The sequence below is a fragment of the Pseudomonas sp. LB3P14 genome (genome assembly GCF_054898045.1).
This window is the reverse complement of sequence record NZ_CM142714.1, coordinates 7,371,462-7,486,076: the sequence shown is the minus strand read 5'-3', so window position 1 is coordinate 7,486,076 and position 114,615 is coordinate 7,371,462. Positions and strand designations below refer to the sequence as shown.

The 114,615-nt window shown below is 58.6% G+C and carries 101 protein-coding genes and 1 tRNA gene (1 of these 102 cut by a window edge); 37 read left to right on the top strand and 65 right to left on the bottom strand.

Annotated elements, in window-relative coordinates; all coding sequences use genetic code 11:
• The first annotated feature begins 2 nt into the window (after window positions 1-2).
• Entirely contained in the window at window positions 3-1,307 is a 1,305-nt protein-coding gene (gene guaD, locus ACYZT5_RS34395) for a guanine deaminase (protein ID WP_462049228.1), read from the top strand.
• A 177-nt stretch (window positions 1,308-1,484) separates the two neighbouring features.
• On the opposite strand, the gene ACYZT5_RS34390 is transcribed toward guaD, so the two are convergent.
• Window positions 1,485-2,249, bottom strand: a complete 765-nt coding sequence (locus ACYZT5_RS34390; RefSeq protein WP_462049227.1) for a GntR family transcriptional regulator — start codon at window positions 2,247-2,249, stop codon at window positions 1,485-1,487.
• A 227-nt stretch (window positions 2,250-2,476) separates the two neighbouring features.
• On the opposite strand from ACYZT5_RS34390, the gene ACYZT5_RS34385 reads away from it, so the two are divergent.
• Window positions 2,477-3,667 (top strand): benzoate/H(+) symporter BenE family transporter, encoded by a 1,191-nt coding sequence (locus ACYZT5_RS34385; protein ID WP_462049226.1) that lies wholly within the window; start codon window positions 2,477-2,479, stop codon window positions 3,665-3,667.
• A 114-nt stretch (window positions 3,668-3,781) separates the two neighbouring features.
• Here ACYZT5_RS34385 and ACYZT5_RS34380 read toward each other — a convergent pair whose 3' ends face one another.
• A complete protein-coding gene (locus tag ACYZT5_RS34380; RefSeq protein ID WP_007896965.1) occupies window positions 3,782-4,126 on the bottom strand; it encodes a YggL family protein in 345 nt (114 codons plus the stop codon).
• 233 nt (window positions 4,127-4,359) lie between these two features.
• Here ACYZT5_RS34380 and dacB point away from each other — a divergent pair, with 233 nt between their 5' ends.
• Complete coding sequence (dacB, locus tag ACYZT5_RS34375) at window positions 4,360-5,820, top strand: D-alanyl-D-alanine carboxypeptidase/D-alanyl-D-alanine endopeptidase (protein WP_462049225.1); 1,461 nt, start codon at window positions 4,360-4,362, stop codon at window positions 5,818-5,820.
• A 124-nt stretch (window positions 5,821-5,944) separates the two neighbouring features.
• On the opposite strand, the gene ACYZT5_RS34370 is transcribed toward dacB, so the two are convergent.
• Together ACYZT5_RS34370 and rlmKL are read right to left on the bottom strand one after the other, a co-directional pair.
• Window positions 5,945-8,338: a sensor domain-containing diguanylate cyclase gene (locus tag ACYZT5_RS34370; RefSeq protein WP_462049224.1), complete on the bottom strand. Its 2,394-nt coding sequence runs from the start codon at window positions 8,336-8,338 to the stop codon at window positions 5,945-5,947.
• A gap of 143 nt (window positions 8,339-8,481) precedes the next feature.
• Complete coding sequence (gene rlmKL / locus ACYZT5_RS34365) at window positions 8,482-10,752, bottom strand: bifunctional 23S rRNA (guanine(2069)-N(7))-methyltransferase RlmK/23S rRNA (guanine(2445)-N(2))-methyltransferase RlmL (protein ID WP_462049223.1); 2,271 nt, start codon at window positions 10,750-10,752, stop codon at window positions 8,482-8,484.
• Between the two features lie 528 nt (window positions 10,753-11,280).
• Here rlmKL and rmf point away from each other — a divergent pair.
• Entirely contained in the window at window positions 11,281-11,496 is a 216-nt protein-coding gene (gene rmf, locus ACYZT5_RS34360; RefSeq protein ID WP_003223300.1) for a ribosome modulation factor, read from the top strand.
• Window positions 11,497-11,711: 215 nt separating this feature from the next.
• Here the strand turns inward: rmf and ACYZT5_RS34355 are convergent, their stop codons facing one another.
• A complete protein-coding gene (locus tag ACYZT5_RS34355) occupies window positions 11,712-12,731 on the bottom strand; it encodes a quinone-dependent dihydroorotate dehydrogenase (protein WP_462049222.1) in 1,020 nt (339 codons plus the stop codon).
• A gap of 229 nt (window positions 12,732-12,960) precedes the next feature.
• Here ACYZT5_RS34355 and ACYZT5_RS34350 point away from each other — a divergent pair, with 229 nt between their 5' ends.
• The 8 genes from ACYZT5_RS34350 (at window position 12,961) to cobA (ending at window position 24,614) form a co-directional block, all read left to right on the top strand.
• A complete protein-coding gene (locus tag ACYZT5_RS34350) occupies window positions 12,961-14,172 on the top strand; it encodes a CmpA/NrtA family ABC transporter substrate-binding protein (protein WP_462049221.1) in 1,212 nt (403 codons plus the stop codon).
• A 15-nt stretch (window positions 14,173-14,187) separates the two neighbouring features.
• Window positions 14,188-14,763 carry an ANTAR domain-containing response regulator gene (locus tag ACYZT5_RS34345; RefSeq protein WP_008146285.1) on the top strand — a complete coding sequence of 192 codons (576 nt, stop codon included), beginning with the start codon at window positions 14,188-14,190 and terminating at the stop codon, window positions 14,761-14,763.
• A gap of 338 nt (window positions 14,764-15,101) precedes the next feature.
• On the top strand, window positions 15,102-16,313 hold the full coding sequence (locus tag ACYZT5_RS34340; RefSeq protein ID WP_462045033.1) for a nitrate/nitrite transporter: 1,212 nt from the start codon (window positions 15,102-15,104) through the stop codon (window positions 16,311-16,313).
• A 7-nt stretch (window positions 16,314-16,320) separates the two neighbouring features.
• Window positions 16,321-17,991, top strand: a complete 1,671-nt coding sequence (locus ACYZT5_RS34335) for a protein kinase domain-containing protein (protein ID WP_462049220.1) — start codon at window positions 16,321-16,323, stop codon at window positions 17,989-17,991.
• 347 nt (window positions 17,992-18,338) lie between these two features.
• Window positions 18,339-20,792, top strand: a complete 2,454-nt coding sequence (gene nirB, locus ACYZT5_RS34330; RefSeq protein WP_462049219.1) for a nitrite reductase large subunit NirB — start codon at window positions 18,339-18,341, stop codon at window positions 20,790-20,792.
• Window positions 20,789-21,106: a nitrite reductase small subunit NirD gene (gene nirD / locus ACYZT5_RS34325; protein WP_008146292.1), complete on the top strand. Its 318-nt coding sequence runs from the start codon at window positions 20,789-20,791 to the stop codon at window positions 21,104-21,106. The genes nirB and nirD overlap by 4 nt, the downstream gene beginning before the upstream one ends.
• Entirely contained in the window at window positions 21,106-23,823 is a 2,718-nt protein-coding gene (locus ACYZT5_RS34320; protein ID WP_462049218.1) for a nitrate reductase, read from the top strand. The genes nirD and ACYZT5_RS34320 overlap by 1 nt, the downstream gene beginning before the upstream one ends.
• 11 nt (window positions 23,824-23,834) lie before the next feature.
• Window positions 23,835-24,614 carry a uroporphyrinogen-III C-methyltransferase gene (cobA, locus tag ACYZT5_RS34315; protein WP_462049217.1) on the top strand — a complete coding sequence of 260 codons (780 nt, stop codon included), beginning with the start codon at window positions 23,835-23,837 and terminating at the stop codon, window positions 24,612-24,614.
• 114 nt (window positions 24,615-24,728) lie between these two features.
• Here cobA and ACYZT5_RS34310 read toward each other — a convergent pair whose 3' ends face one another.
• The 8 genes from ACYZT5_RS34310 to ppsA all read right to left on the bottom strand — a co-directional run bounded on the left by ACYZT5_RS34310 (window position 24,729) and on the right by ppsA (window position 32,951).
• Window positions 24,729-25,763, bottom strand: coding sequence for an OmpA family protein (locus tag ACYZT5_RS34310; RefSeq protein ID WP_462049216.1), 1,035 nt, complete (start codon window positions 25,761-25,763; stop codon window positions 24,729-24,731).
• Between the two features lie 107 nt (window positions 25,764-25,870).
• Entirely contained in the window at window positions 25,871-26,461 is a 591-nt protein-coding gene (sigX, locus tag ACYZT5_RS34305) for an RNA polymerase sigma factor SigX (RefSeq protein ID WP_282378716.1), read from the bottom strand.
• Between the two features lie 87 nt (window positions 26,462-26,548).
• Window positions 26,549-27,373 (bottom strand): mechanosensitive ion channel family protein, encoded by an 825-nt coding sequence (locus ACYZT5_RS34300; RefSeq protein WP_008027407.1) that lies wholly within the window; start codon window positions 27,371-27,373, stop codon window positions 26,549-26,551.
• Between the two features lie 2 nt (window positions 27,374-27,375).
• The gene (locus ACYZT5_RS34295; protein ID WP_045060997.1) at window positions 27,376-27,624 is read right to left on the bottom strand and encodes a hypothetical protein; all 249 of its coding nucleotides are present in this window, start codon (window positions 27,622-27,624) and stop codon (window positions 27,376-27,378) included.
• A gap of 63 nt (window positions 27,625-27,687) precedes the next feature.
• On the bottom strand, window positions 27,688-28,683 hold the full coding sequence (locus tag ACYZT5_RS34290) for a zinc transporter ZntB (protein WP_462049215.1): 996 nt from the start codon (window positions 28,681-28,683) through the stop codon (window positions 27,688-27,690).
• A 26-nt stretch (window positions 28,684-28,709) separates the two neighbouring features.
• Window positions 28,710-29,201 (bottom strand): ribonuclease E activity regulator RraA, encoded by a 492-nt coding sequence (gene rraA, locus ACYZT5_RS34285; RefSeq protein WP_429392798.1) that lies wholly within the window; start codon window positions 29,199-29,201, stop codon window positions 28,710-28,712.
• Between the two features lie 137 nt (window positions 29,202-29,338).
• The gene (locus tag ACYZT5_RS34280) at window positions 29,339-30,328 is read right to left on the bottom strand and encodes an alpha/beta fold hydrolase (RefSeq protein ID WP_462049214.1); all 990 of its coding nucleotides are present in this window, start codon (window positions 30,326-30,328) and stop codon (window positions 29,339-29,341) included.
• A gap of 247 nt (window positions 30,329-30,575) precedes the next feature.
• Window positions 30,576-32,951, bottom strand: a complete 2,376-nt coding sequence (gene ppsA, locus ACYZT5_RS34275; protein ID WP_462049213.1) for a phosphoenolpyruvate synthase — start codon at window positions 32,949-32,951, stop codon at window positions 30,576-30,578.
• Window positions 32,952-33,125: 174 nt separating this feature from the next.
• Between ppsA and ppsR the strand changes: the two genes are divergently transcribed.
• Window positions 33,126-33,944, top strand: a complete 819-nt coding sequence (gene ppsR / locus ACYZT5_RS34270) for a posphoenolpyruvate synthetase regulatory kinase/phosphorylase PpsR (RefSeq protein ID WP_131062994.1) — start codon at window positions 33,126-33,128, stop codon at window positions 33,942-33,944.
• 249 nt (window positions 33,945-34,193) lie between these two features.
• On the opposite strand, the gene prpD is transcribed toward ppsR, so the two are convergent.
• The 6 genes from prpD to ACYZT5_RS34240 all read right to left on the bottom strand — a co-directional run bounded on the left by prpD (window position 34,194) and on the right by ACYZT5_RS34240 (window position 42,829).
• Complete coding sequence (gene prpD, locus ACYZT5_RS34265) at window positions 34,194-35,678, bottom strand: 2-methylcitrate dehydratase (protein ID WP_462049212.1); 1,485 nt, start codon at window positions 35,676-35,678, stop codon at window positions 34,194-34,196.
• A 216-nt stretch (window positions 35,679-35,894) separates the two neighbouring features.
• Entirely contained in the window at window positions 35,895-37,085 is a 1,191-nt protein-coding gene (gene prpF / locus ACYZT5_RS34260) for a 2-methylaconitate cis-trans isomerase PrpF (RefSeq protein ID WP_462049211.1), read from the bottom strand.
• A 54-nt stretch (window positions 37,086-37,139) separates the two neighbouring features.
• On the bottom strand, window positions 37,140-39,737 hold the full coding sequence (acnD, locus tag ACYZT5_RS34255) for a Fe/S-dependent 2-methylisocitrate dehydratase AcnD (RefSeq protein ID WP_462049210.1): 2,598 nt from the start codon (window positions 39,735-39,737) through the stop codon (window positions 37,140-37,142).
• Between the two features lie 204 nt (window positions 39,738-39,941).
• Complete coding sequence (gene prpC, locus ACYZT5_RS34250) at window positions 39,942-41,069, bottom strand: bifunctional 2-methylcitrate synthase/citrate synthase (protein WP_462049209.1); 1,128 nt, start codon at window positions 41,067-41,069, stop codon at window positions 39,942-39,944.
• 153 nt (window positions 41,070-41,222) lie between these two features.
• Complete coding sequence (gene prpB / locus ACYZT5_RS34245; RefSeq protein WP_010456549.1) at window positions 41,223-42,113, bottom strand: methylisocitrate lyase; 891 nt, start codon at window positions 42,111-42,113, stop codon at window positions 41,223-41,225.
• Window positions 42,110-42,829 carry a GntR family transcriptional regulator gene (locus tag ACYZT5_RS34240; protein WP_178113616.1) on the bottom strand — a complete coding sequence of 240 codons (720 nt, stop codon included), beginning with the start codon at window positions 42,827-42,829 and terminating at the stop codon, window positions 42,110-42,112. The genes prpB and ACYZT5_RS34240 overlap by 4 nt, the downstream gene beginning before the upstream one ends.
• 967 nt (window positions 42,830-43,796) lie before the next feature.
• Between ACYZT5_RS34240 and rloA the strand changes: the two genes are divergently transcribed.
• The 4 genes from rloA to pabB all read left to right on the top strand — a co-directional run bounded on the left by rloA (window position 43,797) and on the right by pabB (window position 48,389).
• Entirely contained in the window at window positions 43,797-44,333 is a 537-nt protein-coding gene (rloA, locus tag ACYZT5_RS34235; RefSeq protein ID WP_046047911.1) for a retropepsin-like aspartic peptidase RloA, read from the top strand.
• 5 nt (window positions 44,334-44,338) lie between these two features.
• A complete protein-coding gene (gene rloB / locus ACYZT5_RS34230) occupies window positions 44,339-45,874 on the top strand; it encodes an osmotic stress tolerance membrane protein RloB (protein WP_462049208.1) in 1,536 nt (511 codons plus the stop codon).
• Window positions 45,874-46,860 (top strand): alpha-L-glutamate ligase-like protein, encoded by a 987-nt coding sequence (locus tag ACYZT5_RS34225; RefSeq protein ID WP_462049207.1) that lies wholly within the window; start codon window positions 45,874-45,876, stop codon window positions 46,858-46,860. Before rloB ends, ACYZT5_RS34225 begins: the two co-directional genes overlap by 1 nt.
• 191 nt (window positions 46,861-47,051) lie before the next feature.
• The gene (gene pabB, locus ACYZT5_RS34220) at window positions 47,052-48,389 is read left to right on the top strand and encodes an aminodeoxychorismate synthase component I (protein ID WP_462049206.1); all 1,338 of its coding nucleotides are present in this window, start codon (window positions 47,052-47,054) and stop codon (window positions 48,387-48,389) included.
• Between the two features lie 102 nt (window positions 48,390-48,491).
• Here the strand turns inward: pabB and thrH are convergent, their stop codons facing one another.
• Entirely contained in the window at window positions 48,492-49,109 is a 618-nt protein-coding gene (thrH, locus tag ACYZT5_RS34215; RefSeq protein ID WP_462049205.1) for a bifunctional phosphoserine phosphatase/homoserine phosphotransferase ThrH, read from the bottom strand.
• A 173-nt stretch (window positions 49,110-49,282) separates the two neighbouring features.
• On the opposite strand from thrH, the gene ACYZT5_RS34210 reads away from it, so the two are divergent.
• The 3 genes from ACYZT5_RS34210 to ACYZT5_RS34200 all read left to right on the top strand — a co-directional run bounded on the left by ACYZT5_RS34210 (window position 49,283) and on the right by ACYZT5_RS34200 (window position 52,802).
• On the top strand, window positions 49,283-50,023 hold the full coding sequence (locus tag ACYZT5_RS34210) for a phosphoadenylyl-sulfate reductase (RefSeq protein WP_008042297.1): 741 nt from the start codon (window positions 49,283-49,285) through the stop codon (window positions 50,021-50,023).
• Window positions 50,024-50,474: 451 nt separating this feature from the next.
• Window positions 50,475-52,016 (top strand): NCS1 family nucleobase:cation symporter-1, encoded by a 1,542-nt coding sequence (locus tag ACYZT5_RS34205; RefSeq protein ID WP_462049204.1) that lies wholly within the window; start codon window positions 50,475-50,477, stop codon window positions 52,014-52,016.
• Window positions 52,017-52,073: 57 nt separating this feature from the next.
• Entirely contained in the window at window positions 52,074-52,802 is a 729-nt protein-coding gene (locus tag ACYZT5_RS34200; protein ID WP_462049203.1) for an aspartate/glutamate racemase family protein, read from the top strand.
• Window positions 52,803-52,934: 132 nt separating this feature from the next.
• Here ACYZT5_RS34200 and ACYZT5_RS34195 read toward each other — a convergent pair whose 3' ends face one another.
• Window positions 52,935-53,858 (bottom strand): LysR family transcriptional regulator, encoded by a 924-nt coding sequence (locus ACYZT5_RS34195; RefSeq protein WP_462049202.1) that lies wholly within the window; start codon window positions 53,856-53,858, stop codon window positions 52,935-52,937.
• A gap of 125 nt (window positions 53,859-53,983) precedes the next feature.
• On the opposite strand from ACYZT5_RS34195, the gene ACYZT5_RS34190 reads away from it, so the two are divergent.
• The gene (locus tag ACYZT5_RS34190; RefSeq protein ID WP_462049201.1) at window positions 53,984-54,730 is read left to right on the top strand and encodes a 3-oxoacyl-ACP reductase family protein; all 747 of its coding nucleotides are present in this window, start codon (window positions 53,984-53,986) and stop codon (window positions 54,728-54,730) included.
• An 80-nt stretch (window positions 54,731-54,810) separates the two neighbouring features.
• Here ACYZT5_RS34190 and ACYZT5_RS34185 read toward each other — a convergent pair whose 3' ends face one another.
• The gene (locus tag ACYZT5_RS34185) at window positions 54,811-55,497 is read right to left on the bottom strand and encodes an HAD-IA family hydrolase (protein ID WP_462049200.1); all 687 of its coding nucleotides are present in this window, start codon (window positions 55,495-55,497) and stop codon (window positions 54,811-54,813) included.
• 261 nt (window positions 55,498-55,758) lie between these two features.
• Here ACYZT5_RS34185 and ACYZT5_RS34180 point away from each other — a divergent pair, with 261 nt between their 5' ends.
• Both ACYZT5_RS34180 and ACYZT5_RS34175 read left to right on the top strand, forming a co-directional pair.
• Window positions 55,759-60,546 carry an RHS repeat-associated core domain-containing protein gene (locus tag ACYZT5_RS34180; protein WP_462049199.1) on the top strand — a complete coding sequence of 1,596 codons (4,788 nt, stop codon included), beginning with the start codon at window positions 55,759-55,761 and terminating at the stop codon, window positions 60,544-60,546.
• Entirely contained in the window at window positions 60,543-60,974 is a 432-nt protein-coding gene (locus tag ACYZT5_RS34175) for a DUF6896 domain-containing protein (RefSeq protein WP_462049198.1), read from the top strand. Before ACYZT5_RS34180 ends, ACYZT5_RS34175 begins: the two co-directional genes overlap by 4 nt.
• Window positions 60,975-61,504: 530 nt before the next feature.
• Here the strand turns inward: ACYZT5_RS34175 and ACYZT5_RS34170 are convergent.
• The 9 genes from ACYZT5_RS34170 to ACYZT5_RS34130 form a co-directional block, all read right to left on the bottom strand.
• Window positions 61,505-61,717 (bottom strand): hypothetical protein, encoded by a 213-nt coding sequence (locus ACYZT5_RS34170; RefSeq protein ID WP_462049197.1) that lies wholly within the window; start codon window positions 61,715-61,717, stop codon window positions 61,505-61,507.
• Window positions 61,718-61,824: 107 nt separating this feature from the next.
• Window positions 61,825-62,013, bottom strand: a complete 189-nt coding sequence (locus ACYZT5_RS34165; protein WP_462049196.1) for a hypothetical protein — start codon at window positions 62,011-62,013, stop codon at window positions 61,825-61,827.
• Between the two features lie 128 nt (window positions 62,014-62,141).
• Window positions 62,142-62,570, bottom strand: coding sequence for a glycine zipper domain-containing protein (locus ACYZT5_RS34160; RefSeq protein ID WP_462049195.1), 429 nt, complete (start codon window positions 62,568-62,570; stop codon window positions 62,142-62,144).
• 183 nt (window positions 62,571-62,753) lie between these two features.
• The gene (locus ACYZT5_RS34155; RefSeq protein ID WP_059404653.1) at window positions 62,754-63,125 is read right to left on the bottom strand and encodes a hypothetical protein; all 372 of its coding nucleotides are present in this window, start codon (window positions 63,123-63,125) and stop codon (window positions 62,754-62,756) included.
• Between the two features lie 334 nt (window positions 63,126-63,459).
• Window positions 63,460-63,642 (bottom strand): hypothetical protein, encoded by a 183-nt coding sequence (locus tag ACYZT5_RS34150; protein ID WP_462049194.1) that lies wholly within the window; start codon window positions 63,640-63,642, stop codon window positions 63,460-63,462.
• A gap of 144 nt (window positions 63,643-63,786) precedes the next feature.
• On the bottom strand, window positions 63,787-64,107 hold the full coding sequence (locus ACYZT5_RS34145) for a YbjQ family protein (RefSeq protein ID WP_462049193.1): 321 nt from the start codon (window positions 64,105-64,107) through the stop codon (window positions 63,787-63,789).
• Between the two features lie 34 nt (window positions 64,108-64,141).
• Window positions 64,142-65,422 (bottom strand): serine hydrolase domain-containing protein, encoded by a 1,281-nt coding sequence (locus ACYZT5_RS34140; protein WP_462052353.1) that lies wholly within the window; start codon window positions 65,420-65,422, stop codon window positions 64,142-64,144.
• Between the two features lie 249 nt (window positions 65,423-65,671).
• Window positions 65,672-65,881: a hypothetical protein gene (locus tag ACYZT5_RS34135; RefSeq protein WP_462049192.1), complete on the bottom strand. Its 210-nt coding sequence runs from the start codon at window positions 65,879-65,881 to the stop codon at window positions 65,672-65,674.
• A gap of 88 nt (window positions 65,882-65,969) precedes the next feature.
• Window positions 65,970-66,152: a hypothetical protein gene (locus ACYZT5_RS34130; RefSeq protein WP_237886116.1), complete on the bottom strand. Its 183-nt coding sequence runs from the start codon at window positions 66,150-66,152 to the stop codon at window positions 65,970-65,972.
• 464 nt (window positions 66,153-66,616) lie between these two features.
• On the opposite strand from ACYZT5_RS34130, the gene ACYZT5_RS34125 reads away from it, so the two are divergent.
• The 3 genes from ACYZT5_RS34125 to ACYZT5_RS34115 all read left to right on the top strand — a co-directional run bounded on the left by ACYZT5_RS34125 (window position 66,617) and on the right by ACYZT5_RS34115 (window position 69,051).
• Window positions 66,617-68,128, top strand: a complete 1,512-nt coding sequence (locus ACYZT5_RS34125; RefSeq protein ID WP_462049191.1) for a tyrosine-type recombinase/integrase — start codon at window positions 66,617-66,619, stop codon at window positions 68,126-68,128.
• A gap of 82 nt (window positions 68,129-68,210) precedes the next feature.
• Window positions 68,211-68,522, top strand: coding sequence for a hypothetical protein (locus tag ACYZT5_RS34120; RefSeq protein ID WP_462049190.1), 312 nt, complete (start codon window positions 68,211-68,213; stop codon window positions 68,520-68,522).
• A gap of 91 nt (window positions 68,523-68,613) precedes the next feature.
• Window positions 68,614-69,051 carry a hypothetical protein gene (locus ACYZT5_RS34115; RefSeq protein WP_462049189.1) on the top strand — a complete coding sequence of 146 codons (438 nt, stop codon included), beginning with the start codon at window positions 68,614-68,616 and terminating at the stop codon, window positions 69,049-69,051.
• 194 nt (window positions 69,052-69,245) lie between these two features.
• On the opposite strand, the gene ACYZT5_RS34110 is transcribed toward ACYZT5_RS34115, so the two are convergent.
• From ACYZT5_RS34110 to ACYZT5_RS34090, 5 genes are all read right to left on the bottom strand, one after another.
• Window positions 69,246-69,461 carry a hypothetical protein gene (locus ACYZT5_RS34110; protein ID WP_462049188.1) on the bottom strand — a complete coding sequence of 72 codons (216 nt, stop codon included), beginning with the start codon at window positions 69,459-69,461 and terminating at the stop codon, window positions 69,246-69,248.
• Window positions 69,462-69,787: 326 nt separating this feature from the next.
• A complete protein-coding gene (locus ACYZT5_RS34105) occupies window positions 69,788-70,864 on the bottom strand; it encodes a hypothetical protein (protein WP_462049187.1) in 1,077 nt (358 codons plus the stop codon).
• 59 nt (window positions 70,865-70,923) lie between these two features.
• Window positions 70,924-71,421, bottom strand: coding sequence for a DUF4365 domain-containing protein (locus ACYZT5_RS34100; RefSeq protein WP_462049186.1), 498 nt, complete (start codon window positions 71,419-71,421; stop codon window positions 70,924-70,926).
• Window positions 71,422-71,892: 471 nt separating this feature from the next.
• On the bottom strand, window positions 71,893-72,624 hold the full coding sequence (locus ACYZT5_RS34095) for a hypothetical protein (RefSeq protein ID WP_462049185.1): 732 nt from the start codon (window positions 72,622-72,624) through the stop codon (window positions 71,893-71,895).
• The gene (locus tag ACYZT5_RS34090; protein WP_462049184.1) at window positions 72,621-73,595 is read right to left on the bottom strand and encodes a hypothetical protein; all 975 of its coding nucleotides are present in this window, start codon (window positions 73,593-73,595) and stop codon (window positions 72,621-72,623) included. The genes ACYZT5_RS34095 and ACYZT5_RS34090 overlap by 4 nt, the downstream gene beginning before the upstream one ends.
• Window positions 73,596-74,340: 745 nt before the next feature.
• Here ACYZT5_RS34090 and ACYZT5_RS34085 point away from each other — a divergent pair.
• Window positions 74,341-74,553 (top strand): hypothetical protein, encoded by a 213-nt coding sequence (locus ACYZT5_RS34085; protein ID WP_462049183.1) that lies wholly within the window; start codon window positions 74,341-74,343, stop codon window positions 74,551-74,553.
• Between the two features lie 372 nt (window positions 74,554-74,925).
• Here ACYZT5_RS34085 and ACYZT5_RS34080 read toward each other — a convergent pair whose 3' ends face one another.
• From ACYZT5_RS34080 to ACYZT5_RS34055, 6 genes are all read right to left on the bottom strand, one after another.
• A complete protein-coding gene (locus ACYZT5_RS34080) occupies window positions 74,926-75,495 on the bottom strand; it encodes a recombinase family protein (protein ID WP_462049182.1) in 570 nt (189 codons plus the stop codon).
• Between the two features lie 680 nt (window positions 75,496-76,175).
• On the bottom strand, window positions 76,176-77,684 hold the full coding sequence (locus ACYZT5_RS34075; protein ID WP_462049181.1) for a hypothetical protein: 1,509 nt from the start codon (window positions 77,682-77,684) through the stop codon (window positions 76,176-76,178).
• A complete protein-coding gene (locus ACYZT5_RS34070) occupies window positions 77,647-77,829 on the bottom strand; it encodes a hypothetical protein (RefSeq protein ID WP_462049180.1) in 183 nt (60 codons plus the stop codon). The genes ACYZT5_RS34075 and ACYZT5_RS34070 overlap by 38 nt, the downstream gene beginning before the upstream one ends.
• A gap of 217 nt (window positions 77,830-78,046) precedes the next feature.
• Window positions 78,047-78,574: a hypothetical protein gene (locus tag ACYZT5_RS34065; protein ID WP_462049179.1), complete on the bottom strand. Its 528-nt coding sequence runs from the start codon at window positions 78,572-78,574 to the stop codon at window positions 78,047-78,049.
• A gap of 18 nt (window positions 78,575-78,592) precedes the next feature.
• Complete coding sequence (locus ACYZT5_RS34060) at window positions 78,593-79,078, bottom strand: hypothetical protein (RefSeq protein ID WP_462049178.1); 486 nt, start codon at window positions 79,076-79,078, stop codon at window positions 78,593-78,595.
• 916 nt (window positions 79,079-79,994) lie between these two features.
• Window positions 79,995-80,084 (bottom strand) — tRNA-Ser (locus ACYZT5_RS34055).
• Between the two features lie 307 nt (window positions 80,085-80,391).
• Between ACYZT5_RS34055 and ACYZT5_RS34050 the strand changes: the two genes are divergently transcribed.
• The 3 genes from ACYZT5_RS34050 to ACYZT5_RS34040 all read left to right on the top strand — a co-directional run bounded on the left by ACYZT5_RS34050 (window position 80,392) and on the right by ACYZT5_RS34040 (window position 83,152).
• Complete coding sequence (locus tag ACYZT5_RS34050; protein ID WP_462049177.1) at window positions 80,392-81,081, top strand: crotonase/enoyl-CoA hydratase family protein; 690 nt, start codon at window positions 80,392-80,394, stop codon at window positions 81,079-81,081.
• A gap of 214 nt (window positions 81,082-81,295) precedes the next feature.
• A complete protein-coding gene (locus ACYZT5_RS34045) occupies window positions 81,296-82,018 on the top strand; it encodes a 1-acylglycerol-3-phosphate O-acyltransferase (protein ID WP_462049176.1) in 723 nt (240 codons plus the stop codon).
• Between the two features lie 162 nt (window positions 82,019-82,180).
• Window positions 82,181-83,152, top strand: coding sequence for a magnesium and cobalt transport protein CorA (locus ACYZT5_RS34040; protein ID WP_462049175.1), 972 nt, complete (start codon window positions 82,181-82,183; stop codon window positions 83,150-83,152).
• A 113-nt stretch (window positions 83,153-83,265) separates the two neighbouring features.
• On the opposite strand, the gene ACYZT5_RS34035 is transcribed toward ACYZT5_RS34040, so the two are convergent.
• The 3 genes from ACYZT5_RS34035 to ACYZT5_RS34025 form a co-directional block, all read right to left on the bottom strand.
• Complete coding sequence (locus ACYZT5_RS34035) at window positions 83,266-83,988, bottom strand: amidotransferase (RefSeq protein WP_462049174.1); 723 nt, start codon at window positions 83,986-83,988, stop codon at window positions 83,266-83,268.
• Window positions 83,989-84,083: 95 nt separating this feature from the next.
• Window positions 84,084-86,228 (bottom strand): 3-hydroxyacyl-CoA dehydrogenase NAD-binding domain-containing protein, encoded by a 2,145-nt coding sequence (locus ACYZT5_RS34030; protein WP_462049173.1) that lies wholly within the window; start codon window positions 86,226-86,228, stop codon window positions 84,084-84,086.
• 25 nt (window positions 86,229-86,253) lie between these two features.
• Window positions 86,254-87,459, bottom strand: coding sequence for an acetyl-CoA C-acetyltransferase (locus tag ACYZT5_RS34025; RefSeq protein WP_462049172.1), 1,206 nt, complete (start codon window positions 87,457-87,459; stop codon window positions 86,254-86,256).
• Window positions 87,460-88,055: 596 nt separating this feature from the next.
• Here ACYZT5_RS34025 and ACYZT5_RS34020 point away from each other — a divergent pair.
• Window positions 88,056-88,877 (top strand): c-type cytochrome, encoded by an 822-nt coding sequence (locus ACYZT5_RS34020; RefSeq protein WP_462052352.1) that lies wholly within the window; start codon window positions 88,056-88,058, stop codon window positions 88,875-88,877.
• Between the two features lie 120 nt (window positions 88,878-88,997).
• Here the strand turns inward: ACYZT5_RS34020 and ACYZT5_RS34015 are convergent, their stop codons facing one another.
• The 8 genes from ACYZT5_RS34015 to ACYZT5_RS33980 form a co-directional block, all read right to left on the bottom strand.
• Window positions 88,998-89,813 (bottom strand): transglutaminase family protein, encoded by an 816-nt coding sequence (locus ACYZT5_RS34015; RefSeq protein ID WP_462049171.1) that lies wholly within the window; start codon window positions 89,811-89,813, stop codon window positions 88,998-89,000.
• Window positions 89,810-90,760, bottom strand: coding sequence for an alpha-E domain-containing protein (locus ACYZT5_RS34010; RefSeq protein ID WP_008148807.1), 951 nt, complete (start codon window positions 90,758-90,760; stop codon window positions 89,810-89,812). The genes ACYZT5_RS34015 and ACYZT5_RS34010 overlap by 4 nt, the downstream gene beginning before the upstream one ends.
• Before the next feature lie 12 nt (window positions 90,761-90,772).
• Window positions 90,773-92,182, bottom strand: a complete 1,410-nt coding sequence (locus tag ACYZT5_RS34005) for a circularly permuted type 2 ATP-grasp protein (RefSeq protein WP_074874854.1) — start codon at window positions 92,180-92,182, stop codon at window positions 90,773-90,775.
• A 401-nt stretch (window positions 92,183-92,583) separates the two neighbouring features.
• Window positions 92,584-92,925 (bottom strand): ribonuclease E inhibitor RraB, encoded by a 342-nt coding sequence (locus tag ACYZT5_RS34000; RefSeq protein WP_462049170.1) that lies wholly within the window; start codon window positions 92,923-92,925, stop codon window positions 92,584-92,586.
• Window positions 92,926-93,139: 214 nt separating this feature from the next.
• Window positions 93,140-93,373 (bottom strand): hypothetical protein, encoded by a 234-nt coding sequence (locus tag ACYZT5_RS33995; protein ID WP_462049169.1) that lies wholly within the window; start codon window positions 93,371-93,373, stop codon window positions 93,140-93,142.
• 161 nt (window positions 93,374-93,534) lie between these two features.
• A complete protein-coding gene (speE, locus tag ACYZT5_RS33990; protein WP_462049168.1) occupies window positions 93,535-94,410 on the bottom strand; it encodes a polyamine aminopropyltransferase in 876 nt (291 codons plus the stop codon).
• A gap of 260 nt (window positions 94,411-94,670) precedes the next feature.
• A complete protein-coding gene (locus ACYZT5_RS33985) occupies window positions 94,671-94,862 on the bottom strand; it encodes a PLDc N-terminal domain-containing protein (RefSeq protein ID WP_008148797.1) in 192 nt (63 codons plus the stop codon).
• Window positions 94,863-94,944: 82 nt separating this feature from the next.
• Window positions 94,945-95,475, bottom strand: a complete 531-nt coding sequence (locus ACYZT5_RS33980) for a hypothetical protein (RefSeq protein ID WP_462049167.1) — start codon at window positions 95,473-95,475, stop codon at window positions 94,945-94,947.
• Window positions 95,476-95,653: 178 nt separating this feature from the next.
• Between ACYZT5_RS33980 and ACYZT5_RS33975 the strand changes: the two genes are divergently transcribed.
• Together ACYZT5_RS33975 and ACYZT5_RS33970 are read left to right on the top strand one after the other, a co-directional pair.
• Entirely contained in the window at window positions 95,654-97,135 is a 1,482-nt protein-coding gene (locus tag ACYZT5_RS33975) for a methyl-accepting chemotaxis protein (protein WP_462049166.1), read from the top strand.
• Between the two features lie 218 nt (window positions 97,136-97,353).
• The gene (locus ACYZT5_RS33970) at window positions 97,354-97,719 is read left to right on the top strand and encodes a terminase (RefSeq protein WP_462049165.1); all 366 of its coding nucleotides are present in this window, start codon (window positions 97,354-97,356) and stop codon (window positions 97,717-97,719) included.
• Here the strand turns inward: ACYZT5_RS33970 and ACYZT5_RS33965 are convergent, their stop codons facing one another.
• The 3 genes from ACYZT5_RS33965 to ACYZT5_RS33955 all read right to left on the bottom strand — a co-directional run bounded on the left by ACYZT5_RS33965 (window position 97,720) and on the right by ACYZT5_RS33955 (window position 99,750).
• Window positions 97,720-98,517 (bottom strand): acyl-CoA thioesterase, encoded by a 798-nt coding sequence (locus tag ACYZT5_RS33965; RefSeq protein WP_462049164.1) that lies wholly within the window; start codon window positions 98,515-98,517, stop codon window positions 97,720-97,722.
• A gap of 141 nt (window positions 98,518-98,658) precedes the next feature.
• Complete coding sequence (locus ACYZT5_RS33960) at window positions 98,659-99,426, bottom strand: CHAD domain-containing protein (protein WP_462049163.1); 768 nt, start codon at window positions 99,424-99,426, stop codon at window positions 98,659-98,661.
• A gap of 45 nt (window positions 99,427-99,471) precedes the next feature.
• Window positions 99,472-99,750: a hypothetical protein gene (locus tag ACYZT5_RS33955; RefSeq protein ID WP_462028105.1), complete on the bottom strand. Its 279-nt coding sequence runs from the start codon at window positions 99,748-99,750 to the stop codon at window positions 99,472-99,474.
• A 222-nt stretch (window positions 99,751-99,972) separates the two neighbouring features.
• On the opposite strand from ACYZT5_RS33955, the gene ACYZT5_RS33950 reads away from it, so the two are divergent.
• Window positions 99,973-101,013, top strand: coding sequence for a patatin-like phospholipase family protein (locus ACYZT5_RS33950; RefSeq protein WP_462049162.1), 1,041 nt, complete (start codon window positions 99,973-99,975; stop codon window positions 101,011-101,013).
• A 110-nt stretch (window positions 101,014-101,123) separates the two neighbouring features.
• Here the strand turns inward: ACYZT5_RS33950 and ACYZT5_RS33945 are convergent, their stop codons facing one another.
• The 6 genes from ACYZT5_RS33945 to kdpF all read right to left on the bottom strand — a co-directional run bounded on the left by ACYZT5_RS33945 (window position 101,124) and on the right by kdpF (window position 109,327).
• Entirely contained in the window at window positions 101,124-101,813 is a 690-nt protein-coding gene (locus tag ACYZT5_RS33945; protein ID WP_462049161.1) for a response regulator, read from the bottom strand.
• A gap of 68 nt (window positions 101,814-101,881) precedes the next feature.
• Window positions 101,882-104,527: a DUF4118 domain-containing protein gene (locus tag ACYZT5_RS33940; protein WP_462049160.1), complete on the bottom strand. Its 2,646-nt coding sequence runs from the start codon at window positions 104,525-104,527 to the stop codon at window positions 101,882-101,884.
• A 149-nt stretch (window positions 104,528-104,676) separates the two neighbouring features.
• Window positions 104,677-105,222, bottom strand: a complete 546-nt coding sequence (kdpC, locus tag ACYZT5_RS33935; protein WP_462049159.1) for a potassium-transporting ATPase subunit KdpC — start codon at window positions 105,220-105,222, stop codon at window positions 104,677-104,679.
• A 244-nt stretch (window positions 105,223-105,466) separates the two neighbouring features.
• A complete protein-coding gene (gene kdpB, locus ACYZT5_RS33930; protein ID WP_462049158.1) occupies window positions 105,467-107,524 on the bottom strand; it encodes a potassium-transporting ATPase subunit KdpB in 2,058 nt (685 codons plus the stop codon).
• Between the two features lie 10 nt (window positions 107,525-107,534).
• Window positions 107,535-109,229: a potassium-transporting ATPase subunit KdpA gene (gene kdpA / locus ACYZT5_RS33925; protein WP_462049157.1), complete on the bottom strand. Its 1,695-nt coding sequence runs from the start codon at window positions 109,227-109,229 to the stop codon at window positions 107,535-107,537.
• Window positions 109,230-109,237: 8 nt separating this feature from the next.
• The gene (gene kdpF, locus ACYZT5_RS33920) at window positions 109,238-109,327 is read right to left on the bottom strand and encodes a K(+)-transporting ATPase subunit F (RefSeq protein ID WP_007899818.1); all 90 of its coding nucleotides are present in this window, start codon (window positions 109,325-109,327) and stop codon (window positions 109,238-109,240) included.
• 424 nt (window positions 109,328-109,751) lie between these two features.
• Here kdpF and eat point away from each other — a divergent pair, with 424 nt between their 5' ends.
• Together eat and ACYZT5_RS33910 are read left to right on the top strand one after the other, a co-directional pair.
• Window positions 109,752-111,116, top strand: coding sequence for an ethanolamine permease (gene eat / locus ACYZT5_RS33915; protein ID WP_462049156.1), 1,365 nt, complete (start codon window positions 109,752-109,754; stop codon window positions 111,114-111,116).
• A gap of 138 nt (window positions 111,117-111,254) precedes the next feature.
• Window positions 111,255-111,422, top strand: coding sequence for a DUF2897 family protein (locus ACYZT5_RS33910; protein WP_010461642.1), 168 nt, complete (start codon window positions 111,255-111,257; stop codon window positions 111,420-111,422).
• 45 nt (window positions 111,423-111,467) lie between these two features.
• Here ACYZT5_RS33910 and ACYZT5_RS33905 read toward each other — a convergent pair whose 3' ends face one another.
• Window positions 111,468-112,319 (bottom strand): urea carboxylase-associated family protein, encoded by an 852-nt coding sequence (locus tag ACYZT5_RS33905; RefSeq protein WP_462049155.1) that lies wholly within the window; start codon window positions 112,317-112,319, stop codon window positions 111,468-111,470.
• Window positions 112,320-112,334: 15 nt separating this feature from the next.
• Window positions 112,335-112,988: a GntR family transcriptional regulator gene (locus tag ACYZT5_RS33900; protein ID WP_462049154.1), complete on the bottom strand. Its 654-nt coding sequence runs from the start codon at window positions 112,986-112,988 to the stop codon at window positions 112,335-112,337.
• A gap of 176 nt (window positions 112,989-113,164) precedes the next feature.
• On the opposite strand from ACYZT5_RS33900, the gene ACYZT5_RS33895 reads away from it, so the two are divergent.
• Window positions 113,165-113,725 (top strand): TetR/AcrR family transcriptional regulator, encoded by a 561-nt coding sequence (locus ACYZT5_RS33895; RefSeq protein ID WP_462049153.1) that lies wholly within the window; start codon window positions 113,165-113,167, stop codon window positions 113,723-113,725.
• On the opposite strand, the gene fabF is transcribed toward ACYZT5_RS33895, so the two are convergent.
• On the bottom strand, window positions 113,722-114,615 hold the 3' portion of the coding sequence (gene fabF / locus ACYZT5_RS33890) for a beta-ketoacyl-ACP synthase II (RefSeq protein WP_462049152.1). Its footprint extends 381 nt past the window's final position; only the last 894 of its 1,275 coding nucleotides appear in the window; its start codon lies off the right edge, out of view; it ends in the stop codon at window positions 113,722-113,724. The genes ACYZT5_RS33895 and fabF overlap by 4 nt on opposite strands.

Sequence of the window (114,615 nt, the reverse complement as noted above, 5' to 3'; positions counted from 1 at the left end):
CCATGCCTTTGACTCGAAAAGCCTACCGCGCCGCCATTCTGCACAGCATCGCCGACCCCGCTGAAGTGGGCATCGAAGCCTCGTACGAGTATTTCGAGGACGGCCTGCTGGTGGTCGATAACGGCCAGATCAGCGCCGTCGGCCACGCCAGCGAATTGCTGCCGACCTTGCCGGCCGACATCGAAATCACCCATTACCAGGATGCATTGATCACCCCAGGCTTCATCGACACCCACATTCACTTGCCGCAAACCGGCATGGTCGGCGCCTATGGCGAGCAGCTGCTGGACTGGCTCAACACTTACACCTTCCCGTGCGAAAGCCAGTTCGCCGACAAGGCTCACGCCGACGAAGTCGCGGACATTTTCATCAAGGAACTGCTGCGCAACGGCACCACCACCGCGCTGGTATTCGGCAGCGTGCATCCGCAATCGGTGAACTCGTTTTTCGAGGCCGCCGAGCAGCTGGACCTGCGGATGATCGCCGGTAAGGTGATGATGGACCGCAACGCCCCGGACTACCTGACCGACACCGCCGAATCCAGCCATGTCGAAAGCAAGGCGCTGATCGAACGCTGGCACGGCAAGGGTCGACTGCACTACGCGGTCACCCCGCGCTTCGCCCCGACCAGCACCCCGGAACAGCTGACCCTCGCAGGCCAGTTGCTCAGCGAATTCCCTGACTTGTACATGCAGACCCACATCAGCGAAAACCTCAAGGAAGTCGAGTGGGTCAAGGAACTGTTTCCGGAGCGCAAGGGCTACCTGGACGTCTACGACCACTACAAACTGCTCGGCGAGCGCTCGGTATTCGCCCACGGTGTGCACCTTTGCGATGACGAGTGCGCGCGACTGGCGGAAACCGGCTCGGCGATCGCCTTCTGCCCGACCTCGAACTTTTTCCTCGGCAGCGGCCTGTTCAACCTGCCGATGGCTGAGAAGCACAAATTGAATGTTGGTTTGGGCACAGACGTCGGTGGCGGCACCAGTTTCTCGCTGCTGCAAACCCTGAACGAAGCCTACAAGGTCATGCAGCTGCAAGGTGCGCGACTGAGCCCCTTCAAGTCGCTGTACCTGGCGACCCTCGGCGGTGCCCGCGCGTTGCGCCTGGAAGACAAGATCGGCACCCTGCAACCGGGCACCGACGCCGACTTCCTGGTACTGGACTACAACGCCACGCCGCTGCTCAGCTATCGCTTGAAGCAGGCCAATAACATTGCCGAAACGTTGTTTGTATTGATGACGCTGGGGGATGACAGGACTGTGTTGCAGACGTATGCGGCGGGTAATCAGGTGCATCAGCGCTAAGATCTCTCCACGCTGATCGTTCCCATGCTCCGCGTGGGAATGCCTCTAGGGACGCTCTGCGTCCAGTGACGCGGAGCGTCACGGGCTGCATTCCCACGCAGAGCGTGGGAACGATCTGATACTCAAAAAAAATCCCCCGCAACCGGAAGGCTGCGGGGGATTTTTATCATCGGTATTTCAGAGTTTCGCGACCGGCCGCCCTGGCTTCTTGGTCTGCAACAAATGCGAGAACACCGCATGCAAATCATCCGACGCGCTTTCTTCGTCGAGGTTGAGTTTGCTGTCGATGTGATCCATGTGATGCATCATCAGGTCCACCGCCAGCTCACTGTTGCGCGCTTCGATGGCGTCGATCAGCTGGGTGTGCTCATCGTAGGAACAGTGGGAGCGATTGCCAGTTTCGTACTGGGCAATGATCAACGAAGTCTGGGACACCAGACTGCGCTGGAAGCTGATCAGCGGCGCGTTTTTCGCCGCTTCGGCCAACTTCAAGTGAAACTCGCCCGACAGACGGATGCCGGCACCGCGATCGCCACGGGAGAAGCTGTCGCGCTCGTCGTTGACCATCTGGCGCAACTCGGCAATCTGCTCGGCAGTGGCGTGCAGGACAGCCAATTCAGTGATCGCTCGCTCCACCAGACGCCGGGCCATGAACACCTGGCGAGCCTCTTCGACACTCGGGCTGGCGACGACAGCGCCACGGTTCGGACGCAGCAGCACGACGCCTTCATGGGCAAGGCGCGACAGCGCGCGGCGAATGATGGTGCGACTGACCCCGAAAATTTCCCCCAGCGCTTCTTCGCTCAACTTGGTGCCGGGCGCCAGACGCTGTTCGAGGATGGCCTCGAAGATATGCGCGTAGACAATATCGTCCTGGGTACCGCTACGGCCGGCTTTGCCTGCTCGCGGTTGTTTCTTTAGGGGTTGCAACTGTTCGTTCATGGGCACTCGAGTCGGAAGAACTGCGGCGAATTGACCGTGACTGTAATACGGCACAGTGGGTCGCTGGCAAGTATCGCGTAAAAAACACTGCGATTGTACACAATGGAGGGTGGCAACACGACTGTACGGCTGTTTACGGCCTCGGCTGTATTGCAACGCTTGGTTACTTTTGAGTTTAGGCTTGAACCCGGGTTTTACCTTTCAAAAGTATAAGGAACACCGCGGTCATGAACGACGCCACGCACACGCAGCTCCGCCCTTTGGCCGATACGTCGCCTTCGGCGATCGTCGCCGGCTTCATTGCGATGATGACCGGTTACACCAGCTCGCTGGTCCTGATGTTCCAGGCCGGGCAAGCGGCGGGTCTGACCAGCGGGCAGATTTCGTCGTGGATCTGGGCGATCTCCATTGGCATGGCGGTGTGCTCGATTGGCCTGTCGTTGCGCTATCGCACCCCCATCACGATCGCCTGGTCGACCCCCGGCGCGGCATTGCTGATCACCAGTCTGGGCGGCGTGACGTACGGCGAAGCCATTGGTGCCTACATTACCTGCGCGGTACTGGTGACCCTTTGTGGTTTGACCGGCAGCTTCGAACGACTGGTGAAAAAGATTCCAGCGTCATTGGCCGCAGCGTTGCTGGCGGGAATTCTGTTCAAGATCGGCAGCGAAATCTTCGTCGCCGCCCAGCATCGCACTGCTTTGGTACTGGGGATGTTCTTCTGTTACCTGGTGGTCAAACGCCTGTCGCCGCGTTATGCCGTGCTGGCCGCGCTGTTGATCGGCACGGTGCTGTCGGGGTTCATGGGGCTGCTGGATTTCAGCGGTTTCCATCTGGAAGTGGCAACGCCGGTCTGGACCACGCCGCACTTCTCCCTGGCCGCGACCATCAGCATCGGCATCCCGCTGTTTGTCGTGGCAATGACGTCGCAGAACATGCCGGGCATCGCCGTGCTGCGCGCTGACGGTTACACCGTGCCGGCCTCGCCGCTGATCACCACGACCGGCATCGCCTCGTTACTGCTGGCGCCATTCGGTTCCCACGGGATAAACCTGGCGGCCATCAGTGCGGCGATTTGCACCGGACCGCATGCCCATGAGGATCGTAACAAGCGCTACACGGCGGCCGTCTGGTGCGGGATTTTCTACGGGATCGCCGGGGTGTTCGGCGCGACGCTGGCGGCGTTGTTCGCCGCGTTGCCGAAAGAGTTGGTGCTCTCGATTGCGGCGTTGGCGTTGTTCGGTTCAATCATCAATGGCCTGAGCATTGCCATGAGCGAAGTGAAGGAACGTGAAGCGGCGCTGATTACCTTTATGGTCACGGCGTCGGGCCTGACGCTGTTTTCCATCGGTTCGGCGTTCTGGGGGATTGTGGCGGGGGTGTTGACGCTGGTGATTCTGAACTGGCGTAAAAGCTAAAAACTCGCAGCCTCGTTTCACTCGACAGCTGCTACAGAGTGAAACGAGGCTGCGATCTCTTGATCTTCCGGGCATAAAAAAACGGCGACCCTTGGGTCGCCGTTTTTTAGAACATCAAGCTACCGGATTGATCGGCTTTTCCGGGTACCAGACGTCGATCAGCGGGCTGACGGTTGCTTCAGTCAGTTCGCTGCGGCCTTTGAGCCAGGCTTCAACAGCGGCACGCTGCTCTTCGGAAACCGAGCCACGCTTCTGCAGGCAAACCAGACCGAAGTCGTCGCCGCCAACATAGCCCAGACCGTTGGCTTCCATGGCTTCTTTCAGGAACGCGTCGAGGAAAGCATCAATGGCTTCATCAGCCAAATCTTCTTTGAAATCCAGGTTCAGTTCGAAACCCAGCTCTTGAAATTCATCGACGCACAGTTTTTTGCGCAGACGCTGGGAACGGTTAGTCGCCATTGGAACAATCCTCATAAGTAATAACGGGCGGCACTTTAGCAGTTTAAGGCGCCGATTGCCCGTCTCTCTGGGTTGCAGGCCCTACCGTCGGTAAAAAATAGCGGATTAGAGGACCAGGGTACGGCACAAGCCGCTACACCTTGGGGCATAATGCCGACACTTTCATGACCGCTGAGGGAATTTATCTTCATGCCCTCGTCTTTTTTCCCCTCGGCTGTAGGGTTTTATTTCACATGATCAAATCTTTGCGTCCATTGTTACTGGCCGGTTTTCTGCTCCCTCTGGCCTTCTCTGTTTCCGCCGCTCCGATCAACACCGCGCTGACGCCCAACGTTGAAAAGGCCATCAAGGCCAGCAAAATGCCAGCCAACGCCTTGTCGCTGGTGATGATTCCACTCAACGGCCCTGGCACCCCGACCATTTACAACGCTGATGTATCGGTCAACCCGGCCTCGACCATGAAACTGGTCACCACTTACGCAGCCCTGGAAATGCTCGGCCCGAACCACCAGTGGAAAACCGAGTTTTACACCGACGGCACCCTAAGCGGCGGCATCCTCAACGGTAACCTCTACCTCAAGGGTGGCGGCGATCCGAAGCTGAACATGGAAAAACTCTGGTTGCTGATGCGTGACCTGCGCGCCAACGGCGTGACGCAAATCACCGGCGACCTGGTGCTGGACCGCAGTTTCTTCGTTCAACCGCAACTGCCCCAGTTCAACGACGATGGCAATGACGACAACAAACCGTTCCTGGTCAAACCCGATTCGTTGATGGTCAACCTCAAGGCCCTGCGTTTTGTGGCGCGTAACGACAACGGCAGGGTTCTGATTTCGGTAGAACCGCCGATTGCCACGATTCGCATCGAAAACCTGGTCAAAGCCGTCAACGCCAAGCAATGCACCGGTGGCGTGCGTTACAACCCGGTGACCCAGGCCGATGGCAGCGTGACCGTGACGGTCGGCGGCCAGTTGGGCGAGGGCTGCAGCTCCCAGACCTATCTGTCGCTGCTCGACCACGCGACCTACACCGCAGGCGCCGTGCGGGCGATCTGGAAAGAATTGGGCGGCAGCATTCAGGGCGTGGACCGTCTGGCGCCAACGCCCAAAGACGCCAAGGTCCTGGCTCGGGCTTTCTCGCCGGACCTGGCGGAAATCATCCGCGACATCAACAAATACAGTAACAACACCATGGCTCAGCAACTGTTCCTGAGTTTGGGCGCGCAGTTCCGCACCGAGGCCGACGGTGACGATGCCAAGGCTGCGCAGCGTGTTGTGCGTCAGTGGCTGGCGAAGAAAGGCATCACCGCGCCGCACCTGGTGATGGAGAACGGTTCCGGTCTGTCCCGTGCCGAACGGGTGAGCGCGCGTGAAATGGCAGGCATGCTGCAAGCGGCCTGGAAAAGCCCTTACTCGGCCGAGTTCATCAGCTCGATGCCAATTGCCGGCACTGACGGCACCATGCGCAAACGCCTGAAGACCACTGCGATGCGCGGTGAAGCGCACATCAAGACCGGCACCCTGAATACCGTTCGGGCCATTGCCGGCTTCAGCCGCGACATCAACGGCAATACCTGGGCGGTGGTGGCGATCCTCAACGACAAGGCACCGTTTGGTGCGTCTTCGGTACTGGATCAAGTGCTGCTGGACCTGTATCGCCAGCCGAAATTGCCGGAAACGGCTTCGGTTCTATAACCCACAACTTGATCGTTCCCACGCTCTGCGTGGGAATGCCTCTAGGGACGCTCTGCGTCCAGTGACGCGGAGCGTCACGGGCTGCATTCCCACGCAGAGCGTGGGAACGATCATGCTGCCAGCTCTAGTTCATCTCTCCTTCTACCCGATCCCGCCCTGCCTGTTTCGCCGCATACACCCCAGAATCCGCCCGCAGTAGCAGCGCATCCGCGCCCTCCCCCACTCGCCAACTGGCAATCCCGAAACTCGCGGTCACTGTCCCGACGCCTTCGATCGGCGAACTGCGCAACCCTTGCCATAACTGCAAGGCCAGGACATGCGCATGGCCGCCGTCGATGTCCGGGCAAAGCACCATGAACTCCTCGCCACCCAAGCGACAGAACACGTCGGTGCGCCGCAGCCGATGGCCGATACGTTCGCACACGATCTGCAACACCCGATCGCCGACAGCGTGGCCATGCTGGTCATTGATACGTTTGAAGTGGTCGATATCGAGCATGATCACCGACAGCTCACCGCCACCACGCTCGACCCGGGCCATTTCGGTGGTCAGGCGTTCCTGGAAATAGCGGCGGTTGTGGATCCCGGTCAGCACGTCAGTGATCGACAGCGCACGCAATTCTTCCTGCACCCGCTTGAGATCGGAAATGTCCGAGACGTAGCCATGCCAGAGCACGCCGCCACCGGGCAGTTCCTCCGGCGTCGCCTCGCCACGCACCCAGCGCAGGCCGCGCAGGGGTAGCAGCACGCGGTATTCCTCCCGCCAAGGGCTGAGGGTGTCCGCCGACGCCCGGATCGAGGCGCGGACCCGGGTGGTGTCCTGCGGATGAATCCGCGTGAAAATCGCTTCGGCGTTGAGCAACATCACGTCTGGCTCAAGTTCGTAGATCTCGCGAATACCGTCGCTGGCGTAGATCACACTGAAGCGCCCATCGAATTCCATTTTGAACTGGTAGATCCCGCCAGGCACATGAGCGCTGAGTTTCTTCAACAACAGGTCCCGTGCCGCCAGGGCCTCGTGGACCCGCTTGCGTTCAGTGATGTCGATACAGATCGCCAAGTGCCCGACCCACAGGCCTTGCTCGTCGAGTACCGGGGTCGCGAGCATGTTCACCGTCAAATGGCTGCCGTCGCTACGTAGCAGCGTCCATTCCCGCGCTTCGTAACCGCCCTCCTCGCCGCCCTCGACCAACATCGCCTGGCAGGTCGGAATCGGCTTGCCATAGCGCGCACTCAACTCCGCCGAGCGCGCGAGGAGCTCCCGGGGCAGGTGCAGGTTTTCCAGGGTCATGTGGCCCACCACCTCAGCGCTGGTGTAACCGAGCATTTGCTCTGCACCGGCATTAAAGGTGCTGATGACCCCGCGCAAGTCAGTGGCGATGATCGCCACCTGGGTCGCGGCATTCAGCACGCCGCGCAACTGGCCATGGGTGCCGCGCAACTCCTGCTCGCGAGCGCGCAGTTCCTGGGTCCGTTGCTCGACCATTTTCAGCGCCCGTTGACGCTGACTGACCAGCACATAGAGCAAGGCACTGAGCAACAGACTGAGCAAGCCACCCAGCACCACCAGGCTGGTCACTGAAGAGTGGTTGGCTTTCAGGAAGGCATCGCTGGGCTGAATGTCGACTTGATAGTCATGGTCGGCGAGCCGCAGCAGCCGGGTCGCGGCCAACTCACTGGGGGCTGGGGTGTTGGCGGACTCATAAAGCACTTCGTGCTGATCGTTTGTGGATAAGTCGAGGATGCGCACCGAAAGGTAGTCACGGCCCGCCTCCGGCAGGTCGTCCGCGAGCAACTGGCGCATGCTGATCACGGCCATGACATAACCGAACGGTTTCAACCCCGCCGGGTTATTGCGCAGCAGCACCGGTGCGACCAGCAGCACGCCGCGTGCATAGGCCGGCTCGATATTAACCAGATGCATCGGCTGCGATACCGCCATGCCGCCGTGCTGATCGGCCCGTTCAAGGGTGGAACGGCGCAAGGGTTGAGCCAACAAGTCGTAGCCCAGCGGCGAGCCAAGCTTGCTTTGGGTCTGGCTATAAAGCACCACCACGTACTCATCCCGTTCGGCCGCCGGTTGCAGCTGGCCATCGGCATTGAGCTCACGCAGGGTGAAGTCGGGTAAACCCTCTGCACGCACCTGGCGTTCAAATTCCGCTCGTTCGGCGCGGGTTACCCGCTTGGCGAAGGAGTACGCCTGAGTCCGGTGCAGCAGCAGTTGGGTGTAACCGTCGAACTCCTCGCGGGAGACCAAATCGGAATTGGCAAAGAACCGGCGCAGGCCATCAAGGCGCTGCTCCTGATCTTCGAAACGTTCTTCGATACGGCTGTAACGTTCACTGGCCAGCAGTTGGAAACGTTGCCGCAATTGATGGTGAAACAGATTCAGCGTCGACCACGCCAGCCATCCCGTGAGAATTGCGCCGACGACCAATACCAGCAGCGCGACCAGCCAGGCCGAGACATCTTCACTGATAAAACCCAGGATCTTCGGACGCACGGCCTGCAACGACATAGACGCAACTCAAAACGCCAGGTGCGGGAAAGCCCATTGGCCATGCGTTGAGTTATAGCTATTAGCCACTAATTTGACCAGCACAGAAAGAAGCCAAGAGCCTTTAAAAATCAAGGCTCTGTGGATCCAATTCCCTTCAACTGTCAACGAGCCGTGATTTTCCATGCCCGGTGGATCTTGCCATTACGGGCGAAATCCGGATCGATGGTCTCGGCGGTGATTTCCTCGACCGCGTAACGCTCGGTGAGGTTTTCCTCGAGCTGGAACTTGCGGAAGTTGTTGGAGAAGTACAACACGCCGCCCGGTGCCAAACGCGCCATGGCCAGATCGATCAATTGCACCTGGTCGCGCTGCACGTCGAAGATCCCTTCCATGCGCTTGGAGTTGGAGAAGGTCGGGGGGTCGATGAAGATCAGGTCGTACTCGTCACGGCAGGCGTCGAGCCAGGCCATCACATCGCCCTGCTCCAGACGGTTCTTTTCAGAGAAACCGTTCAGCGACAGGTTGCGACGCGCCCAGTCCAGATAGGTTTTCGACAAGTCGACGCTGGTAGTGCTACGCGCGCCGCCCTTGGCTGCGTGAACACTGGCGGTCGCGGTGTAGCTATACAGGTTGAGGAAGCGCTTGCCGGCCGCCTCTTTCTGGATTCGCATGCGCATCGGCCGGTGGTCGAGGAACAGCCCGGTGTCGAGGTAATCCGTGAGGTTGACCAGCAGCTTCACGCCACCTTCGTTGACCTCGACGAACTTACCCTGTGCCGCTTGGCGTTCGTACTGCTTGGTGCCGCTCTGACGCTCGCGACGCTTGACCACCACGCGGCTCTTGTCGATGTTCAGGGCCTGCGGAATGGCGGCCAGGGCATCGAACATACGCGCCGATGCTTTTTCCGGATCGATGGATTTCGGCGCGGCGTACTCCTGGACGTGGACCCAATCCTGATACAGGTCGATGGCCATGGAGTATTCCGGCATGTCGGCATCGTAGACGCGGTAGCAGTCGATGCCTTCACGCTTGACCCACTTGCCGAGGGCCTTGAGGTTCTTTTGCAGACGGTTGGCAAACATCTGCCCGCCTTCGCTCAAGCGCGGTTGCTCGATCACCACCGGGGCCGGTTTGATCGGGTTACCGTTCTTGTTGTACTTCTCGTACTTGCCGGGTGCTACGTCGTTGTCTGCGACGTCGACTTCGGCCTGCTCACGCTCGACCTGACGCTGTTCCGGGGTGCGACGTTCGCCGGTGACGAACTGGTCCGGTGTGACCTTGATCAGCAGCAGCTTGCACGGCAACGCGCCGTTCCAGAACGAATACTGTTTGTGGCTGCGGATGCCCATGCGCTTGCCCAGGTCCGGGGCGCCGGTGAATACCGCCGCTTCCCAGTTCAAGCAGGCCTGACGCAGACGTTCGCCGAGATTCTGATAGAGATAGAGCAAGCTCGCTTCGTCACCCAGACGCTCGCCGTACGGAGGGTTGCAGATCACCAGACCTTTCTGGTTCTGGTCCGGACGCGGCTCGAACGTCCCGACTTCGCCCTGGTAGATCTTGATCCACTCGCTCAGGCCGGCACGTTCGACGTTGTTGCGGCCCGGTTGAATCAGGCGCGGATCGGCTTCGTAACCGCGAATCCACAGCGGAGGCTTGGCCAGACCGGCCGCGGCACGGGCGGTGGCTTCTTCGTGAAGCTTTTTCCACAGCGCCGGGACGTGACCGAGCCAGGCCGTGAAGCCCCATTGCTCGCGGCGCAGGTTCGGCGCCATGTCGGCGGCGATCATCGCCGCTTCCACCAGGAACGTACCGACACCGCACATCGGGTCAGCCAGCGCGCCGCCATCGGCCGCAATGCGAGGCCAGCCGGAACGGATCAGGATTGCTGCCGCGAGGTTTTCCTTCAGCGGCGCCGCGCCCTGCTGCAAGCGATAGCCGCGCTGATGCAGGCTGTGGCCGGAGAGGTCGAGGGACAGAATCGCTTCGCCACGGTCCAGGCGCAGGTGAATGCGCAGGTCCGGGTTGAGCTTGTCGATGGATGGACGGTCGCCCTGCGGTGTGCGCAGTTTGTCGACGATGGCGTCCTTGACCTTCAACGCACCGAAATGGGTGTTGTCGATGCCCGAGCCGTGACCGCTGAACTCAACGGCCAGGGTGCCGTCGTTGAGCATGTGGTCTTGCCACTCGATATCCAGCACGCCGTGATAGAGGTCTTCTGCGTCTTTCATCGGGAAACGCTTGAGCACCAGCAGCACCCGGTTCGCCAGACGCGACCACAGGCACAGGCGATAAGCGGTTTCCATGGTCGCCATGCCGCGCACGGCAGAGGTGTGCTCACGCGCTTCTTCAAGGCCAAGCCCGACGGCTTCCTCGATGAGCAGGCCTTCAAGGCCTTTTGGGCAAGTGAGGAAGAGTTCGAAATGATCGGACATGGTAATTCCAGAGCCTTTAGCTAAGTGAACCGGCAACGCATTGCCGGCCCGGTTTTCAATCAGGCGCTTTTCTAAAAGAGCGCCCGCGTGGCACGAAGGTGTGCCGTCCCACCCTTGCTGCTCGGGTTAAAAGAGCTTAGATGCAAAGGCAGATAAAAAAGTTGATGCAACAAAATGTCATAAGTCGACCCTTCGTCGAATAGTCTCCCTGCTTAACAGGAGACATTCTCACTAAGGGATTAACCCCATCCTGTAGCGAGGGGCCGATCATACCGGGGTTTTGCCAATAAACACGGGACAACATCGTGTTACTTATTGCCATACCACCTTAATGGTTACGTCCTTATGACAAAACGATCATTCCCTCGATGTGACGCATTGGTTAGAACTCAATACAGGTTGACGCCGCAATGACGTCAACACCTTGGCTCGCGACGCCGGCAGCGAGCCCCAACGGCAGAGTTTTTCTGCCAGACCTCAATTGAGGTCGACGCGATAAATACAGTCAACAAGTGAGGGCAACACCCTATGAGAAGACTTAAGCGTGATCCGTTGGAAAGAGCATTTTTGCGCGGATATCAATATGGCGTTGGTGGCAAATCCCGTGAGCTTTGCCCATTTACTCTACCGTCGGTACGCCAAGCCTGGATTAACGGCTGGCGAGAAGGACGCGGCGACAACTGGGACGGTATGACCGGCACTGCGGGAATCCATAGACTCAACGAACTTCACGCCGTCGGCTAATTACAGGGCTTAACACACTCCGACACGACAATCTGATGACTGAATGACTTAACCACGCACGTCCCATCCGGGCGGCGGGCTCCGGCCCAGGGGCTCCTTCGAGGAGCCCTTTTTTATGCCTGTTCTTTGGTCAAACACGCCGCTGTAGGAGCACGGCTTGCCGGCGAAGGCGATTTTGAGGACGCCTTCGCTGGCAAGCCATGCTCCTACAGGATTTAGCGCAGGGCTGCGATGGCGTCTACAGATTCACGAATCAGCGCCGGGCCTTTATAGATGAAGCCGGAATAGAGCTGCACCAGGCTCGCCCCCGCAGCGATTTTCTCAGCCGCGTGCTTGCCTTCGGTGATGCCGCCCACGGCGATGATCGGCAAGCGACCGGCCAACTCTGCCGCCAGCACCTTCACGGTGTGGGTGCTCTTGTCGCGAACCGGTGCGCCGGACAGACCGCCCGCCTCGTCGCCGTGCTCCATGCCTTCAACGCCGACGCGGCTCAGGGTGGTGTTGGTAGCGATCACCGCATCCATCCCGGTTTCGATCAGCGCTTGCGCGACCTGAGCGGTTTCTTCGTCGGTCATGTCCGGCGCAATCTTGATCGCCAGTGGGACATGTTTACCGTGGCGCAGCGCCAGTTCTGCCCGGCGCGTAGCCAGGTCAGCCAACAATTGCTTCAGCGAATCGCCGAACTGCAGGCTGCGCAGGCCAGGGGTATTCGGCGAGCTGACGTTGACCGTCACGTAGCTGGCGTGGGCGTAGACCTTGTCCAGACAGATCAGGTAGTCGTCGACCGCCCGCTCAACCGGGGTATCGAAGTTTTTTCCGATATTGATACCCAGCACGCCCTTGTATTTGGCCGCCGCCACTCGGGCCAGCAGGTGATCGACGCCGAGGTTGTTGAACCCCATGCGGTTGATGATCGCCTCGGCATCCGGCAGACGGAAAATTCGTGGCTTCGGGTTGCCCGGCTGCGGACGCGGGGTGATGGTGCCGATTTCGACAAAACCAAAACCCAGTTGGGCAAAACCGTCGATGGCCGCGCCGTTCTTGTCCAGACCGGCCGCCAGACCTACCGGGTTCGGGAAGTCCAGGCCCATGACGGTCACCGGCATTTTCACCGGTGCCTTGCACAGCAAGCCGTTGAGGCCCAAACGCCCGCCCGCGCCGATCAGGTCCAGGGACAGATCGTGGGAGGTTTCCGGGGAAAGTTTGAACAACAGCTGACGGGCCAGGGTGTACATGGGCGGGTTTGACTCTGGGCTACGAAAAGTGGCGGCGATTATAGCCGGGCATCGAGGTTGCAGGCGAGGCGCGCGACAAAATCAGTGAGCGATGGCATATGCCTTGCACCGTCACTGACATCAGCACTCATGCCAACGGCGGGATGAGTCGAAAGACAAAGGCGTCGTCACTTGGCCTTGCTCTGGCAAGCAGCCCGGTACGGCGCTTTTTTATGGAAGGTGTTTACTGATGATTGAAGTTCCAGCCAACCCTCTGGCCTGGGTCAACGGCAGCGATGCTCCGGAAAAGACCGAAATCAACCTCGGCTTCATGGCCCTGAGTGACTGCGCCTCCGTGGTGGTCGCCGCCACGCAGGGCTTTGCCCAACCTTATGGCCTGACCCTGAACCTCAAGCGCCAGCCGTCCTGGGCTAACCTGCGGGACAAACTGGTCAGTGGCGAACTCGACGCCGCCCACAGCCTGTACGGTTTGATCTACGCCGTGCATTTGGGTATCGGCGGTGTCGCGTCGACCGACATGGCAGTGCTCATGGGCCTGAATCAGAATGGCCAGAGCATCAATCTCTCCCATGGCTTACAGGCCCTGGGCGTGACCAGTCCTGAAGCACTCGACCGGCACGTGCACCAAAGTCGCCCAAAACTCACTTTCGCCCAGACATTTCCTACAGGCACTCACGCAATGTGGCTGTATTACTGGCTCGCGAGTCAGGGCATCCATCCGCTGCAGGACGTCAACAGCGTGGTGGTGCCGCCGCCGCAAATGGTCGCGCACCTGCAAGCCGGACGCATCGATGGTTTCTGCGTCGGCGAGCCATGGTCCGCCAGCGCAGTGCAGCAAAACCTGGGGTTCACCCTGGCCACCACCCAGACCATCTGGCCCGATCATCCGGAAAAAGTCCTCGGGTGCACCCGCGCTTTTGTCGAGCAATACCCCAACACCGCCCGGGCGCTGGTGATGGCGATCCTCGAAGCCAGCCGCTTCATCGAACAAAGCACGGAAAATCGCTGCAGCACCGCGAAGCTGTTGAGTGCGCCCGAATACCTCGACGCGCCACTCGACTGCATTGCGCCGAGGTTGCTCGGTGACTACGCCGATGGCCTCGGTAATCGTTGGCAGGATCCGCATACCCTGCGTTTCCATGCGGACGGCGAGGTCAACCTGCCTTATTTGTCCGACGGCATGTGGTTCATGACCCAGTTCCGCCGCTGGGGCTTGTTGCGCGACGACCCGGACTACCTCGGCGTGGCCCGTCAGGTCCAGCAACTAGACTTGTATCGAGAGGCCGCCACGGCGGTGGGTGTAGCCGCCCCGGGTCAGGAAATGCGCAGCAGCCAGTTGATCGACGGCAAGGTCTGGGACGGCTTGGACCCCGCCGGATACGCCCGCAGTTTCAAGCTGCACGCCATGAGCGACAGCTCGCCCCTTCTCGCCAGCCGCTGACAGGAGACTGCGAATATGTTGCGTATCCTGCTGATCAACGACACCGCGAAGAAAGTCGGTCGCCTGAAGGCGGCCCTGACCGAAGCCGGGTTCGAGGTGATCGACGAGTCGGGCCTGACCATCGACCTGCCTGCGCGCGTCGAAACGGTGCGTCCGGATGTCATTTTGATCGATACCGAGTCACCGAGCCGCGATGTGATGGAGCAAGTGGTGCTCGTAAGCCGCGACCAACCGCGGCCGATTGTGATGTTTACCGATGAACATGACCCCGATGTGATGCGTCAGGCGATCAAGTCCGGGGTCAGCGCCTACATCGTCGAAGGCATCCACGCACAGCGCTTGCAGCCGATTCTCGACGTCGCCATGGCACGTTTTGAAAGCGACCAGGCCCTGCGCGCCCAACTCAACGCCCGCGACCAGCAACTGGCCGAGCGCAAGCGTATCGAGCTGGCCAAAGGGCTGTTGATGAAAATGAAGGACTGCAACGAGGAAGAGGCCTACACCTTGATGCGCCGCCAGGCGATGAGCCGGCAGCAGAAGCTGATTCAGGTGGCGGAGCAGATCATCGCCATGAGCGAGTTGCTCGGGTAACCGATCGTTCCCACGCTCCGCGTGGGAATGCCGCCATGGACGCTCTGCGTCCGCTTCGAGCTGTGACGCAGAGCGTCACGGGATGCATTCCCACGCAGAGCGTGGGAACGATCTGCGTGAACCTGGCACAGATCTCGCTAGGTAATCGCTACAGGTAACCAACGGCGGTTGCCCCACCTACGACAAAGACGTCGCTCACCTCATTTGCCCATGGCGAATCCGGTGGCGGCGTTTTTTTGTTTTGGCCCCAGAGACCGGGGCCGGTGGTGCGGCCGATGCGGCGCCCCACCTGCAAGCTCATGACTCCTTCTCGAGACTATTAACAGCTGAGGTGCGCGATGAATTCAAGCTTCTGGAAATCTGGCCATACCCCGACATTGTTCGCGGCCTTCCTCTATTTCGACCTGAGTTTCATGGTCTGGTACCTGCTCGGCCCACTGGCCGTGCAAATCGCCGCCGACCTGCACCTGACCACTCAACAGCGCGGGCTGGTGGTGGCCACGCCGATTCTGGCCGGGGCCGTATTGCGCTTTGTAATGGGCTTGCTGGCTGATCGCCTGTCGCCCAAAACCGCCGGGCTGATTGGCCAGGTGATCGTCATCTGCGCACTGTTCGGCGCCTGGAAACTCGGCATCCACAGCTACGAGCAAGCGCTGGTGCTGGGCCTGTTCCTCGGCATGGCCGGCGCGTCCTTCGCCGTCGCCCTGCCGCTGGCGTCGCAATGGTATCCGCCACAACACCAAGGCAAAGCCATGGGCATCGCCGGTGCCGGTAACTCGGGCACCGTGCTCGCTGCACTGATCGCCCCGGTGCTGGCTGCTGCATTTGGCTGGAGCAACGTGTTCGGCTTCGCCCTGATTCCGCTGATTCTGACCATCATCATCTTCGCCTGGCTGGCCAAAAACGCGCCTGAGCGGCCAAAAGCCAAGTCCATGTCCGACTACTTCAAGGCCTTGGGTGACCGCGACAGCTGGTGGTTCATGTTTTTCTACAGCGTGACCTTCGGCGGCTTTATTGGTCTGGCCAGCGCTCTGCCCGGCTATTTCAACGACCAGTATGGCCTCAGCCCGGTGACCGCCGGCTATTACACCGCAGCCTGCGTGTTCGGCGGCAGTTTGATGCGTCCGTTGGGCGGCGCTCTGGCCGACCGTTTCGGTGGCATTCGCACCCTCTTGGGGATGTACACGGTGGCGGCGGTCTGCATCGCAGCGGTGGGTTTCAATCTGCCGAGTTCCTACGCTGCACTGGCACTTTTCGTCTGCACCATGCTCGGTTTGGGTGCAGGTAACGGCGCTGTTTTCCAATTGGTGCCGCAGCGTTTTCGTCGGGAGATCGGTGTGATGACCGGTTTGATCGGCATGGCCGGCGGCATCGGTGGGTTTGCACTGGCAGCGGGCATGGGCGCAATCAAGCAAAGCACCGGCAGTTATCAACTGGCCTTGTGGTTGTTCGCCAGCCTCGGCGTACTCGCCTGGTTCGGCCTGCACGGTGTGAAACGTCGCTGGAGAACCACGTGGGGTTCGGCCGCCGTGACAGCTGCACGGGTCTGAAGCCTCAATGAGCCTGCAACTGAGTTTTGCCGAAGCCAGCGCCATCGGCCCTCGCGAGGAGAATCAGGACGCCCTGCGCCTGGTGACCCCGGCCCCGGCGCTGGCGGCGAGCAAGGGTTATTTGTTCGCCATCGCCGATGGCGTCAGCCAGTGCGCCGACGGTGGCCTCGCCGCCCGCTCGACGTTGCAGGCCCTGGCGCTGGATTACTACGCCACACCGGAAACCTGGGGCGTCGCTCAAGCGCTGGATCGCCTGCTACTGGCGCAAAATCGCTGGCTACAGGCCAACGGCGGTGGGCAACCGCTGCTGACCACTGTCAGTGCCTTGGTCATACGCGGTAGGCGTTTTACCCTGGCCCATGTCGGCGATTGCCGGGTTTATCGCTGGCACGCCGACACCTTGCAGCGGGTCAGCGAGGATCACGTCTGGGACCAACCGGGCATGCAGCATGTGCTCAAGCGGGCGCTGGGGCTCGATCAGCATTTGGTGCTGGATTTTCTCGATGGCGAACTGCGCCTCAATGAGAGCTTCGTGCTGCTCAGCGACGGCATCTGGGCCGTGCTGGGCGACATGGCCATTGCCGCGATTCTGCGCGATCAGCCGGACCTGAACAGCGCTGCGCAGACCTTGGTCAACGCGGCGCATCTGGCCGGCAGCCAGGATAACGCCAGCGCCTTGCTGGTGCGGGTCGATGCCCTCGGTGAAACGAGTATCGGCGATGCGTTGATTCATTTGCAGCAATGGCCGCTGCCGCCAGCACTGAAACCGGGTCAGACGTTCGAGGGTTGGCAAGTCGAAGGGATACTCGCTCAGAGCCAGCAGTCTTTGCTCTATCGGGTACACGACGGGCAACAACAACCCTGGCTGCTGAAAACCTTGCCCGGTGCGCTGCGCGACGATCACTTGGCCGGGCAGGCGTTGCTGTCGGAAGAATGGTTTCTCAAGCGCGTGGCCGGGCGGCATTTCCCTGAAGTCCATGCCGCCAGTCAGCGTCAGCATCTGTACTACGCGATGCGGGAATATTCCGGATCTACGTTGGCAGCGTTGCACGCAGATGTCGGACCGCTACCTCTGGCCCAATGGCAGGATCTGGCCGAACGCCTGCTGCGCGCCGTTGGCATGCTGCATCGACGGCAGATTCTCCATCGCGATATCAAACCGGAGAACCTGCTGCTGGGGGACGACGGCGAATTACGCCTGCTCGACTTCGGTCTCGCCTACTGCCCCGGCCTGTCCGAAGATCAGCCTTCTGCCCTGCCCGGAACGCCCAGCTACATCGCGCCGGAAGCCTTTCGCGGGGAAACACCGACACCGCAACAGGACCTGTATGCCGTCGGCGTGACCTTGTATTTCCTGCTCACCGGGCATTATCCCTACGGCGAAATCGAAGCCTTCCAGCGCCCCCGGTTTGGAGTTCCTGTCAGCGCCAGTCGCTATCGACCCGACCTGCCGGAATGGATCGCGCACAGTCTGGAGCGTGCCGTGGCGGTGGATCCGGATCAGCGATTTGAAACGGCGGAAGAATGGTTGTTGCTGCTGGAACAGGGTGAGCGACACAGTTTGAGCGTGCGACCCAGACCGTTGCTTGAGCGCGAGCCATTGAAGGTCTGGCGGACCTTGGCGCTGGCGTCATTGCTGGTGAATCTAGTGCTGTTGATTCTGGTATTTCATGGCTGACATCGAACCCTTGTAGCTGGCGAAGCCTGCGTTCGGCTCGGGCCGCGCCAATTGCGGGCAACATGCATTGTTTCGGTGCACAAACATCCCAACCAAATACCGAGACCGCGACCAAACCCAACAAATCCGGGACTCTGAAGAACTTGGCACAACCACTGCATTACCTCTCTCATCAACTATAAAGCCCAGCCTTCAACGACGAAGGATGCGCTTCCCGAGAGAACGGGACCAGGACAAAGGCGTCCTCGCTAGGCAACTAGCGGGACGCCTTTTTTTGTTTGCGCAAAATTTGTCGAGCAAGACCTGAAAGCCCTGATGAGGCGGGTCTGAGCTCCCCGGAGAACCTGATGAAAAAACTAAAACTGGTGATGATCGGCAACGGCATGGCCGGGGTTCGCACCCTGGAAGAGTTGCTCAAGCTGAGCAATGAGCTGTACGACATCACGGTCTTCGGCGCCGAACCCCATACCAACTACAACCGCATCCTGCTGTCGCCCGTGCTGGCCGGCGAACAGACCTTCGAAGAGATTGTGCTCAACGATCTGGACTGGTACCTGGAAAACAACATCAAGCTGCTGCTCAACCGCAAAGTGGTGGAGATCGATCGGGTCAAACGCCGGGTCATCGCCGAAGACGGCAGCGAGGCCGAATACGATCGCCTGCTGATCGCCACCGGCTCGACCCCGTTCATCCTGCCAATCCCCGGCAACACCTTGCACGGCGTGATCGGCTACCGCGACATCGCCGATACCCAGGCAATGATCGACACCGCGAAAACCCACAAGCACGCCGTTGTGATCGGTGGCGGCCTGCTCGGCCTGGAAGCCGCCAACGGCCTGATGCTGCGCGGCATGCACGTCACGGTGGTGCACATCGGTGAGTGGCTGCTGGAACGGCAACTGGACAAAACCAGCGGCCAATTGCTACAAACCGCCCTGGAAACCCGTGGCCTGCACTTTCGTCTTTGCGAGCAAACCCAGGCCCTGCACGATGCCGGCAATGGCCGGGTCGGCTCGGTTGAGTTCAAGAATGGCGACATCATCCCCGCCGACCTGGTGGTAATGGCCGCCGGCATTCGCCCCAACACCGAACTCGCGGAAAAATCCGGCATCCCTTGCAACCGCGGGATTCTGGTCAACGACACCCTGCAAACCTACGACCCACGCATCTACGCCATCGGCGAATGCGCCAGCCACCGCGGCATCGCTTACGGCCTGGTGGCGCCGCTGTTCGAACAGGCCAAGGTCTGTGCCAACCACCTCGCCCAACTGGGCTTCGCCACCTACAAGGGCTCGGTGACGTCGACCAAATTGAAAGTCACCGGCATCGACCTGTTCTCCGCCGGCGACTTCATGGGCGGCGAAGGCACCGAAACCATCACCCTCTCCGACCCGATCGGCGGGGTCTACAAAAAACTGGTGATCAAGGATGACGTGCTGGTCGGGGCCTGTCTGTACGGCGATACGGCAGACGGTGGCTGGTATTTCCGGCAGATCCGTGAGAACCACGCCATCGACGAGATCCGCGATCACCTGATGTTCGGAGAAAACGCCTTGGGCGACGTAGGACATCAAGGCCAGGACAAAGCCATGAGCATGGCCGACACCGCCGAAGTTTGCGGCTGCAACGGCGTGTGCAAAGGCACCATCGTCAAGGCGATTCAGGAGCACGGATTGTTCAGCGTCGACGACGTCAAGAAACACACCAAGGCTGCCAGCTCCTGCGGTTCCTGCGCTGGGCTGGTGGAACAGATTTTGATCAACACCGTGGGCGGCGCGGCGGACGTTAAACCGAAAAGCGAAAAAGCCATCTGCGGTTGCAGCGACCTGAACCACGGGCAAATCCGCCAGGCCATCCGCGAGCAGCATTTGCTGACCATCGCTGGCACCCTGAGCTACCTGAACTGGCGCACCCCGAACGGCTGCGCCACGTGCCGCCCGGCGCTCAACTATTACCTGATTTCCACTTGGCCCGGCGAAGCCAAGGACGACCCGCAATCGCGCCTGATCAACGAACGGGCCCACGCCAACATTCAGAAAGACGGCACTTACTCTGTAGTCCCACGGATGTGGGGCGGTGTGACCAATCCCTCGGAATTGCGGCGCATTGCCGACGTAGCCGACAAATACAACGTGCCAATGGTCAAGGTGACCGGCGGCCAGCGTATCGATTTGCTGGGGATCAAGAAGCAGGACCTGCCGGGCGTCTGGAAGGATCTCGACATGCCATCCGGCCATGCCTACGGCAAATCCATCCGCACCGTGAAGACGTGCGTCGGCAGTGAGTTCTGCCGCTTCGGTACCCAGAACTCCACGCAACTGGGCATCGAGCTTGAGCACGACCTGTTCAACATGTGGTCGCCGCACAAAGTGAAACTGGCCGTCTCCGGTTGCCCACGCAACTGTTCGGAAGCGGGCATCAAGGACGTCGGAATTATCGGCGTGGATTCCGGCTGGGAGATGTACATCGGCGGCAACGGCGGGATCAAAACCGAAGTCGCGGAATTCTTCGTCAAGCTCAAAACCGCCGAAGAAGTGCGCGAATACAACGGCGCCTTCCTGCAGCTTTATCGCGAAGAAGCCTTCTACCTCGAACGCACCGTGCATTACCTGCAACGGGTCGGCATGGAGCACATCAAGAACGCCGTGCTGGAAGACCCGGAGCGACGCAAGGCACTCAACGATCGCCTGCAATTCTCCCTATCGTTCGAACAGGATCCGTGGAAGGAGCGCCTGGAGCAGCCGCTGCTGAAAAAAGAATTCGACGTCATCGCGGTGAAGAATCTGGAGGTGCCAGCATGAACTGGCTGGATATCTGCGCACTGGAAGAAATCAATGCCCTCGGCTCGCGGATCATCGCGGGACCGAAAGGTGACATCGCGATTTTTCGTACAAGCGACGATGAGGTTTTCGCACTCGACGACCGCTGCCCGCACAAGGGCGGTCCGCTGTCCCAGGGTTTGATCTACGGCAAACGGGTCGCCTGCCCGCTGCATAATTGGCAGATCGACCTGGAAACCGGCGAAGCACAGGCCCCGGACATCGGTTGCGCTCACCACCATTCAGCACGGGTCGAGAATGGCCGGGTGCTGCTGGCTCTGCGGGAAGCAAGCTGATGAACCGCCAGATCACCGCTTCCACCTGCTGCTACTGCGGGGTCGGCTGCGGCGTGCTGATCGAGCATGACGGCGAGCGCATTCTCGACGTCAGCGGCGATCCGGCCCACCCGGCCAACTTCGGCAAACTGTGCAGCAAAGGCTCCACATTGCACCTGACCGGCGACCTCGCGGCCCGGGCGTTATATCCCGAGCTGCGCTTGGGCAAAGGCCTGGCCCGTAGCCGCACCGACTGGGACACCGCCCTCGATCACGCCGCCAGCGTTTTTGCCGAGACCATCGCCGAGCACGGCCCGGACAGCGTGGCGTTCTACATCTCCGGGCAATTGCTGACCGAGGATTACTACGCGTTCAACAAACTGGCACGAGCGCTGGTGGGCACCAACAACATCGACAGCAATTCGCGCCTGTGCATGTCTTCGGCCGTGGTCGGCTACAAGCGCAGCCTGGGTGCCGACGCACCGCCGTGCAGCTACGAAGACCTGGAGCTGAGCGATTGCGTGATGATTGTCGGCAGTAACATGGCCTACGCCCACCCGATACTTTTCCGTCGGCTCGAGGAAGCGAAATCCCGTCGACCGCAGATGAAAGTCATCGTCATCGACCCGCGTCGTACCGACACCTGCGATTTGGCTGACCTGCACCTGGCGATTCTGCCGGGCACCGATGTCGCGTTGTTCCATGGGATTTTGCACCTGCTGTTGTGGGAAGACTGGGTCGACCGCGACTTCATCAAGGCCCACACCGAAGGCTTGGCCGAACTGAAAAACCTGGTGCGCGATTACACGCCGCAGATGGTTTCGCAGCTCTGTGGGATCAGCGTCGAGCAACTGCAGCAATGTGCCAAATGGGTCGGCACCTCGAAGAGTTTTCTGTCGCTGTGGTGCATGGGGCTGAACCAGTCCACCGCCGGTAGCGCAAAGAACAGCGCACTGATCAACCTGCACCTGGCCACCGGGCAAATCGGCCGCCCCGGCGCAGGACCTTTCTCGCTGACCGGTCAGCCGAATGCCATGGGAGGTCGGGAAACCGGCAGTTTGTCGAACCTGCTGCCTGGCCATCGCGAAGCCGCCAATGCTGAACATCGCGCGGAAGTGGCAGCCTATTGGGGCGTTGAACAACTCCCCGAGAACACCGGGCTAACCGCCATTGAACTGTTCGAGCAGGTGCGTAGCGGGAAAATCAAGGCGCTGTGGATCGCTTGCACCAACCCCGCGCAGTCAATGCCGGATCAAACCGCCGTGCGCGCGGCACTGCAAGCCTGCCCGTTCGTGGTGTTGCAGGAAGCCTTCCGCACCACCGAAACCGCAGCGTTCGCTGACCTGTTGCTGCCCGCCGCCAGTTGGGGCGAAAAGGACGGCACGGTGACGAACTCCGAGCGGCGCATTTCCCACGTTCGTCGAGCCGTCGTCGCACCGGGCGAAGCCCGCTCCGACTGGGCGATCACCGTCGATTTCGCACAACGCCTGGAAAAACATCTGCGTCCGGGGCAAACCAGCCTGTTTACCTTTGAAACGCCGGCGCACGTCTTCGATGAGTACAAACAACTGACCCGCGGGCGTGATCTGGACTTGTCCGGCATCAGTCACGAGCTGATCGACCGCCTCGGCCCTCAGCAATGGCCCTTCCCCACGGGTGCCAGCGAAGGCACGGCTCGGCTGTACCTGGACGGGATTTTCCCGACGGCCAGTGGACGCGCACAATTTGTGGCCGACCCGTATCGCGCCGCCAAGGAACAACGCGATGCGCGCTTCCCGCTGACCCTGATCACCGGCCGTCTGCGGGATCAATGGCACGGCATGAGCCGCACCGGCACCGCCGCGCAGCTATTCGGCCACGTCAACGAAGCCGTGTTGAGTCTGCACCCGGATGAACTGCGTCGGCATCGGCTGCAATCGGGCGACCTGGTCAGCCTGAAAAGTCGCCGTGGCGCGGTGATTGTCGCCGTTGGCAGCGACGACAGCGTGCGCCCGGGCCAGGCCTTTCTCCCCATGCATTGGGGTGACCGCTTCCTCAAGGGTGGCGTAAATGCACTCACCCAACCGGCTTTCGACCCGTTGTCGAAACAACCCGAACTCAAGCACAGCGGCGTGCGCCTCGAACCTGTGCAACTGCCGTGGAACCTTTTCGCCCTGATCGAGGGCGATATTCAACAGCATTTTGAGACGCTACGACCGCTCTGTGAGGCGTTTTCCTACGTCAGCCTCAGCTTGGCCGGCCGCGAACGCCCCGCGCTGCTGATACGCGCTGCCAGCGCCGGTGCGCCAGATCCGCAACTGTTGCGTGATATCGATCAATGCCTGGGGCTCAACGACGGCCCGGTTTTGGCTTATGACGACCCACGACGCTCCATCGGCAAACGCGTGCGGATCGAGAACGGTCGGATCACCGCGATTCGTCTGGCCGGCGAAACCCTCGCCCAACACTGGCTGCAAAGCCTGTGGCTCGAAGGTCGCGCCGACGAACAACTGCGGCGCTGGCTGCTGGCACCGCTGAGCGCACCACCGGGCAACGCCAATACGCCGGCCGTCGGTAACAAAACCCTGTGCAACTGCAAAAACGTCAGCCAGAGCGCGGTCTGCGCTGGCATTAGCCGCGGCCTGGATCTGCAGGGTTTGAAACAAGAATTGGGCTGCGGCACGCAATGCGGTTCCTGCGTCCCGGAAATCAAGCGTTTGCTGGCCGCCACTGCGCAGCCGATCGCCGTCATCTCGTGAGGAAAAACACTATGAGCGCAAAAGTCTGGCTGGTGGGTGCGGGTCCTGGGGATCCGGAATTGTTGACCCTCAAGGCTGTGCGAGCGTTGAGAGAAGCGGATGTGGTGCTGATCGATGACCTGGTCAACGACGCGGTGCTGGAGCATTGCCCGCAGGCGCGGATCATTCCCGTGGGCAAGCGCGGCGGCTGCCGCTCCACGCCTCAGGCGTTCATTCATGGCCTGATGCTGCGTTATACCCGCCACGGTAAATGCGTGGTGCGGCTCAAGGGCGGTGATCCGTGCATTTTCGGCCGTGGCGGTGAAGAGGCGCAGTGGCTGCGCGAACGCGGCGTCGAGGTTGAACTGGTCAACGGCATCACCGCCGGGCTTGCCGGCGCAACGCAATGCGATATTCCGTTGACCCTGCGGGGCGTCGCGCGTGGCGTGACGCTGGTCACCGCCCACACTCAGGATGGCAGCAGCTTGAACTGGCAGGCCCTGGCGCAAGGTGGCACGACGCTGGTGGTGTATATGGGTGTCGCAAAACTGAGCGAGATTCGTGAGCAGCTGCTGGCCGGCGGAATGGCGGCGGATACACCGGTGGCGATGATTGAAAATGCTTCCCTGCCACACCAACGGGAATGTCGGAGCGATCTGACAGCGATGGAAGACGATGCCTACAGCTTCGAGCTCAAAAGCCCGGCGATCCTGGTGATCGGTGCTGTGGCGGGATGTGATGAGATCAAAAGATCGCAGCCTCGTTTCACTCGACAGCTCCTACAGGGGGATGCATTACAATGTAGGAGCTGACGAGTGAAACGAGGCTGCGATCTTTTCGGGGCGCCGCCAAACAAACGTTGAAAACCCAAATCGCAGACAAAGAAAAGCCCGGCCTAAGCCGGGCTTTTCAGAGCTGCGAGGTAATTACTTACCTTGAGCTTCAACCTGCGCTTCTACGCGACGGTTTACAGCGCGACCAGCGTCAGTTTTGTTGTCAGCAACTGGGCGGGATTCGCCGTAGCCAACAGACTGAACGCGGGACGATTCAACACCGTACTGGTTGGTCAGAACTTGCTTAACGGCGTTTGCACGACGCTCGGACAGTTTCTGGTTGTAAGCGTCAGGACCGACGGAGTCAGTGTGACCTTCAACAGTAGTGCTGGTGGATGGGTACTGCTTCATGAAGTCAGCGAGGTTTTTGATGTCGCCGTAGCTGTTAGGCTTGACTACCGACTTGTCGAAGTCAAACTTCACGTCCAGCTCAACACGAACAACTTCAGCAACTGCCGGGCAGCCATCAGCGTCAACAGTTACGTTGGCTGGGGTATCCGGGCACTTGTCAACGTTGTCGCACACGCCATCGTTGTCGCTGTCGGAGCAGACTTCAGCTGGTGCTGGAACTGGAGCAGCAGCAGGCTTGGAGCCGCCACCGAAGTTCACACCGATACCGACGCTTGGAGCCCACTCGGTGTCGCCCTGGTCGATGTTGTACTGAGCTTCAACGCCGGCACGGGCGTAGAAGTTCTCGGTGAAGTACAGCTTGGCACCGCCGCCAACGTTGGCGAAGGTGGAACGGTTACGACCGCCACCGCCGTTCTGGCCAATGCTTTGGTCCGAGAAACCGGCAGAAACGTATGGACGGACCATGTCGCCTGGGTTGTTGAAGTGGTACAGAGCGTCCAGAGCGGTATCAGCGCCCTTGATGTTACGACCGTCGTCGGAACGCACGTTGTGCACTTCGTCGTAGCCCAGACGCAGTTCAACGTCGTCGGTCAGGAAGTAACCAACCGAACCACCGAACAGGTTGCCGTTGTTCTTGAAGTTACGAGCGCTGTCGAATTGTTCTTTCTTTGCGAAGCCTTCGATTTCAACTGCGCCTTGGCCTTGTGCCAGAGCGCCGAACGAAGTGGCGGCAATCAAAGAACCAATGGCCAAGCCCAAGGTGTTTTTCAGTTTCATCCGTTAAATCCCCATCTGGTGATTGTGAAGCAGTCCCGCAAACCGGGGGACAACTCGGCGGCAAGTCTATCAGAACTTGCCTACACGTAAGAGATATTTGCGCCGAACTAAGTTTCAGCAATGCCTGCAAATTTCTCACGCAATTTATCTAGAGCGCGTTTGTACCGCATTTTTGTTGCACTCAAACCCATGTGCATGATGTCTGCGATCTCCTGAAACTCCAGCTCTGCGACAAATCGTAGCACCAGAATTTCACGGTCAATCGGGTTCACATACACCAACCAGCGATCAAGTCCACCCGTTTCCTCGGGTTTCGGCGCCTTTTCTTCAGACGCTTCCTCGAGGGGGTCCAGACTCAAAGCATCCATCAAGCGACGCTTTCGCCGTTCTTTCCGATACTGCGTGATGCATTCGTTGTACGTGATGCTATATAGCCATGTCTTGAACTTCGATTTACCCTCGAAGTTCTTCAGGCCATACAGCACCTTCAACATCACTTCCTGACAGACATCGTCTGCATCACGATCGTTCCCAAGATATCGCGCACAGACGTTAAATAATGTTCGCTGGTAACGCCGCATCAGTTCTTCATAGGCGCGCGTTACGTGAAACAGCTCGGTATGCGAGCGCGCGACCAACTCCTCATCAGAGAGCTCGCGGGGGTCGTAGCGCGTGGACAGCGATTGAGCTTTATTCAAAACAAGTCGGGCCGACAGTCAGGTCAATGTCCGCTGCTGCCCTTTCAGGGCACTTTGCGGCGGCATACATTAGCAGGGTTTGCCGGGTTAGCGGCTACTCACATGCTGCTCCAGGAGTATCCGATTGGAGAGAGAGACTAGCTCACCCTCATCGGTCAGCAATGTGGTTTTAACCGTGCCGATCTCTTCGATCTGACCTTCGACCTCGCCAACACGCACTTGTTGCCCAACCTGATACAACTCACGCACATAGATTCCCGCAAGAATCTGACCGGCAATTTCCCGGCTTCCCAACCCCATGGCCAGCGCAACCGCCAGACCAACGGTAATCAAAACAATCACAATCACATGGTTGAGCAGGTCAGTCTTGACCTCCAACTGGCTGATTGCGACCGAAATACTGATGATAATCACCAGACCCTGGGCAATTCGCCCCAGGCCCGCAGCGTAATCCAGCCCTACGCCCTCTGCCGCACCACGCACCAGCCCATTGGCCAGTTGCGCGAGCAATACACCCACCAGCAGCACCAGGGCGGCGCCGAATACTTTCGGCAAATACAGCGCAAGCATGTCAAGCGTAGCCGAAACTCGCTCAAGTCCAAGGGATTCTGCGGCAGAAACCAGAAAAATCAGCAGAACGAACCAATAGACAATCTTGCCGATCAAGGTCGAGATCGGCACTTGAAGGCCGGCCCGGGACAGCAATTTAGTCAGACCGGTGCCGCCCATCAGGCGATCGAGTCCCAGCTTGGCGAGCAACTTGGACAACAAAGTATCCAAAAGTTTCGCCACGACGAAACCCAGCAGCAGAACAACCAGTGCTCCGAACAGGTTCGGGATGAAATTTGCAACCTTGGTCCATAACGCAGTCATTGCAGTGACGAGGCTCTGAGTCCAGAGATCAAGTTCCATATTCAATCAGCCTTATCAGCAGTGCGAACGGTAGGTTTACGGTGGCGGGATACCGGCGAGACGTGGGCCGAGCCGTTGTTGAGGGCAATCATCAGCGCGGGCAGCCAGCGGCCCAGCAGGCTGAACAGATCACCGGCGCCGACCTGGCGGTTAGCGGTTTTCAGTACACGCCCAAGGCACGCATCGTCGTCCCGGGTGGACGGTGATGCCTTGAGCATGTCACGCAAAGACTGTTCAAACGGATCGTGCATACGCACCTCTCGTGATGTCTGTGAAAGACGCGATCAAATTTGCTCGGGTCACATGGCTCACCCTCAGACCCAGCGCAAACGTCGGAATAACCACCACTGCCCCAACGCTACCGAGACCATCATCAGGCAGGCAACCAGGAAGCCATAAGGGCTTGCAGAGAACGGAATCCCGCCGACGTTGATACCCAAGAGACCTGTCAGAAAACTCATCGGCAAAAAGATCCCGGTGATGATCCCGAAGCGGTACATCGTGCGGTTCATGCGCACGCTCAAACGTCTATCTTCGGCCTCGAGGACCAACCCCACCCGCTCCCGGGTCAATTCAAGCTCCTCGAGATACCGGGTCAAGCTGTTGTTCAATTCGTTCCAGTAATCACCGTCATCTTCGACGAACCAAGGCAGTTTGATCCGTGTCAGCTGACCAAAAATATCCCGCTGCGGCGCCAGAAAACGTTTCAGTGCGGCAGCCCTGCGACGTATCTGCAAAACGGCTCCGTGCTCGGGTGTATACCGTTCGTCGGCATCCAGCTTTTCTTCTTCCTCATCGACCACTTCCGAGAGGCAACTGACCAGATCCTGCACCTTGTTGGTGAGGTATTGCGCCATATAAAGGATGAGTTCTGACGCCGTTTTTGGTCCTTTACCTTCGGCGAGCTGCACCAGCAACTCATCGGTGGCACGCAACGGACGCAAACGCAGAGAAATAACCCGCTGGGCCGACGCAAAAATCCGCACCGAGACCATGTCTTCCGGCTCGGCGCCCGGGTTCAGATTGACCCCACGCAAAAATAGCAGCAGTTCGCTGTCCGAAAGCTGTACAAGACGCGGTCGGGTGTTTTCTTCAAGCAACAGGTCACAGCTGAATTCACTCAGACCGCTGGATTTGCGCAGCCAGGTCTGGGTTTGCGGGTGACTTCGATCCCAGTGCAGCCACAGGCTTTCATGGGCCAGCAGCTGCAAGTCATCGAGTTCAGTCCGGGCTATCGAACGCGCACCGCCTTTACCGTCCAGCACCAGGGCATGCACCAGCCCCCACTGCGCGTTTTCTTCCTCGAACATCCTCACCCCTTTGTTGGTGTAGCGCTTTATTCAGGCATTTTCAGCGGGCTGGGCGAGATGATCACGCCGTTATTGTCCGCATAGATGTAGTGACCTGGATGGAAGGTCACGCCGGCAAAGGTCACCGCAACGTTGAGATCGCCGAGCCCGCGCCTGTCGGATTTCCTCGGGTGGCTGGCGAGGGCCTGAACGCCCAGATCGGTCTGCGCGATGATATCGACGTCGCGGATGCAACCGTAGATCACCAGCCCTTCCCAACCGTTTTTCGCGGCTTTCTCGGCCAGCATGTCACCCAGCAACGCATGACGCAGCGAACCGCCACCATCGACTACCAGCACCTTGCCATTACCCTTGAGCTCGACCTGCTCCTTGACCCGCGAGTTGTCTTCGAAACACTTGATGGTCACGATTTCGCCGCCGAAGGAATCTCGACCGCCGAAATTGCTGAACATCGGTTCCAGCACCTGCACCAGTTCCGGATAGGCGTCGCACAGGTCAGGCGTGAGGTAATGGTTCATCGAGAAACTCCTGTAAAGAGGAAGACAGCACGAACATCACTGATAGCTCAGCAACCGAAAATGACCAGAACAGCTCAATGCGTCATATCTTAGCCGCAAGCCGAACGGAGCGAAATGCCCTTGTTAGAGCATCAGGCTCAGACCGCCGTGGCCAGATCCGGTTTTTCACCCAGCAATGGCGTCTGCTGATCTACCAACCAGCGCGCCACCAACGGCCAGACTTCAGTCTGGGCGGCTTTGCTGACGAGCATTTCCACGTGACCAAAATTTTCGCCAAAACCCTGCTCGCGACCCAGGTTGATAAATTGCTTCTGCTCGGAACCGAGCTGATCGAACAGTTTGCGACAGGCCCAGGTCGGGTCCTGATGATCGCCCACTGCGCTCACGGTCAATACCGGCAACTGAACCTCGGCCAACCCGGCCCACCAATCCTTGTCGGCATCGCCAAAGCGCCCGAACAGGCCATACCAGCGCATGCTTTCCAGGGCCAGGCCAATAGGCTCGTCCTCCGGGCCGCGCTTTAGCCGAGAACCGGACAGCTGGGCAAAGCGTTTGAGAATGAAGCGCCCGCTCCACTCCACCGGTGGAATCTTCAGCGGCCAGTAGGTGCGGCTGACTTGAGTGCCGAAAAACGCCGCGGAAGCCACCACCGGCTCGCCGATGTATTCACCACCCAATGCCGCCGCCAGGGTAATCCCGCCCAGCGAGTGACCGATCCAGTGCGGGATCTGGCCGCTCTGCTCGCGCACGAACGCGCCAATAGCCGGCAAATCGTAACGGGCGTAGTCGGCAACGCGGTTCTTGCGGTAGTTCTGGTTACGCTGGGACAGGCCGTGGCCGCGCATTTCGGGAATCCATACATCGAATCCCAGACGCGTCAGATAGGCGCCCAGTCCGAGCCCCTTCGGGGAAAACCAGAACCGGCGATTGGAAAAGCTGCCGTGAAGCAAAATAACCGGAACGCCACGCGCGTCTGAGCCATCCGCCATGCCCAGGCGCGTCACAGCCAGTTCGACGGTGCCGTCAGGGCTGTTGCCGGGTTTCAGACGATAGACGTCTTCGCTCAGATCGCCGCGCCGCTCGGCGCTGATCAGGGCGACAGGAAATAGGTTGCTGCTGCTTTGCATAATGCTCTTGCACAAAAAAGGGCGGCGTCCAGAGGAGCCCGCCCATGAGTCCTATCTCGACAATGACTGTTCAATTTTGACGGCGTCTTTTGCTGGCACGCTGCGTTGCCGCTCCTCGCCATAGCAAGCTATGACTCGTCGCGGCGCCTTGCCTGCCAGCAAAATCCACACGTCAAAATTGAACGCATTGCCGAGATAGGACACAGATTCTTAAAGCCTCGGCCACTTGACCGAGGCTTCATTCACATCAAGCCGAAGCTTGACCTTCAGCCAGGAAGAACCAGGTTTCCAGCACGGAATCGGGGTTCAACGAAACGCTTTCGATGCCCTGCTCCATCAGCCATTTGGCCAGATCAGGGTGGTCCGAAGGGCCCTGACCGCAAATGCCGATGTACTTGCCAGCCTTGTTGCAGGCCTGAATCGCGTTGGCCAGCAGCTTCTTGACCGCCGGATTACGCTCGTCAAACAGGTGCGCGATGATCCCGGAGTCACGGTCCAGGCCCAGGGTCAACTGGGTCAGGTCGTTGGAGCCGATGGAGAAGCCGTCGAAGAACTCGAGGAACTCTTCAGCCAGAATCGCGTTGGACGGCAGTTCGCACATCATGATAATGCGCAGACCGTTTTCGCCACGGGCCAGGCCGTTTTCGGCCAGCAGATCGACGACCTGGCTCGCTTCACCCAGGGTACGGACGAACGGCACCATGATTTCAACGTTGGTCAGGCCCATCTCGTTGCGCACGCGCTTAATGGCACGGCATTCGAGTTCGAAGCAGTCACGGAACGCTTCGCTGATGTAACGCGAGGCGCCACGGAAGCCCAGCATCGGGTTTTCTTCTTCCGGCTCGTAGAGCTTGCCGCCAATCAGGTTCGCGTATTCGTTGGACTTGAAGTCCGACAGACGCACGATGACCTTTTTCGGCGTGAACGCTGCCGCCAGGGTGCTGATGCCTTCAACCAGCTTGTCGACGTAGAAGCCAACCGGATCGTTGTAGCCAGCGATGCGCTTGTCGACGCTGTCCTTGATTTCTTGTGGCAGACCGTCGTAGTTCAACAGCGCTTTCGGGTGAACACCGATCATGCGGTTGATGATGAACTCCAGACGGGCCAGGCCCACACCAGCGTTCGGCAGCTGTGCGAAGTCGAAGGCGCGGTCCGGGTTGCCGACGTTCATCATGATCTTGAACGGCAGATCAGGCATGGCATCAACGGAGTTTTTCTTGATGTCGAAGCCCAGTTCACCTTCGAAGATGTAACCGGTGTCGCCTTCAGCGCAGGAAACGGTCACGCCCTGGCCGTCTTTCAACAGCTGGGTGGCGTTGCCGCAACCGACCACGGCGGGAATGCCCAGCTCGCGAGCGATGATCGCCGCGTGGCAGGTACGACCGCCACGGTTGGTGACGATGGCACTGGCGCGCTTCATGACCGGTTCCCAGTCCGGGTCGGTCATGTCGGAGACCAGAACGTCGCCTGGCTGGACTTTGTCCATCTCGGACACGTCCTTGATGATCCGCACCTTGCCCGCGCCGATGCGCTGGCCGATGGCGCGACCTTCAACCAGCACGGTGCCGGTTTCTTTCAACAGGTAGCGTTCCATGACGTTGGCCGAGGTACGGCTCTTCACGGTTTCAGGACGGGCCTGAACGATGTAAAGCTTGCCATCGTCGCCGTCTTTGGCCCATTCGATGTCCATCGGGCACTTGTAGTGCTTCTCGATGATCATCGCTTGCTTGGCCAGCTCGCTGACTTCGGCGTCGCTCAGGCAGAAACGTGCGCGATCAGCCTTGTCGACGTCGATGGTCTTGACCGATTTACCGGCCGTGGCGACTTCGCCGTAGATCATCTTGATGGCTTTGCTGCCCAGGTTGCGACGCAGGATGGCCGGACGACCGGCTGCCAGCGTGCCTTTGTGGACGTAGAACTCATCCGGGTTCACCGCGCCTTGTACGACGGTTTCACCCAGGCCGTAGGCGCCGGTGATGAACACCACGTCACGGAAGCCCGATTCGGTATCGAGGGTGAACATCACGCCAGCGGTGCCGGTTTCGGAGCGGACCATACGCTGCACGCCGGCCGACAGGGCAACCAGCTTGTGGTCAAAGCCCTGGTGCACGCGATAGGAAATGGCGCGGTCGTTAAACAGGGAAGCGAACACTTCTTTGGCGGCGCGAATAACGTTTTCGACACCACGGATGTTCAGGAAGGTTTCCTGCTGACCGGCAAAGGAAGCGTCCGGCAGGTCTTCGGCGGTAGCGGAAGAGCGCACGGCCACGGCCATGTCAGGGTTGCCGGCCGACAGCGTGGCGAACGCGGTGCGGATCTCGGCGTTGAGCTTCTCGGGGAATTCGGCTTCCATGATCCATTGACGGATCTGGGCGCCGGTCTTGGCCAGGGCATTGACATCGTCGACGTCCAGGGCGTCGAGGGCGGCGTGGATCTGATCGTTCAGGCCGCTCAGCTCGAGAAAATCACGATAAGCCTGAGCTGTCGTGGCGAAGCCACCGGGCACCGATACACCGGCACCTGCAAGGTTACTGATCATCTCGCCCAGGGATGCGTTCTTGCCCCCCACATGCTCTACATCATGGACGCCGAGCTTATCGAGGGAAACTACGTACTCTACCAAGGTGATCTCTCCACTAACTGTGTTGGAAAAGCTCAGAAGCCGGCTGCTACAGGGAGCGTTTGCCGGCTGTATGGCCTGGACCTGGAAAATAAGTGAGAATGCGGGCCACTGGCGGCCGGCAAATCGCGCCTACTATATCCAAGATTCGTCACTAGCTTAAGGCCCAAGGTGCAAATGAAACGATCTGCTTTCTTTATTTCCGACGGCACCGGCATCACAGCCGAGACCCTCGGCCAAAGCCTCCTGGCGCAGTTCGAAAACATTACCTTCAGCAAATTCACGCGGCCCTACATCGACAACGTGGATAAAGCGCGGGCCATGGTACAACAAATCAACAAAGCCGCCGAAAACGACGGCTTTCGGCCGATCATCTTCGACACCATTGTCAATCAGGACATCCGTGAGATCCTCGCAACGTCCAATGGTTTCATGATCGACATTTTCTCGACCTTTCTGGCGCCGCTTGAACAGGAACTGACCGAGCATTCTTCCTACACCGTCGGCAAGTCCCACTCGATTGGCAGCAACTCCAATTACATGGAGCGGATCGAGGCAGTGAACTTCGCCCTCGACAACGACGATGGCGCGCGCACGCACTATTACGACAAGGCCGACCTGATCCTGGTGGGCGTGTCGCGTTGCGGCAAAACCCCAACCTGCCTGTACATGGCCATGCAATTCGGCATCCGCGCGGCCAACTACCCGCTGACCGAAGACGACATGGAGCGCCTGCAACTGCCAGGCACCCTGCGTGCCCACCAGCACAAACTGTTCGGCCTGACCATCGACCCGGACCGCCTCACCGCGATCCGCAACGAACGCAAGCCCAACAGCCGCTATTCGAGTTACGCCCAGTGCGAATTCGAAGTGCGCGAGGTGGAGAACCTGTTCCGCCGCGAGAACATTCCGCACATCAATTCCACGCATTTTTCGGTGGAAGAGATTTCGGCGAAGATTTTGGTGGAGAAAGGTGTGGAGCGGCGGTTCAAGTAATGCTCTAGCGCCTGTTCGGCCCCCATCGCGGGCAAGCCACGCTCCCACAGTGGATCTCAGTGGACACAACATTTGTGTACGACGGAGAACCCTGTGGGAGTGGGCTTGCCCGCGAAGAACGATTACACGGTCTCGGCCAATGCCTCCGCCAACGCTTCAAACCCTCGAATCAACAACCGATCATCTCCCGCCGAATTACAAACACTCGCCCGAACCTGCGGCAGCTCCGCGGGATTGGCGTTTATCCGATCAAATGACGAACAGGTCCATGAAGCGGTTGACCGGTGTCGCCTCAAGCGCCGCCTGGTCCTTGCACAACGCAAAGATCTCAGCGCTGCGCTGGACGTTGAAGCGGGTCGCCAGGTTGGCCTTGAACTTGTCTTCCAGCAACGGAATGCCGTCGCTGCGGCGACGGCGATGGCCGATCGGGTACTCCACCAACACGTTCTCGGTGCTGGAGCCGTCCTTGAAGAACACCTGTATCGCATTGGCGATGGAGCGCTTATCGGCCTCCAGGTATTCGCGGGTGTAGCGCGGGTCTTCGACGATGATCATTTTTTCGCGCAGCACGTCGATGATCGGATGCGCCGCGTGGAAGTCGTCCTCGTACTGCTCGGCCACCAGATTACCGAATGCCAGCGGCACGGCAGTCATGTACTGAATGCAATGGTCACGGTCCGCAGCGTTGGCCAGCGGGCCGACCTTGGAGATGATGCGGATCGCCGATTCGTGGGTGGTGATGACGATTTTGTCGATTTCATGCAGGCGATTTCTGACTTGCGGGTGCAGGGTCACCGCCGCTTCGCACGCCGTTTGCGCGTGGAATTCGGCCGGAAAGCTGATCTTGAACAGCACGTTTTCCATCACGTAACTGCCGTACGGCCGGGAGAAGCTGAACACGCGTTTGTCTTCAGGCTTAAGCGCCAGATCGTTGTTCATGTGGCTGAACAGCACGTCGTAGAAGCCCCATTGCCTGGCAGTCAGCACGCCGGGAATGCCCATCTCACCGCGCATCGCAATGTCCGCCAGCCGCACGCCGCGACTAGACGCATCGCCTGCCGCCCAGGATTTACGCGATCCGGCATTCGGCGCATGACGGTAAGTGCGCAGCGCCTGACCGTCGGCGAAGGCATGGGACAACGCGGACAACAACTGCTCGCGATTGGCGCCCATCAGCTTGGCGGTGACGGCGGTAGAAGCGACTTTCACCAGGATGACGTGATCGAGGCCCACGCGATTGAAGGAGTTTACCAGGGCGATCACGCCCTGGATCTCGTGGGCCATGATCATGGCTTCGAGTACCGCGCGAACGGTCAGCGGCGTGTCGCCATTGGCCAGGTGTTTTTGCGAAAGATGATCGGCCACCGCCAGAATGCCACCGAGGTTATCGGACGGATGGCCCCACTCGGCCGCAAGCCAGGTGTCGTTGTAGTCGAGCCAGCGGACGATGCAACCGATGTCCCACGCGGCTTTGACTGGATCAAGACGGTAAGGGGTGCCGGGGACGCGAGCGCCGAAAGGGACGACGGTGCCTTCCACCATGGGCCCGAGGTGTTTGGTGCATTCGGGGAAACGCAAGGCCAGGAGACCGCAGCCGAGGGTGTCCATCAGGCAGTTGCGGGCGGTGTCCAACGCTTCTTGGGATTCGATTTTGAAGGTCAGGACGTAATCGGCGATGTCCTGCAGGACCGTGTCGTAGTCGGGGCGGTTGTTCAGGTCGACGTTGGCGCTCATGTTCGATTCACTCTTGAAGTGGTTCGTTGATGGGACCTCGGTTCAGGGGCAGTCTCAGGTTAGTTACACCACTTTCTTATTGTTGAAATTCGGTCAACTGTGGGAGCGAGCTTGCTCGCGATGACTGAATCACATCCGACACTGATGTCGACTGACCCACCGCTATCGCGAGCAAGCTCGCTCCCACAGGGTTTTGTATTTATCTCGGGATCCGGATCAGAAAGAATCCCCCGGCACGCGCACGAAGCCTTCCATCAACACCCGAGCACTACGGCTCATGATGGCTTTGTTCACGGTCCATTCACCGTTCACCTGACTGGCTTCAGCACCCACGCGCAACGTGCCGGACGGATGCCCAAAGCGCACAGCATTGCGTTCGATACCGCCCGCCGCAAGATTCACCAACGTGCCGGAAATCGCCGCCGCCGTACCGATCGCCACCGCAGCCGTGCCCATCATCGCGTGATGCAACTTGCCCATCGACAACGCGCGCACCAGCAGATCGACATCACCCGCCGCAATCGCCTTGCCGCTGGATGCAACGTAGTCCGCTGGCTTGGCAACAAAGGCAACCTTCGGCGTGTGCTGACGCTTGGCCGCTTCGTCCAGATCCTTGATCAAGCCCATGCGCAACGCGCCGTAAGCCCGAATGGTTTCGAACATCGCCAACGCTTTCGGATCGCTATTGATCGCGCCCTGCAACTCGGTACCGGTGTAACCAATGTCTTCGGCGTTGACGAAAATCGTCGGGATGCCAGCATTGATCATAGTCGCCTTGAAAGTCCCAACACCCGGCACTTCCAGGTCATCCACCAGGTTGCCGGTGGGGAACATCGAACCGCCGCCGCCCTCTTCTTCCGCCGCCGGGTCCATGAATTCGACCTGCACTTCCGCAGCCGGGAAGGTCACGCCATCGAGTTCGAAATCGCCGGTTTCCTGCACCTCACCGTTGGTGATCGGTACGTGGGCGATGATGGTTTTGCCGATGTTGGCCTGCCACACGCGAACCACCGCAACGCCGTTCTGCGGGATGCGGCTGGCGTCCACCAGACCGTTGCTAATGGCGAACGAACCCACCGCTGCCGACAGGTTGCCGCAGTTACCGCTCCAGTCGACGAAGGGCTTGTCGATGGAGACCTGACCGAACAGGTAATCGACGTCGTGATCAGCCTTGATGCTTTTCGACAGGATCACGGTTTTGCTGGTGCTGGAGGTCGCGCCGCCCATGCCGTCGATTTGCTTGTCGTACGGGTCGGGGCTACCGATCACGCGCAACAATAAAGCATCGCGAGCCGGACCGGGAATCTGTGCCGCTTCGGGCAGGTCTTTCAGGCTGAAGAACACGCCTTTGCTGGTGCCGCCGCGCATGTAAGTGGCGGGGATTTTGATCTGGGGTGCGTGAGCCATGATGTTCCTTTTAGGATCGAGCGGGACCGCATGGCCCCGCCCGAACTCATCGTGTTAAACGGCTACCGCCGATTCTTCGAGGAAGTCCTGCGCGAAGCGCTGCAACACGCCGCCCGCCTCATAGATCGACACTTCTTCGGCGGTGTCGAGGCGGCAAGTCACCGGCACTTCGACGCGCTCGCCGTTCTTGCGGTTGATCACCAGCGTCAGCTCGGCACGCGGGGTGCGTAAACCAATCACGTCGTAGGTTTCGCTGCCGTCGATGCCCAACGTCTTGCGGTCGGTGCCCGATTTGAACTCCAGTGGCAACACGCCCATGCCCACCAGGTTGGTGCGGTGAATACGCTCGAAGCCTTCGGCCGCAATCGCTTCCACACCCGCCAGACGCACACCTTTGGCTGCCCAGTCGCGGGACGAACCCTGACCGTAGTCAGCGCCGGCGATGATGATCAGCGGCTGCTTGCGTTCCATGTAGGTTTCGATGGCTTCCCACATGCGCATGACCTGGCCTTCCGGCTCGACGCGCGCCAAAGAACCCTGCTTGACCTTGCCGTTTTCCTGAACCATTTCGTTGAACAGTTTCGGGTTGGCGAAGGTTGCGCGCTGCGCAGTCAAATGGTCGCCCCTATGAGTCGCGTAAGAGTTGAAGTCCTCTTCCGGCAGGCCCATTTTCGCCAGGTATTCGCCGGCGGCGCTGTCCAGCATGATCGCGTTCGACGGCGACAGGTGATCGGTGGTGATGTTGTCCGGCAGCACCGCCAGCGGGCGCATGCCCTTGAGCGGACGAGCGCCAGCCAGCGCGCCTTCCCAGTACGGCGGACGGCGGATGTAGGTGCTCATCTCGCGCCAGTCGTACAGCGGCGTCACTTTCGGACCGGTGTCTTCGTGGATGGCGAACATCGGGATGTAGACCTGACGGAACTGCTCAGGTTTGACCGATGCCTTGACCACTGCGTCGATTTCTTCGTCGCTTGGCCATATGTCTTTCAGGCGGATTTCCTTGCCCTCGGCGTCCAGGCCCAGCACATCTTTTTCGATGTCGAAACGGATGGTCCCGGCGATGGCGTATGCGACCACCAACGGCGGCGAGGCCAGGAATGCGTTCTTGGCGTACGGGTGAATCCGTCCGTCGAAGTTGCGGTTGCCGGACAGCACGGCCGTGGCGTATAGGTCGCGGTCGATGATCTCTTGCTGAATCACTGGGTCCAGCGCGCCGGACATGCCGTTGCAGGTGGTGCAGGCGAAGGCGACGATGCCGAAACCGAGTTGCTCCAGTTCGCTGGTGAGGCCGGCCTCGTCGAGGTACAGCGCCACGGTTTTCGAACCCGGCGCCAGGGACGACTTGACCCACGGCTTGCGGGTCAACCCGAGCTTGTTGGCATTGCGCGCCAGCAGGCCGGCGGCGATGACGTTGCGCGGGTTACTGGTGTTGGTGCAACTGGTGATGGCGGCGATGATCACCGCACCGTCCGGCATCTGGCCGGGCACTTCGGTCCACTGGCCGGAGATGCCTTGGGCGGCGAGGTCCGAGGTCGCAACGCGAGCGTGCGGGTTGCTCGGGCCGGCCATGTTGCGCACCACCGACGACAGGTTGAAGGTCAACCCACGCTCGTATTGCGCATTCTTCAAGCTGTCAGCCCACAGACCTGTGGTCTTGGCATATTGCTCCACAAGCTGCACCTGCTCGTCTTCACGGCCGGTGAGTTTCAGGTAGTCGATGGTTTGCTGGTCGATGTAGAACATCGCCGCGGTAGCACCGTATTCAGGGGCCATGTTGGAAATGGTCGCGCGGTCGCCGAGGGTCAGCGCGGCGGCGCCTTCGCCGAAGAACTCCAGCCACGCACCGACCACTTTTTGCTGACGCAGGAACTCGGTCAGTGCCAGCACCATGTCGGTGGCGGTGATGCCCGGCTGCAGTTTGCCGGTCAGTTCGACGCCGACACTTTCCGGCAGACGCATCCACGACGCGCGACCGAGCATCACACTTTCCGCTTCCAGACCGCCGACACCGATGGCGATCACGCCCAGTGCATCGACGTGCGGGGTATGACTGTCGGTACCGACGCAGGTGTCGGGGAACGCCACGCCGTCGCGCACCTGGATCACCGGAGACATTTTCTCCAGGTTGATCTGGTGCATGATCCCGTTGCCCGGCGGGATCACGTCGACGTTCTTGAAGGCCTTTTTGGTCCAGTTGATGAAGTGGAAACGGTCTTCGTTGCGACGGTCTTCGATGGCGCGGTTCTTCTCGAACGCCTCCGGATCAAAGCCACCGCGTTCGACGGCCAGGGAGTGGTCGACGATCAATTGCGTCGGCACCACCGGGTTCACTTGCGCAGGGTCGCCACCTTGCAGGGCGATGGCGTCACGCAGGCCGGCGAGGTCGACCAGCGCGGTCTGGCCGAGAATGTCGTGGCACACCACGCGGGCCGGGAACCACGGGAAATCGAGGTCGCGCTTGCGCTCGATAAACTGCTTCAGGGATTCGGTGAGCGTGGCCGGGTCGCAGCGACGCACCAGGTTTTCCGCCAGCACGCGGGAGGTGTACGGCAGAGTGTCGTAGGCGCCGGGCTGGATGGCTTCGACCGCCGCGCGGACGTCGAAGTAATCCAGATGGCTGCCGGGCAGCGGTTTGCGGAATTCAGTGTTCATCGTCAGGACTCGGTCACGGTAATTTCAAAAGGTGGGGCCTGGCACCCGGTTTGAATTCAACACAACCCCTGTGGGAGCGGGCTTGCCCGCGATTGCGGTGGGTCAGGCGACATTTATGTCGAATGTGACTCCGTCATCGCGGGCAAGCCCGCTCCCACAGGGATTTGCAATATGTTCAAATCCCTGCGTCAGCGCTCCCACCATTCAGCGTTGTTCGATTGGCACGAACTTGCGCTGTTCGACGCCGACGTACTCGGCGCTCGGGCGGATGATGCGGTTGTTGGCACGTTGTTCGAACACGTGCGCCGCCCAGCCGGTCAGGCGCGAGCAGACGAAAATCGGTGTGAACAACTTGGTCGGAATGCCCATGAAGTGGTACGTCGACGCATGGTAGAAGTCGGCATTGGGGAACAGTTTTTTCTGCTCCCACATGGTCTTGTCGATGGCTTCGGAGACCGGGAACAACACTGTGTCGCCCACTTCGTCAGCGAGTTTTTTCGACCAGCCCTTGATCACCTCGTTGCGCGGATCGTTGTCCTTATAGATCGCGTGGCCGAATCCCATGATCTTGTCCTTGCGCTCAAGCATGCCGAGGGTGCCTTTGATCGCCTCTTCCGGCGACGAAAAGCGCTCGATCATTTCCATCGCCGCTTCGTTGGCGCCGCCGTGCAGCGGACCGCGCAGCGAGCCAATGGCCGCCGTGACGCAGGAATACATGTCCGACAGGGTCGAGGCGCAAACACGTGCGGTGAAGGTCGACGCGTTGAACTCGTGTTCCGCGTAGAGGATCAGCGAAACGTTCATCACTTTGACGTGCAACTCGCTCGGCTTCTTGTCATGCAACAGGTGCAGGAAGTGACCGCCGATGGATTGCTCGTCGCTCACGCAGCTGATGCGTTTGCCGTCGTGGCTGAAGCGATACCAGTAGCACATGATCGCCGGGAACGCGGCCAGCAGGCGGTCGGTCACGTCGTGTTGTTCGCAGAAATCTTTCTCCGGCTCGATGTTGCCCAGGAACGAGCAACCGGTGCGCATCACGTCCATCGGGTGGGCGTCGGCGGGGATGCGTTCCAGCACTTCTTTCAGCGCTTGCGGCAGGTCACGCAGCTTGCTCAGTTTGCTCTCGTAAGCGGCGAGTTGTGTTTGGGTCGGCAGTTCGCCGTAAAGCAGCAGGTAAGCCACTTCTTCGAATTGTGCGTCAGCCGCCAGTTCGCGAACGTCGTAGCCGCGATAGGTCAGGCCTGCGCCCGACTGGCCCACGGTGGACAGTGCGGTTTGCCCGGCAACCTGGCCACGGAGCCCGGCGCCACTGAGTACTTTTGCTTCGGCCATTGCTGTCTCCAGTTTTTCTTGAATTTGTTAGGGAAACTTGTAGGAGCGAAGCTTGCTCGCGAAGACGGACTGACATTCAACATTTATGTCGTCTGAGACACCGCTTTCGTCGGATCGCCGCCCGGACCAAGCTTTGCTCCTAAAGGGCTTTCATTACTTCTTCGCCGCAAACAACGCATCGAGCTTCTGCTCGAAGGTGTGGTAGTCGATGCGATCGTAGAGTTCCATGCGCGTCTGCATGGTGTCGATGACGTTCTGTTGCGTGCCGTCGCGGCGGATCGCGGTGTAGACGTTTTCCGCCGCCTTGTTCATCGCGCGGAACGCGGACAATGGGTACAGCACCAGCGACACGTCGGCAGCGGCGAGTTGCTCGGTGGTGTACAGCGGCGTCGCGCCGAATTCGGTGATGTTGGCCAGGATCGGCGCTTTCACGCGGTTGGCGAACAGCTTGTACATGTCCAGTTCGGTGATGGCTTCCGGGAAGATCATGTCGGCGCCAGCCTCGATGCACGCCGCGGCACGATCCAGCGCAGATTCCAGACCTTCCACCGCGAGGGCGTCGGTGCGGGCCATGATCACGAAGCTGTCATCGGTGCGCGCATCGACGGCAGCCTTGATGCGATCGACCATTTCCTGCAGGGACACAATCTCTTTATTAGGACGGTGACCGCAGCGCTTGGCGCCGACCTGGTCTTCGATGTGAATCGCCGCCGCACCGAACTTGATCATCGACTTGACGGTGCGCGCGACGTTGAACGCCGAGGAACCGAAGCCGGTGTCCACGTCCACCAACAGTGGCAGGTCGCAGACGTCAGTGATGCGACGCACGTCGGTCAGCACGTCGTCCAGGCCGGTGATGCCCAGGTCTGGCACACCGAGGGAGCCAGCAGCCACCCCGCCACCCGACAGATAAATAGCCTTGAAACCGGCGCGCTTGGCCAGCAGTGCGTGGTTGGCGTTGATCGCGCCGACCACCTGCAAAGGATGCTCGCTGGCGACCGCATCGCGGAAACGCTGGCCTGGAGTGCTCTTGTTGGAACTCATGACTCACCTCGTTCAGTGGCTGTCTTATTGGCGCCGTCCTGGTAGTGACGGGCGATATTGCGTTTGGAGGCGCCGATGTGACGACGCATCAACAACTCGGCCAGTTCACCGTCACGGTCGGCGATGGCATCGAGAATTCGGTGGTGCTCGGCAAAGGCCTGACGCGGACGATTGGGCGTGGTGGAAAACTGGATGCGGTACATGCGCACCAGTTGATAAAGCTCGCCGCAAAGCATCTGCGTCAGGGTGCGGTTGCCGCTGCCCTGGATAATTCGGTAGTGGAAGTCGAAATCGCCTTCCTGCTGGTAGTAGCCGACACCGGCCTGAAACGCCGCATCACGCTCATGGGTTTCGAGGACTCGGCGCAGTTCGTCGATTTCTTCGAGGGTCATGCGCTCGGCCGCCAGACGGCAGGCCATGCCTTCGAGGGATTCGCGGATCTCATAGAGTTCCAGCAGCTCGGCGTGGCTCAACGAAACCACCCGCGCCCCGACGTGCGGCACACGAACCAGCAGGCGCTGGCCTTCCAGACGGTGGATGGCCTCGCGCAGCGGCCCGCGGCTGATGCCATAGGTGCGCGCCAGTTCCGGCTCGGAGATCTTGCTGCCCGGGGCGATCTCGCCCTTGACGATGGCCGCCTGAATGCGGCGGAAGACGTTCTCGGACAGTGTCTCGGAATCGTCTTGGGCAATGACCGGGGGATCGAGTTGATCCAGCATATTGTCGACACCTTGAAAGCTGATGCGGCAAAAACTAGCGAATACAGGGTTAATAGTCAAAGGATAATTGGGTATTGTCGACAATCGTCTAATAACCACTTTCTTTTGTAGGGGCGAATTTTGGTCGCTAAGACGGTGTGGATCAATGTTGGTAGAGGCGCCGATGGAGGTAGTCACAGGTTGACGGACAGGCTCAGGGCGTGAGGGGGCGGTGCATCAAGATCAAAAGCTGAAGGCGAGCTAACGCTCGACCTGATGAGTGGTGTAAGGCGAAAGCGTACGCCGCTCTCCTGTGGGAGCGAGCCACGCATTATCGTGCCGATCGTTCCCACGCTCCGCGTGGGAATGCCGCCGGGGACGCTCCGCGTTCCGCTGGCGACGCAAGGCCCGAGTCCTGCGCAATGGTGACGCGGAGCGTCACGGGATGCATTCCCACGCAGAGCGTGGGAACGATCAGCGATCAGCGCGGTGTGCTTGAAGGCTAGGTCGGCTGGCAGGCCGCCTCGCCGTTGCTTTTGCGGTAGTCGCCCCCTCGTGAGGCCGAGCGCAGGTTCTGCGCAGTGGGCAACCTGGCATGGATGCCGGGTTAGCCGCGCACGGCCATGGATGGCCGATCGCGGCGGGCCCACGGAGCAGGACCGGAGCGAGGGCATGCCGAGCACTAGCGAGGCACCGAACGAAAGGGGCAAAAAGCCCTTGGTTACTTGGGGCTCTTCCAAGTGACTCGCCGTAAGGGCGAAACCAATATCAGCCATCACCAAAAAAACGGATATACACCCAACAACGAACACCAGAACCCAAGCGCCCAGCGCTGGCGCCATAAAACCACCGTGCTAGAATGCCGGCCGCATTTGTTTGTGACATCTGCACTGCCTGTCATAAATCGTTGATAGGCATACGAGGGAGCTTGCGCAGCGATGCCAGGGCCTTGAATAGAAGTACGGACCGCTGCGCACCAGGATTTATGAGACTCAAGCCCTTCCCCACCTTCCTTTATCTTCTTTGCCTGCCCGGTTTCGCCGCGGCGGGGGAAAAGACCGTGTACGGCCTCAACGAGTACGCCTCCCTGGATGGTATCGACCTGGAAGTCGCCGCCAAACTCGACACCGGGGCGAAAACCGCGTCCCTGAGTGCCCGCGACATCAAACGCTTCAAACGCAATGGCGAGTCCTGGGTGCGCTTCTATCTGGCGATCGACGCGGCGCACTCGCATCCCATCGAACGGCCACTGGCCCGGGTCAGCAAGATCAAGCGCCGGGCTGGCGACTACGACCCGGAAGAAGGCAAGAAGTACACCGCCCGTCCGGTCATCGAGCTGGATATCTGCATGGGTTCGGCTTTGCGCAGTATCGAAGTGAACCTGACCGACCGCAGCGCTTTCCAATACCCGCTCCTGATCGGCTCCGAAGCACTGAAACGCTTCGATGCGCTGGTCGACCCCAGTCTTAAATACGCTGCTGGCAAACCCGCCTGCGCCACCGACGCTCATACCGCAGAGTAATTCCAATGCGCTCTCTTACCATCCACCTGAGAATCCTGATCGCCATCCTGGTGGTGCTGGGTATTTCAGTCACGGGCTATCAGATCTTCGTGCTCGGCATTCCCGTGACCGAAGACGCCACCGACGACTTGTGGAACATCGACGCCAAAGTCGAGTTCGTCGCCAGTGCCAAGGACCCGGTCAAGATCCAGATGTTCGTGCCGCCGCTGAGCCGCGATTACGTCAGCCTCAACGAGAGCTTCATTTCCAATAACTACGGCGTGGCCGTGAACCGTGCCGACGGCAACCGCAAGGTCACCTGGTCGGCCCGCCGGGCCAAGGGCAATCAGACGCTTTATTACCGTTTGGTGCTGACCAAGCGTTACACCGGCGAAAAATCCAAGATCAAAGGCCCGACCTTCCGCGACAGCATTGCGGTTGAAGGCGCGGAAAAAATCGCCGCCGAAGCCCTGCTTGCGCCCATTCGCCAACACTCGGCCGACGTCGAAACCTTCATTGGCGAAGCCATCAAGCGTGTCAACAATCTCAACGACGACAACGTGAAGCTGCTGCTGGGCGGCGATCCGTCCGCCGGGCACAAGGCCAAAATCGTCGAGCTGGTGCTGTCCATCGCCCACGTGCCGGTAGAAAAGGTCCACACCATTCGTCTGGTGGCCGACCAGCCGCAAATGCCGGAACTCTGGCTGCGCAGTTTCAACGGCACCGACTGGCTGTATTTCAACCCGGAAACCGGTGAACAGGGCCTGCCGACCGACCGCCTGCTGTGGTGGACCGGCGACGAAAACCTGATCACTGTCGACGGCGGCAAGAAAGCCAACGTGACCTTCAGCCTGAATAACAGCGAGATGAACGCGATTCGCCTGGCCAAGCTGACCGACGAAAACACCGACGCCAACTTCCTCGAATACTCGCTGTACGGCCTGCCACTGCAAACCCAGCAGACCTTCATGATCATGGTGATGATCCCGATCGGCGTGCTGGTGATTTTGATCCTGCGCAACCTGATCGGCATTCAAACCCTCGGCACCTTTACTCCCGTGCTGATCGCCCTGGCGTTCCGGGAAACCCAGCTCGGCTTCGGTATCGTGCTGTTTACGATCATCACGGCGCTGGGGCTGTCGCTGCGTTCCTACCTTGAACACTTGAAGCTGCAAATGCTGCCGAGGCTGTCGGTGGTGCTGACCTTCGTGGTGGTGCTGATCGCGGCGATCAGCTTGCTCAGCCATAAACTCGGCCTGGAGCGCGGGTTGTCGGTGGCGTTGTTCCCGATGGTAATTCTGACCATGACCATCGAACGCCTGTCGATTACCTGGGAAGAACGCGGTTCCGGCCACGCCATGAAAGTGGCGATCGGTACGCTGTTCGCCGCGTCGCTGGCGCACCTGATCATGAGCGTTCCGGAGCTGGTTTACTTCGTGTTCACCTTCCCGGCGATCCTGTTGATCCTGGTGGGCTTCATGCTGGCGATGGGTCGCTATCGCGGCTACCGCCTGACCGAACTGGTGCGTTTCAAGGCATTCCTGAAGAAGGCTGACGCCTGATGTTCGGCTTCTGGAAGACCTGGAAGGCCCTGGAAGCCCGGGGCATTATGGGGATCAATCGGCGTAACGCGGACTACGTGCTCAAGTACAACAAGCGCAGTCTGTACCCGATCGTCGATGACAAGATCATCACCAAGGAGCGCGCCATCGACGCCGGCATTCATGTGCCGGAACTGTATGGCGTGATCTCCACCGAGAAAGAAATCGACAACCTCGACGACATCATCGGCGGGCGCAACGACTTCGTGATCAAGCCAGCCCAAGGCGCGGGCGGTGACGGCATCATTGTGGTTGCCGATCGTTTTGAGGGCCGCTATCGCACGGTGTCCGGCAAGATCATCAGTCATGAGGAAATCGAGCACCATATCTCCAGCATCCTCACCGGCCTCTACTCCTTGGGCGGTCACCGGGATCGGGCGCTGATCGAGTACCGCGTGACCCCGGATCAGATCTTCAAGAGCATCAGCTATGAAGGCGTGCCGGACATTCGGATCATCGTGCTGATGGGCTATCCGGTGATGGCCATGCTGCGGCTGCCAACCCGCCAGTCCGGCGGCAAAGCCAACCTGCACCAGGGCGCCATCGGCGTCGGTGTCGACCTCGCCACTGGCCTGACATTGCGTGGCACCTGGCTGAACAACATCATCAATAAACACCCGGACACCACCAACGCGGTGGATGGCGTGCAACTGCCCTACTGGGACGGTTTCATGAAACTCGCCGCGGGCTGCTATGAGCTGTGCGGGCTGGGTTACATCGGTGTCGACATGGTGCTGGACCAGGAAAAAGGGCCGCTGATTCTTGAGCTCAATGCCCGACCTGGGCTGAACATTCAGATTGCCAATGATTGCGGACTGACGTTGCGTACCCATGCGGTTGAAGCGCGGTTGGAAGAGTTGAAGGCTCGCGGGATTGTTGAGACGGTTCAGGAGCGGGTTGAGTTTGTTCAGGAAATGTTTGGGCATATTCCGGCGGTTGAGGGCTGATCCCCTAGCATTGATCGTTCCCACGCTCCGCGTCACAGGCGGACGCGGAGCGTCCGTGGCGGCGTTACCACGCAGAGCGTGGGAACGATCATTGGCTTTCAACCTGCCAATCCCCGACATCCCCTCTAGGAGCAATTCCCCGAGGAGACTACAATCGCCACCCCCGCCTCGATGGCTGATCTGCCCCGCCCATGTTGACCTGTTCCGTACACCCGCTCCCCTATCGCGCCAACCCCGCCGAGTACTTCGCGGCGATTCGTCATGCCCCCGGTGCCGTGCTGCTCGACAGTGGCCGGCCGACTGCCGAGCGTGGGCGTTATGACCTGCTCAGCGCCTGGCCGCTGGAACAATTGGCGGTGTTGCCTGACGAAAGTGGCAGCGATTTCCTGCAACGCCTTCGCGACAATCTGACACGACTCGGTGAAACGACGGTGCCTGTTGACCTGCCCTTCGCGGGGGGCTTGATCGGTTACCTGAGCTACGACTTCGGTCGGCATCTGGAGAATCTGCCGAGTCAGGCACAGGACGATCTGCAATTGCCCGACGCACGTTTCGGGCTGTATGACTGGGCGCTGATCAGCGATCACCAACTGAGTACAAGTCAGTTGATCTTCCACCCATCGCTGATCGACAGCGAACGTCAGCGTCTGATCGCACTGTTCAGTGAGCCTTCGACTGAAGCGCTCGAGCCTTTCAAGTTGAAGGCCCCGATGAAGGCCGACCTGAGCGCTGATGAGTATCGCCACGCGCTAGAACGCATTCAGCACTACATCCAGGCCGGTGACTGTTACCAGGTCAACTTCGCCCAGCGTTTCCGCACGCAATGCCAGGGCGATCCATGGGCTGCGTATTGCGCGCTGCGGGCGGCGTGCCCGACGCCGTTCTCCGGTTTTCAGAGCCTGCCCGACGGCGGCGCGGTGCTGAGTCTGTCGCCGGAGCGTTTCGTCAAAGTCAGTGAACGCCATGTGGAAACCCGCCCGATCAAAGGCACCCGCCCCCGTGGACTGACCGCTGCCGAAGATGCGGCAAACGCCGCCGAACTGCTGGCCAGCCCCAAGGACCGCGCGGAAAACCTGATGATCGTCGACCTGCTGCGCAACGACCTCGGCCGTACTTGCCGTATCGGTTCGGTGCGGGTGCCGGAGCTGTTCAGCCTGGAAAGCTACCCGAACGTGCATCACCTGGTGAGCAGCGTGACCGGGGAACTGGCGGATGACCGGGATGCGCTGGACCTGATCGCTGGCAGCTTCCCCGGCGGTTCGATTACCGGTGCGCCGAAGATTCGCGCAATGCAGATCATCGACGAGCTGGAGCCGACGCGTCGTGGGTTGTACTGCGGGTCTTTGCTCTATCTGGACGTGCGCGGCGAGATGGACAGCTCCATCGCGATCCGCAGTTTGCTGGTCAAGGATGGGCAGGTGTGTTGTTGGGGCGGTGGCGGAATCGTCGCGGACTCGGAGTGGCAGGCCGAGTATCAGGAATCGATCACCAAGGTGAAAGTACTGCTCGATACCTTGCAGGGCCTCTAAAAGCTTCGCGGGCAAGTCGGATCGCCGCACCGCTCGCTCCTACAGGACCGCGTAAGCCCTTGTAGGAGCGAGGCTTGCCCGCGAAGGCGTCCTCCCGGACGACTACAAACTCAACGCCCGATTCGAAGCCTTGATGAATTCCTGCTTCAAATCCGCAAAGCTGTGCACCGCCGGGAACTGCGGAAACTCGCGAATCACATTGTCCGGCGCATGGAACAGAATCCCCGCATCCGCCTCACCCAGCATCGTGGTGTCGTTGTAGGAATCCCCTGCCGCGATCACCCGGTAGTAAAGGCTCTTGAAGGCCAATACCGACTGGCGCTTGGGGTCTTTCTGACGCAATTGATAGTTCGTCACCCGCCCTGAATCGTCGGTAATCAGACGATGGCAAAGCAAGGTCGGGAAGCCCAGTTGACGCATCAGCGGCTGGGAAAACTCGTAGAACGTGTCCGACAGAATCACTACCTGAAAGCGTTCACGCAGCCAATTGACGAACTCGATGGCACCGTCCAGCGGCTGGAGCGTGGCAATCACTTGCTGAATGTCAGCGAGTTTCAGACCGTGCTCGTCGAGAATTCGCAGGCGCTGCTTCATCAGCACGTCGTAGTCGGGGATGTCCCGGGTGGTAGCCCTCAAGGATTCAATCCCGGTTTTTTCGGCGAAGGCGATCCAGATTTCCGGGACCAGTACACCTTCAAGATCCAGACAGGCAATTTCCACAAGACACTCCCATTTGTATTGATTATTGAGTCGAGCGAGCAAAAAGACTGCCGAACTCTAGCGACTCAGGCAGGCCTGCGCAACGCAGAGTGCGCGCCAACGGCTGCAGGATTTTGTTACCATCAGGGCCATATAGAGCGCCCAGCGCCACCGACCTGTAGGAAGCCGCCCTGATGAGCCCATCGTTCGATGTCGTGGAACTCGCCACGACCTATGCCAACAAATCCGCCCAGGACATCCTGAAACTTGCGTTCGCCGAGTTTGGCGATGACCTGTGGATATCTTTCAGCGGCGCCGAAGACGTGGTGCTGGTGGACATGGCCTGGAAGCTGAACAAAAACGTCAAAGTGTTCAGCCTCGACACCGGCCGCTTGCACCCTGAGACCTACCGCTTCATCGATCAGGTGCGCGAGCACTACAAGATCGACATCGAACTGGTGTCGCCGGACTACACCAAGCTCGAACCTTTTGTGAAGGAAAAAGGCCTGTTCAGTTTCTACAAGGACGGCCATGGCGAATGCTGCGGCATCCGCAAGATCGAGCCGCTTCGTCGCAAGCTCTCGGGGGTGACGGCCTGGGCGACCGGCCAGCGTCGGGATCAGAGCCCTGGAACTCGCAGCGCCGTCGCGGTGCTGGAAATCGACACCGCGTTCTCCACCCCGGAACGCACCCTGTACAAATTCAACCCGCTGGCACAAATGACCAGCGAAGAGATCTGGGGTTACATCCGCATGCTGGAGCTGCCGTACAACAGCTTGCACGAACGCGGGTTCATCAGTATCGGCTGTGAACCGTGCACCCGTCCGGTGTTGCCGAACCAGCACGAGCGCGAAGGTCGCTGGTGGTGGGAAGAAGCGACACAGAAAGAATGCGGCTTGCACGCAGGCAACATCATCAGCAAATCCAAGGCCTAATCCCTCTACAAAAATGTGTACACACGAATGTCACCATAGGTGCCATTTGTGTGTGCACTTTTCATTTCTGCGCCCCCAAAAGTTACACACTCCCGCCCTGACTTCCTCAGTCGACCTTTCGTACCCACCTCACCGAAAAATAAATACCTGTTCAATCGGTCAATTTATATCGCTTTTTTTTTCAATCGCTTATCGCCGACTGATAACAAAACGAAATGAGCGATGAATTTCATAGATCGGGATCTGGCATGGATCTGGCTTAAGTGCATACATGTTTTGTATACAATCACATCAAAACATACACACACTTTAGATCCGCAAGCCTGAAGCGCCCTATCCCGTACAGGCTGCAGATGCCCCGTAACCAATGATGCTTATTGCCCGCGACGAAGATTTGTCGAGCCAACGCTCATGCACAGTCATCGCGATGCCAAGCTCGGAGCCTGCCGGAATGCGTACTAGCCTCTCCAATAACAACATCGCGCTGGATCTGCCCTCCTTCCCACCCACTTCAACCACTCCCGACCAAACGTTTCAAGAACCCATCGTACTCAGCCCTCGCCTGCACAATAAGGACCTGGCGCCCACCAAGGCCGAAGGTCGACGCTGGGGCCGCTACAGCATCTTCGCCCTGTGGACCAATGACGTTCACAACATCGCCAATTACTCATTCGCCATCGGGCTGTACGCCCTCGGGCTGGGCGGCTGGCAAATCCTGCTGTCCCTGGGGATCGGTGCGGCGTTGGTGTATAGCTTCATGAACCTCTCCGGTTATATGGGGCAAAAGACCGGCGTGCCCTTCCCTGTCATCAGCCGGATCAGTTTCGGTATTCACGGGGCGCAGATTCCTGCATTGATCCGCGCCGTTATCGCCATCGCCTGGTTCGGGATTCAGACCTACCTGGCCTCGGTAGTCTTTCGTGTACTGCTGACAGCGGTTCATCCAGGCTTCGCTGACTACGACCACAACTCGATCCTCGGTCTATCTACCCTTGGCTGGGTGTGCTTCGTGGCGATCTGGTTCGTGCAACTGGCGATTCTCGCCTACGGCATGGAAATGGTGCGGCGCTACGAGGCGTTCGCCGGGCCGGTGATTCTGCTGACCGTTGCTGCCCTCGCCGCGTGGATGTACACCCAGGCCAACGCGACCATCGCCTGGTCGATCCGCGAACCGCTGACCGGTGGTGAGATGTGGCGCAACATCTTTGCCGGCGGTGCGTTATGGCTGTCGATCTACGGCACGCTGATCCTCAACTTCTGCGACTTCGCCCGTTCTTCGCCGTGCCGCAAGACCATCAAGGTCGGTAATTTCTGGGGCCTGCCGGTGAATATTCTGGTGTTCGCCAGCATCACCGTCCTGCTCTGTGGCGCGCAATTTCAGATCAATGGACGGATCATCGAAAGCCCGACCGAGATCATTGCCTCGATTCCCAACACCTTCTTTCTGGTGCTCGGCTGCCTGGCGTTCCTGATCGTCACCGTGGCGGTGAACATCATGGCCAACTTCGTCGCCCCGGCCTTTGTGCTGAGCAACCTGGCACCGAAGTACCTGACGTTCCGCCGCGCCGGGCTGATCAGCGCGACCATCGCGGTGCTGATCCTGCCGTGGAACCTCTACAACAGCCCGCTGGTGATCGTGTATTTCCTGTCCGGCCTTGGCGCCCTGCTCGGCCCGTTGTACGGCGTGATCATGGTCGACTACTGGCTCGTACGAAAAGGTCAGGTCAACGTGCCGCAGTTGTACAGCGAAGACCCCAACGGTGCTTATTACTACAGCCGCGGAGTCAATTTACGCGCCGTCGCGGCGTTCATTCCTGCCGCGCTGATCGCCATCGTCCTGGCACTGGTACCGGGTTTTCACGGCGTATCGGCCTTCTCCTGGCTAATTGGGGCCGGAATTGCAGGGATGCTCTACCTGATCATCGCCAAACGGCAGCCCCATTACGCAGACGTCAGCGGCGAAGCCATCGCCGTCGACAACGTCAGCCATTAATCCCTTGGCGGCCCGGCACCGTCGGGCCGCAGAACCACCCCGCTATAAGGACCTCCCATGCGAATTCTCGTGGTCAACGTCAACACCACCGAATCCATCACCCAGGCCATCGCCCGCTCGGCTCAGTCCGTGGCCGCGCCCGGCACGGAAATCATCGGCCTGACGCCCTACTTCGGTGCTGACTCCATCGAAGGCAATTTCGAAAGTTACCTGGCCGCCATCGCGGTGATGGACCGGGTGATGTCCTACGACCAACCCTTCGATGCCGTGATCCAGGCCGGTTACGGCGAGCACGGTCGCGAGGGTTTGCAGGAGCTGCTCAATGTGCCGGTGGTGGACATCACCGATGCGGCGGCCAGCACCGCCATGTTCCTCGGCCATGCCTACTCGGTGGTCACCACGCTGGACCGCACCGTGCCGCTGATCGAGGATCGCCTCAAACTGTCCGGACTCTGGGACCGTTGCGCGTCGGTACGGGCCAGTGGCCTGGCGGTACTGGAACTGGAATCCGATCCCGAGCGTGCGCTGGAGGCGATTGTTCGTCAGGCGGAATTGGCCGTGCGTGAAGACAAGGCCGAGGTGATTTGCCTGGGCTACGGCGGCATGGCCGGGCTGGATGAACAGATTCGTCAGCGCACTGGCGTGCCGGTGGTGGATGGTGTGACGGCGGCGGTGACCATTGCCGAGTCGTTGGTGCGGTTGGGATTGTCGACGTCCAAGGTGCGGACTTATGCGACGCCGCGGCCGAAAAACATCATTGGCTGGCCGGGGCGGCTTGGTCGGTAGACCGCGTTATCGTTCATCGCGGGCAAGCCACGCTCCCACAGGTTTCGCGTCGTCTACACAACAGTGGCACGCCACAAACCCTGTGGGAGCGTGGCTTGCCCGCGATGGCCGCACCTCGGTCTCAAGCCTGGCTCAAAGAGCACTAAACCGCAGCCCCAACCCCTGCTCCACAAACTGCTCAATGATGAAATCGACAAACGCCCGAGTCTTGCCCGGCAACAGTTTGTGCTCAGCGTAATAGATAGAAATGTTGCCATCGTCGACGAACCAATCGGGCAATACTCGCTGCAAGGTCCCGGCCTCCAGATAGCCCACGGCAAACGGCATGCTCACCAGCGCAATGCCCAACCCTTGGGCAGCCGTCGCGCAGGCCGCTTCCGAATCACTCATGGTCATCCGCGCCTTGAGCGTCAGCGGACTGTGCTGCTGGGTGCGACTAGTCAATTGCCAGGAGCGCACCCGACCGGTCTGTGGCGACCGAATCAGGATGCCATCGTGATGTTTGAGATCATCCGGCTCGACGATCGCCTCACGCCCCGCCAGATACTCGGCTGATGCCACCAACACCCGATGCGCCGGCGTCAGCTTGCGCGCCACCACACCCTGCGGCAGCTCGAATCCCCCGCCAATCGCCGCATCGAAACCCTGAGCGATCAGATCGACCTGACGGTTATCGAAATGCCAGTCCGGGTTGATCGCCGGAAATCGACGTAGAAACTCTCCGAGCAACGGCACGATGTACAAACGCCCGAACACCGTGCCCATGCTGACTTTCAGTGTCCCCGCCGGTCGACCCTCGGCGCTGGCCAGATTGGCCACCGCATTCTGGATCGTGTGAAGACTGGAACTCACTTCGCCGAGAAACAGATGACCCGCTTCAGTGAGCGTCAGACTGCGAGTGCTGCGCTGAAACAACCGCACACCCAGTCGCGCCTCAAGTTTGGCGACGCTCTTGCCCACCGCCGCCGGAGTCAGACTCAGGCGGCGCGCGGCTTCGGCGAAGCTGCCGACCTCGGCACTGCGCACGAAGCATTCGATACTGCTGAAGGTTTCCATAAGCGCCACTATAAACTTTTGGTTTACACAGACTATCGTAATGACCGTCTACACAGCCTGTAATCCTGCATCGATACTAGGCTCCATCAACCGAGACATCTCGCCTCGGGACTTTGGAGATCGATATGACTACTCAGAACCTCAGCGGCAAAGTGGCTTTGATTCAAGGCGGATCCCGCGGTATCGGCGCCGCTATTGTCAAACGCTTGGCTGCTGAAGGCGCGACAGTCGCCTTCACCTATGTCAGCTCAACGGCAAAAGCCGAAGAATTGCAAAACAGCATCACCGGTAACGGCGGCAAAGCCCTCGCCATCAAGGCTGACAGCGCCGACGCCAAGGCCCTCCGCAACGCCGTGACCGCCACCGTCGAAACCTTTGGTCGCCTGGACATCCTGGTCAACAACGCTGGCGTACTGGCTGTTGCACCGTTGGAAGACTTCAAACTCGAAGACTTCGACCAGACACTCGCGATCAACGTGCGCAGCGTATTCATCGCCACCCAGGCCGCTGCCAAACACATGACTGAAGGCGGTCGCATCATCAACATCGGCAGCACCAACGCTGACCGCATGCCCTTCGCCGGTGGCGGCCCCTACGCCATGAGCAAATCGGCACTGGTCGGCCTGACCAAAGGCCTGGCGCGCGACCTCGGCCCGCGCGGAATCACCATCAACAACGTGCAACCGGGCCCGGTCGACACTGACATGAACCCGGCCAGTGGTGAATTCGCCGAAAGCCTGATCCCGTTGATGGCGGTGGGTCGGTACGGCAAAGCGGAAGAAATCGCCAGTTTCGTCGCCTACCTCGTCGGCCCCGAAGCCGGCTACATCACCGGGGCCAGCCTGACCATCGACGGTGGTTTCGGCGCCTGATAAACGGCTCGTTTGAAACAAAAACGCCGGCAACCCTTATCAGGTTGCCGGCGTTTTTTTGCGCGTAGTTTTAGGCCCATTCAAAGCGCCGGCAGGCCGAAGGCGCTCGGTTTGAACGCCGTCAGCGTACGAAGAATGCCATCGGCGTGTGCGTATTTTTCGTCAGCCATCGCCGCATCCGGGATCGCAATCGCGGTCATCCCCGCCGCTTTCGCCGCTGTGACACCGAACGGCGAATCCTCGAACACCAGGCAATCCTCGGGCGCGACACCCAGGCGCCGCGCCGCCGTGAGGAAGATGTCCGGCGCCGGTTTGGCCGCGCCGACTTCAGGATCATCGGCCGTCACGATGAAATCGAACAGCGCGAACCAGTCGCGGTGCAAGGTGGTTTTCTGGCCGAACGACTGACGCGAAGAACTGGTGCCCACCGCGATCGGAATGTTGTTGGCCTTCAAGTGCCGAACCAGTTCCTGTGCGCCCGGCATCGCCAGCGCCGTAGGAAAACGCTCGCGCATTAGCGGTTCGCGGATCACCAGAAACTCTTCGGCGGTGATCGGCAGGTCCAGCGCCTCGACCACATAACGCGCCAGATCGCCCGCGCCACGGCCGATGATGTTCTGTTTGACGCTCCAGTCGAAGACCCGACCGTAACGCGCGGCAATCATGGACGTGACCTCGGTGTAAATGCCCTCGGTGTCCAGCAACAAGCCGTCCATATCGAAAATCACGGCCTTGATCGGGCCGAATTCATTCAGCGGTGCATTCATCGCATCTGATCCGTTTTCTAATGACATCCCAGAGGCGGCTCAGGTACGGCCGGGTCCGCGATCGATTAAAGGATTCAGCAGCATAGCGAGCGCGACTGGCATAGGGCAACGGGCAATGTCTGATCGGTACTAAAACCTGCGCCGAAGTGCTGCGTCATTTAGCGATTCCCCCTACACCAAACACCTACTTTCCCGACTTCTTTCCACGCCGATCCCCCGCAAAGTCCCGCGTTCTGAATTGATCCGCGCGAGAGACTGTGAATGTTCGTACCTGACAAGGTCCTGGCCTTGAATAACACCATCGGGCTGCTGGTGGTCGCCGCCATGAACCCTGAGAAGCCGGACGTCGAAGCGCTGCTCGGTGATTTTCGGCTGTGTCTCAATGACTACGACGCCTGGACTGAAAGTTTCTGGACCGGCAGGGCATTGGATGTCGAGCAGGTGTTCAAGGTCGGCAACGAAGTCCGTCTTAGCGCGCCGACGAATTCCACCACGCCAGTCAGTTCGACAGTCGTCGCCTGTCCGACCAGCGGTCCGTTGACCCTGGTGCATATGTTTGAGGCTGCGCGTTTCGTGCCGATCGGCAATACGCCAGTCATGCTTGAGCCGTTGATCTCTGAAGGCACGTTTGGCGAGCCGGTCTACCACGAGATTGGCCCCAGCGGCATCCTGGAAATCCCCGATTGCCAGCGCAGCCTGCGTTATCGCATCACCTTCTTTCCGAATGTTTCCAAGGCTCATGTCAAAGCGCTGTACGACTCGTATCAGGGCGTGATCGGCGAACTGGAAGGCTGGCTGCGCAACGAGTGGACCACCGAGTTCCAACCGCTGTGGGCAGAGTTTTCCGAGGCCGGTTTCACCAAACGCTACGGCATGCTGCAACAGGCTGATTGGCGCGGTTTCGAGAACTCGCTGAACGGTTTGTGGGATGACGTGAAGCAGGTCTACGCCTTGATCGCGGACCTGCAAGCCAATAGCGAAAAGCTCCTTGAGTACCTGACCGAGGTCGAACTTAAAGCGCTGCTGGACGCTTCGGCCGAGACCATTGCCAATGTGTTGCTGATGTTGAGCGACGAGCCGTTGATGTTCATTCATCTCGCGGCGATCACCAGTTGGCTGAGGATGTTGCCGCCGCAGCATATCGCTGAGGTCGTGGCGGAAATTCGGACAGGAATACTGATCGGATTGCTGTTGGCGCGCTTCACCGGTTCTACAGGACTGAAACTTGGCATAAGCGCCAAGGTGCTGAACAAGGTCAAGTCGGAGCGAGCACGGAACTGGCTGGCGGCCGCGAGTTTGCGGCTGGCCGAACTGAACGCCAAGTCCGACCTGACAGCCCACGCTGGCGTACTCAAACCCCTCGCAGTCAGCGCCCGGAATGTTCCGCTGAACCCCGCACCCGCAGTGTCACTGCAGATCAGCGCGGGGGCTGCACCGGTTGTGCTGGTAAAGAACCCGGTCGCAATCGCTCGCGACAAGTCTGAGGCCATGACCCGCCTGGTTCGTCAGGAACACCGCGACGATGCTCCCGATCAGGCGAAAAACCCCAACGGCGACAGCGCCGATTGCGGACCGTTGACCTGTACCAATGGCTGTCCGGTATCGATGGTCACGGGCGAAGAACTGCTCACCCTCACCGACGGTTCGCTGGACGGGATTTTGCCGTTCGACTTCACCCGGCTCTATCGCACCAGTGCGGTGGAGATCGATTGTGGACTCGGATTCGGCTGGAGTCATTCCCTCGCACATCGGCTGGACATCGATGAAGCACAGGTTGTCTGGACCGACCACGAAAACCGTCGTACGACTTTTCCTTTTCCGAGTGTCGAGCGCCCGGCGATTCATAACAGCCTGTCGCGGGCAGCGATTTATCTGGGACACGAGCCGGAAGAGCTGGTCCTTGCATTGGCTGGCGAGACAGCGCGGTTTTACCACTTTCGTACAGGGCGACTGACGGCCATCAGCGATGCCTATGGCAATCGGCTGATGGTGCAGCGGGACACTTCTGACAGGATCAATCGCCTCGACAACGGCGCCGGGCGTTCCCTGCTGTTGCGCTATGACCGCCGACACATCGTTGCCGTCGAGTATCAGAGTTTTCATCCGGCCGACACCCTGGAAGACGCCTGGCGTACCGAGCAAACACTGGTTGCCTACCGCTACGACGCTTGTCAGCGCTTGATCGAAGCGACCAATGCCGCCGGCGAAAGCGAACGCTACGACTACGACGAGCAGCACGTGATTCTGCAACGGCAATTGGCCGGCGGAGCAAGTTTCTACTGGGAGTGGGAGCGTGCCGGCAAAGCGGCCCGGTGCGTGCGGCATTGGGCGACTTTCTCGCAAATGGACACACGCTATGTCTGGGATGACAACGGCAGTGTGGTGGTTAACAACGCCGACGGCAGCGAGGAGATTTACGAGCACGACGAACAGGCGCGACTGGTGCGTCGGGTCGAACCCAATGGCGCAGAACACCTTAAGGCCTACGACGACAAAGGCCGGTTGCTGACCGAACAGGATCCGTTGGGGGCAATTACCCAATACCGCTACGACGAGATCGGGCGGCTGATTGCCCTGATCCCACCCGAAGACGAGCCGACGTCCTACGAATATCGCAATGGTTTCCTGCACGCGCGGTATCGCGGCAAAGCGGTATGGAAGTATCAGCGCAATGTTCAGGGTGACGTCACGCAAGCAACCGATCCTGATGGTCATGTCACTCACTATCGCTACGACGCTCAAGGACGGGTGCTGTCGGTCCGTTATCCAGACAACAGTCGGCATGTCTTCGGGTGGAATGCATTAGGACAGCTGCTCGAAGAAACGTTACCGGACGGTGGTCAGCGGCGGTTTTCCTACGACGCTTTGGGTCGGCAGATTACCCGTCAGGACGAACACGGCGCTGTCACTCACTACCAATGGGACGCTGTCGGGCGTCTGATCCAGACGATTCTTCCCACGGGCGCCAGCCGCGCGTTCAGCTACAACGCCTACGGCAAGATCACCGCCGAACGCAATGAACTGGGGCACGTCACCCGTTTTGAGTACGACGATGACCTGCATCTGGTCAGTCGCCGGATCAACCCTGACGGAACGCAACTGCGTTATCGCTACGACAACGCCCAGCTACTGCTGACGGAAATCGAAAATGAATCCGGCGAACACTATCGACTGGACTACACACCCAACGGATTGATCCGACAGGAAACCGGCTTCGATGGCCGACGCACGGCGTATGCCTACGACCTCAACGGCCACTTGCTGGAGAAAATCGAGTTCGGCGATGACGGCTCACAGCTGTTCACGAGTTACCAACGGGATTCGGCTGGACGACTGCTGGTCAAAAACCTGCCCGATGGCGTCAACGTCGAGTATCGCTATGACAGCCTCGGCCGGTTGGTCAGCGTCGATGACAGCAACGATCACCCGCTGGAGTTCGAGTACGACCAACAGAATCGCCTGATCACCGAGCATCAGGGTTGGGGCACTTTGCGCTATGGCTACGACGCCTGCGGCCAGCTCAACCACCTGCGCCTGCCGGACAACAGCAAACTCGATTACCACCACGCCAAGGGCGGTGCGCTGACGGCGATCGACCTCAACGGCGCCCGACTCACCACCCACCACTTAGCCTTCGGCCGCGAACAGCAACGCGAGCAAGGCCTGTTGCTCAGCGAATATGCCTACGACAATCAGGGTCGCCTGAAGGCCCACGCCGTCAGCCAACAGCAACAACCGCTGTATCGCCGCGACTATGCCTACAGCGCCAACGGCAATCTCGACAGCATCGCCGACAGCCGTCACGGCCAACGCAGCTACCAATACGATCCCCTCGACCGCCTGATCCGCGTGCGCCACACCCGCGACCAACAGCCCGAAACCTTCGCCCATGACCCGGCCGGCAACCTGGTGGTGCAGGATCGTCCAGGCCCGACCACCGTCAAAGGCAATCGCCTATTGATACAAGGCGACCGCCATTACGATTACGACGCCTTTGGCAACCTGATCCGCGAGCGCCGCGGCACCGCACAAAAACTCGTCACCGAATACCGCTACGACTGCCAGCACCAATTAATAGGCGTCACGTTGCCGGATGGACGTTGTGCCAGTTATCGCTACGACGCCTTCGGCCGCCGCATCGCCAAAACCGTCGACGGCAACACCACTGAATTTTTCTGGCAGGGCGACAACCTCGTCGCTGAAAGCAGCAAGGAACACCACCGCAGCTACCTCTACGAACCCGGTACTTTCCGTCCACTCGCCATGCTCGACGGCAAAGGCCCACGCCAGGCTTGTCCGTTCTACTACCAACTCGACCACCTCGGTACGCCACAAGAACTCACCGACTACAGCGGCGACATCATCTGGGCCGCCCGATACACAGCGTATGGCCCCCTGACCCGCCTCAACCGCGACACCCATCAGGTGCTTGATCAGCCATTGAGGTTTCAGGGGCAGTATTTCGATGCGGAAACGGGCCTGCATTACAACCGGCATCGCTACTACAATCCGGATGTTGGACGGTATCTGACGCCGGATCCGAGTAGGTTAGCGGGTGGGTTAAACGGGTATCAGTACACGCGGAATCCTACGGGATGGGTTGATCCGTTGGGGTTGAGTGAGTGTCCTGGGGGGGATGGGTGTAAGAGGCCGGCGTTTGGGGATGAGGATCCGGCGGGGACGGCTAAGGTTGATGAGGGTGAGCCAGATCTGCCTTCCCTGATACATGACGTTGACCCAAGCAGTTTATTTAGAACGCATTCGTTGTCTGGTAAAGGTTCAACTAAGCGTGTAGAAAATATCGCGAAGGATATGCGTGAAACTGGTTTCGACACGGCTTTCCCGATAGATGTCGCCGAAAATGACGGCAAGCTCTATATCCTTGATGGACATCACCGTGCTACAGCAGCAAGGCAGACATCAACAAGAGTGATCATTAAACTTGTGAGAGATATCGCGGGCCATAGAGGAACTCTGAACAATATTGATGACGTTATAGAGTCCGCAAGCAACGTTGGGCATGACAGGCTGGAGCATCGAAGAAGATGAACTACAGGAACGAGAGTCTTGAGCAACTCATATTCGACTTTCTTTCGATGGTCGATAAAGCCACCTCTTTGCTCGAAGAAAAATTCGGCACTCGATGCATTCTAAGACTGTGGCGCACCAATAAAATAGAGCGGTGTGGAACCGTGGCTGGCGACATAACATATGAGTTACACGGAGTTGGCTGTGCTGTTTATTTTCCTGATCTCTGTATAGATTTTGACTACGGACCTGAAGGCAGGACAGACGGCTTTGATGTTTGGAGACTTTATATTTTTGCTTGCGAACTGCCATTAAAATATAAAAAATATACTGACAAAGCCGTTTTAGAGACTGAATTCAAACAATACATCGCCCTAGGTAAAGTTGAAAAAATGTCAAATTCCACAGGCGAGCTTTATTTCTTTAAGAACAACGTTATTTCTAAATAATTGACTAGATATTCGGGGTCCTGTTGAGAAATCCGACTCCTAGCATGGAGTGCTAGGGGTCAAGTGTTTTAACCACCCGATCCACTCGTATCAGCTTTCCCCGTCCCTCCTCCCGAACTCCCACTCATCCCGGAACTCCCCGAACTACCGGATCCTCCAGACCCACTCCCAGAACCACTCCCCATCGAACTTCCACCACTTCTCGCCTCGCTTCCCGCCTCCGGGCTGGTGCCACTCCCGTTTGCATCACCACCATTCCCACCGTCAATGGTGCCAGGCGGCGGTGCATTTCCGTCCGCAGAGCCCGCATTCATTTCAGAGTACGGCGGCATCCCGCCCTTATCCACAGGTGCCTCGGTGCCGGAGGACTGAGCAAACGCCGACATTGAGCTGGCCGACAACACGCCGATCACCGTCAGGGCCGTCAATTTTGACCTGATCATGGTGCATCTCCTTTAAAGGGTGCGTACCTGAATTCTGGCAGCGATCACTTTTTAAAGGTGCCGCACAATCGACGAGCGGCGATGCGTTCAGCTCGGTTCGTTTGAGCAGTCATCACCGGCAATGTCTGGATCTTCAGGGTCAGCTTCCACGTCCCCTCGCTTCACGTCATCAGACGGCAATTGCTCCACAGCAGTGTCGTCATCAGGCGGACGCTGGTCTCGACTCAAAGAATCGGTCGGTGAAGGCAACGGATATTCGGGGGTATCGTCGATGTCGGAGTCTTTCGGATCAGCGTTCATAAAGCACCTCTCGAGGGGCCTGAAAAGCAGGCCCTGACATTTCGAGGATTGCGCCATGCAGGCGTTCGATCAGAGAGACGATCGGTCGAGTCTGTCGCAAAGCATGGTTAATCGTCGTCCTGGTCCTCTTCCTCGTCTTCGAACTCGATGTTTCCGACATCGCCTGCATCATCGGAATCGTTGAGCGGCACCGTTGCGTCATCCATCAGCGAGCCAGGGTCCTCGTTACCGGGATCGTTAATGAACGGAAGCCCGCTCGGGCCTTTCTCTTCCTTGCCTTCGGTTTCAGGAGTCATGGCATGCCTCACAACGTTCTGGGGTGTATGAAGTTCGAGGCGACCTACGACCAAACGTTCCAGAGTTCTACCACCAGAAATGAAAAACCCGGCACTGGGCCGGGTTTCTGGTGTAGCTCGATGTCGAATCAGTGATGTTTGTTTCTGTGCTTATTTTTATGCTTATGCTTGTGGCCGCTACCGGAGTGCGAACTGCCGCTGTCGCTACCCAAGTTGTTGCCGACTGCCCCACCCGCCGCGCCGCCCAGACCTGCGCCAATGGTCGAACCGGTAGAACCGCCGAGGCTATTGCCGATCACCGAGCCACCAGCCGACCCCAAACCGCCACCAATCGCCGCTTCTGTGCGACTGCCTTTCTTCGCGCCGACCGCGCTACCTGCCGCGCCACCCACACCGGCGCCAATCGCTGCACCCGTGCTGCCGCCCATTTGCTGGCCGACCACGTTACCGAGCGCACCGCCAATACCACCGCCCACTGCAGCAGTGCCGTCACCGGCTGCCATTGCACCTTGAGCGACCAAAAGTCCCAGAACCAACGTGGACAATGTCAAACGCATGATATGAACCTCTAAATTCCGTATCGGGGGTAAGAGAACGCGTTACGGATGGCAGGAGTCTAGCTTTTTCCCCACGCCAGCGCTGACCGTTGGACAGCGGTAGACCCGAAGAGTGTGAAGAAGAAACATCCGGATACGAAAAGCCCGGCATCAAGCCGGGCGTTTTAAACTTATCGATCAGGATCAGTGACGCTTGTGACCTTTGGCCAGGTTGCTGCCCACGCCGCCGCCCAATGCGCCGCCCAAGCCTGCGCCGATGGTGGAACCGGTCTTGCCACCGAGGCTGTTGCCGATCACCGAACCGCCGGCCGCGCCGACACCCCCACCAATGGCTGCTTTAGTGCGGCTGCCTTTGCGTGCGGCAACAGCGCTGCCGGCCGCGCCCGCGACACCAGCACCAATCGCTGCACCGGTGCTGCCGCCCATACTCTGGCCGACCACATTACCCAGCGCGCCACCCAAACCACCACCGATCGCGGCAGTGCCATCACCAGCAGCCATCGCACCTTGAGCAACCAAAAGCCCCAGAACCAAAGCAGGCAGTGTTAAACGCATGACAAGAACCTCAAAAAAAGGGGGTAACCGAAAGGGGCGAGATTGAATGCTTTAGAGGAGCAAAAGTCCAGACACGCACAGGTTCAACCTCGCTATAGGCGACGGTTGGACAGCGTTTATAGAAAAGGTTTTATGACAGGCAAAAAAAAGCCCGCTGGGGAACGGGCCAGGTACTGCTTTCTAACGGATGAGTTGAGCCTACGTAGGCAGGTGTGAAAAGTTTGTGAAAAAAAATTACCAACAGCCAGTTATGTACCTGTTGTCCAAATCCCAAGAGCCAACGTCATGAAAATGAAAACCCCGCTCAATGGCGGGGGGGCTGTACAGTTGATAGTTACTTCCTGGTACGCACCTTGGGCATAAACTTCGACTTGGGCCCTCGGCGCACCGCAGCTTTCAATTTGTTGTTTTGAACCGGGTCTTCACCAAAGCCTGCCACATACTCCGTTTGGCCACACTGAACGCAATTGTTGATCGGAAACTCTGCCCCTTCCTCTTCGATATACGGATCAGTCATACCTTTCCCCTCTCAAAAGGGTCGATACCGGCAAGCCCTATTTGCCTAAAAAATACCGACCACCCAGGATTCTGAGACTAGTCGGTCATTACCGGACTTGTGATTCAGATTGTTGCATGCCCGACGAATGGCCCCTTGCCTCACTCACCTCAGCTTGACCGCCGTCCCGGTCACAAACACCACCACCATTCCGCCCTTCCCGGCCGGCATGCTGATCTCAAAATCAAGCCCCACCACCGCATCGGCCTGAAGTGCCCGCGCCCGCTCCTTGAGCTCGTCGGTAGCCTGAATCCGTGCTTCCTTCAACGCACGCTCCAATGTCTGAGAGCGCCCACCGAAAAAATCCCGCATCCCGGCGAACATATCGCGGATAACGTTGACACCCTGCACCGACTCGGCACTGACGATGTCCAGATAGGCGGTGATTTGCCGGCCTTCGATGGTGTGGGTTGTGGTGGTGATCATTAAATTTCCTTCTTCATGGCCCAGGGCTATTTACTCAAGGCAACCTGGACAGATGTTGAGCCAACGCATCAAACGCCGGCAAGGTGACCGGATCGTTAGCCGAATTACTGGCGACCGGATGGGAGGCGTAGCGAACAATCACCATCTCGGCTTTCGGGTCGACATAGATGCGTTGTCCATGGACCCCGCGCGCCATGAAGGCTCCGCCCTCTTTGTTCGTCACCCACCACATCGAACGGTAGCTCCACCCCTTCAACAAATCGTAACCCGCCTGGGCGAATGCCCGTTTATCGCCACCACGACGGATGTCATCAACCACCGCTTTGGGCACGATTTGCTGACCGTTGAACGTGCCGTCATTGCGCAACATCTCGCCAAACCGTGCCAGGTCACGCAAGCCCGTGTTCAAGCCGCCGCCGGCAAACGGGGTGCCAATGGAGTCCACGGTGAAATAGGCGTCCTGCTCAGCACCCAAACGACTCCAGATACGTTCCGACAACAACTGTGCGACGTTGCGGCCGGTCACTCGAGCGATGACCCAACCCAGCACATCGGTGTTGACGGTCTTGTAGCCGAACGCACTACCGTGCTCGCCTTGCTGTTGAACAGTCTGCAAAAACTCGTAGTAACTTCGCGGACCGGTGTAGTCCTTTGGCTTGGGCAAAGGGCTGCCAGCTTTTGCATGAGCCCAGACTTCGGCGTTCGGGTCGGCGTAGTCCTCGCTGTACTTGAGGCCGGTCGTCATATCGAGGACCTGGCGCACCGTGGCGCTGCCAAACGCAGAAGCCGCCAGTTCAGGGACGTAATCGGCGACGTGCTTGTTCGCATCGATTCGCCCTTCAGCCACTAACATCGCCCCTAACGTGCCGACTACGGACTTGGTCACCGACATTGCCGCGTGCTGGCCTTCAGGTTTCAGCACGCCAAAGTAACGTTCGTAGACCACCTTCCCGCGATGCATCACCACAATCCCGTCGGTGTAGGTGACCACGAGGGATTGATCCCACGTCATCGGAGCCTTAGCGCCAAGCGGGACGAAGCTGATCGCATCGATGTCTTTACGCAGCGCAGATACCAATGGAACCGGTGCGCCCAGCCCCCGTGAAACGTTGATCGTTGGCATCAGTTGACGGAAGTTCGAGACACTCCAGCGCATCGCCGGGAACTGGAAATAGCTGCCATCTTCGAAACGCACGGAGCGATCTGCCGGTGGTGGCGAACCTACCATCCAGCCTAGTTTTGCGGGATCGCTGGCTTCGGCGTCGGGGAAGGTTGTGGCGGTGGATGCGCTGGCGAGGGATGACATCAAGCACATCAACAGGACGGTCACAGGTTTGGCAATGCGACGGGAAGTGGCGTGAGGGGTAGGCACGAGGTCGATTCCGTTCGAGGGGTTTTGCCAGTCTAACAGGTGGACGGAACTCGCTTGAAGACCGGACTTCTGGAGGAATTGAATAGGTCGACGCGCCCTCAAATCCAGAACAATGGCTTAATAATCCGGAAAATCGTACTGGCGAACTAGAGCCCCTGTAACGATGAGCCTCGCGCATGCACCGAATCATGACTACCGGTCATTCATAAGCTCGGCAACCCCACGCGTGATGAATACCAAATTCTCATCAAGTGTCGTCAAGGAGTTGCGAACACTGACTGCTACGTCGGCCGAGCCACGCTGTTCGACAAAGATCGATAGCTGTTCCACAGCCGCGGCTATGGCGAGTTGGTTTTCGTTGAGCTTGAAGATCAGGGACGGAATGAGGTCGTTTGTTGGCATGGCTGAGCCCTCCTTTGAGTCAAGAAAGCATAGCAGCGGACAAAAAAAGCCCGGTGGACAATCAAATCTCAATCACCGGTCCGGGGGATCAGAGCAGCTTGATCAACACTGCGGTAACAGTGGCGACCGTACCGATCAGGCCAATAGCAACGGCCACCGGATACCAAAAAGTTTCACGGGTCATCTTGCCGGCCTCGGCGTTCAGCTTGCGTTGCTCAGCGAGCAGCTTGACGATCTCCACATGAACCTTTTCCAGCTCTGCCTGTTTCATGGTCATTTCCTGCATAACGTGCGTACGTCCGTTCCGGATAATGGGGGGCGTCATGTGCACTGCCCTTTGATTCATTTTGTACCCTGGAGGCGCAAATCGAATACCCCTTCCCGAGATGGCTCGTGAGAGCTGCTGAAACCCATGGAAGCACCCAACCGCCTGGCTTTCCAGCATAAATTCCCACACGCCTATCACTTGTCCTACATCATTTTCAGACACGCCTTCGCTGATACGCCTGGGCCAACAGCGGTGCCATGCTTGAAATTGAGACACCAGAAACCACAAAACCCCTGACTTCTCTCGAAATCAGGGGTTTTGCTTACATCGAATTTGGCGGTGAAGGAGAGATTCGAACTAAACCCCCCTTTCGACCAACATGACCAGTATTACGGGGCTTTCAGCGTGCATAGTAGTACAATTGAGTAGTACAATCCGCTGCACCACTCCCCACTCACGGCGCTCCAATGGCAGACAACCTGATCCAGAAGAAAGGCGAATCCACATGGTATGTGAAGATGGCTATTCCGGCTGATGTACAGCGTGTGTTTGGGGCGAAGGCCTTTATCCGGTCGTTGAAAACTGGACTCCGCAGAGAAGCAATGGACGCTCGCCTGCCTTTCCTTACCGAGTGGAAAGCGAAGATTGCTGCTGCTAGGGCACAGGTGCAGGCCCGCAAGGAGAACTGGCGGCCCGAACTTGCAGCATGGGGTCACGACTTCGACAAAGATGTTGGTGCACGCTTTCTGGCTGCATCGAGACATGCTCCTGAAATCAAGGTGCACACCCCAGAGGAACTTGAGGCTACCAAGCAGAAACTTTTTGATGCTGCCTATGCGCTCTACATGAACGCCCACAAGTTGGAAGGTCTCGGGACCACGGGCGTCGTCGACCTTGTAAAGAAATACGGAGCACAAAAAACCACTAGCGACATGGACGTAGTGCAACAATCTGCCGGTTACCAACGAGAATTAACGGCACTGATGACCACAGCCCAGTACGGATTAACTTCGTCGGAAGCAGCCGAAGCGAAGGCGATTGCCCAAGATCCAACCGTGTACAAGCCGAAGTCACCCATCACCCCTGCTCGCCTGAAGACCTACCGAGAGTTCCGGGAGAGTCGTGGTGGCGCGCCAAAACACGTCGATCAGCAAGTGGGCAAAATGGAACGACTGTCGGACTTCCTCAAGCATGAAGGGCTGCCGGTCAACTTCGACACGGTAGACGCATGGCTGAAATCGCTGGATCGTGCACCAGCTACGTTAGGTCAGTACCTCATGGCTGGTACTGCGTTCTGGAAGTGGGCAATGAAGTACGACCCTGCTTGGCGTGAAGAATATAAAGACAAGGTGAACCCGTTCAGCGGCCACGAACTGCCACAGGGCGGAGGCTCCGAGATAGCAGGCCAAGACCGGGAAATCTTCACGCGGGACGATACCCTCAAGCTGCATCAAGCCGCACTGAATAACCAAGATAAACCGCTTGCGGACCTTATCTCACTGGGCTGGTACACCGGGGCTCGTATCGAAGAACTTTGCCAACTCAGCAAAGACAGCGTCATCACTGTTGATGGCATCCGGTGCTTCAACTTCCCACGGAGCAAAAGCAAGGCGAGCAAACGTGTAGTGCCGATTCACCCAAGCTTGTTGCCGACCATCGATCGACTCAGCGAAGACTCCACAGACACCTTCCTCATCCCAACCAGCTCACACAATCACTACGGCCACCGCTCACACGCAATATCCAAGGCGTTTGGCAGATTGCGTACAGCAGCAGGCTTCAGCAGGCTCCACGTCTTCCACAGTTACCGTCATACCGTAGTCACTGGGCTGGTCAGGGTTGACGTGCCAGACGCCTTGGCAAAAGAACTGGTTGGCCATGGGAATAAATCAGTGACGCATGCTGTGTATTCGAAAGGTGCGACGACAGCACAGAAGCTGGAAGCGATATCAAAGCTCGCGACCCTAATAACCGAGTAACGCGGACCACCCATCGCGGACAGATTGAACACCATCTCCCAGCCAGATACTGTACGCACATACAGTATTCGGTGCATGCGGGATGAAAGACGATTTGATCGATGACAGCGGGTTTGAATTGGGGATGCCAACCCGCACGGAGATGCTGAAGCACCACTGTGACCTGTTGTGTGCGGAACTGGAGACGACACGTCGAGACTTAAGGAAGGCCCACAAGAACATCGCCGGACTGATCGTCATGTACCGGGAAAGCTCCACTGAGCTGGCTGCCCTGAAGGTTGAACACGAGCGGCTGAAGTGGACGCTGACTGACATGTACCAGCGGGAACGTGAACAGGAGAAGACACAACTGGGGTACGCCTACGGTGACTACTCACCCAAGGACAAGACCTAGCTCTAGGTCAACCAAGTGACGTGATGGCAGCCAGCTACTGCACCCGGTAACATCGATCACCCACCGATACGGCACTACAAGGGAAGTGAACATGGCTGAAGAACAGGATCGGATAGACCAGTTGATTTACCGTTCACATGACGAAGATGCCAAGTTGGACTATTTCATCCTCGGGGCGACACTGACGATATGTGCCTATCTAGCCCAGACCAACCCGTACGGGCGACTAGGGATCAACAAGGAAACATTCCTTCTGTGTAGCCTGTTAGTGTTTGCCAGCAGTGCGGTCTACGGGTTCAAACGCCTAGAGGCTAAGTTGGTACTCATGTACGACAACACCAAGGCATTACAAATCAGAGACCCCAACACCAGGAAACGAAGGCTAAACGAGCTTGGCGATCGTAGCGTCAATAGAATAGCCAAGTTCTACAGGGCCCGAAACAGACTGCTGTTCGCTGGGTTAGCCTGTTACCTCGTCACGAAGGTATGGGCTAGCTACCAGAACAGCGGATGGATACTGGTCAACTAACCAAGACCGTTTTCCACGGAGTCCATGCCCCGCTCCGCGAAAATGAGTGCAACTCTTGAGGCGATCCAGATCCAGGCTGGAAAAATAATGATGGAGCTCACCCGGCGTGACGTACTGCATCCAGCGAGAATAGGCACTGTTCACACCGGGTGAGCGGGACAGATTGTAGGCTGCTACTCTCTGGCTGTCAGCGATTAAAGGCGTAGTCGCATAATGGCATCTGTAATCGCTTGTGCATTTACGTCCAGCGTGTCCATGGCAGTCATTGCGTTATCGGCGACAATCCCTACTCCGTTCTCTGAGAGCCACTTGATTACTTCTTCCATCGAGGCAGCTAGAGCGTGCTGATTATGCAAAAGAAGGGTTAGAGCGTCTGCCGTGGCGATGTTGGCTTCTGACTTATCTGACATGGCTATCGTCCTTGAGTGGTGATGCGGGAATCCTAGTTCATCTTACCGCTGGCTGGGGCTGGGTAAGTAATTGCTAAGGCCAACCCAATTGTCTGCATTCGATATGAACAGTCCTTTGAACTGGATTTGACCAGCACTCTTCGTGGTTATGACCGGCAGAAGGCGCCCCATTGCGGCCACTCGCAAAAGCTGATGGTCAAGAAAGCACTGTCCATCCTACATAGCCCTCAAGCCCACGCAGTGTGGAAAGCCACAGAGCGTTTTACACCGATGGTCACCCAGACTACCTCGTTACGACCCCTTTAACGACTACCAGCTTGACTTAGTCAGAAGGGAAACTCACCGTTCGATAGGACCCGAAAGCCTGATGGATTTAGTAGCTTCGAGCTTCGAGCTGAAACATGAAGATCTCCAGTGCATTGAATCGCAGCTTTCTGCTTATGCGCATTTACGGCATCCATGTATTCATCAGGCCCAAGCTGAATAGATACATGCTTTTCAATCTCGCCAATCATCGTCGCAATTGTGATGGTACCCGCCTCATCATTCAACGGCCTGTCCAATCGTTTGATGGAACCTATAATAGTCCGCGCTGGTAGGACATAATTGTCTTTGTAATAGGCTGAAGCGTCCGCAATTTTGACGACGCTCTCAACATCAAATCTAAATGATTTAATTTGTGAAACGGTTTCAGGGCGATGCGACGGGGTGATTGAAATCTCAAAACCTCGCTTCTTTTCTGCACCGCTGAGTCCTACAAGTGCATCGCACATATTGGAGCTTGCCCCGCTGGTAACTGCCGCATCAAATACGGTGAGGTCTCCAACTGATGAGAATTCATCGATCGCAAAGGTAAGAGCCTCAAGACTAGATGCCAAATTCGCAGTGACGATATTGGACAATGGAACATCTTCAAAAGATCCCTGATCGCTCTGACTCGGCCCAACTGGAGCGATTATATTTACGATATAACTACCAAACTCGGTCTGCCCCAATCGGAGCGAATCGATGTATGCCTTCACCTCTGGCGAGCGCTTCCCCATAAAATGCCGTCGCTTCGAAGCTGTAGACATCACCGCAGAGGCCATCAGATCACGCGCGCGTATGTTTAGAAGTACACCGTCATTTATCGGAATAGTCCCGGCATCAACGTCGTTGTGAAATACACGTATACGGACTAGGTCCGCAAAGTGTCCCATGACTTCTTTCAATACGGTTAGAAACGATCGATCTTCAAATAGCGATATAGCAATTACTGCATCCACCATGCGGTCTGCGAAGTCTTTAGCAGAAGCTGAACTAGGCAGCAGAATTTCCGCATCGGACTGATCAGTGCCGGATCTATGCCATATTGACGCCAGCCCTTTGAAGTCGCCATCGCGAAACCAACCATGGGACAGCATGTATGTCTCCAAATGTGCTGGAGTTATGTCGTTAAGATGCTTGGCGAGCTCATCCCGTCTCATACGCTTTCCCCATTACTGGCCAGCGTTAACAGGTGTCGCAAGCTGGTGGTGGTTAGCCGCTGTGTAAGCGGGATCTCAACGGTTACCGACGAGTTATTGCTAGTACTTGGATAATCCCTGAGTGACAGCCAATAGCAGGTGTTGTGCAGAGTCATGTGCGAGGCATGATGCTCGACCCACAACCCATCATCTTCTGGGACCAATAGCACAACGAGGTAACGCGGACAAATCACGTTACTGCCGCGAAGATCGTCGAAGTTTTTGCGAGACAGAGGGAATTTGATGACGTTTCCAGACACCAAATCCTGAGAGGTGCATTTCAGCTGTAACTGAACCATGGGGTTCCGGAGCTGGCCGGTAAATCCCTTACCCGAAAGTTGGATATCGATGCTGTCGTCGTCAACCATCAGCTGACTTGGGTTAAGCCCTGCTTGGGCTGCCATTGCGTGCACATAAGCAATATTGAACTGCTCTTTCCTCTTGCCTGCATCCATACGAGATCAACTCTATCATTCGTGCCCCTAGGGGGAGCTTTCCTTATCTGCAGACTTTAGCGGAAACAGATTAGATCGGCTTTGCTTTTTTCAGGCGCTTCCGGATGTCCGCTTCTGGCCCAGACTGTGTAAAAACTCTCACGAGGGCTCGACTGGTTAAAAATTGACCTGAAAATCGCGCTCTTATGTAAATTTCAGGTCTGTTGACCCGCCGCGCTTTTCTAGAATTGACGTAGGAGCGCGCACTTCGATTTTTGGTCAGCGTTTTTACACACTCTGGGCCGATTGCTGTCCGTCGCAACGGGCTGAAAACGACCCGTAGCGGTCACTGGTGTTGTTGGAGTTGCGCTGAATCGGATGAAACGTTGCAGTTAGTGATAGGCGCCGGCCTTCGACACTATTTGCGTCTGAAACTGGTGCATGCCGAGACTTTTTGCGGGTAACAGCCAAGTTTTCGCTGTTCTCCATCTGCTAGTAAATGTAGCGCTTCAATCTCATATTGTTGTTGGGAATTGTAATGGCTCTAAACTTTCCGTGTTCATCTATAAAGGTTATTTCTGTATCCGGATGGACGCCGGTGCGACTGGGTGGGTAGGCCTCGTCGACAGTCTTAATTGAAATCCCAAGATAATCCGAATAATAATAAATGGCTATCCAGCTCCGGTAATATGGTTTAGGGGCAGAATGCCAATCTGATTGGCAGTTTATCTCCCAGATGTATCCTGGGACGCCATGTATAAGCAAGTCTGCGAATGTCTTGCTTGTAGAGCGACAGTTTTGAATTAGCTCTCTATCAATCCCGTTTTTGGAGCGTTCTTTTAAATATGTTGTAAAACCAAATTCTAGCCAGTTTTGTGCGCTGGCATTGAATATTATATTTAGTGGGGTGTTGTCAGAGTTAACTTGTACAAAGCCGTGATAAGTTAATGTTGTTTTGTGCGTTGTTGCTGCGGGGGAGATTAATTGATCGGAAACCAGAAAGCCATTATTTTCAATAAACGTGTTCTGACCTATTTTTACTTTGAGCAGTTTGCCGCTGCCTGCTCTGGCATATGGGTCATGCTCCATTTGGTTGATAAGTTTTTTTGGAGAGTTAGGGTAAGTCGCTGTATCCCAATTTTGTAAGCGTACGAGTTCGGCGCTACTGCAAGGGAAGTTCATAAATATACTTAAAACTAAGCAGGCGAGAGTACTTTTTTTCATTGTATGAATCTCCTGCAATCCCCTTCTAGTGTATTGCCGGTCCATTTCACCCAGGGCCTAAAATCTCCAGGACAGGCGAATATGTACGTTGCAAAAGGCGCTCCATGGGTGCCTGGCCCATGTGCGCCTTCTCGACCCCCAGGCGGCGGCTCAACAGCCCCTTCACCTTTTCCGCATTGGTGGAACTCACCGCCTGCGTAGCAAAAAATGGCATAGATTGGTGTGTTGCAATGATTGTAAAAATATACAATTCCATCCTGTTCTTGCTGTTCGGAAACGCAGTTTTTCGCCTGTTTTGCGTATTCAAATTTTTCTTTGTTGTTGGCTGCGCGTTCTTCCCAGTTATTATCCCCTAATGCGTTAGCGGATTTTGAGAAGCTTGATCTTGCTATAAAGTCTTTATCAGTCTCGTTACTTAGTTTGGCTAATTCATTGCTCTTGGCAGGCTGTTTAAGTGTGGTGGTGGGTGTCGCGACATTTGTAATCTCTGATGTCGGGCGTGTTATTTTTTTAGGTGGCTGATTTGATATTGATGGGCTTGGTTGGCTTCTGCTATTTGTGGCAGATGGCCAGCCGAATCGCTTGCTGCATTCATAGGCGGCAATTCTTTGTTCTGCTACTTTTTGTGCTTCATCTCTATGTTTGTCTACATATGGATAGTTAAAGGGTCTTTGGGTCGAGTATACTACGCTCATATCAGTAAATGAACTATGTTGAAAGCCTGTGCCACTTGTCTCGCCCATATTTTTAACTTCTTGGATGTTGAAGTACTCCTGACCATTATTCATGCCGTTTTTGAGTGTGCTTAATACTTTCTCTAGCTGCTCGATGGTGTATTTTTTTTCGATGAGTGGAGTTATATTTATATAGTGGTTGTCAAAGTCGGTAATGCGTGTCGGGCATCCCTGTGCTAGAGGCTTTAACGAGTAAAGCGAAATAATTAAAAGTAGTACAAACGAGGCTTTTTTCATCGAGTTAATCGCCGATCAAGGTCATTACTATTTTAGATTGTTTGACAGACAGACACATTATAGTCGCTCAACGTGTTTTCGCTGGACGTCGCGAACCGTGTGGCTTGTTCTGAGCAGTGCGCCTTCGCAATGAGAACGGAGTGGGTTATAGGGTGGCCATGTGTCTGGGACGGGAAGGACCGGAGAAGCTGAAGTTTTCGGATTTAGGCTCAGGACTTGTGGCATTGCGACAGTCCGCTTCTGGCCGACAGTTGCCGGTCGCGAAGGGCTGCAATCGACCCTTTGCGGACGTTCATTCCGGCTAGATCAAAAGCGGTTGGCGTACGCATGCAACCTGCTCCTTTGCAGCGGTAGCAGCAGAAGGAATTCAAGCGTAGAGGCGATCAATCGGGATGAACTATCCCCCTACAACCGCACTCAACCGTCCGAGGAGCACCGGTTCTTCAATGGCGGTGAGGTCCGCCGGGGGGCAAAGACCATGGCGTCTATCGACGACTTCAGAATCGAGTCACATAAACTCTTGATGGAACTGGACGCCGCGACGATGGGAATGATGATGTTGGTGTCAGCCAGATGTGTTTCAGGCCCTGACTGGGACGCAGCGAGCAAGAGGCAGCACGATGCCTACGAAAGCTGGGACGCGTTTATAAATTTCCCATCAGGGGCGGCCCCTAACAATGCTCCGTTTGTAAGCTGAGTCGTTGCAGCTGGCCCATACTCCGCTCATTGCCCCCGGAGAATTCCAGTGCGCCAGCGAGAAGCGTTTTTAAAGGAAGCCATTGAGATCCATCTCGCTTATGTGCAGGCCACGGACACGTTGCATCAGCTATTGAGAGAGAACAAAGCTTATAGCCCTATGTGGGATGAGGCAATTACACGTCAGCAGCAACTTTTGGCTGCCTGGTCGGCACTTCCGCTCAAATACGGCGACTTCGATTCTGAGGACTATTCGGGTTGAGCGCCGTGTCGGCACGCACCTTAATAAATTGGTCGTTTGCACTCGTGGGATACATCTTGTTCCTAATGTAGATTTCATCGGACGGTTGACCGCTATTGGCCGTTCTCTGTCGGTCGTAAGCCACTCTTTGAAATCCGCTGATACCCAAACTTTTCAAAATCGGCACCTGCCCTTGGCCGAATATTGCCTGTGAATCTGTGGCGGAATATCAGGGCGGAGAATCTGGCAGATCGGCGGATTTCCCGCACAGGGTGGGTCGAGGTTAAGAGCCATTCCCGTGCCACCTCGCTGCCGGCAACTACAAATTCAAAATATCAAGGTTCAAAGAAAAGCCCCGCACTTGGCGGGGCTGCGGTATTCGCTAGAAGAGGATTAGGCCTTGTTCCAGTGTCGTTTGACTGTAGCAATGCCGATCTTAAGGACAGCTGCTACCTCTGCCTGCGTCATATTCAATGCCTTGTGATGAAACACTGCTTTTGTGGTGCCCTTTGCCTCTGGTCTTCCCAGCTTTTTACCTTCGGCCTTTGCTCGCTTCAAGCCCGACTGAGTACGCTCGATCAGCAAGTCACGTTCAAACTCAGCCACGGCACTCAGCACCTGCATGGTCATTTTTCCTGCTGCACTGGTGAGGTCTACGCCGCCAAGGGCGAGACAATGAACACGGATGCCCGACGTTGCCAGATGCTCGACTGTCTGACGGACATCCATCGCGTTCCGGCCTAGGCGGTCGAGCTTGGTCACGATCAGCACGTCGCCAGACTCCATCCTATCGAGCAGCTTCTGAAAGCCGGGACGTTCCTTTGCAGCGATGCTGCCTGAGATTGTTTCCTCGACTACCCGGCTGCCCTGCACATCGAAGCCAGCGGCTTTCACTTCTTGCACCTGGTTCTCGGTGAACTGGCTGCATGTGCTGACGCGGCAGTAAAGGAAAGTGCGGGACATGGCGGGTGACTCCACTAGTATCACTTAAGGTGGTATCAGCGTATCAAGGTATCGACAATGCTCAAAGCCTATTTTTATGATACCTAATACCGCTCGTCAAAAAGGTATCGTTTAACGGTCGTTTGTTGGTACTAGCCAGAATGCGGTCGCCTCGCTCAACGAACGACTTAAGAATCTCGTGGGTCGCAAATCAGTTCATCGCGATAAAAGTGGTCTGAGTTTTTCGCTTCACACGCAGCTTCAGCTTCCGCTCGTGTCGGAAATGATAGGGGTAGGCGACACTTTTCCTTGTTGTCGTAGATGTTGAATCCGTTAGTCGCCATGCTGGCGTAGAAGCGGGCACCGACACGTACTGATCCCGTTTCAATAGGTATCCCGGGGACGACAACAAATCTCAATAACATCTCATCACCTATTATTGTGACCTATGCAATTATTTTTAGCGGCAATTGGCTAGCACATCAAACCGTCCGCTATTGGATTCGACGGCCGGTTGGATGGCCAACTTTCCTGCGTCCAATGGAAAGTTGCACGAAAAGAGAGGCTGGCTTAGCAACTGTAGTGGAATCGCGCCACAAACAGGGGAACTGACGTGCTACAAAAGTATTGGCCCCTGTAGCCGACGCCTAGCCGGGTTAGATAACGGATAGATGTCGTTTGCAGAAATGAGGTCCCTGCACTTACGCAGCTAGGGACACCGGTTCCGCTGATACTGGCGGGTATTCCAGATAGGCCGGGTAGCGTTGGAATGTCACGCCGTACACCGTGTACTTGCGGCTATTACGGTACTGCTCACGCCCCCGCTCTATAGCTGCCTGCAAACTCCGCAGGACACCATCCTGAGCGACAAAGACTTGCGATTCATTGCAGATCCCCAGATCCAGCAGCGCCTGCCATGTACCCTCAAGCGAGTTATACAAGTTGTCGATGTAGGTGATCCAGCTGGCTTCGCAGGCTTCCCAACTCCATTGATCGGGCGCTTGTACCACTGGTACCAGAGTTTGCAGATGTAGGCGCTCTTCAAGTTGTTCCTTCAATGCTTCGCAGTCGATGGTCAGGCCCTGTAATGCGTTGTGGGCTGCCTCTATGATCGATGTAACCAACATCTGCCGGTCAGAATCCAGAATACGGGCTGACGTTTTCCATGGGTTCTGTGGGCAGAAGTACTGTAGCGGCGACCAAGTAGCATTCGGAAAGTCGAGGAAGCGACCACGGGCCTTGCCTTGTGCATCGTCGATCTGGGCAAGGTACAAACCAAGCACTCGCAACAGCGATAGCATGAATCGGCAGTTATCCCGATGCTTGCCTTCCGGCAGATCCGCAGAGAACCGCTTCAATTCATCGTGCAATACACCCAACTGAGAATCGGGTGGGCAGTTCAAGAAGATAAGATCCTTGCTTGCCTCCCGACCAGTTTGGATGGCATCCAGCGCCTGCAAATCCGGCATCTTTTTCGATTCAAGTTCCGCCAAGGTGTAGCGACGGTCTAGAGGCTCGTACAGTTCATCGCCCTGCCGCTTGTGAATTGCCCTGGCTAACCGTAGTCGTGCAGTCCGCTGGGGTATCTTGTCCAGTCCATCAAGGAAGGTATCCAGTTCGTTGCCAAGGAAATCGGCAAGCTTCTGTAGCTTCTGATCCAGCGTCATGCCGGGGGTGATGTCCCACTTCCGCTGCCGTGCAGACTTGGGAATCGATGCACCCGCCCAAGCATTGACGGGCTTGTTACCGTGCCGCTGGTTCAGATGGTCGAGGCCAACGAACAGGTTCAGCGAAGTTGTCAGGCCAGTGGAACCATCACGCCCCCTGAGACCCTGCACATGGCAGAGGTGATACGCGTCTTTGCCGTGTCCTGCTTCGACCCAGCCGTACCGCCGCTTACGGTAGTTGTGCAGGGCTAATAGTTGGTGCAGGCCAGCAGCATCGATGCCCTGATAAGTCTGAACAGTGCCAGCTCGGTCGGCCTGATCGATCAACCACAAGCCAAACGCATTCTCAGTCAGGCGCTCTTTACGGCGCTGCACTTTCTGCTGCTGGCGGGTGATCTTGGGCGCCTTCTGCTTACGCTGTGCTGCCGACTTGCAGGCGCTATTGCACGTTGAGCGGCCACCGGGCCTGCGGTTAAACAATGTTCCGCAGTTGGTGCAGGGGACTTCAAGCTGCTTGATTGTGGTTAGGGGGGGCGTTGCCATCGTTGTCCACTTTTACTGGGATCAGGGATCTTTGTGCGGCCTCTGCGATAAGCACGTTCAGACCGTGTGTTGGGTTGGTAATACCACGCGCCTGCATGAAGGCAAGCAGACGCCCTGTGGATGCATCGTTGAGAGAAATCCTCATGGTGGGTACTCCTTAGAAATGGAAGTTCTGCAAAATGAAAGTCGGCTGGAGGTGTCTAACTCGCGGGGGATAGCCTGAAACGGATGCAATCCCCAGCCTACCTGCCGCCACTAAACGCCTTTCGCCAGACAGCAGAAAACCGACGTAGTCAGTTGGGCCGTTTCGGCTTGACTATCGGGAAGCTGTGTCAGGGAAGGCAGATATAATGCAGAAGAAGTTACTTGGCTGTCGAGGCTTTCTTTGGGGAGTACGCGGCGAGCAAATCAGAAAGTGCGAACTCTTCTTCGCTTACCTGAAGTTCTGCCTCTGCTTTAGCTTTAGCCGCAGCCGCCTCCCGGGCTCGTCGAGAAATGGTAATATCCATTTGTCGGCGGGTTTCGAGTCGGTTACGCTCGTAACGGTCTGCGGTATATTTAACCTTCGCCTGCTCCGCAACTTCAAGAAGATCGGCATCGATAATAGTCGCCGGCTTCTTAAGCTGTACGCTAAGATACAGTGGACGACAAAGGGAAGTTTCAACGGTGTACCCATTTTTAAACCAGCTTGCTAGTTCATTAAGAGCCTGAGTTAGCGGCTCCTCATTTATCCAAGACACGTTCACACCCAAGTCCGGATATGCTGGCGACATGCAATTACGGAAGTATTGCACTTCTCTCTGCTTAATTAGTTTCTGTAGTTCTTCGTCACTATGTTTTTCGATCTCGATAACGTTAGTTCCGTATACGTGTGTAGCTGTAGTTGTCATGCTTGTTGTTCCTTATGATTACTTAGATTTCTTACGTGTTTTGATCTGCGTTATAAGGCTCTGTCGGGCCTTGTCATCGCTATAGGATGGTTTGGTATTACTTGGGTCATTGGCGGCTATAAGGCGCTTCTGGCGATCTTCTAGAAGGCCTTCCAGCTCTGTAACGGTGAGGCCTCGCTCCGCAGCAGCTTTGCTCATGAACAACTTCAGTTCGGCCTTGGCCATGCTAATTGCTGCCTTGGCTTTGGCGAACTTCACCTGTGCTGCTGCATGAGCTTGCTTAGCCTTCGCAACGTTCTGCTGCGCCGCCCGATACGACTCCAGGTCGCTAAGTGTTGCGATAGTTCCCGAGGGGAATACCTCATTCTCAAGACGATTGATGAAATCGACTTCAGCCTGAGTAACGGGCACATACTCATATCGGCTCGACTCGCCTATGCGATCTGTCAGCCCCATGATTCCGGTGTGGACTTTATCCACTTCGATATACAGTTGTTGTGTCATGCTGCCGCTTCTTGTTGGTTGGGTTGTTGGTGTGCCTCTTGTGCATTGAACTCTAGTTCCAGCTCTGCCTGTGTCTGCTTCAGGGCTGCACGGTAGTTGCGAGTCTGACATGTACCGGTACACCAGCGACTGCGGTGAGAGCGACTATAGTACATAGCCCCGCAGTGATGGCAGTATTTCCGCTTGAGCGGATAACGCTTTATCATTAGTTGTATCTCTGAGTGTGTAGTTGCTTTCGATAAGCCAAAGAAAACCTTTAACTCCGTGTGAGAGTTTCGGGGGAGCTGGCTATCAGTTGTTAGCACTGAGTAGTGCTTAGACTTTCTCTGCATTGCAGAGAAATAGAGTTAGTGACCGTCTTCTGTTGCGTCCTGACGGCCGAGGACTGGCATTAACGACAATAGAGATATGCCTAACTCTATAGCCATCATGGCAACAACTCTTAAGGAATAATGTCGATCTTCTGCACTTGGAATCGACAACAAGTTTTAAACAACACAGTTCGGTAAAGGATTAAACCTAACTATGTCGTCGAGCAGGCGGGGAAACTTTGGGGGGCGTTACTGAGGAGTTGTATCTAACTAAGCAAACTCTACCATCTTTTCTGATTCTGTCAAGTGAAAAAACACACTTCTTACGATATTGCAACACTTATTTTTATTTAGTTGACGAGCGGTAGACGTCCCCAGACGTGGGGCCATGTTGCGGCGTGACGCTGGGTGCAAACTGGTGGGGTATGGTGCTGCGAGGCTGGCAGATTTGGCGTAGGGACGCACTTGGGATCTGTAACACTGCTGACTTGGGATTGGTGCTGAGTGCCGGACGGCGGGAGGGGCTCACAAGTAGTACAATCGAGTAGTACAATCGGAAAATAAAAAGCCCCGTAACTCATTGAATTACAGGGCTTTTCTAAAAGTGGCGGTGAAGGAGAGATTCGAACTCTCGATACAATTTCTTGTATACACACTTTCCAGGCGTGCTCCTTAAGCCACTCGGACACTTCACCGTATCTCTTCAAACATGTTCTGTCTGTCGAGGCGCGCTAATATAGTCGAAAGCTTTTCCGATGGCAAATATTTTTTTCAGAATTTTCATGCGGTTAGCGATTTAGTCGCTCCAGTGAGTTCCGGGCCATGGCAAACCGGCCAATCTCCGGCTTCGCGCCCCGCTTCTATATAGAGGGCAATGCGCGGCTGGCGTAGCGGGCGACGCTTGCCGGGCGGGAAAAGGGTGACTGGGCGGTCAGTCACGGCGCTTTACCTGGCCTGCGGCGGTGGGTAACGTTTGCCCTACTTTATTGAAAGGAATGCGTCATGAGTGAGTTGATTTCCTACCATCTCGAAGACGGTATCGCGACCCTGACCTTGAGCAATGGCAAGGTCAATGCCATCTCTCCGGACGTGATTGCTGCATTTAACGCTGCGCTGGATCAGGCGGTGACTGATCGTGCGGTGGTGATCATTACCGGTACGCCCGGGATGCTGTCGGGCGGTTATGACTTGAAGGTGATGACCTCCGGTCCTAAAGAGGCCGTGGCGCTCGTGACTGCCGGTTCGACGCTGGCTCGTCGTCTGTTGTCGCACCCGTTCCCGGTAATCGTGGCGTGCCCTGGGCATGCGGTGGCCAAGGGCGCGTTCCTGCTGTTGTCGGTGGATTACCGCATTGGTGTCGACGGCCCGTTCAGCATTGGTCTGAACGAAGTGCAGATCGGCATGACCATGCACCACGCCGGTATCGAGCTGGCCCGTGATCGTCTGCGCAAGTCGGCGTTCCACCGCTCCGTCATCAACGGTGAGATGTTTAATCCGCAGAGCGCCGTGGATGCCGGTTTCCTCGATCTGGTGGTGTCGGCCGAAGAGTTGCAAGGCGCGGCGCTGGCGGCGGCTCGTCAGTTGAAGAAGATCAACATGACGGCTCACAAAAACACCAAGTTGAAAGTGCGCAAAGCGCTGCTGGAGACGCTGGACAACGCGATCATCCAGGATCAAGAGCCTTTGGTTTAAGCCCAAACCTGAAATACCGAAAAGCCCGACCGTCGTGTCGGGCTTTTTCTTACGCGCTCCGTTGAAAAGCCTACAACCGCTCTAGGTTGCGTCTGACCCATAAGTCGGAAACATGCGCTCAAACATCGCCTATCTCCCACCTCTATAGCGACAATTGCCGAAAACAGTGCACATCCGTACACTGCGCCACCTTTTGTCCCGGTGGGGCCTGTAAATGCTGTTTGTGTTTCGTATGTTATTGATGGGCCTGCACTTTATTCTGGCCGGTGTGCTTGGGGTGACTCTCGGCCTGTGCCGACCGTTCAATCCGGACAACAGCCGTTTGTGCGCGCGTCTTTATGCATGGCCGGCGATGTGCATTTTGCGTCTGCGGGTGAAGGCCGACGTCGGACCGCTGATGGATAAACCCGACAGCTGCGTGATCATCGCTAACCACCAGTCCAACTACGATCTGTTTGTGTTCGGCAACGTGGTGCCCCGACGCACCGTGTGTATCGGCAAGAAGAGCCTGAAGTGGGTGCCGCTGTTTGGGCAGTTGTTCTGGCTGGCAGGCAATGTACTGATCGATCGCGGCAATGCGCAGAAAGCGCGTAAGTCGATGTTGACCACTACCCACACGCTGCAGAATCAAGACACCTCGATCTGGGTCTTCCCGGAAGGCACGCGCAACTTGGGCGAAGAGTTGCTGCCGTTCAAGAAAGGCGCCTTTCAAATGGCCATTGCCGCTGGAGTGCCGATTGTTCCGGTGTGTGTCAGCAGTTACGTTAAACACATGCGATTGAACCGTTGGCGCAGTGGGAAGATTCTGATCCGTTCGCTACCGGCGATTCCTACGGCTGGATTGAGCCTGGATGACATGCCACTGCTGATTGCCCAGTGCCGCGAGCAGATGCGCGAGTGCATCGCGTCGATGGATCGGCAACTGCAAGCCGCGTAAAAGAAACCCGCCCAGTGCGGGTTTTATTTTGCCTGCGAGTTTTTGCCAGCGAACTCCGCAGATTTTGCTGACTCTCAAGCAGCAGACAGGGCTAAGCTGAACACAGCCTGCCACTGCCATCTTTGCTAATAGAAAGTTGCCAATAAGAAGTGAATCACTATCATGGGTAGAGTTGTTGCTGCTGCGGTTTACAGCGCCGGTAAGAAAGTCACCAATATCACCCTCGACGAAGGCGCTGCCTGGGCTGCAAAGCCTGGCCACTTTGTCTGGATCGGCCTCGAGGAGCCGAACGCTCAGGAGCTGTACAACCTGCAACGCCAGTTCAACCTGCACGAACTGGCCATCGAAGACGCCCTGGAAAAACACAGTCGACCGAAACTGGAAACCTTCGGCGACGCGCTGTTCATCGTCACGTATTCGCCGATTCGGCATGAAGGCAAACTGGAGTTCATCGAGACTCATATCTTTGCCGGCAACGGTTACATCATTACCGCACGCAACGGCCACTCAGCGTCCTACGCTCATGTCCGACAGCGTTGTGAGGCGCGTCCACTGTTGCTGGAGCACGGGGAAGATTTCGTGCTCTATGCCATCCTCGACTTCGTGATCGAAAACTACCAGCCAATGGGCGAAGCGATCCATGCAGAGATCGATGAGCTGGAACTCAACGTAATGTGTAGCTCCCTAAACGAGCGCGACATTCAAAAACTCCACAGTCTGCGCCGCGATGTATTGCGCTTGCGCCGGTTTGCGGCACCGATGGTAGAGATCAGTGAGGAATTGCAGAAGCTGAGCTTTCCGTTCATCGACAAGAACATGCGGCCGTACTTTCGTGATGTGCAGATCCACGTGACGCGGCAGATGGAAGACCTGACGACCCTGGCGGATATCGCCAGCCAGACCATTGAGGTTGGGGTGTTGCTGGAGGCGTCACGCCAAAGCGTGGTGCAGCGCAAGTTTGCGGCGTGGGCGGCGATTCTGGCGTTCCCGACGGCGGTGGCCGGTATATACGGGATGAACTTTCAGGACATGCCGGAGTTGAGTTGGCATTATGGGTATTTCGGGGTGTTGGGGGTTATTGCGGTCGGTTGCGTCGGGTTGTGGGCGAGCTTCAAGAAATCGGGGTGGTTGTAGCCAATACCGAGTCGTATGTGAAATTCGTCGGAACGCCGCCCGGAGCAGGCTAGCTCCCACATTAGATCGCGTTCCAATGTGGGAGCGAGCCTGCTCGCGAAGCTTTTCAAGGTTTAAACAGGTTCTGGCTTGTGCGCCACAAACCGCATCATCCACTCAGCAACGGTAGTGCCGTGATGCTCGTGCTCAAGGCTCGCCATACCTTTCGAATAAATCTGCTCGCCTAGCGCTTGCTGACGAATATCCAACAACGCGCGCGAGTAATCGTGAATGAATTCCGGATGCCCCTGGAAGCACAGCACCTGATCGTTGATGTGGTACGCGGCAAACGGGCAGAAATCGCTGGAAGCGATGACCGTGGCATTTTCCGGGAGCGCGGTGACCTGATCCTGGTGGCTGATCAACAAGGTCAGCTCTTCCCTCAACGGGCTCATCCACGGCGCTTTGGCGGCGAGTTTGTAGCTATGGGTGCCGACGCCCCAGCCTTGGGGCGCACGTTCGCTCTTGCCGCCCAGCAGCAGCGCCAACAGTTGATGGCCGAAGCACACGCCCAACAGTTTGTCACCGCGCTCGTAGCGGGTCAGCAGGTAAGTCTTGAGGGTTTCAATCCACGGGTCGGTGCCGAAGGAATCGGCCTTGCTGCCGGTGACCAGGTAGGCGTCGAACGTCAGCTCATCGCCGGGATACTCGCCTTGCATCACGTTGTAGACGGTGAACTCGGCAGCGATGGGTTGCTGCGAAAACAGACGCTGGAACATCTGCCCGTAACCCTGATATTGATCGACCAGTTCCGGACGCAGGATGTCGGTTTCCAGAATGCAGATGCGTAACGACATAAAAAATACCTGACACGTGATGGGAATAATGCACACCCCAGAGCCTGCCTTGAAACACGGTGGCAAGGCAAGCCCCGGAATGCGTCACCCGTCCCCTAGAACGCCTCCCCTTTGGCCGCTTTTTCCAGCAGCAGCGCAGGGGGGGCGAATCGTTCGCCATACTGCTCCGCCAGGTACTGGGCGCGGGCGACGAAGTCTTTCACGCCGTACTGGTTGATGAACTGCAGCGCGCCGCCGGTCCAGGCGGCGAAGCCAATACCGAAGATCGAACCGACGTTGGCGTCCGCCGTCGAGGTCAACACACCCTCCTCCACACAGCGCACGGTTTCGATGGCTTGCACGAACAGCAGCCGATCGCGCACGTCCTTCGGTGAAATCTGTCCGTCAGCCTTCTCGAAACGGATTTTCAACTCCGGCCACAGGTGTTTCTGGCCACGGGCCGGGTAATCGTAGAAACCGCCTCCTGCGGCTTTACCGGGCCGCTTGTATTCGTTTAGCAGCACGTCTATCACGGCAAACGCTGGATGCTCAATCAGCGCTTTCCCTTCTGCTTGCAGGTCTTTGGCGGTTTGCTGGCGGATATGGCTCATGAGGCTGAGGGAAACTTCGTCGGAGATCGCCAGAGGTCCGATCGGCATGCCCGCCTTTCGCGCTTCGGTCTCAATCATGGGCGCGCTCACGCCTTCGCCCAGCAGGGCGATGCCTTCGTTGGTGAACGTGCCGAACACCCGCGAGGTGAAGAAGCCACGGCTATCGTTGACCACAATCGGGGTTTTCTTGATTTGCAGGACGAAATCGAACCCGCGAGCCAGGGTTTCGTCGCTGGTGTGGGCGCCTTTGATGATTTCCACCAGCGGCATTTTCTCCATAGGGCTGAAGAAATGCAGACCGATGAATTTGCTCTGATCCGGCACGGCGGTAGCGAGGCCGCTGATCGGCAAGGTCGACGTGTTGGAAGCAATCACCGCGTTCGGGCCAACGACTTTTTGCGCCGCCGAAGAGACGTTGGCTTTCAGATCGCGATCTTCAAACACCGCTTCAATGATCAGATCACAACCGGCCAGATCGGCATCGCATTCAGTGGGGTGAATTCGCGCCAGCGTTGCATCGCGCTGATCAGCGCTCAATTGGCCACGAGCAACCTTCTTGTCCAGCAGCGCCGCCGAGTGAGCCTTGCCCTTCTGCGCTGCCGCCAGATTGATGTCCTTGAGCACCACGTCGATGCCGGCCGACGCGCTGACAAAAGCGATACCGGCGCCCATCATGCCGGCGCCCAGCACACCCAGGCGACGAGTCACGTAAGGCGCAAAGCCCCGGGGCCGCGAGCCACCGGCATTGATCTCGTTGAGCTGAAACCAGAACGTGCCAATCAGGTTTTTCGACACCTGGCCGGTGGTCAATTCGGTGAAGTAACGGGTTTCGATCAGGTGCGCGGTGTCGAAATCCACCTGTGCACCTTCCACTACGGCGCAGAGGATTTTCTCTGGTGCGGGCATGCAGCCCTGGGTTTTGCTGCGCAAGATCGATGGCGTGATGGCCAGCATTTGCGCGACTGTCGGGTTCGACGGCGTACCGCCCGGAATCTCGTAACCCTTCACGTCCCAGCGCTGCACAACCGAAGGATTGGCGATAATCCAGGCGCGAGCCTTGGCCAGCAGTTCATCACGATCCGCCGCCAGCTCATCAATCAACCCTGCCTTCAACGCCTGCTGCGGCCGGACTTTCTTGCCTTCGAGCAAGTACGGCAAAGCTTTTTCAATACCGAGCATCCGCACCATGCGCACTACCCCGCCGCCGCCCGGCAGCAGGCCAAGAGTCACTTCCGGCAGGCCGAGTTGCACCGAAGAATCATCCAGCGCAACCCGGTGATGGCACGCCAGGCAGATTTCCCAACCGCCACCCAACGCTGCGCCGTTGATGGCCGCGACCACCGGTTTACCGAGGGTTTCCAGGGTACGCAGCTGCCCTTTGAGGGACAGCACCATGTCGTAAAAGGCTTTGGCTTCGGGCTTGCCGACCTTGATCAACTCATTGAGGTCGCCACCGGCGAAGAAGGTTTTTTTGGCCGAGGTGATGATCACACCGGCGATGGTGTCTTTGTCGGCAACGAGTCTGGCGACACAAGCGGCCATGGCTTCGCGGTAGACCGCGTTCATGGTGTTGGCGCTCTGCCCCGGCATGTCGATGGTCAGGACGACGATCTGGTCCTGCCCTTTTTCGTAACGAATGGCTTCAGTCATGGAAGGTTTCCTTGAAGTCGGGGGCTCAGAGGCGTTCGATGATGGTGGCAATGCCCATGCCGCCGCCGACACACAGCGTCGCGAGGCCATAGCGCAGGCGCCGGGTTTCCAGTTCATCGAGCAGCGTGCCGAGGATTGCGCAGCCAGTGGCACCCAGCGGGTGGCCCATGGCGATGGAGCCGCCGTTGACGTTGACCTTGTCCGGGTCGATCGCCATGTCCTTGATGAATTTCAGCACCACCGAGGCGAAGGCTTCGTTGACCTCGAACAGGTCGATGTCTTCGACCCGCAACCCGGCCTTGGCCAATGCCTTGCGGGTAGCCGGTGCGGGGCCGGTGAGCATGATGGTCGGATCGGTACTGGTGACTGCGGTGGCGACGATCCTCGCCCGTGGCTGTAAGCCCAACGCCCGCCCCTTGGCCTCGGAACCGATCAGCATCAGCGCCGCGCCATCGACGATGCCGGAGCTATTGCCCGGCGTGTGCACGTGATTGATCCGCTCAACGTGGCTGTAGACCCGAAGCGCGGTGGCGTCGAAGCCCATCTGCCCGATCATCTCGAAGCTCGGCTTGAGCTTGCCCAAGCCTTCCAGGGTCGATTCGGCGCGAATGAATTCATCGTGATCGAGCAGGATGATGCCGTTCTGGTCCTGCACCGGCACCAGCGACTTGTTGAACGAACCGTCGGCCCTTGCCCGCGCAGCCTTTTGCTGTGAGTGCAGCGCATAGGCATCGACGTCCTGACGGCTGAAGCCCTCCAGCGTCGCGATCAGGTCAGCGCTCACGCCCTGAGGGACGAAATGGCTGTGAAGATTGGTTTCCGGGTCCTGTGCCCAAGCGCCGCCATCGCTGCCCATCGGCACGCGGGACATGGACTCGACGCCGCCGACCACCACAAGGTCTTCGAAGCCGGAACGCACTTTCATCGCGCCGAGGTTCACCGCCTCCAGCCCCGATGCGCAGAAGCGATTGATCTGTACACCCGACACGCTGACGTCCCAATCGGCCACCTGGGTCGCGGCTTTGGCGATGTCGGAGCCTTGGTCGCCGATAGGCGTCACGCAGCCAAGCACCACGTCGTCGACCTGACGGGTATCGAGGGAAGTGCGCTGTTGCAGCGCCTTTAGCAGCCCGGCTACCAGGTTCACCGGTTTGACGCTGTGCAAGGCGCCATAGGCCTTGCCTTTGCCGCGGGGCGTACGTAACGCGTCGAAAATCAAAGCTTGAATCATGACGTCCTCGAACCTGGGCGGGGAGTAAATACAGAGTTCCCACCTTATGCCGAGCGGCCATGGATTCAATGACCGCAGCGCTCACTGACGTTGACGGACACGCTCAGACGGACGGTAGTGAACCACTGCTTTAACCGATTCAGGACACCAAGCTGTCTAGCAAACGGGCGCCCAAGAAGCTGGCAATAGGCCTCATGCCATTTTAAGAGCAATTTATAGGAAGCCCATACGAAATGGATCTAAACCAAGCGTGACGCGGGCTCTAAGGTGAACTTGTACGAAGTTGTCGTCGGGTTTTGCCGAGGCGCTCGTCAAACAGGAAGTGCAACGCTCTGCCGTCATGGAGAAATGCAGGCAGGCATCAGGAAATAACAATAAAGGCGGTCAAGCCATGTTCAAACAATCGAAAGTACGTCAAGCCGGGCTCATTCTATTCGCCACTACGTTGTTGTTGATTTTGCCGAACCTGACCAAGGTGATCGGCTAGTCGGTCTGTAAAAAATACGGCGCCATGTTTTATATCGCCTCTTAAAAATGTGACTGGCTCGCTACCCGGGCCAGCGTGGGTGTGCCAACCTTTGCGGCACTTCCACGACATGGACGGCGATCACTTGAAAACACTCATTCTGTTTGGGGCCTTGCTGCTCAGCACGCCTCTGTCTGCCGCACAGCTGAACCTTGAGCTGGGCGCGAGCAGTCGCACCTGGCAAACCGAGGAATTGCTCAAGCATCCTCAGGTTCAGACCATCACGATCAGCAACGACGTTTCCTACAAACGGGACATGAGCTATCGCGCTGTTCCGTTGGCTGCGTTGTTGACCGATATCAAGCCCGAAGACCATCTGCAAGCCGTGGCTCTGGACGGTTTTGCCGCCGAACTGGCGGCAGCGCCGTTACTCAATGCCAAGGGCGCGCGAGCCTGGCTGGCGATTGAAGACCCGGCCAAACCGTGGCCACCGCTGTCGGAAGGCAAGCCCGGCGCCGGACCGTTCTATCTGGTCTGGACCGATCCGCAGGCGGGCGACATCAGCCCCGAGCAATGGCCATTTCAGGTGGCGAGCATCAAGCGCATGGCACCGGTGGCTGAGCGCTTCCCTGCCCTACTGCCCGATCCGGCGTTGAAGGCTGACGATCCGGTGAACAAGGGATTTGCGCTGTTTCAGAAGAATTGCCTGGCGTGTCATCGATTGAACGGCGCCGGGGATGCGCAGTTTGGGCCGGATCTGAATATTCCGTTTAACCCGACCGAATACTTCGGCGCGGATTTCCTTAAGCGCTACATTCGTGATCCACAGAGTTTGCGTCAGTGGCCGCAGGCGAAAATGCCCGGGTTCTCGACGACGGTGTTGCCGGACGGGGATCTGGAGAGGTTGGTGGGGTATTTGAAGCACATGGCTGGGCGCAAAGTTAAACCCTGACACTATCCCCTGTAGGAGCGAGGCTTGCCCGCGAAGAACGATAACGCGGTCATTCGGTTAGACCGCAGCGCCTTCTTCGCGGGCAAGCCTCGCTCCTACAGGGTTTTGTGATGATCCTGATTATTGCTGCTGGACGGAGATAACCGGAGCCGGCATCGGGGTCGGTGACACAAACACCTTCGCATGCATCTGCTCGCAACCTCCGCCACGCCGCATGCCTCGCACCGGGCAGGCATCGAGGTAATCCAGACCCACCGCCAGTTTCAGATGACGCTCGGGCCGCGCCAATTCATTGGTCACGTCGAAGCTGTACCAGGCGTCATCGAGCCAGGCTTCCGCCCAGGCATGACTGGCCAGGTGTTCGCTGTTCTCGCTGTACAAATAGCCCGACACATAACGCGAAGGAATGCCCAGGCTGCGAGCGCAGGCGAGAAACGCATGGGTGTGGTCCTGGCAGACGCCCGAACGCCCGGCGAAGGCTTGAGCGGCGCTGGTGTCCACTTCGGTGGAGCCCGGCGTGTAGGTCATGTGCTGGTTCAGGCCATGCATCAAATCGATCAGCGCCGTGCGATCCCGGCGTTGCTTGCATTCTTTCTCGGCGAACGCACGCAGGGCTTCGTCGGCTTCGGTCAGGCGCGTGAAACGCAGGAACGGCAGCGCCGACTGACTTTCATGCTCCGCCTCGCGCAACTCGTCAATGTCCACCTGCCCACGCGCGCCGATGATGATCGCCTCGTGGGGCTCATCCAGGGTCAGCACGTGCAGGATGTTGCCGAACGGATCGAGTTGCGCGCGCACCGGGCGCGGCAAGTCGAGCTGCCAGCTGAGCACATGCTGGCGTTCGCTGTCGTGGGGTGTCAGTCGCAAGTACTGGATGCTCGCCCGCACCTGATCTTCGTAGTGATAGGTGGTCTCGTGGCTAATGGAAAGTCTCATGCAGCCTCCAGGTAGGAACTGTGTATGGCGTTACCCAACTGGCGCACCAGTGGGATGAACTCGGTCAGCCAGGCGTGCAGGCCTTCGTCGAGAATTTCGGTGATGCCGGTGTAGCGCAGGCGTGCGTCCATTTCCGCGGCCAGGCGTTGCGCGGGACGACCATTGGCCCCCGGCAGTTGGGCGAGGATCTGGTCAATTTCTTCGGTGCAGGCGCGCAGGGAACGCGGGACATCGGCGCGCAGCAGCAGCAATTCGGCCACATGCCGGGCGCCGGGGGCGTCGCGGTAGATTTCGGTGTAGGCCTCGAAAGAGGACAACGCCCTTAGCAAAGCACTCCACTGGTAGTAAGCGTGCGCCGTGCCATCGCTGACCGCTTCGGCCTGATCGCCGGCCATTTCGTAGCGGGCATCCAGCAGGCGCAACGTGTTGTCAGCCCTTTCGATAAACGTCCCCAAGCGAATGAAACGGAACGCATCGTTACGCATGATGGTGCCGTAGGAGGCGCCGCGGAACAGGTGGGAACGTTCCTTGATCCACTCGCAGAAACGGCTCATGCCGTAGCGACTCAACCCTTGATCAGCTATCCCGCGTATTTCCAGCCAGGTGGCGTTGATGTTTTCCCACATGTCGGCGGTGATTCGCCCACGCACCGCATGGGCACTGGCCCGCGCGGCGCCGAGGCAGCTGTAGATACTCGCCGGGTTGGCCGCGTCCAGGGCGAAGAAATGCAGCAGCCGTTCGGCGTGCAATTCGCCGTGGCGCTCCAGGTAATCGTCCAGGGTGCCGGTAATCAGCAATGGCATGGCGAGTTCATGCAGGCCATCACCTCGGCCATCCTGTGGCATCAGCGACAGCGAATAACTGATGTCGAGCATCCGTGCGAGGTTTTCCGCCCGCTCCAGGTAACGCGACATCCAATACAAATCCGAGGCAGTTCTACTTAACATGGCAGGCTTCCTTCAATCCTCGACCACCCAGGTGTCCTTGGTTCCGCCGCCCTGGGATGAATTCACCACCAGAGAGCCTTCGCGCAGGGCAACACGGGTCAAACCGCCGGGCACAACCCGGGTTTCGCGGCCAGACAATACAAACGGACGCAGGTCGATGTGGCGTGGAGCGATGCCGTTTTCGACAAAGGTCGGACAGGTCGACAGCGACAGCGTCGGTTGCGCGATGTACGCATGGGGCTTGGCTTTGATCCGCGCACGGAAAGACTCGATTTCCGCCGCCGTCGCCGCCGGCCCCACCAGCATCCCATAACCGCCTGAGCCCTGGGTTTCCTTGACCACCAACTCTGGAAGATTGGCCAGTACGTGGGAAAGTTCGGAGGGATTACGACACTGCCACGTCGGCACGTTCTTCAGAATCGGCTCTTCATCCAGGTAGAAACGGATCATGTCCGTGACGAATGGATACACCGACTTGTCGTCCGCGACCCCGGTACCGATGGCATTCGCCAGCACGACGTTGCCGGAGCGGTACGACGACAGCAGCCCTGGAACGCCGAGCATCGAGTCCGGGTTGAACGCCAGCGGATCGAGGAACGCATCGTCGAGGCGACGGTAGATCACGTCGACGGCTTTCGGCCCGTCCGTGGTGCGCATGAACACCTTATCGTCACGCACGAACAAGTCCGCGCCTTCCACCAGTTCAACGCCCATTTCCCGAGCCAGGAATGCATGCTCGAAAAACGCGCTGTTGAAACGACCCGGCGTCAGCACCACCACGCTCGGGTTATCGATCGGGCTGGAGCTTTTCAGGGTGTCGAGCAACAGGTTCGGATAATGGTCGATGGGGGCAATGCGCTGGGCCGCGAACAACTCGGGGAACAATCGCATCATCATCTTGCGGTCTTCGAGCATGTAGCTGACGCCGCTCGGTGTACGAAGATTGTCTTCGAGCACGTAGTACGTGCCGTCGCCATCGCGCACCAGATCGACACCGGAGATGTGGGAATAGATATCGCGGTGCAGATCGAGCCCTTGCATCGCCAACTGGTATTGCTCGTTGGCCAGCACTTGTTCGGCCGGGATGATGCCGGCCTTGATGATGCGCTGCTCGTGATAGAGGTCGGCGAGGAACATGTTCAACGCCTTGACCCGCTGAATGCAGCCGCGCTCGACGACTCGCCATTCACTGGCGGGGATGCTGCGGGGGATGGTGTCGAAGGGAATCAGGCGCTCTGTCCCTTGCTCATCACCATAGAGGGTGAACGTAATCCCGGCGCGATGAAACAACAGATCGGCCTCGCGTCGCCGTTGTGCCAAAAGCTCGTCAGGCGTTTCGGCCAGCCAACGGGCAAACTCCCGATAATGCGGGCGGACTTGGCCGCCGGCATCGTACATCTCATCAAAATAGGTGCGGATCATGCCGTACTCCTTGTCACCCGGACATCTGGGCTTCGCAAAGCCCGTGCCATCGGCATAAACGCTTTGATATCAATCAGTTGGATAATCACGCTGCACGCACCGCACCAATCCTGTGCGGTAAATACCCCCACCTGATCGCCCCCGCTTCATTGCGAAGCAATGTTGTCGCTATCACCAGCATAGCCAGAGTTGATTTCACTGCTCGGGAGTCGATGCGGATAATCCGCGCATTTGCTGGAAAACCTCTCGAAATTCCCTTTGGCCGCCTGTTTAGGCGGCTCTTTTTGCGTTTTTGAAACGTTATGAATCAAAAACACGATCTTTTGCCTTTTCAAACCGCGAAAACGAAAACGGCCAACCCTGAGGTCAGCCGTTGCTGAGTGTTGTGACTGTTCATAACGTTATGCGAGTAGCCCTCGTACCTCCTGCTTGACGCCCCATCCTTCGATGATGCCGCCCAAAGGCTCGACCACCGCCTCGAAATCCTGCTCAAAGTCGCCGATGCCGTCATAGGTGGCGTACATCACTTTGCTCAGTTCCAGGTACCACGCGCCGTCGTCGCGCACACTGATTTGTGCATTCAAGGATTCACCACAGTAATGCCCTGCCGCCCTGCGCGCCCGCTCCTCGTCCGGGAAAATGGCGTAGAACTCGATGGGATGGAATCGTGAAAAGTCGAAACCGCCTTCTTTCATGCGGCGCAACACCTTGCTGCTGATGTCTTCTTGATAGGCTGTGCTCATGAAACGTCCCCCTCAGACTGATGGATAGACTTTCCGTATTCCCGGCACTCGCAACCGAATGGGGCGAGCGATGCGGCAATAACATTGCCGGTGGGAAGCAAGCATGTAGCTGACAAGACCAGACCTTAGCGATCCGTTCGCTGATCTCGTTTGCAGAGTAGCCCCAAGATAGAGCCGCTGCCAAGGCCTGGTTGTGAAGGTGACAAGGTGAGTGTCAGACGGGAGTAATGCCGAGGATTTCAATGCTGCACTGGTTTTTCAGACTTTTGACAGTCGGATCATCGGCGCGCCCTTCCAGATCGTTGAGGTCCAGTTCGGCAGCCACAGGCAGACGCCGGGCGCGTATGAGTTTCGCGGCTTGCTCGTTGTTTGGGCATTCATCGCTCTCGAACACCTCGTCAACTTGTTCACCGTGATCATCAACGAAAGTGACTTTCCACTTTTGCATCAGTGCCTCCTTGATAAAACCCGCGGATGGGCTTACCACTATCTCGACATTGCTCCCCGGCCAATCGTTCAACCGGACCCTCTATCTATAAGTGAAGCATGAAAAAAGGGTCGCCTGCGGCGTGTTTTACACCGGGGCGACCCTTTCCGACCTGCGTGCTATCAGTCGTTGCTAGGTTTGTTCACAGCCCGCAGGACGTATTGCGGCAAGGCGAAGGCGCCGATGTGGATTTCCGGGTTGTAGTAGCGCGTGATAATGCCGCTGCCGGCGAAGCGCTGCTGCAGGGTTTCGCGGGACAACTTGCGATAGGCGGTATTGGTCGCGCCCCAGGCGAAGGTCATGGCGCCGCCGATGTAGGTCGGCACGGCCGCCTGATAGAAATGCCAGTCCGGGAACAGACTGCGCAGGCGCCCCGCGGTGGTTTTGACTTCTTCGATTTGCATGAACGGCGTGCCGTTCTGGGTCACCAGAATGCCGCCTTCGTTCAGGCAGCGACGGCAGGCCTGGTAGAAATTTTCCGAGAACAGCACTTCACCCGGGCCAATCGGGTCGGTGGAATCGGAAATGATCACGTCGAATTTTTCGGTGGTGGTGGCGACGAAACGCATGCCGTCGTCGATCACCAGGTTCAGGCGTGGATCATTGAACGCACCCTTGGAGTGGTTCGGCAGGTATTCCTTGCACATATCGACCACGGTGCCGTCGATCTCGACCATGGTGATGTGCTCGATGCTGCGGTGCTTGGCCACTTCACGCAGCATGCCGCCGTCGCCGCCACCGATGATCAGCACGCGCTTGGCGGTGCCGTGCGCCAGGATCGGCACGTGGGTGAGCATCTCGTGGTAGATGAATTCATCGGCTTCGGTGGTCTGGATCACGCCGTCCAGCGCCATCACCCGGCCCATGCGCGGGTTTTCGAAAATCACCAGGTGTTGGTGTTCGGTGCGCACTTCGTGGAGCAGTTTTTCCATGCGAAAACGCTGGCCGTAGCCTTCGTAGAGGGTTTCCAGGTATTCGCTGGTTGGCGTGTTGCTCATGGGAAGCGCTCCGATGAAGGCGGTGGCAACGGACGGTTACCCGCCCATGATGGTCAATCGATCACCTCGATTGCCCGGGAAAGGTGCGCATTCTACGTCGCGGGATATGACAGGTCGAACCTCGCTTGACGCCTCGACACCGAACCTGTGGGAGCTGGCTTGCCTGCGATTCAGGCGGCACGGTCTGTCAGGCATACCGCGGCGATCCCATCGCAGGCAAGCCAGCTCCCACAGGTTCGGTGTCGTTTTCGGGAATGCAATCAGATCCGCACATTGCCCCGTGGCCCGGCGATGGCCCAGATGATCAGGCCCAGGACCGGCAGCAACAGGATCAACAGCACCCAGATGATTTTCATCCCGGTGTCGGCGCCACTTTTCAGCACGTTGATGATTGCCCAGATGTCCAGGGCAAGAATAATCAGGCCAATCAGACCGTTGAACGTGGAACCCATGGTGACGCTCCCTAAGAGTGGTATGCACTCTTAGGATAGCCGGCCATTGCGAGGGTTCCGTTTTATTAGCGCCCTGTGGGCTTCAGACGTGGATCGCCACTTTCAGGGCTTCCAGGGAGGGTGCGGCAGTGATGCCGACTTCGGTGCACAACTCGAGCACGCGCGGCACGTCGTTGCCGTAGACCAGCACCACTTGCAGCTCGTCGTCGAGCAGCTGACTGAAGTTCATCAGCACGTAGCCGCCGTTTTCCTTGTTCATGCTGCTCATCTGCACCTGAATGCGATTGAGCGCGGTCAGGGCTTCGGTCTTGGCCAGTTGCTTGGGTTTGATATTGAAATCAACGCCGGGGCCGAACGAGGAAACGATCTGGGCAAACAGGTCCATGTAGGTGTCGGTCTGGAACAGCACGGTCTCCGGAAGACTGCCGACGACGACCCACTCGCCCAGCGGAATCGGGAACGAGTCGTCGTAGTTGATATCCGGATTGGCCGTCAGAAAAGCCTCGGGATCGGCGTAGGCCTGGGCCGCTTCGTCAGCGACTTTCTGGATTTCGTCATCGCTCATGCACCCGGAGCTGATTTTGCTGATGAGTTCGACGAGTGCGGCTTTCATGGGGCGGAATCCTGTAGCGAGGGAATTTTGAAGCCGCGAAGGATAGCGCATTACGCCCCGCAATTCCTGTGCGCGAGCACGGCCGGGATTGTTGACACACGTCAAGGTCCGACGCACTGAGTAGCGGCACAATACTGGCACCTTGCCGAAATTGTTTCCGCTATCAGAGAAGACCTCCATGGGTGCCTGGCTTAGCAATATCTCACTGAAATACAAATTCTGGGCGGTCAACGCCGTCGCCTTCGTCACGACCTTGTTGCTGGTGATCTATGCCGTGCAACTCGAACAACAGGCCCGCAGCCATGCCTCCCAGGCATCGGCACAAGCCCAGGCACGACTGCTCAGCGCCTGGCCCGCCGGGCAACCGCTCCCCAAAGCCGATAACGTGCTGACCTTCAGTCGCGGGCAGGCACCTTTGTTGAACGGGCAGCCGGTACTGGAACTGGCCGATACCAACGGCTGGGTCGGGATCAATGCCATGCCGCTGTTCGGCGACAACCCGTTGATGGGCGCCGAAGTGTTTACGCGCACGGATGGCAATCAGGTCGCGGTGATTGCCCATGGCCCGAGCCTGAACCAGGTATTTGGCGAGCGTTTTCCCAACTATGCAGTGGCGGTAGCGATCCTGATGCTGGCGATGCTCGGCGCTTCGCAGTTGTTGATCCGCTTCCTGCTCAGCCAGCTCAATACGCTAAAGGACGTCATGCTTCACGTCGAGAAAACCGGTGACCTGTCGGCCCGTGTGCCGTTGGCCTGCACTGACGAAGTCGGGCAGATGGCCAATGCCTTCAACGCCATGCAGGCCGGTTACCAGCGGGTGGTCAACACCGTTGCCAGCACCGCCCGGCAACTGGATGTCGGGGCGGCGCGGCTGGCGTCGAGCATGACCGAGGTGCGTCACGGCATGCTCGGCCAGCAAAGCGAAACCGATCAGGCCGCCACGGCGATCAACGAAATGACTGCCACGGTCTATCACATTGCCCAGCACGCCGGCGCCACTCGCGACCTCTCGCAAACCGCCGACACCCTGGCCGGCAGCGGGCAGGAAGTGGTCAGTCGGGTGCAGAAGTCGATTGCCGGTTTGTCCAGCGGGGTGCAGCAGACTGCCGAGATGATTCAGCATCTGGCCGAGGACAGTCAGAAGATCAACGGCGTGGTCAGTGTGATTCACAGCATCGCCGAGCAAACCAATCTGCTGGCGCTGAATGCAGCGATTGAAGCGGCCCGGGCCGGAGAGATGGGGCGCGGCTTTGCGGTTGTCGCTGATGAAGTGCGCAACCTGGCCAAGCGTGTGCAAACGTCCACGGACGAGATCACGATCATGGTGTCGGCGTTGCAGGCCGGGACTCGGGATGCGGTGGACTTCATGCAGGAAAGCTCGTTCAAGGCCGACGATTGCGTGCAGCAGGCTCAAGAGGCCGGCGCAGCGTTGGCGGAAATCACCCGCGCAGTGGCGCAGATGCGCGAAAGCAATACGCAGATCGCCGTGGCAGCCGAGCAGCAGAGCCACGTGGCGGAGGAGATGAATCGGTCGATCGTGAGTATTCGGGATGTGACCGAGACCACGGTGCAGCAGACTGTGAATTCGGCGACCACCAGCCATGAACTGGCGGCGTTGGCCGGGGAATTGAGCAAGGCTATCGGGCAGCTCAAGCTGTAAGGCCCCCATCGCGGGCAAGCCCGCTCCCACAGGGTTAGCGCCATTTCAATATTTGCGCATTACCTGTGGGAGCGGGCTTGCCCGCGATGGCGTCTGCTCAACCGACATCAATTCCGAACATGACTCCTATCACTCCGATAGCCAGCCTTGATTCGCCGACTGGTTTCGCCCGGCCTATTCTTTGTTCAAGAGCCTCAACGAACCAAAGGATTACCATCATGGGCAAACGTCACCCCAACCTTCCCGCCTGGCAATGGCGAGCGTACCCGAACAATCACCAGCACCCGACCAATCTGGTGCTGCACCTGATTGCCGTGCCGCTGTTCATCGTGGCGTTTTTGCTGATTGTCTCGGGGGTGTTCAGTCTGAGCTTCGCGAATGTCGCGATTGGTGTAGTCGGCCTGCTCGCAGCGCTCGGCCTGCAACGCCATGGTCACAAACTGGAGGCGCAAGCCGCCGAGCCGTTCAGTGATCGCAAAGATGCAGTGTCGCGCTTGCTGGTCGAGCAGTTTCTGACCTTCCCACGGTTCTTCCTGAGCGGCGGCTGGTGGCGCGCCTGGCGTGAGCGCCACCGTCGTCACTGATCAGGCGAAAATCGTCACCGTCTGCCGGCTCATGGCAATCAACTGACCGTCCGCGTTCCACAGCTTCGCGGCCGCATGACCGTAGCCGTCAGCGGCATGCTCGATTTCGACGAGGTATTTGCACCAGTCCAGCGTGCTCAGTTCAAGCAATGGCTGGACGAATTCTATGGTCCAGGTCAGCGTGCTGCCCATCGCCGGTTTCTTCAGGTGCGGCAACAGCGCCGGTGGCCAGGCGTCGACCAACGCCAGGATATGCGACTCGCTGACCGCTTCTTCCTTCACGTCCCCACGCAAGCGTACCCAGCCGCCCATCTCGCGGGATGTGTTGCCAGTGAACGGCAGGCCGCCGACGCTCCAGCGCATCGCCAGGTGCCGCATGAATTCCGGGAGTACGCCTTTGACGAACGGCAGTTCCTGACAATCGTCCCAGTGCTTCATTTCAGGTGCAGGCTCGGCCGTGACCGCGACTTCGGAAGACCGCGAGGCACCGAAGCTGCCCTGGATCAACGTCACTACCTGACCCTTCTGCATCGCCCGGCCCAGCACCTGGCTGACCGCTTTGCCTTCGCGCAGCACATCGACTTCAAAGCTGACCGGCACTTCAGGCTCGACAGGGCCGACAAAGGTGATCGCCAGCGAACGCACCGGACGATCCGCCGGGACTTTTGCGCGCATGGCTTCGTATTGCAAGGCGGCCACCAGGCCACCGAAACTGGCACGCCCCTGAGCCCATTCGGCCGGAATAGACAGCTCCAGCGGCTGGCTGCGAACAGCGTCGAGCAGATCGGAAAAGCGCATGGAAACCTCGGTGCGGGAAAAGGATGAAGGGATCTTAACCAGCCTGCGAGGACGGCACAGCGCTTATTCCGGCCAAAGAGGCTGACAGATAGGCCGTGTGCCGGACATCGATTCCAAATTCAACAGTGATCAAATGTGGATTCAGGATTTGAAGCAGGCAGCACTGAGTTTGTCGAGGACGCGGTCGGCGCGGTTTTCGGCCTTGGCCATGGTGGTTTTCCAGATTGCGACGCAGGGCTGCAAATCGGCTTCCTGTTCGGACCTGGCCAGCCATTGCCAGCAGTCGTGCCAATCGCCCAAGGCGCCTTGCGCGGACTTCAAGCGCGGCATCGCGGCTTTCGGCAATCGATCCAGTTCGGGATAGGCTTCGATCCCATAGCGCACACGCTTGATCAGCAAGCGCAAACGATGACGATCATGGGCAGGGTCGTGCAGGGCCTGGTCGAGTTTTTTCCACTGCTTGGCCAGGCGTTTTTCAATGTGCTGGCGCAAGCCCTTGAGCAAGCCCTGACGCTGGGAGGCCCGCAAAAAACGCGGAAAGGCGTCGAGGATCATCAGCAACTGCGCCACTTCAGGACTCGCCGCCACCGCCGGATAAGCCTCGGCCATTTGCGCCATGCGCCGATGGGCAGCCCCAGGTTGATCATGCTGGAGCAAGTACGCCGCCAGCACTTCGCGATCGCGCAACGGCGTGGTCAGGTCGCCGACCCGGGACGCCGCCGCTTCCAGCTGTTCGACCCCGGGCAAGCCGCGCAATGGCCGCAGCAGACTGCGCAAACGGCGAACCGTGGTGCGCAGATCGTGCAGCGCTTCAGGGTCGGTGCGGGCACTCAAGCGTGCCTGACAGGCCAGCAACCGAACTTCCAGGCCCAGGACGCGAGCCACCAACCGATCAACCAAGGCAGACATCGTTTGCTCCCTGAATCGAATTGCCCCCAATGCCTACATCATGCCTCAACGGCCAGCGCGAGACTCACGAATATAGAAGCGCGCCTTCTCGGCCTTCTTGGTGCAGCCTTCGAAGCCTTCGAATTGCTGCTGGGTCTTGGCCGCAGTCAACAACGACAGGGCCTTGGAGTAGCTGACGTTGCCAGCGAAACCCTCGGCCTTGGCCAGGTCCAGTTCATGCCACGCCGCATCGAGCCCGCTACCGCAGCTGTCACGATAAGCGGTTTTGCCGGCACAACCGGCGAGTGCCAGGGCAATCAATGGCACACAGATCCAGGCTTTCATCACTCACACCTCAAAAATAGGTAAACAGTCGTGCAGGTAAGACGGTCTGGCGCGTGAAAAGTGCCTTGGCCCCGCCGCGGAAACTCTAGCGCTCGCGAGAATACTCATCTGCCGCCATGGAGTGTCGAAAAAACGACGCACTCGCCTCACGAAACGACCTTAGCGATTGAAGCGCGCCCCTCGATGGGTGCATTGTTGAACCTTGTCAGACGAGGGCGATTCATGAAAAAGCGTGTCGCACTGGTGCTGGGCTCAGGTGGGGCCCGGGGCTATGCCCATATCGGTGTCATTGAAGAGATCGAGCGGCGTGGCTACGACATCGCCTGCATCGCCGGTTGCTCCATGGGCGCGGTGGTCGGCGGGATCTATGCCGCCGGCAAACTCGACGATTATCGCAGCTGGATCGAAAGCCTGGACTACCTCGACGTCTTGCGTCTGGTGGACGTCAGTTTTCGTCTGGGCGCGATTCGCGGGGAGAAGGTTTTCGGGCAGATCCGCAAGATCGTCGGCGAGATCAATATCGAAGACCTGCGCATCCCTTACACGGCGGTGGCGACCGACCTGACCAACCAGCAGGAAATCTGGTTCCAGGAAGGCTGCCTGCACCAGGCCATGCGCGCCTCGGCGGCGATTCCCAGCCTGTTCACCCCGGTGATGCAGGGCAATCGCATGCTGGTGGACGGCGGTATCCTCAACCCTTTACCGATTGTGCCGGTGGTGTCGAGTCATTGCGACCTGATCATCGCGGTCAACCTCAACTCCACCAACCAGCGCCACTATCAACTGCCGGTGATCCAGCGCCCGGCCGCATTCAGGACCCGTTTCGACAGCCTGATCAGCTCGGTGGGCTCGAAGTTGCCCTTCCGCCGCAAGCAAGCGGAAAAGTTGCTGATGCTGGAAAAGGAGGCATTGATCGCAGAAGCGGCCGAGATCAACCCCTGGATCGAATCCGCCGAACCCGAAGCCCAGCAACCGGCGGCCGCCCCTGAGCGCGATGGCGCGCCGAAGTCCGCCACCGGTTCGTTCATCATCGACAACGTCGGCCCGGCCTCTTTGCTGGACCTGATCAACCAGAGTTTCGAGGTGATGCAAACCTCATTGGCGCAGTACAAGATCGCCGGTTATCCGCCGGATGTTTTGATCAATGTGCCAAAGCGGGTGTGCCGGTTTTTCGAGTTCTATAAAGCGCCGGAACTGATCGCGCTGGGGCGGGAGATTGCGCGGGATACGATGGATCGGTATGAGAATGAGCGGGATTCCTGAGATCCAATGATCGTTCCCACGCTCTGCGTGGGAATGCCGCCTCGGACGCTCCGCGTCCGCTGTGACGCGGAGCGTCACGGGATGCGTTACCACGCAGAGCGTGGGAACGATCAGGCATCAAGCAACCGATACCCAACCCCCGCCTCGGTGACGATGAACCGCGGCTGCGTCGGGTCGTCTGCCAGTTTCTGGCGCAAGTGCCCGACCACAATCCGCAAATAATGGGTGTCCTCGGTATGGGTCGGTCCCCAGATGTCCTTGAGCAATTGCTGCTGGGTGATGACCCGCCCCGGATGCCGCGCCAGTTGCGCCAGCACCGCGTATTCCTTGCGGGTCAGCGCGACTTCGGCGCCATCGAGCAGTACCCGGCGATAAGCCAGATCGACGGTCAACGGGCCGAACGTCAGCGCCGCCGCTTGAGCTTCTCCCGCCGGTGCCTGACGCAACAACGCACGAACCCGGGCCAGAAACTCCTGAATACCAAACGGCTTGGTCACGTAGTCGTTGGCGCCGCCATCGAGCGCTTCGACTTTCTGCCCTTCATTGGCACGCACCGAGAGCACCAGCACCGGCACCGTCGACCACTCGCGAAATTCGCGCAGCACTTGCTGGCCGTCCATGTCCGGCAAACCGAGGTCGAGCACCAGCAAGTCCGGTTTATTCAGTGCGGCCTGGGCCAGACCCTCGGTGCCGGTGCCGGCCTCCAGCACTTTGTAGCCCTGGGAAACAAGGCTGATGCGCAGGAATTTTCGGATCTGCGGTTCGTCGTCGATGACCAAAATGGTCGCGGTCTGGCTCATGAATTCACATCAACACAAGGAAGTGGCAAGAGAGTAGCGCAAGCGCGATCAGGCTTCACTTTCGGCTCTTAATTTTCAAAGGCCGGCTGAGCCTGCAACGGCAGGTGCAAAGTGATGCAGGTGCCCCGTCCTTCGATGCCATCGGCGACGCTGATCCGCCCGCCATGGGCACCGACCATGCCCTGACAGATCGCCAGCCCCAGCCCGGTGCCCTGCCCGCCACGATCACCGCGCGCAGCGGTGTAGAACATGTCGAAAATCTTCGCTCGCTCCTCCTCCGGAATCCCCGGGCCTTCATCGCTCACCGAAAAAAACAGCTCGCGGTCATCGGCCCCGGCGCGCAATTGCAGGCGGCCGTGAGACGGTGAAAAACGCGCGGCGTTTTCCAGCACGTTGACCAGCGCCTGTTCGATCAGCGCGGCGTGGACGTAAAGCAGCGGCAACTCCGGCGGCACTTCGGTGGTCACCTGCAACGGCGCCAGCACGGCGCGCAGACGATTGAGCGAACTGCCGACGATGTCGGCCGGCGACACCCAGTCCCGCGCGAGCTTCAGGGCGCCGTGCCCGAGGCGGGTCATGTCCAACAGGTTTTGAATGTAACGATCGAGCCGTTCGGCTTCATCGCGAGTGCCTTCGAGCAGTTCGCGGCGATCCTCCAACGGGATCGCTTCACCGAGGGCCAACAGGCTGTCGATGCTGCCGCGCATGGAGGTCAGCGGTGTGCGCAAATCGTGGGACACCGAGGCCAGCAAGGCACTGCGCAGTTGCTCGGTTTCGCCGTGCAGCCGAGCGGCTTCCAGGTCTTCGGCCAATTGCGCACGCGCCAGCGCCTGGGCCAGCGGTTGGCTCAACGCGGTCAACAAACGGCGACGCTGACCGCTCAGGGTCTGGCCCTCTTTGGCACACACACCGAGCAATGCCAGCGGCCCGTCTTCCACCGACAACGGCCACCACCACCAACGCCCGAACGGCAGCGTGCCGGTGCCCGCGCCCGCCGGTTGATCGTGTTGCCAGGCCCAATCGGCGGCAGCGCGCTCGGCTTCGGAAAACTCCAGCGGGCCACCGGTTTCGACTTTCCATCCGCCCTGCCCGTCTTGATTGAGCAGGCACAGTTGCAGATCACTCCAGCCGTTGAGGTGCTGGGCCGCTGCGCTGACCACCGCCTGGCGGTCGGTGGCGGCCGTGAGTTTGCGTGACAGGTCGAGCAGTTCGGTGGTTTCTTCCTGAGTGTCGCGCAGGGCTTGTAACTGCCGCCGCTGTCGGGCCGCGAGGTTACCGGTGAGCGCCGCCATCAGCAGGAAGAACAGCAAGGTCAGCACGTCCTCTTCGCGCTGGATGCTGAAGGAGAAATTCGGCGGAATGAACAAAAAGTCGTAGGTCAGAAACGACAACGCCGCACAGGCCAGCGCCGGGCCGAGGCTGCTGCGCACCGCCACCAGCAACACCGCGGCAAGAAACACCAGCGAGATATTGGGCAGCGGCAAGACACTCGCCACCGCCCAGGCCAAGGCACTGGCGAGCACCGTCGCCACCAGCGCCAGCGCGTAGTCGAACCACACCAGTGACTGCGCCGAACGCTGACGCGGCTGATGCTGTTCGTGTTCACTGTCGAGGACGTTGATTTCCAGCCCGCGCGCATCGCGCAGCAAACGTGACGCCAGACCGCCGCCGAACAATCGCCGACGCAAACGCTGCCGGGACTGACCGACCAACACCAGACTGGCGCGGCGTTCGCCAGCATGCTGGATCAGGGTTTTCGCCACCTCACCCGCCCGCAACAACACCACTTCGCCGCCGAGGCGTTCGGCCAATTGCTGGGCACTTTGCAGACGCAGGCGCGACTGCTCGTCACGCACGCTGCCGTTGTCCACATGCACCAGGCTCCACGGCAAATGCCGACGCTGTGCGACGCGACTGGCGTGACGCACCAGGCGCTCGGCCTGAGCATCGCCATCGACGCCGACCAACAGGCGACCGCGTACCGCCGGCGCCGCTTGGCCGAGCTGGCGATAGCCCTGGGCCAAATCATCATCGACCTGAGCGGCGGCGGTTTGCATCGCCAGTTCACGCAGGGCCGTGAGGTTGGTCTGGGTGAAGAAAGCGTCGATGGCCGCCCTCGCCTGCTCCGGCACGTAGACCTTGCCATCGCGCAAGCGCTCCAGCAGCTCACGCGGCGGCAGGTCGATCAGCAGCAGTTCGTAGGCTTCTTGCAGCACCCAGTCCGGCAGGGTTTCGCGGACCTGCACGCCCGTGATGCCACGCACTTTGTCGTTAAGACTTTCCAGGTGCTGGACGTTGACCGTGGTGAACACGTCAATGCCGGCAGCGAGCAGTTCCTGGATGTCTTGCCAACGTTTGGCGTGACGACTGCCCGGTGCGTTGGTGTGGGCCAGTTCGTCTACCAGCACCAGTTTCGGTTTGGCGGCAAGTACGCCGTCAAGGTCCATTTCTTCGAGGATCACGCCGCGGTATTCCGAGCGCACCAGTGGCTGCTGCGGCAAGCCGCCGAGCAGCGCCTCGGTTTCGGCACGGCCATGGGTCTCGACCACGCCGGCGATGATTTTCACACCCTGGCGCAGTTGGGTGTGGGCCGCTTGCAACATGGCGTAAGTCTTGCCGACACCGGGTGCAGCGCCGAGAAAAACCTTGAGACGGCCACGGCCATCCCGGGGCAGGTCTGCTAACAGCGCGTCGGCGCGGCCGGAGTCACTCATGCTTGAAGTTCTCTCTGTGATCGTTCCCACGCTCTGCGTGGGAATGCATCAATGGACGCTCTGCGTCCGCTTCTGGATGGGACGCGGAGCGTCCCGGGCTGCATTCCCACGCGGACGGTTCGACGCCTCGACGTGGGAACGATCATCTTCTACAGGTTTTCCAGCGCAATGTTCAGCGCCAGCACATTGACCACTGGCGGGCCAACGAGCGGCTGTTCGATGTGCGCGTCCAGCAGTTGCTGAAGGGTCGCCACCGGCAGATTGCGCGCGGTCGCAACACGCGCCAGTTGATAGGCAATCGCTGCCGGTGGCAAGTGTGGATCGAGACCGCTGCCAGAGGTGGTCAACATGGCCAATGGCACCGGACCCTGGCCCGGCACTAGCAGTTTATTGGCATCGTCAACCACCCGAGTGGCCAGGGCCGGATTGCTCGGCGAGAGGTTACTGGCACTGCTCGACACGGTGGCAAATGCACCGGCCGATGGCCGTGGATGGAACCAGGCGTCACCGACGAAATCCTGCGCAATCAGCGACGAGCCACGGACCTTGCCATCGGCGTCGTGGACCAGGCTGCCATTGGCTTGATCGGGAAATGCGACCTGGGCGACACCGGTGACCACCAAGGGGTAAGCGACGCCGGTGATCAGGGTCATCAGGACGAGCAGGCTCAGGGCGGGGCGTATTATTGTGGACATTTCAGAATCCTCGAATTTGGGGAATTTAATGCTGTGGGGTGTCAGGTGGATCCGCCCCCTCACCCCAGCCCTCTCCCCACGGGGGCGAGGGGGAAAGGGGGCCGATCTTTGTGCTGTTCAAAACCTGAGTTCGGCTCGAGCTTTCAGGTCGCAGCACCTCGAACAAACACCTCGGTAAGTCCCCTCTACCCCCTGGGGCGGTCCGACGTTTCGGGAGGGTTAGGGTGAGGGGCGGATTTCAAGGTCAAACCAGATGCAACGCAGTGAGCAGCATGTCAATCGCCTTGATCCCCACAAACGGCACCAATATCCCGCCCACCCCATAGATCAACAGATTGCGACGCAGCAACGCCGCCGCACTCGCCGCCTGCACTCGCACACCGCGTAGCGCCAGCGGGATCAGCACCACAATGATCAAGGCGTTGAACACAATCGCCGACAGAATCGCGCTCTGCGGACTGCTCAGGTGCATCACGTTCAGCACGCCCAGTTGCGGGTAGATCGAGGCGAACAGCGCCGGCAGAATCGCAAAGTACTTGGCCACGTCGTTGGCGATTGAAAACGTCGTCAGCGCGCCGCGGGTCACCAGCAGTTCTTTACCAATCTGCACCACGTCCAGCAGCTTGGTCGGGTCGCTGTCGAGGTCGACCATGTTCGCCGCCTCGCGCGCCGCTTGCGTCCCGTCGTTCATCGCCATGCCCACGTCCGCCTGGGCCAGGGCCGGGGCGTCGTTGGCGCCGTCGCCGCACATGGCGACCAGGCGACCGTCGTTCTGCTCGTGGCGAATGCGCGCCAGTTTCTTCTCCGGTGTGGCTTCGGCCAGCACGTCATCCACGCCCGCCTCGGCCGCAATCGCGGCGGCGGTCAGCGGGTTGTCGCCGGTCACCATGACCGTGCGAATCCCCAGTTTGCGCAGCTCGGCGAAACGCTCGCGAATGCCGGGCTTGACCACGTCCTTGAGGTGGATCGCGCCGAGCAATTTACCGTCGGCGCAGACCAGCAATGGCGTGCCGCCGCTCTGGGCGATCTTGTCGATTTCCCGGGACAGAGGCGCGGCCAGGTCGGCACGTTTCAGGCCAACGAAGGCCAGCAATGAATCCACCGCGCCTTTGCGATACACGCGGCCCTGATAGTCGACACCGGACAGGCGCGTCTCGGCACTGAACGGCACAGCGGTCAGCAACTCGGTGGACGGCTCAGGCTGTGAGTGAGTCCCGCGCAGGTACTCGACGATGGATTTACCTTCAGCCGTGTCATCGGCCAGCGAGGCGAACAATGCACCCTCGGCGAGTTCCTTGGCGGCGACGCCAGGTGCCGCGTAAACCGCGGTGCAACGACGGTTACCGAAGGTGATGGTGCCGGTCTTGTCCAGCAGCAGGACGTGTACGTCCCCCGCCGCTTCCACGGCGCGACCGGATTTGGCGATCACGTTCAGGCGCACCAGACGGTCCATCCCGGCGATACCAATGGCCGACAGCAAACCACCAATGGTGGTCGGAATCAGCGTGACCAATAACGCCACCAGGAACACCAGCGGCAGGCTGCCGTTGGCGAAGTGGGCGAACGGTTGCAGCGTGACGACCACCAGCAGGAAGATCAGGGTCAGGCCGATCAGCAGGATGTCGAGCGCCACTTCGTTCGGGGTTTTCTGGCGTTTGGCGCCTTCGACCAAGGCGATCATGCGGTCCAGTGTCGATTCGCCTGGGTTGGCGGTGATCCGCACCAGCAGCCAGTCGGACATCAGGCGGGTGTTGCCGGTGACGGCCGAACGGTCGCCGCCGGACTCGCGAATCACTGGTGCGGATTCACCGGTAATCGCCGCTTCGTTGACCGCCGCGATGCCTTCAATCACCTCGCCATCACCGGGGATCATTTCCCCCGCTTCAACGCGCACCACATCGCCCTTGCGCAGGCTGGTGGCCGGCACCACTTGAAAGGCGCCGTTGCTGGTTTTGCGTCGAGCGCTCAGGCCTTCGCTGCCAGCCTTGAGGCTGTCGGCGCGGGCCTTGCCGCGACCTTCGGCCAGGGCTTCGGCGAAGTTGGCGAACAGCACGGTGAACCACAGCCACAAGGCGATTTGCGCGGCGACAAAGGTCGGCACCGCCGTGTCGGGAATGAAGCACAGCACGGTGGTCAGGATCGCGGTCAGTTCGACCACCAGCATCACCGGCGCTCGCTGCAATTGCCGTGGGTCGAGCTTGACGAAGGCTTGCACCAGCGCCGGGCGCCACAGGGCCGAGATCGCGGTTTTCGGTTGTTCCGGCGCCTTGACGGTGGCGGCTTTAATTACGGGCATATTCATCATTCAATCCTCAGAAGCCCAAGCTCAAATGTTCAGCAATAGGACCCAGCGCCAATGTCGGCAGGAAGGTCAGCCCGCCCACCAGCAAGATGGTCACGGTCAGCAAGGTCACAAACAGCGGGCCATGGGTCGGGAAGCTGTTCTGGCCGATCGGTGCGGTTTTCTTCATCGCCAGGCTGCCGGCCAGGGCCAGTACCGGGAGGATGTAACCGAAGCGACCGATCAACATGCCAAGGCCAAGCATCAGGTTGTGGAACGCGGTGTTGGCACCGAAGCCGCCGAACGCCGAACCGTTGTTGGCACTGGCCGAGGTGTAGGCATAAAGCAACTGACTGAAACCGTGGGCACCAGGGTTACTGACTGCCGCGACCGGACCGGGCAGGCTCGCAGCAATCGCGCCGAGCACCAGCACGCCGACCGGCATTACCAGCAAGGTCACCACCAGCAACTGGACTTCCTTGGCCTGCAATTTCTTGCCGAGGTATTCCGGGGTGCGGCCGATCATCAGGCCGGCAAGAAACACGGCGATCAACACGTTCAACAACATGCCGTAGAGCCCGGCACCGACGCCGCCGAAGATCACTTCGCCGACCATCATGTTGACCAGCGCGACCATGCCGGTCAGCGGGTTGAGGCTGTCGTGCATGGCGTTGACTGAACCGTTGGACGCCGCGGTGGTGGTGACCGACCACAGCACCGTGGCAGTGGTGCCAAAGCGCGCTTCCTTGCCTTCCAGCGGCGCGGTCTGTTCGACGGCGACGTTGTTCAGGGTCGGGTTCGGTTGGTATTCAGCCCACAGCGACGTCGCGCCGCCAATCAGGAACAACGCGAACATGCAGGCAACAATCGCCCGGCTCTGACGCAGGTCCTTCACGTAGTGGCCGAAAGTGAAGACCAGGGCGACCGGAATCAGGATGATCGAGGCCATCTCGAATAGGTTGCTCCACGCCGTCGGGTTCTCGAACGGGTGCGCCGAGTTAACGCCGAAGAAGCCACCGCCGTTAGTACCCAGTTGCTTGATCGCAATCTGGCTGGCGGCCGGGCCGAGCGGGATCACCTGATCGACGCCTTGCATCGTCACGGCATTCACGTACTGCGCGAAGGTTTGCGGCACGCCCTGCCAGACCAGATACAGCGCCAGCAGCAGGCATAGCGGCAACAGTCCATAGAGGGTGGTGCGGGTCATGTCGACCCAAAAGTTGCCGAGGGTCTTGGTCGACTTGCGGCCAATCCCTCGACACAGGGCAACCAAAACGGCGAGGCCGGTGGCGGCGCTGACGAAGTTCTGCACGGTGAGGCCGACCATCTGACTCAGGTAGCTGAGCGACGCTTCGCCGCTGTAGGCCTGCCAGTTGGTGTTGGTCATGAAGCTGATGGCGGTGTTGAACGCCAGGGTCCACTCCTGACCCGGCAGGTTTTGCGGGTTCAGTGGCAAGTGGTCCTGGAACAACAGAATCGCGAACAACAGCAAAAAGCCCGCGAGGTTGAAGGCGAGCAAAGCCAGGGTGTACTTCTGCCAGCTCTGTTCGGCCTGCGGATCAACGCCGGCCACCCGATAACATCCACGCTCCACCGGTCCGAGGATCGGTGAAAGCCAAGTGCGCTGACCTTCCATCACCTTGTAGTAAAAGCGCCCCAGGAACGGTGCCGGAATCAGCACCACGGCGAAGAAGGCGAGGATCAGCCAATAGTCATAACTGTGCATAGCCGCTCCTAGTTCCGGTCCGCGCGCAACAGCGCAACCAACAGATAAATGAACAGCCCCACTGCCAATAGCAGTGACACCCCGTCCAGAACGCTCATGGAAATTCTCCGTGTTACGGCGTATTGCCGCGTGTGGAGCCATTGTCGGCAGGGAGGCTGTAAAGGAACGAGACTGGGGGTGTTGGCTGTGCATAAAGAATGCGTAAAGAGTGGGTTTATGGGTTTGTTACAGGTGACTTTTGCGCTGTCTGGACGGGCCTCATCGCGGGCAAGCCCGGCTCCCACAGGTTTTGCGGTGAACACCAAATAGGCGAACACGACAAAACCTGTGGGAGCCGGGCTTGCCCGCGATGACGGCATGACCGACAACATCGCACCCAACTGACGCACAAAACTCTGACATCCAGCGCCAAACATCCTCGATACGACGTCTTTTTACGCTTTACGACCGCCATCACAACACTGGCACGCCCACTGCAAACGCCCTCCCCCGAGCTTTCCAAACCGTTCAGGGGGCAAACGCATGAACACACAACTCAAACCCACGCTGGGCACGCTGCACCTGTGGGGCATTGCGGTCGGGCTGGTGATTTCCGGTGAGTACTTCGGCTGGAGTTACGGCTGGGGCGTGGCGGGCACACTCGGTTTTCTGGTGACGTCCTTCATGGTCGCCACCATGTACACCTGCTTCATCTTCAGTTTCACCGAGCTGACCACGGCGATTCCCCATGCCGGCGGTCCCTTTGCCTACAGCCGTCGCGCCTTTGGCGAGAAAGGCGGATTGATCGCCGGGCTGGCGACGCTGATCGAATTCGTCTTCGCCCCGCCGGCGATCGCACTGGCAATCGGTGCCTACCTCAACGTGCAGTTTCCCGCCCTCGACCCGAAGCACGCAGCGGTCGGCGCCTACATCGTGTTCATGGGACTGAACATCCTCGGGGTGAAACTGGCCGCAACGTTCGAGTTGATCGTCTGCGTCTTGGCCGTGGCAGAACTGCTGGTGTTCATGGGCGTGGTCGCCCCGGCGTTCAGCTTCAGCAACTTCGCGCTTAACGGCTGGGCGGGTTCCGATGTGTTCGGTGCGCCGGCGATTGCCGGGATGTTCGCGGCGATTCCGTTTGCCATCTGGTTCTTCCTGGCCATCGAAGGCGCCGCCATGGCCGCCGAAGAAGCCAAGGATCCGAAACGCACCATTCCGAAGGCCTACATCAGCGGCATTTTGACGTTGGTGCTGTTGGCCATGGGCGTGATGTTCTTTGCCGGCGGCGTCGGTGACTGGCGCACCCTGTCGAACATCAACGATCCGCTGCCGCAAGCGATGAAAACCGTGGTTGGCGAAAGCTCGGGCTGGTTGCACATGCTGGTGTGGATCGGCCTGTTCGGCCTGGTGGCGAGTTTCCACGGGATCATCCTCGGCTACTCGCGGCAGTTCTTCGCCCTTGCCCGTGCCGGTTACCTGCCGGCATCCCTGGCCAAGTTGTCACGGTTTCAGACCCCGCACCGGGCAATCATCGCCGGCGGCGTGATCGGCATTGCCGCGATCTACAGTGATGGTTTGATCAACCTGGGCGGCATGACGCTGACGGCGGCGATGATCACGATGGCGGTATTCGGCGCGATCGTGATGTACATCATGAGCATGCTCAGCCTGTTCAAACTGCGCAAAACCGAACCGAATCTGGAGCGCACCTTTCGCGCACCCTGCTACCCCTTGGTGCCGATCATTGCGCTGGTGCTGGCGGTGGTCTGCCTGGTGGCGATGGCCTGGTTCAACACGTTGATCGGGTTGGTCTTCCTGGGTTTCATGGCGGTGGGGTTCGTGTACTTCATGCTCACGGCGCAACTGCGTGCCGATGCGCCAGCGGACGCGATGCTGACTGGGCTCTAAACAGGCGAAGTGTTGCTGTCATATCAGGCATAGAATGGAGTGACTGCGATGGAACCAGTGCGAAAATCCATCGCTCAAAGTGGTATGCACGATCGGTTGGCGAAACCCGCCAACCAGCCTGCCCTTAAGGAGAGCCCTATGCCCTGGTATGCCTGGTTAATTCTGGTCGTTGCAATCGGCTCGATCGTTGGTGGTTTGATGATGTTGCGAGACACCGCCAACAAGGTCGAATTGACCGAGGAGCAACGCAAACGCGTCGCTGAACGCAACGCGGAAGCGGATGCCAAGGATGCGCAGGACCGCTAAACCAAAAACCCTGTCATTCTCATTGAATGACAGGGTTTTGCGTTTCTACTTCTCCCACTCCGCCTTGGCGATGTGCAGGCCATGCAGCCCTTTATAGGCCGCTCGTTCCGGCTGGCTCCAGCCTTTAAGCAACGAATCCTCCAAACGATAAATCTCTACCCCGAGCGGGCGACACACGCTCAGCGGATCCTGCGCATCCGGCCCCCACATGGCCAGCGACAGGTCACCGCCCGGGCAGGTCGAGAGCGCACACAACAGATCAATTTCGGCAAAAAATTCCAGGTAATCGCCCTTCTTCGCCGGACAGGCTTTCATGAAGTACATGTCGTCGTGGTTAAGGCCCGTGCACTGGAAAATGTTCAGCACGTCATGCACGTCAAACTCGGTCAGGCCATGGGGCAGCACAGCGCGGGTCAAGTTCGAGTGGCAGTGATGATGGAAGTCTTCGCCGGTGAGCATTTTGTTCACATAAGGATCGCAGCGAGTGCCCAGCAAATCGTGCAAGCGACCGCCATGTTCGTCGATGCCGTAACCGGCCAGGCTATCATCGGTAATGGTCACCAGCGGACGTAAAAACGGCAGGTTCGACCAGAGCCGGTCATGGGTGCTGACGTGAGCGCCCTGTAATTGCCGGGTCCGTGCCGCCCACAAACGCTCCCGTGGATCGTTGGCATTCCAGACGTTGAAGTCGCCCACCTGCGGGCCGACGGGTGTGGTCACCCGGAACACATGCCCGGCCGGCACTTTCCAGGCGCGACCGGTGCGGATCGGCACCTCGAATTCCTCGATCAGCGTGCGCCCGTCCTTGTTGTCGCGGATCCGCTCGTAGAAGGCTTTATCCACCTGCAAGGCTGAGCCTTTGCTGACTTGATAGGCCGCCGGATAGTCTTTGTACATGGCACGAATCCTCGATCAGTGATGGGAAGAACGGGTAAGCATCTGCAACAGGAGGTGTTCGGAATCGTCGAGATAAAGGCTCATGGCGTCCTCGGCCGCGCGCTTGTCGCCCTCGGCCAGCCACTCATGTATTTGCCGGTCGCGCGCCAGCCAGGGCGCCTGAAAACGTGATTCATCGGGAGCGGTGCAGAACACCAGGCGCAGTTGCGCGACGACGTTGGTGAAGAACTCATCGAACAGTGGACTGCGCAGCAATCCGACGATGTGTTGATGAAACGCCAGGCTGTGGGTGCCGACGGCGCGCCAGTCCTCGCGCTCCCGGGCAAGCTCGGTGGCCTCCAGGGCTTCGAGCATTCGGTCGGATTGATAGTCGCGCAGCGGCTGACTCGCGCTGATGGCCTGCAGCTCCAGGGTGCGCCGGACCTTGAACAAGTCCCGCACGTCCTCGACGCCCAGCCTGCGCACCATCACGCCCTTGTTGCGCACATAACGGGTCAGGCCCTCCTGCCCCAGACGGTGCAACGCTTCGCGAATAGTATTGCGGGAGGCGTTGTAGGCAGACACCAGATCGTTTTCTACCAACGCCATGCCAGGCAGCAAACGACCGCCAATGATGTCGGCGCGCAACTCAAGTGTGATGTGGTCGGCGAGGGACAGTCCGCTGTTCATACTCATTGCCTCGTGATTGTTCAACAATCGTCAATTAATGAGTAATCACTATTCGTGCCATTTGTTGAGAACACGTTCTTCCAAGATCGACGCATCTGTACGCTTTTTAGAAGTAGAAGTACAAACACCATACAATTTTCATTGGTTAATATGGCGCATTGTTGCGGAGATACACGATGCGTTACTCGCAGAACCATAAAGCCCAGACCCACGAACGCATCATCAAGGAAGCTTCAGCGCGCTTTCGCCGCGATGGCATTGGCGCGACAGGTCTGCAACCGCTGATGAAAGCACTGGGCTTGACTCACGGTGGCTTCTACTCGCATTTCAAATCCAAGGACGAACTGGTGGAAAAGGCTTTGCAAGCCGCAGGCGAGCAGGTCGATATCATTTGCGCCGAGCTCTTCGCTCAGGATCGCCCGCTGGAAGCGTTCATCGACGCCTATTTGTCCGAATGGCACCAGACCTCACCCCATGAAGGTTGCCCGCTGCCGACCATGTCATCGGAACTCGGCCTGCGCGGGCAGCAGAGCCCGACCACTGACATGGTGCTCAACGCACGGCTCGAACAAGTGCAAGGCACCCTTGAGGACGAAGGCGCCGCCGCCGACCAAAGCATCGTCATCATGTCGACGCTGGTCGGGGCGTTACTGCTGTCACGCAGTGTCGAGAATCCTGAGCTGGCTCAGCGGATTCTCGACATTACTCGCGCCTATCTCAAACAACCTCGGGACTAGCCCTCCCAACGCTTGAACAGCACGCTGGCATTGACCCCACCAAACCCGAAGCCGTTGGATAGCGCGTATTCGATTGCCATCGGCCGCGCCTTACCGTGGACAATGTCGACGCCTTGGGCGGCGGGGTCCGGGTTATCGAAGTTGAGGGTGGCCGGTACGACCTGATCGCGAATGGCCAACAGCGTGAAGATCGCCTCGATACCGCCCGCTGCGCCCAGCAAATGCCCGGTGGCGGATTTGGTCGACGTCACCGCAATTTTGTTATCAGTGCCAAACAACGCCTTGATGGCCGCCAACTCCCCCAGATCCCCGACCGGCGTCGAGGTTGCGTGAGCATTGAGGTGTTGCACCTGCGCCGGCGAAATGCCCGCCTGGGCCAACGCCAGCGACATCGCCCGTCGCGCACCGCTGCCATCCTCAGGACCCGCCGTCAGGTGATAGGCGTCGGCACTGGTGCCGTAACCGACCAGTTCCGCCAGCGGTTGAGCACCGCGGGCCAAGGCATGCTCCAGGGATTCAATCACCAGAAGGCCTGCGCCCTCCCCCATGACAAAGCCATCGCGGCCACTGTCGAACGGCCGCGAGGCACGCTCAGGGGTTTCGTTGTAGCCACTGGACAAGGCGCGAGCCGCGGCAAACCCGGCGAGACTGACGCGATCAATCGCCGCTTCCGCGCCACCACACACCGCAATGTCTGCCTCGCCACAACGAATCAGCCGCGCCGCATCACCAATCGCCTGGACCCCGGCCGCGCAAGCCGTCACCGGAGCACCCAACGGGCCCTTGAAACCGTGCTGGATCGACACATGACCCGCGGCCAGATTGACCAGGAATGACGGAATAGTGAACGGCGACAAGCGTCGCGGCCCACGGCTGTCCGTGGTGCGCAC

What these genes read in the sequence shown, in the direction of transcription:
- ACYZT5_RS33985 (WP_008148797.1), bottom strand. Translation starts at nt 94,862, where the DNA reads ATGGGTTCCACGTTCAACGGTCTGATTGGCCTGATTATTCTTGCCCTG.
- ACYZT5_RS34120 (WP_462049190.1), top strand. Translation starts at nt 68,211, where the DNA reads ATGAAAGACGATTTGATCGATGACAGCGGGTTTGAATTGGGGATGCCA.
- ACYZT5_RS34070 (WP_462049180.1), bottom strand. Translation starts at nt 77,829, where the DNA reads ATGAGGATTTCTCTCAACGATGCATCCACAGGGCGTCTGCTTGCCTTC.
- ACYZT5_RS34040 (WP_462049175.1), top strand. Translation starts at nt 82,181, where the DNA reads ATGGGTAGAGTTGTTGCTGCTGCGGTTTACAGCGCCGGTAAGAAAGTC.
- guaD (WP_462049228.1), top strand. Translation starts at nt 3, where the DNA reads ATGCCTTTGACTCGAAAAGCCTACCGCGCCGCCATTCTGCACAGCATC.
- kdpF (WP_007899818.1), bottom strand. Translation starts at nt 109,327, where the DNA reads ATGAGCGTTCTGGACGGGGTGTCACTGCTATTGGCAGTGGGGCTGTTC.
- ACYZT5_RS34380 (WP_007896965.1), bottom strand. Translation starts at nt 4,126, where the DNA reads ATGGCGACTAACCGTTCCCAGCGTCTGCGCAAAAAACTGTGCGTCGAT.
- ACYZT5_RS33965 (WP_462049164.1), bottom strand. Translation starts at nt 98,517, where the DNA reads ATGCGCTTTTCCGATCTGCTCGACGCTGTTCGCAGCCAGCCGCTGGAG.
- ACYZT5_RS33940 (WP_462049160.1), bottom strand. Translation starts at nt 104,527, where the DNA reads ATGAGTGACTCCGGCCGCGCCGACGCGCTGTTAGCAGACCTGCCCCGG.
- ACYZT5_RS34135 (WP_462049192.1), bottom strand. Translation starts at nt 65,881, where the DNA reads ATGCCAACAAACGACCTCATTCCGTCCCTGATCTTCAAGCTCAACGAA.
- ACYZT5_RS34335 (WP_462049220.1), top strand. Translation starts at nt 16,321, where the DNA reads ATGAGCCTGCAACTGAGTTTTGCCGAAGCCAGCGCCATCGGCCCTCGC.
- prpD (WP_462049212.1), bottom strand. Translation starts at nt 35,678, where the DNA reads ATGAGCGCCAACGTCGACCTGAACAACCGCCCCGACTACGACACGGTC.
- ACYZT5_RS33895 (WP_462049153.1), top strand. Translation starts at nt 113,165, where the DNA reads ATGCGTTACTCGCAGAACCATAAAGCCCAGACCCACGAACGCATCATC.
- ACYZT5_RS34065 (WP_462049179.1), bottom strand. Translation starts at nt 78,574, where the DNA reads ATGACAACTACAGCTACACACGTATACGGAACTAACGTTATCGAGATC.
- nirB (WP_462049219.1), top strand. Translation starts at nt 18,339, where the DNA reads ATGAAAAAACTAAAACTGGTGATGATCGGCAACGGCATGGCCGGGGTT.
- rloA (WP_046047911.1), top strand. Translation starts at nt 43,797, where the DNA reads ATGAGACTCAAGCCCTTCCCCACCTTCCTTTATCTTCTTTGCCTGCCC.
- ACYZT5_RS34115 (WP_462049189.1), top strand. Translation starts at nt 68,614, where the DNA reads ATGGCTGAAGAACAGGATCGGATAGACCAGTTGATTTACCGTTCACAT.
- ACYZT5_RS34355 (WP_462049222.1), bottom strand. Translation starts at nt 12,731, where the DNA reads ATGTACACCCTGGCCCGTCAGCTGTTGTTCAAACTTTCCCCGGAAACC.
- ACYZT5_RS34350 (WP_462049221.1), top strand. Translation starts at nt 12,961, where the DNA reads ATGATTGAAGTTCCAGCCAACCCTCTGGCCTGGGTCAACGGCAGCGAT.
- rloB (WP_462049208.1), top strand. Translation starts at nt 44,339, where the DNA reads ATGCGCTCTCTTACCATCCACCTGAGAATCCTGATCGCCATCCTGGTG.
- prpF (WP_462049211.1), bottom strand. Translation starts at nt 37,085, where the DNA reads ATGGCTCACGCACCCCAGATCAAAATCCCCGCCACTTACATGCGCGGC.
- ACYZT5_RS34290 (WP_462049215.1), bottom strand. Translation starts at nt 28,683, where the DNA reads ATGTTCGAGGAAGAAAACGCGCAGTGGGGGCTGGTGCATGCCCTGGTG.
- ACYZT5_RS34185 (WP_462049200.1), bottom strand. Translation starts at nt 55,497, where the DNA reads ATGAATGCACCGCTGAATGAATTCGGCCCGATCAAGGCCGTGATTTTC.
- ACYZT5_RS34035 (WP_462049174.1), bottom strand. Translation starts at nt 83,988, where the DNA reads ATGTCGTTACGCATCTGCATTCTGGAAACCGACATCCTGCGTCCGGAA.
- ACYZT5_RS33970 (WP_462049165.1), top strand. Translation starts at nt 97,354, where the DNA reads ATGGGCAAACGTCACCCCAACCTTCCCGCCTGGCAATGGCGAGCGTAC.
- speE (WP_462049168.1), bottom strand. Translation starts at nt 94,410, where the DNA reads ATGAGCAACACGCCAACCAGCGAATACCTGGAAACCCTCTACGAAGGC.
- ACYZT5_RS34370 (WP_462049224.1), bottom strand. Translation starts at nt 8,338, where the DNA reads ATGTCGTTGCAGGCCGTGCGTCCGAAGATCCTGGGTTTTATCAGTGAA.
- ACYZT5_RS34130 (WP_237886116.1), bottom strand. Translation starts at nt 66,152, where the DNA reads ATGAAACAGGCAGAGCTGGAAAAGGTTCATGTGGAGATCGTCAAGCTG.
- ACYZT5_RS34125 (WP_462049191.1), top strand. Translation starts at nt 66,617, where the DNA reads ATGGCAGACAACCTGATCCAGAAGAAAGGCGAATCCACATGGTATGTG.
- ACYZT5_RS34110 (WP_462049188.1), bottom strand. Translation starts at nt 69,461, where the DNA reads ATGTCAGATAAGTCAGAAGCCAACATCGCCACGGCAGACGCTCTAACC.
- pabB (WP_462049206.1), top strand. Translation starts at nt 47,052, where the DNA reads ATGTTGACCTGTTCCGTACACCCGCTCCCCTATCGCGCCAACCCCGCC.
- ACYZT5_RS34310 (WP_462049216.1), bottom strand. Translation starts at nt 25,763, where the DNA reads ATGAAACTGAAAAACACCTTGGGCTTGGCCATTGGTTCTTTGATTGCC.
- ACYZT5_RS34160 (WP_462049195.1), bottom strand. Translation starts at nt 62,570, where the DNA reads ATGCGTTTGACATTGTCCACGTTGGTTCTGGGACTTTTGGTCGCTCAA.
- ACYZT5_RS34345 (WP_008146285.1), top strand. Translation starts at nt 14,188, where the DNA reads ATGTTGCGTATCCTGCTGATCAACGACACCGCGAAGAAAGTCGGTCGC.
- ACYZT5_RS33975 (WP_462049166.1), top strand. Translation starts at nt 95,654, where the DNA reads ATGGGTGCCTGGCTTAGCAATATCTCACTGAAATACAAATTCTGGGCG.
- ACYZT5_RS34020 (WP_462052352.1), top strand. Translation starts at nt 88,056, where the DNA reads ATGGACGGCGATCACTTGAAAACACTCATTCTGTTTGGGGCCTTGCTG.
- ACYZT5_RS34295 (WP_045060997.1), bottom strand. Translation starts at nt 27,624, where the DNA reads ATGCACGATCCGTTTGAACAGTCTTTGCGTGACATGCTCAAGGCATCA.
- kdpB (WP_462049158.1), bottom strand. Translation starts at nt 107,524, where the DNA reads ATGAATATGCCCGTAATTAAAGCCGCCACCGTCAAGGCGCCGGAACAA.
- dacB (WP_462049225.1), top strand. Translation starts at nt 4,360, where the DNA reads ATGATCAAATCTTTGCGTCCATTGTTACTGGCCGGTTTTCTGCTCCCT.
- kdpA (WP_462049157.1), bottom strand. Translation starts at nt 109,229, where the DNA reads ATGCACAGTTATGACTATTGGCTGATCCTCGCCTTCTTCGCCGTGGTG.
- ACYZT5_RS34100 (WP_462049186.1), bottom strand. Translation starts at nt 71,421, where the DNA reads ATGGATGCAGGCAAGAGGAAAGAGCAGTTCAATATTGCTTATGTGCAC.
- cobA (WP_462049217.1), top strand. Translation starts at nt 23,835, where the DNA reads ATGAGCGCAAAAGTCTGGCTGGTGGGTGCGGGTCCTGGGGATCCGGAA.
- ACYZT5_RS34090 (WP_462049184.1), bottom strand. Translation starts at nt 73,595, where the DNA reads ATGAAAAAAGCCTCGTTTGTACTACTTTTAATTATTTCGCTTTACTCG.
- ACYZT5_RS34280 (WP_462049214.1), bottom strand. Translation starts at nt 30,328, where the DNA reads ATGCAAAGCAGCAGCAACCTATTTCCTGTCGCCCTGATCAGCGCCGAG.
- ACYZT5_RS34210 (WP_008042297.1), top strand. Translation starts at nt 49,283, where the DNA reads ATGAGCCCATCGTTCGATGTCGTGGAACTCGCCACGACCTATGCCAAC.
- prpC (WP_462049209.1), bottom strand. Translation starts at nt 41,069, where the DNA reads ATGGCCGAAGCAAAAGTACTCAGTGGCGCCGGGCTCCGTGGCCAGGTT.
- ACYZT5_RS34340 (WP_462045033.1), top strand. Translation starts at nt 15,102, where the DNA reads ATGAATTCAAGCTTCTGGAAATCTGGCCATACCCCGACATTGTTCGCG.
- ppsR (WP_131062994.1), top strand. Translation starts at nt 33,126, where the DNA reads ATGAAACGATCTGCTTTCTTTATTTCCGACGGCACCGGCATCACAGCC.
- ACYZT5_RS33950 (WP_462049162.1), top strand. Translation starts at nt 99,973, where the DNA reads ATGAAAAAGCGTGTCGCACTGGTGCTGGGCTCAGGTGGGGCCCGGGGC.
- ACYZT5_RS34010 (WP_008148807.1), bottom strand. Translation starts at nt 90,760, where the DNA reads ATGTTAAGTAGAACTGCCTCGGATTTGTATTGGATGTCGCGTTACCTG.
- ACYZT5_RS33995 (WP_462049169.1), bottom strand. Translation starts at nt 93,373, where the DNA reads ATGCAAAAGTGGAAAGTCACTTTCGTTGATGATCACGGTGAACAAGTT.
- ACYZT5_RS34180 (WP_462049199.1), top strand. Translation starts at nt 55,759, where the DNA reads ATGTTCGTACCTGACAAGGTCCTGGCCTTGAATAACACCATCGGGCTG.
- ACYZT5_RS34155 (WP_059404653.1), bottom strand. Translation starts at nt 63,125, where the DNA reads ATGCGTTTAACACTGCCTGCTTTGGTTCTGGGGCTTTTGGTTGCTCAA.
- ACYZT5_RS34015 (WP_462049171.1), bottom strand. Translation starts at nt 89,813, where the DNA reads ATGAGACTTTCCATTAGCCACGAGACCACCTATCACTACGAAGATCAG.
- ACYZT5_RS33900 (WP_462049154.1), bottom strand. Translation starts at nt 112,988, where the DNA reads ATGAACAGCGGACTGTCCCTCGCCGACCACATCACACTTGAGTTGCGC.
- ACYZT5_RS33980 (WP_462049167.1), bottom strand. Translation starts at nt 95,475, where the DNA reads ATGAAAGCCGCACTCGTCGAACTCATCAGCAAAATCAGCTCCGGGTGC.
- eat (WP_462049156.1), top strand. Translation starts at nt 109,752, where the DNA reads ATGAACACACAACTCAAACCCACGCTGGGCACGCTGCACCTGTGGGGC.
- ACYZT5_RS33905 (WP_462049155.1), bottom strand. Translation starts at nt 112,319, where the DNA reads ATGTACAAAGACTATCCGGCGGCCTATCAAGTCAGCAAAGGCTCAGCC.
- nirD (WP_008146292.1), top strand. Translation starts at nt 20,789, where the DNA reads ATGAACTGGCTGGATATCTGCGCACTGGAAGAAATCAATGCCCTCGGC.
- ACYZT5_RS33945 (WP_462049161.1), bottom strand. Translation starts at nt 101,813, where the DNA reads ATGAGCCAGACCGCGACCATTTTGGTCATCGACGACGAACCGCAGATC.
- ACYZT5_RS34105 (WP_462049187.1), bottom strand. Translation starts at nt 70,864, where the DNA reads ATGCTGTCCCATGGTTGGTTTCGCGATGGCGACTTCAAAGGGCTGGCG.
- ACYZT5_RS34030 (WP_462049173.1), bottom strand. Translation starts at nt 86,228, where the DNA reads ATGACTGAAGCCATTCGTTACGAAAAAGGGCAGGACCAGATCGTCGTC.
- ACYZT5_RS34205 (WP_462049204.1), top strand. Translation starts at nt 50,475, where the DNA reads ATGCGTACTAGCCTCTCCAATAACAACATCGCGCTGGATCTGCCCTCC.
- ACYZT5_RS34175 (WP_462049198.1), top strand. Translation starts at nt 60,543, where the DNA reads ATGAACTACAGGAACGAGAGTCTTGAGCAACTCATATTCGACTTTCTT.
- ACYZT5_RS34195 (WP_462049202.1), bottom strand. Translation starts at nt 53,858, where the DNA reads ATGGAAACCTTCAGCAGTATCGAATGCTTCGTGCGCAGTGCCGAGGTC.
- kdpC (WP_462049159.1), bottom strand. Translation starts at nt 105,222, where the DNA reads ATGTCCACAATAATACGCCCCGCCCTGAGCCTGCTCGTCCTGATGACC.
- ACYZT5_RS34095 (WP_462049185.1), bottom strand. Translation starts at nt 72,624, where the DNA reads ATGAAAAAAAGTACTCTCGCCTGCTTAGTTTTAAGTATATTTATGAAC.
- ACYZT5_RS33955 (WP_462028105.1), bottom strand. Translation starts at nt 99,750, where the DNA reads ATGAAAGCCTGGATCTGTGTGCCATTGATTGCCCTGGCACTCGCCGGT.
- ACYZT5_RS34050 (WP_462049177.1), top strand. Translation starts at nt 80,392, where the DNA reads ATGAGTGAGTTGATTTCCTACCATCTCGAAGACGGTATCGCGACCCTG.
- ACYZT5_RS34005 (WP_074874854.1), bottom strand. Translation starts at nt 92,182, where the DNA reads ATGATCCGCACCTATTTTGATGAGATGTACGATGCCGGCGGCCAAGTC.
- rraA (WP_429392798.1), bottom strand. Translation starts at nt 29,201, where the DNA reads ATGAACCATTACCTCACGCCTGACCTGTGCGACGCCTATCCGGAACTG.
- ACYZT5_RS34225 (WP_462049207.1), top strand. Translation starts at nt 45,874, where the DNA reads ATGTTCGGCTTCTGGAAGACCTGGAAGGCCCTGGAAGCCCGGGGCATT.
- ACYZT5_RS34190 (WP_462049201.1), top strand. Translation starts at nt 53,984, where the DNA reads ATGACTACTCAGAACCTCAGCGGCAAAGTGGCTTTGATTCAAGGCGGA.
- ACYZT5_RS34025 (WP_462049172.1), bottom strand. Translation starts at nt 87,459, where the DNA reads ATGATTCAAGCTTTGATTTTCGACGCGTTACGTACGCCCCGCGGCAAA.
- rlmKL (WP_462049223.1), bottom strand. Translation starts at nt 10,752, where the DNA reads ATGTCCGATCATTTCGAACTCTTCCTCACTTGCCCAAAAGGCCTTGAA.
- ACYZT5_RS34080 (WP_462049182.1), bottom strand. Translation starts at nt 75,495, where the DNA reads ATGTCCCGCACTTTCCTTTACTGCCGCGTCAGCACATGCAGCCAGTTC.
- rmf (WP_003223300.1), top strand. Translation starts at nt 11,281, where the DNA reads ATGAGAAGACTTAAGCGTGATCCGTTGGAAAGAGCATTTTTGCGCGGA.
- ACYZT5_RS34165 (WP_462049196.1), bottom strand. Translation starts at nt 62,013, where the DNA reads ATGACTCCTGAAACCGAAGGCAAGGAAGAGAAAGGCCCGAGCGGGCTT.
- ACYZT5_RS34140 (WP_462052353.1), bottom strand. Translation starts at nt 65,422, where the DNA reads ATGTGCTTGATGTCATCCCTCGCCAGCGCATCCACCGCCACAACCTTC.
- ACYZT5_RS34170 (WP_462049197.1), bottom strand. Translation starts at nt 61,717, where the DNA reads ATGAACGCTGATCCGAAAGACTCCGACATCGACGATACCCCCGAATAT.
- prpB (WP_010456549.1), bottom strand. Translation starts at nt 42,113, where the DNA reads ATGAGTTCCAACAAGAGCACTCCAGGCCAGCGTTTCCGCGATGCGGTC.
- ACYZT5_RS33910 (WP_010461642.1), top strand. Translation starts at nt 111,255, where the DNA reads ATGCCCTGGTATGCCTGGTTAATTCTGGTCGTTGCAATCGGCTCGATC.
- ACYZT5_RS34390 (WP_462049227.1), bottom strand. Translation starts at nt 2,249, where the DNA reads ATGAACGAACAGTTGCAACCCCTAAAGAAACAACCGCGAGCAGGCAAA.
- ACYZT5_RS34200 (WP_462049203.1), top strand. Translation starts at nt 52,074, where the DNA reads ATGCGAATTCTCGTGGTCAACGTCAACACCACCGAATCCATCACCCAG.
- ACYZT5_RS34000 (WP_462049170.1), bottom strand. Translation starts at nt 92,925, where the DNA reads ATGAGCACAGCCTATCAAGAAGACATCAGCAGCAAGGTGTTGCGCCGC.
- ACYZT5_RS34075 (WP_462049181.1), bottom strand. Translation starts at nt 77,684, where the DNA reads ATGGCAACGCCCCCCCTAACCACAATCAAGCAGCTTGAAGTCCCCTGC.
- ACYZT5_RS33960 (WP_462049163.1), bottom strand. Translation starts at nt 99,426, where the DNA reads ATGTCTGCCTTGGTTGATCGGTTGGTGGCTCGCGTCCTGGGCCTGGAA.
- acnD (WP_462049210.1), bottom strand. Translation starts at nt 39,737, where the DNA reads ATGAACACTGAATTCCGCAAACCGCTGCCCGGCAGCCATCTGGATTAC.
- ACYZT5_RS34300 (WP_008027407.1), bottom strand. Translation starts at nt 27,373, where the DNA reads ATGGAACTTGATCTCTGGACTCAGAGCCTCGTCACTGCAATGACTGCG.
- ACYZT5_RS34045 (WP_462049176.1), top strand. Translation starts at nt 81,296, where the DNA reads ATGCTGTTTGTGTTTCGTATGTTATTGATGGGCCTGCACTTTATTCTG.
- ACYZT5_RS34060 (WP_462049178.1), bottom strand. Translation starts at nt 79,078, where the DNA reads ATGACACAACAACTGTATATCGAAGTGGATAAAGTCCACACCGGAATC.
- ACYZT5_RS34385 (WP_462049226.1), top strand. Translation starts at nt 2,477, where the DNA reads ATGAACGACGCCACGCACACGCAGCTCCGCCCTTTGGCCGATACGTCG.
- ACYZT5_RS34145 (WP_462049193.1), bottom strand. Translation starts at nt 64,107, where the DNA reads ATGATCACCACCACAACCCACACCATCGAAGGCCGGCAAATCACCGCC.
- ACYZT5_RS34320 (WP_462049218.1), top strand. Translation starts at nt 21,106, where the DNA reads ATGAACCGCCAGATCACCGCTTCCACCTGCTGCTACTGCGGGGTCGGC.
- ACYZT5_RS34150 (WP_462049194.1), bottom strand. Translation starts at nt 63,642, where the DNA reads ATGACTGATCCGTATATCGAAGAGGAAGGGGCAGAGTTTCCGATCAAC.